The sequence below is a fragment of the Streptomyces sp. NC-S4 genome (genome assembly GCF_054353315.1).
The window spans coordinates 3,221,039-3,333,380 of sequence record NZ_CM135937.1; the positions used below are offsets into that span (position 1 = coordinate 3,221,039).

General features: G+C 72.7%; 96 protein-coding genes, 3 tRNA genes and 2 pseudogenes (2 of these 101 cut by a window edge). 56 read left to right on the forward strand and 45 right to left on the reverse strand.

What is annotated here, in order from left to right; all coding sequences use genetic code 11:
- From ACXNSR_RS14080 to ACXNSR_RS14100, 5 genes are all read right to left on the reverse strand, one after another.
- On the reverse strand, positions 1–360 hold the 5' end (the start) of the coding sequence (locus tag ACXNSR_RS14080; RefSeq protein WP_458642380.1) for a phosphatase PAP2 family protein. It extends 1,113 nt beyond the left edge of the window; 360 of the gene's 1,473 nt are visible here — the first part of the coding sequence; its start codon is at positions 358–360; its stop codon lies beyond the left edge, outside the window.
- A gap of 145 nt (positions 361–505) precedes the next feature.
- Positions 506–1,663 (reverse strand): thioester domain-containing protein, encoded by a 1,158-nt coding sequence (locus tag ACXNSR_RS14085; RefSeq protein WP_458643300.1) that lies wholly within the window; start codon positions 1,661–1,663, stop codon positions 506–508.
- 179 nt (positions 1,664–1,842) lie between these two features.
- Entirely contained in the window at positions 1,843–2,250 is a 408-nt protein-coding gene (locus ACXNSR_RS14090; RefSeq protein WP_458642381.1) for a single-stranded DNA-binding protein, read from the reverse strand.
- Between the two features lie 122 nt (positions 2,251–2,372).
- Positions 2,373–4,217, reverse strand: a complete 1,845-nt coding sequence (locus tag ACXNSR_RS14095) for a GTPase (RefSeq protein ID WP_458642382.1) — start codon at positions 4,215–4,217, stop codon at positions 2,373–2,375.
- A 4-nt stretch (positions 4,218–4,221) separates the two neighbouring features.
- Positions 4,222–5,838: a dynamin family protein gene (locus tag ACXNSR_RS14100; RefSeq protein ID WP_458642383.1), complete on the reverse strand. Its 1,617-nt coding sequence runs from the start codon at positions 5,836–5,838 to the stop codon at positions 4,222–4,224.
- Positions 5,839–6,169: 331 nt separating this feature from the next.
- On the opposite strand from ACXNSR_RS14100, the gene ACXNSR_RS14105 reads away from it, so the two are divergent.
- Positions 6,170–6,245, forward strand: a tRNA-Arg gene (locus ACXNSR_RS14105).
- Positions 6,246–6,376: 131 nt separating this feature from the next.
- On the opposite strand, the gene ACXNSR_RS14110 is transcribed toward ACXNSR_RS14105, so the two are convergent.
- On the reverse strand, positions 6,377–6,841 hold the full coding sequence (locus tag ACXNSR_RS14110) for a hypothetical protein (RefSeq protein WP_458642384.1): 465 nt from the start codon (positions 6,839–6,841) through the stop codon (positions 6,377–6,379).
- A gap of 668 nt (positions 6,842–7,509) precedes the next feature.
- On the opposite strand from ACXNSR_RS14110, the gene ACXNSR_RS14115 reads away from it, so the two are divergent.
- Complete coding sequence (locus tag ACXNSR_RS14115; RefSeq protein ID WP_458642385.1) at positions 7,510–8,796, forward strand: phosphoribosyltransferase family protein; 1,287 nt, start codon at positions 7,510–7,512, stop codon at positions 8,794–8,796.
- Positions 8,797–8,857: 61 nt separating this feature from the next.
- Positions 8,858–9,985 carry a sulfite oxidase gene (locus ACXNSR_RS14120; RefSeq protein WP_458642386.1) on the forward strand — a complete coding sequence of 376 codons (1,128 nt, stop codon included), beginning with the start codon at positions 8,858–8,860 and terminating at the stop codon, positions 9,983–9,985.
- 78 nt (positions 9,986–10,063) lie between these two features.
- On the opposite strand, the gene ACXNSR_RS14125 is transcribed toward ACXNSR_RS14120, so the two are convergent.
- The gene (locus ACXNSR_RS14125; protein ID WP_458642387.1) at positions 10,064–10,552 is read right to left on the reverse strand and encodes a phospholipase; all 489 of its coding nucleotides are present in this window, start codon (positions 10,550–10,552) and stop codon (positions 10,064–10,066) included.
- Positions 10,553–10,741: 189 nt separating this feature from the next.
- Between ACXNSR_RS14125 and ACXNSR_RS14130 the strand changes: the two genes are divergently transcribed.
- Entirely contained in the window at positions 10,742–11,272 is a 531-nt protein-coding gene (locus tag ACXNSR_RS14130) for a hypothetical protein (RefSeq protein ID WP_458642388.1), read from the forward strand.
- A gap of 36 nt (positions 11,273–11,308) precedes the next feature.
- Here the strand turns inward: ACXNSR_RS14130 and ACXNSR_RS14135 are convergent, their stop codons facing one another.
- Entirely contained in the window at positions 11,309–12,079 is a 771-nt protein-coding gene (locus ACXNSR_RS14135) for an alpha/beta fold hydrolase (RefSeq protein WP_458642389.1), read from the reverse strand.
- 129 nt (positions 12,080–12,208) lie between these two features.
- On the opposite strand from ACXNSR_RS14135, the gene ACXNSR_RS14140 reads away from it, so the two are divergent.
- The 4 genes from ACXNSR_RS14140 to ACXNSR_RS14155 all read left to right on the forward strand — a co-directional run bounded on the left by ACXNSR_RS14140 (position 12,209) and on the right by ACXNSR_RS14155 (position 16,656).
- Positions 12,209–12,622, forward strand: a complete 414-nt coding sequence (locus tag ACXNSR_RS14140; RefSeq protein WP_458643301.1) for an N-acetyltransferase family protein — start codon at positions 12,209–12,211, stop codon at positions 12,620–12,622.
- Positions 12,623–12,826: 204 nt separating this feature from the next.
- Positions 12,827–14,026: a S8 family peptidase gene (locus tag ACXNSR_RS14145; protein ID WP_458642390.1), complete on the forward strand. Its 1,200-nt coding sequence runs from the start codon at positions 12,827–12,829 to the stop codon at positions 14,024–14,026.
- 213 nt (positions 14,027–14,239) lie between these two features.
- Positions 14,240–15,535 carry a hypothetical protein gene (locus ACXNSR_RS14150; protein WP_458642391.1) on the forward strand — a complete coding sequence of 432 codons (1,296 nt, stop codon included), beginning with the start codon at positions 14,240–14,242 and terminating at the stop codon, positions 15,533–15,535.
- 86 nt (positions 15,536–15,621) lie between these two features.
- Positions 15,622–16,656: a WxL protein peptidoglycan domain-containing protein gene (locus ACXNSR_RS14155; protein ID WP_458642392.1), complete on the forward strand. Its 1,035-nt coding sequence runs from the start codon at positions 15,622–15,624 to the stop codon at positions 16,654–16,656.
- Positions 16,657–17,140: 484 nt separating this feature from the next.
- Here ACXNSR_RS14155 and ACXNSR_RS14160 read toward each other — a convergent pair whose 3' ends face one another.
- The 4 genes from ACXNSR_RS14160 to iolC are packed head-to-tail and all read right to left on the reverse strand — an operon-like array spanning position 17,141 to position 22,378.
- A complete protein-coding gene (locus tag ACXNSR_RS14160; RefSeq protein ID WP_458642393.1) occupies positions 17,141–18,640 on the reverse strand; it encodes a CoA-acylating methylmalonate-semialdehyde dehydrogenase in 1,500 nt (499 codons plus the stop codon).
- Between the two features lie 12 nt (positions 18,641–18,652).
- The gene (iolD, locus tag ACXNSR_RS14165) at positions 18,653–20,527 is read right to left on the reverse strand and encodes a 3D-(3,5/4)-trihydroxycyclohexane-1,2-dione acylhydrolase (decyclizing) (RefSeq protein ID WP_458642394.1); all 1,875 of its coding nucleotides are present in this window, start codon (positions 20,525–20,527) and stop codon (positions 18,653–18,655) included.
- Positions 20,524–21,390 carry a 5-deoxy-glucuronate isomerase gene (iolB, locus tag ACXNSR_RS14170; RefSeq protein ID WP_458643302.1) on the reverse strand — a complete coding sequence of 289 codons (867 nt, stop codon included), beginning with the start codon at positions 21,388–21,390 and terminating at the stop codon, positions 20,524–20,526. Before iolB ends, iolD begins: the two co-directional genes overlap by 4 nt.
- A 7-nt stretch (positions 21,391–21,397) precedes the next feature.
- Entirely contained in the window at positions 21,398–22,378 is a 981-nt protein-coding gene (gene iolC / locus ACXNSR_RS14175; RefSeq protein WP_458642395.1) for a 5-dehydro-2-deoxygluconokinase, read from the reverse strand.
- Positions 22,379–22,404: 26 nt separating this feature from the next.
- On the opposite strand from iolC, the gene ACXNSR_RS14180 reads away from it, so the two are divergent.
- From ACXNSR_RS14180 to ACXNSR_RS14190, 3 genes are all read left to right on the forward strand, one after another.
- Positions 22,405–23,319 carry a sugar phosphate isomerase/epimerase family protein gene (locus ACXNSR_RS14180; RefSeq protein ID WP_458642396.1) on the forward strand — a complete coding sequence of 305 codons (915 nt, stop codon included), beginning with the start codon at positions 22,405–22,407 and terminating at the stop codon, positions 23,317–23,319.
- 26 nt (positions 23,320–23,345) lie between these two features.
- Positions 23,346–24,356, forward strand: a complete 1,011-nt coding sequence (locus tag ACXNSR_RS14185) for a Gfo/Idh/MocA family protein (RefSeq protein WP_458642397.1) — start codon at positions 23,346–23,348, stop codon at positions 24,354–24,356.
- Between the two features lie 232 nt (positions 24,357–24,588).
- Positions 24,589–24,789, forward strand: coding sequence for a helix-turn-helix transcriptional regulator (locus tag ACXNSR_RS14190; protein ID WP_030655426.1), 201 nt, complete (start codon positions 24,589–24,591; stop codon positions 24,787–24,789).
- Positions 24,790–24,910: 121 nt separating this feature from the next.
- Here ACXNSR_RS14190 and ACXNSR_RS14195 read toward each other — a convergent pair whose 3' ends face one another.
- A complete protein-coding gene (locus tag ACXNSR_RS14195) occupies positions 24,911–27,148 on the reverse strand; it encodes an MMPL family transporter (protein ID WP_458642398.1) in 2,238 nt (745 codons plus the stop codon).
- Positions 27,149–27,279: 131 nt separating this feature from the next.
- Here ACXNSR_RS14195 and ACXNSR_RS14200 point away from each other — a divergent pair, with 131 nt between their 5' ends.
- On the forward strand, positions 27,280–27,993 hold the full coding sequence (locus ACXNSR_RS14200) for a TetR family transcriptional regulator (protein WP_458642399.1): 714 nt from the start codon (positions 27,280–27,282) through the stop codon (positions 27,991–27,993).
- Here the strand turns inward: ACXNSR_RS14200 and ACXNSR_RS14205 are convergent.
- The gene (locus ACXNSR_RS14205) at positions 27,971–29,209 is read right to left on the reverse strand and encodes a cation:proton antiporter (protein ID WP_458642400.1); all 1,239 of its coding nucleotides are present in this window, start codon (positions 29,207–29,209) and stop codon (positions 27,971–27,973) included. The two genes, ACXNSR_RS14200 and ACXNSR_RS14205, sit on opposite strands and share 23 nt — an antisense overlap.
- A gap of 179 nt (positions 29,210–29,388) precedes the next feature.
- Between ACXNSR_RS14205 and ACXNSR_RS14210 the strand changes: the two genes are divergently transcribed.
- On the forward strand, positions 29,389–29,622 hold the full coding sequence (locus tag ACXNSR_RS14210; RefSeq protein WP_030010213.1) for a heavy-metal-associated domain-containing protein: 234 nt from the start codon (positions 29,389–29,391) through the stop codon (positions 29,620–29,622).
- 113 nt (positions 29,623–29,735) lie between these two features.
- Positions 29,736–32,027 carry a heavy metal translocating P-type ATPase gene (locus ACXNSR_RS14215; protein WP_458642401.1) on the forward strand — a complete coding sequence of 764 codons (2,292 nt, stop codon included), beginning with the start codon at positions 29,736–29,738 and terminating at the stop codon, positions 32,025–32,027.
- 413 nt (positions 32,028–32,440) lie between these two features.
- Here ACXNSR_RS14215 and ACXNSR_RS14220 read toward each other — a convergent pair whose 3' ends face one another.
- Entirely contained in the window at positions 32,441–33,730 is a 1,290-nt protein-coding gene (locus tag ACXNSR_RS14220) for a citrate synthase (RefSeq protein ID WP_328790364.1), read from the reverse strand.
- A gap of 182 nt (positions 33,731–33,912) precedes the next feature.
- Positions 33,913–36,171 carry an SF1B family DNA helicase RecD2 gene (gene recD2, locus ACXNSR_RS14225; RefSeq protein WP_458642402.1) on the reverse strand — a complete coding sequence of 753 codons (2,259 nt, stop codon included), beginning with the start codon at positions 36,169–36,171 and terminating at the stop codon, positions 33,913–33,915.
- Between the two features lie 301 nt (positions 36,172–36,472).
- On the opposite strand from recD2, the gene ACXNSR_RS14230 reads away from it, so the two are divergent.
- Entirely contained in the window at positions 36,473–37,039 is a 567-nt protein-coding gene (locus tag ACXNSR_RS14230; RefSeq protein ID WP_458642403.1) for a DUF937 domain-containing protein, read from the forward strand.
- Positions 37,040–37,095: 56 nt separating this feature from the next.
- Positions 37,096–37,608: pseudogene (locus tag ACXNSR_RS14235) on the forward strand (GNAT family N-acetyltransferase); the annotation flags it as partial.
- Here ACXNSR_RS14235 and ACXNSR_RS14240 read toward each other — a convergent pair.
- Entirely contained in the window at positions 37,514–38,494 is a 981-nt protein-coding gene (locus ACXNSR_RS14240; RefSeq protein WP_458642404.1) for an EamA family transporter, read from the reverse strand. The pseudogene ACXNSR_RS14235 and the gene ACXNSR_RS14240 sit on opposite strands and share 95 nt — an antisense overlap.
- 100 nt (positions 38,495–38,594) lie before the next feature.
- Here ACXNSR_RS14240 and ACXNSR_RS14245 point away from each other — a divergent pair, with 100 nt between their 5' ends.
- The 3 genes from ACXNSR_RS14245 to ACXNSR_RS14255 all read left to right on the forward strand — a co-directional run bounded on the left by ACXNSR_RS14245 (position 38,595) and on the right by ACXNSR_RS14255 (position 42,837).
- Complete coding sequence (locus ACXNSR_RS14245) at positions 38,595–39,488, forward strand: LysR family transcriptional regulator (protein WP_458642405.1); 894 nt, start codon at positions 38,595–38,597, stop codon at positions 39,486–39,488.
- A 276-nt stretch (positions 39,489–39,764) separates the two neighbouring features.
- Positions 39,765–40,763, forward strand: coding sequence for an AraC family transcriptional regulator (locus ACXNSR_RS14250; protein ID WP_458642406.1), 999 nt, complete (start codon positions 39,765–39,767; stop codon positions 40,761–40,763).
- Between the two features lie 304 nt (positions 40,764–41,067).
- Positions 41,068–42,837: a glycoside hydrolase family 3 protein gene (locus ACXNSR_RS14255; protein ID WP_458643303.1), complete on the forward strand. Its 1,770-nt coding sequence runs from the start codon at positions 41,068–41,070 to the stop codon at positions 42,835–42,837.
- Between the two features lie 70 nt (positions 42,838–42,907).
- Here the strand turns inward: ACXNSR_RS14255 and ACXNSR_RS14260 are convergent, their stop codons facing one another.
- Positions 42,908–44,341, reverse strand: a complete 1,434-nt coding sequence (locus ACXNSR_RS14260; protein ID WP_458642407.1) for an aminopeptidase — start codon at positions 44,339–44,341, stop codon at positions 42,908–42,910.
- An 84-nt stretch (positions 44,342–44,425) separates the two neighbouring features.
- Positions 44,426–44,770, reverse strand: coding sequence for a hypothetical protein (locus ACXNSR_RS14265; RefSeq protein WP_458642408.1), 345 nt, complete (start codon positions 44,768–44,770; stop codon positions 44,426–44,428).
- Positions 44,771–45,008: 238 nt separating this feature from the next.
- Here ACXNSR_RS14265 and ACXNSR_RS14270 point away from each other — a divergent pair, with 238 nt between their 5' ends.
- Positions 45,009–45,623 carry an EF-hand domain-containing protein gene (locus tag ACXNSR_RS14270; protein WP_458642409.1) on the forward strand — a complete coding sequence of 205 codons (615 nt, stop codon included), beginning with the start codon at positions 45,009–45,011 and terminating at the stop codon, positions 45,621–45,623.
- Positions 45,624–45,666: 43 nt separating this feature from the next.
- Here the strand turns inward: ACXNSR_RS14270 and ACXNSR_RS14275 are convergent, their stop codons facing one another.
- The gene (locus tag ACXNSR_RS14275) at positions 45,667–49,527 is read right to left on the reverse strand and encodes an ABC transporter ATP-binding protein (RefSeq protein WP_458642410.1); all 3,861 of its coding nucleotides are present in this window, start codon (positions 49,525–49,527) and stop codon (positions 45,667–45,669) included.
- A gap of 247 nt (positions 49,528–49,774) precedes the next feature.
- Between ACXNSR_RS14275 and ACXNSR_RS14280 the strand changes: the two genes are divergently transcribed.
- Entirely contained in the window at positions 49,775–49,993 is a 219-nt protein-coding gene (locus tag ACXNSR_RS14280; protein WP_458642411.1) for a hypothetical protein, read from the forward strand.
- 64 nt (positions 49,994–50,057) lie between these two features.
- Here the strand turns inward: ACXNSR_RS14280 and ACXNSR_RS14285 are convergent, their stop codons facing one another.
- The 5 genes from ACXNSR_RS14285 to speB form a co-directional block, all read right to left on the reverse strand.
- The gene (locus ACXNSR_RS14285; protein WP_458642412.1) at positions 50,058–50,708 is read right to left on the reverse strand and encodes a hypothetical protein; all 651 of its coding nucleotides are present in this window, start codon (positions 50,706–50,708) and stop codon (positions 50,058–50,060) included.
- Position 50,709: 1 nt separating this feature from the next.
- Entirely contained in the window at positions 50,710–52,857 is a 2,148-nt protein-coding gene (locus tag ACXNSR_RS14290; protein ID WP_458642413.1) for a hypothetical protein, read from the reverse strand.
- Positions 52,858–52,886: 29 nt separating this feature from the next.
- Positions 52,887–53,336 carry a hypothetical protein gene (locus ACXNSR_RS14295; RefSeq protein WP_458642414.1) on the reverse strand — a complete coding sequence of 150 codons (450 nt, stop codon included), beginning with the start codon at positions 53,334–53,336 and terminating at the stop codon, positions 52,887–52,889.
- 64 nt (positions 53,337–53,400) lie between these two features.
- Complete coding sequence (locus ACXNSR_RS14300; RefSeq protein WP_458642415.1) at positions 53,401–55,068, reverse strand: thiamine pyrophosphate-binding protein; 1,668 nt, start codon at positions 55,066–55,068, stop codon at positions 53,401–53,403.
- A 5-nt stretch (positions 55,069–55,073) separates the two neighbouring features.
- On the reverse strand, positions 55,074–56,036 hold the full coding sequence (speB, locus tag ACXNSR_RS14305; RefSeq protein ID WP_030013156.1) for an agmatinase: 963 nt from the start codon (positions 56,034–56,036) through the stop codon (positions 55,074–55,076).
- 119 nt (positions 56,037–56,155) lie between these two features.
- On the opposite strand from speB, the gene ACXNSR_RS14310 reads away from it, so the two are divergent.
- Positions 56,156–57,631 (forward strand): helix-turn-helix domain-containing protein, encoded by a 1,476-nt coding sequence (locus ACXNSR_RS14310; RefSeq protein WP_458642416.1) that lies wholly within the window; start codon positions 56,156–56,158, stop codon positions 57,629–57,631.
- Here ACXNSR_RS14310 and ACXNSR_RS14315 read toward each other — a convergent pair.
- On the reverse strand, positions 57,619–58,590 hold the full coding sequence (locus tag ACXNSR_RS14315) for a hypothetical protein (RefSeq protein WP_458642417.1): 972 nt from the start codon (positions 58,588–58,590) through the stop codon (positions 57,619–57,621). The genes ACXNSR_RS14310 and ACXNSR_RS14315 overlap by 13 nt on opposite strands.
- 248 nt (positions 58,591–58,838) lie before the next feature.
- On the opposite strand from ACXNSR_RS14315, the gene ACXNSR_RS14320 reads away from it, so the two are divergent.
- Positions 58,839–59,996 (forward strand): acyl-CoA dehydrogenase family protein, encoded by a 1,158-nt coding sequence (locus tag ACXNSR_RS14320; protein ID WP_458642418.1) that lies wholly within the window; start codon positions 58,839–58,841, stop codon positions 59,994–59,996.
- Between the two features lie 26 nt (positions 59,997–60,022).
- Positions 60,023–60,901 carry an acyl-CoA thioesterase II gene (gene tesB / locus ACXNSR_RS14325; RefSeq protein WP_458642419.1) on the forward strand — a complete coding sequence of 293 codons (879 nt, stop codon included), beginning with the start codon at positions 60,023–60,025 and terminating at the stop codon, positions 60,899–60,901.
- Between the two features lie 48 nt (positions 60,902–60,949).
- Here the strand turns inward: tesB and ACXNSR_RS14330 are convergent, their stop codons facing one another.
- From ACXNSR_RS14330 to ACXNSR_RS14340, 3 genes are all read right to left on the reverse strand, one after another.
- Entirely contained in the window at positions 60,950–61,795 is an 846-nt protein-coding gene (locus ACXNSR_RS14330) for a DUF4253 domain-containing protein (protein WP_458642420.1), read from the reverse strand.
- Between the two features lie 269 nt (positions 61,796–62,064).
- Positions 62,065–62,877: a phosphatase gene (locus ACXNSR_RS14335; protein ID WP_458642421.1), complete on the reverse strand. Its 813-nt coding sequence runs from the start codon at positions 62,875–62,877 to the stop codon at positions 62,065–62,067.
- 56 nt (positions 62,878–62,933) lie between these two features.
- On the reverse strand, positions 62,934–63,512 hold the full coding sequence (locus tag ACXNSR_RS14340; protein WP_458642422.1) for an SACE_7040 family transcriptional regulator: 579 nt from the start codon (positions 63,510–63,512) through the stop codon (positions 62,934–62,936).
- A gap of 99 nt (positions 63,513–63,611) precedes the next feature.
- Between ACXNSR_RS14340 and ACXNSR_RS14345 the strand changes: the two genes are divergently transcribed.
- From ACXNSR_RS14345 to ACXNSR_RS14360, 4 genes are read left to right on the forward strand one after another with little or no spacing between them, the layout of a single operon-like run.
- Positions 63,612–65,228, forward strand: coding sequence for a carboxyl transferase domain-containing protein (locus ACXNSR_RS14345; RefSeq protein WP_458642423.1), 1,617 nt, complete (start codon positions 63,612–63,614; stop codon positions 65,226–65,228).
- 16 nt (positions 65,229–65,244) lie between these two features.
- Entirely contained in the window at positions 65,245–67,314 is a 2,070-nt protein-coding gene (locus ACXNSR_RS14350; protein ID WP_458642424.1) for an acetyl/propionyl/methylcrotonyl-CoA carboxylase subunit alpha, read from the forward strand.
- Positions 67,315–67,325: 11 nt separating this feature from the next.
- Positions 67,326–68,243, forward strand: coding sequence for a hydroxymethylglutaryl-CoA lyase (locus ACXNSR_RS14355; protein WP_458643304.1), 918 nt, complete (start codon positions 67,326–67,328; stop codon positions 68,241–68,243).
- A gap of 7 nt (positions 68,244–68,250) precedes the next feature.
- Complete coding sequence (locus ACXNSR_RS14360; protein ID WP_458642425.1) at positions 68,251–69,411, forward strand: acyl-CoA dehydrogenase family protein; 1,161 nt, start codon at positions 68,251–68,253, stop codon at positions 69,409–69,411.
- Between the two features lie 67 nt (positions 69,412–69,478).
- On the opposite strand, the gene ACXNSR_RS14365 is transcribed toward ACXNSR_RS14360, so the two are convergent.
- On the reverse strand, positions 69,479–69,799 hold the full coding sequence (locus tag ACXNSR_RS14365; protein WP_458642426.1) for a hypothetical protein: 321 nt from the start codon (positions 69,797–69,799) through the stop codon (positions 69,479–69,481).
- Between the two features lie 222 nt (positions 69,800–70,021).
- Here ACXNSR_RS14365 and ACXNSR_RS14370 point away from each other — a divergent pair, with 222 nt between their 5' ends.
- The 7 genes from ACXNSR_RS14370 to ACXNSR_RS14400 all read left to right on the forward strand — a co-directional run bounded on the left by ACXNSR_RS14370 (position 70,022) and on the right by ACXNSR_RS14400 (position 78,030).
- Positions 70,022–71,059, forward strand: coding sequence for an ABC transporter substrate-binding protein (locus ACXNSR_RS14370; RefSeq protein ID WP_458642427.1), 1,038 nt, complete (start codon positions 70,022–70,024; stop codon positions 71,057–71,059).
- Between the two features lie 65 nt (positions 71,060–71,124).
- Complete coding sequence (locus tag ACXNSR_RS14375; protein WP_458642428.1) at positions 71,125–72,024, forward strand: siderophore-interacting protein; 900 nt, start codon at positions 71,125–71,127, stop codon at positions 72,022–72,024.
- A gap of 152 nt (positions 72,025–72,176) precedes the next feature.
- Entirely contained in the window at positions 72,177–73,670 is a 1,494-nt protein-coding gene (locus tag ACXNSR_RS14380) for a pyridoxal phosphate-dependent decarboxylase family protein (protein WP_458642429.1), read from the forward strand.
- Entirely contained in the window at positions 73,654–74,952 is a 1,299-nt protein-coding gene (locus tag ACXNSR_RS14385) for a lysine N(6)-hydroxylase/L-ornithine N(5)-oxygenase family protein (RefSeq protein ID WP_388278599.1), read from the forward strand. The genes ACXNSR_RS14380 and ACXNSR_RS14385 overlap by 17 nt, the downstream gene beginning before the upstream one ends.
- Positions 74,952–75,536: a GNAT family N-acetyltransferase gene (locus ACXNSR_RS14390; protein WP_458642430.1), complete on the forward strand. Its 585-nt coding sequence runs from the start codon at positions 74,952–74,954 to the stop codon at positions 75,534–75,536. Before ACXNSR_RS14385 ends, ACXNSR_RS14390 begins: the two co-directional genes overlap by 1 nt.
- Entirely contained in the window at positions 75,533–77,314 is a 1,782-nt protein-coding gene (locus tag ACXNSR_RS14395; protein WP_458642431.1) for an IucA/IucC family protein, read from the forward strand. Before ACXNSR_RS14390 ends, ACXNSR_RS14395 begins: the two co-directional genes overlap by 4 nt.
- A gap of 167 nt (positions 77,315–77,481) precedes the next feature.
- A complete protein-coding gene (locus ACXNSR_RS14400; RefSeq protein ID WP_458642432.1) occupies positions 77,482–78,030 on the forward strand; it encodes a hypothetical protein in 549 nt (182 codons plus the stop codon).
- A gap of 16 nt (positions 78,031–78,046) precedes the next feature.
- Here the strand turns inward: ACXNSR_RS14400 and ACXNSR_RS14405 are convergent, their stop codons facing one another.
- Complete coding sequence (locus ACXNSR_RS14405) at positions 78,047–79,639, reverse strand: beta-N-acetylhexosaminidase (RefSeq protein ID WP_458642433.1); 1,593 nt, start codon at positions 79,637–79,639, stop codon at positions 78,047–78,049.
- A 172-nt stretch (positions 79,640–79,811) separates the two neighbouring features.
- Between ACXNSR_RS14405 and ACXNSR_RS14410 the strand changes: the two genes are divergently transcribed.
- Both ACXNSR_RS14410 and glmS read left to right on the forward strand, forming a co-directional pair.
- On the forward strand, positions 79,812–80,087 hold the full coding sequence (locus tag ACXNSR_RS14410; protein ID WP_030008735.1) for a hypothetical protein: 276 nt from the start codon (positions 79,812–79,814) through the stop codon (positions 80,085–80,087).
- A 65-nt stretch (positions 80,088–80,152) separates the two neighbouring features.
- Entirely contained in the window at positions 80,153–81,970 is a 1,818-nt protein-coding gene (gene glmS, locus ACXNSR_RS14415; RefSeq protein WP_458642434.1) for a glutamine--fructose-6-phosphate transaminase (isomerizing), read from the forward strand.
- Between the two features lie 215 nt (positions 81,971–82,185).
- On the opposite strand, the gene ACXNSR_RS14420 is transcribed toward glmS, so the two are convergent.
- Both ACXNSR_RS14420 and ACXNSR_RS14425 read right to left on the reverse strand, forming a co-directional pair.
- Complete coding sequence (locus ACXNSR_RS14420; RefSeq protein ID WP_458642435.1) at positions 82,186–82,755, reverse strand: acetate uptake transporter; 570 nt, start codon at positions 82,753–82,755, stop codon at positions 82,186–82,188.
- A 154-nt stretch (positions 82,756–82,909) separates the two neighbouring features.
- Positions 82,910–83,443: a universal stress protein gene (locus ACXNSR_RS14425; protein ID WP_266596220.1), complete on the reverse strand. Its 534-nt coding sequence runs from the start codon at positions 83,441–83,443 to the stop codon at positions 82,910–82,912.
- A gap of 446 nt (positions 83,444–83,889) precedes the next feature.
- Here ACXNSR_RS14425 and ACXNSR_RS14430 point away from each other — a divergent pair, with 446 nt between their 5' ends.
- The 4 genes from ACXNSR_RS14430 to ACXNSR_RS14445 all read left to right on the forward strand — a co-directional run bounded on the left by ACXNSR_RS14430 (position 83,890) and on the right by ACXNSR_RS14445 (position 86,648).
- Positions 83,890–84,210, forward strand: coding sequence for a hypothetical protein (locus ACXNSR_RS14430; protein WP_458642436.1), 321 nt, complete (start codon positions 83,890–83,892; stop codon positions 84,208–84,210).
- A 376-nt stretch (positions 84,211–84,586) separates the two neighbouring features.
- A complete protein-coding gene (locus tag ACXNSR_RS14435; RefSeq protein WP_458642437.1) occupies positions 84,587–85,762 on the forward strand; it encodes a helix-turn-helix domain-containing protein in 1,176 nt (391 codons plus the stop codon).
- Positions 85,763–85,867: 105 nt separating this feature from the next.
- Positions 85,868–86,470, forward strand: a complete 603-nt coding sequence (gene orn, locus ACXNSR_RS14440) for an oligoribonuclease (RefSeq protein WP_150257538.1) — start codon at positions 85,868–85,870, stop codon at positions 86,468–86,470.
- 105 nt (positions 86,471–86,575) lie between these two features.
- Positions 86,576–86,648 (forward strand) — tRNA-His (locus tag ACXNSR_RS14445).
- A 92-nt stretch (positions 86,649–86,740) separates the two neighbouring features.
- Here ACXNSR_RS14445 and ACXNSR_RS14450 read toward each other — a convergent pair.
- Complete coding sequence (locus ACXNSR_RS14450) at positions 86,741–87,766, reverse strand: LacI family DNA-binding transcriptional regulator (protein ID WP_458642438.1); 1,026 nt, start codon at positions 87,764–87,766, stop codon at positions 86,741–86,743.
- Positions 87,767–87,868: 102 nt separating this feature from the next.
- Here ACXNSR_RS14450 and ACXNSR_RS14455 point away from each other — a divergent pair, with 102 nt between their 5' ends.
- The 5 genes from ACXNSR_RS14455 (at position 87,869) to ACXNSR_RS14475 (ending at position 93,512) form a co-directional block, all read left to right on the forward strand.
- Complete coding sequence (locus tag ACXNSR_RS14455) at positions 87,869–89,212, forward strand: ABC transporter substrate-binding protein (protein WP_458642439.1); 1,344 nt, start codon at positions 87,869–87,871, stop codon at positions 89,210–89,212.
- 7 nt (positions 89,213–89,219) lie between these two features.
- Positions 89,220–90,215 carry a carbohydrate ABC transporter permease gene (locus ACXNSR_RS14460; protein WP_458642440.1) on the forward strand — a complete coding sequence of 332 codons (996 nt, stop codon included), beginning with the start codon at positions 89,220–89,222 and terminating at the stop codon, positions 90,213–90,215.
- Entirely contained in the window at positions 90,212–91,036 is an 825-nt protein-coding gene (locus ACXNSR_RS14465; RefSeq protein WP_458642441.1) for a carbohydrate ABC transporter permease, read from the forward strand. The genes ACXNSR_RS14460 and ACXNSR_RS14465 overlap by 4 nt, the downstream gene beginning before the upstream one ends.
- Entirely contained in the window at positions 91,033–92,475 is a 1,443-nt protein-coding gene (locus tag ACXNSR_RS14470; protein ID WP_458642442.1) for a GH1 family beta-glucosidase, read from the forward strand. Before ACXNSR_RS14465 ends, ACXNSR_RS14470 begins: the two co-directional genes overlap by 4 nt.
- Positions 92,476–92,576: 101 nt before the next feature.
- A complete protein-coding gene (locus tag ACXNSR_RS14475) occupies positions 92,577–93,512 on the forward strand; it encodes a YwqG family protein (RefSeq protein WP_458642443.1) in 936 nt (311 codons plus the stop codon).
- Between the two features lie 32 nt (positions 93,513–93,544).
- On the opposite strand, the gene ACXNSR_RS14480 is transcribed toward ACXNSR_RS14475, so the two are convergent.
- The 6 genes from ACXNSR_RS14480 to ACXNSR_RS14505 all read right to left on the reverse strand — a co-directional run bounded on the left by ACXNSR_RS14480 (position 93,545) and on the right by ACXNSR_RS14505 (position 97,610).
- Positions 93,545–93,841 carry a hypothetical protein gene (locus ACXNSR_RS14480; protein WP_458642444.1) on the reverse strand — a complete coding sequence of 99 codons (297 nt, stop codon included), beginning with the start codon at positions 93,839–93,841 and terminating at the stop codon, positions 93,545–93,547.
- A gap of 100 nt (positions 93,842–93,941) precedes the next feature.
- Positions 93,942–94,604 carry an NADPH-dependent F420 reductase gene (locus tag ACXNSR_RS14485; RefSeq protein WP_458642445.1) on the reverse strand — a complete coding sequence of 221 codons (663 nt, stop codon included), beginning with the start codon at positions 94,602–94,604 and terminating at the stop codon, positions 93,942–93,944.
- A 57-nt stretch (positions 94,605–94,661) separates the two neighbouring features.
- Entirely contained in the window at positions 94,662–95,312 is a 651-nt protein-coding gene (locus tag ACXNSR_RS14490; protein ID WP_458642446.1) for a disulfide bond formation protein B, read from the reverse strand.
- Positions 95,313–95,314: 2 nt separating this feature from the next.
- Positions 95,315–95,479, reverse strand: coding sequence for a DUF5993 family protein (locus ACXNSR_RS14495; RefSeq protein ID WP_458642447.1), 165 nt, complete (start codon positions 95,477–95,479; stop codon positions 95,315–95,317).
- Positions 95,480–95,506: 27 nt separating this feature from the next.
- Positions 95,507–96,913: a sensor histidine kinase gene (locus ACXNSR_RS14500; RefSeq protein WP_458642448.1), complete on the reverse strand. Its 1,407-nt coding sequence runs from the start codon at positions 96,911–96,913 to the stop codon at positions 95,507–95,509.
- Positions 96,914–96,920: 7 nt separating this feature from the next.
- Positions 96,921–97,610, reverse strand: a complete 690-nt coding sequence (locus ACXNSR_RS14505; RefSeq protein WP_458642449.1) for a response regulator transcription factor — start codon at positions 97,608–97,610, stop codon at positions 96,921–96,923.
- A gap of 79 nt (positions 97,611–97,689) precedes the next feature.
- On the opposite strand from ACXNSR_RS14505, the gene ACXNSR_RS14510 reads away from it, so the two are divergent.
- Positions 97,690–98,229: a hypothetical protein gene (locus ACXNSR_RS14510; protein ID WP_458642450.1), complete on the forward strand. Its 540-nt coding sequence runs from the start codon at positions 97,690–97,692 to the stop codon at positions 98,227–98,229.
- Between the two features lie 16 nt (positions 98,230–98,245).
- On the opposite strand, the gene ACXNSR_RS14515 is transcribed toward ACXNSR_RS14510, so the two are convergent.
- Positions 98,246–99,124 carry a spermidine synthase gene (locus ACXNSR_RS14515; protein WP_458642451.1) on the reverse strand — a complete coding sequence of 293 codons (879 nt, stop codon included), beginning with the start codon at positions 99,122–99,124 and terminating at the stop codon, positions 98,246–98,248.
- Positions 99,125–99,155: 31 nt separating this feature from the next.
- Positions 99,156–99,566: a hypothetical protein gene (locus ACXNSR_RS14520; RefSeq protein WP_458642452.1), complete on the reverse strand. Its 411-nt coding sequence runs from the start codon at positions 99,564–99,566 to the stop codon at positions 99,156–99,158.
- Positions 99,567–99,809: 243 nt separating this feature from the next.
- Between ACXNSR_RS14520 and ACXNSR_RS14525 the strand changes: the two genes are divergently transcribed.
- Positions 99,810–101,120, forward strand: coding sequence for a tetratricopeptide repeat protein (locus ACXNSR_RS14525; RefSeq protein ID WP_458642453.1), 1,311 nt, complete (start codon positions 99,810–99,812; stop codon positions 101,118–101,120).
- 536 nt (positions 101,121–101,656) lie between these two features.
- Here ACXNSR_RS14525 and ACXNSR_RS14530 read toward each other — a convergent pair.
- Positions 101,657–102,253 (reverse strand): histidine phosphatase family protein, encoded by a 597-nt coding sequence (locus ACXNSR_RS14530; RefSeq protein WP_458642454.1) that lies wholly within the window; start codon positions 102,251–102,253, stop codon positions 101,657–101,659.
- Between the two features lie 86 nt (positions 102,254–102,339).
- Here ACXNSR_RS14530 and ACXNSR_RS14535 point away from each other — a divergent pair, with 86 nt between their 5' ends.
- The 3 genes from ACXNSR_RS14535 to ACXNSR_RS14545 are packed head-to-tail and all read left to right on the forward strand — an operon-like array spanning position 102,340 to position 106,468.
- Positions 102,340–103,560: a hypothetical protein gene (locus tag ACXNSR_RS14535; protein ID WP_458642455.1), complete on the forward strand. Its 1,221-nt coding sequence runs from the start codon at positions 102,340–102,342 to the stop codon at positions 103,558–103,560.
- The gene (locus ACXNSR_RS14540; RefSeq protein WP_458642456.1) at positions 103,548–105,131 is read left to right on the forward strand and encodes a hypothetical protein; all 1,584 of its coding nucleotides are present in this window, start codon (positions 103,548–103,550) and stop codon (positions 105,129–105,131) included. Before ACXNSR_RS14535 ends, ACXNSR_RS14540 begins: the two co-directional genes overlap by 13 nt.
- Entirely contained in the window at positions 105,128–106,468 is a 1,341-nt protein-coding gene (locus ACXNSR_RS14545; protein WP_458642457.1) for an AAA domain-containing protein, read from the forward strand. Before ACXNSR_RS14540 ends, ACXNSR_RS14545 begins: the two co-directional genes overlap by 4 nt.
- A gap of 30 nt (positions 106,469–106,498) precedes the next feature.
- Here the strand turns inward: ACXNSR_RS14545 and ACXNSR_RS14550 are convergent, their stop codons facing one another.
- The gene (locus tag ACXNSR_RS14550) at positions 106,499–106,981 is read right to left on the reverse strand and encodes a MarR family winged helix-turn-helix transcriptional regulator (protein ID WP_458642458.1); all 483 of its coding nucleotides are present in this window, start codon (positions 106,979–106,981) and stop codon (positions 106,499–106,501) included.
- Between the two features lie 113 nt (positions 106,982–107,094).
- On the opposite strand from ACXNSR_RS14550, the gene ACXNSR_RS14555 reads away from it, so the two are divergent.
- The 4 genes and pseudogenes from ACXNSR_RS14555 (at position 107,095) to ACXNSR_RS14570 (ending at position 109,219) form a co-directional block, all read left to right on the forward strand.
- A complete protein-coding gene (locus ACXNSR_RS14555; RefSeq protein ID WP_458642459.1) occupies positions 107,095–107,664 on the forward strand; it encodes an NADPH-dependent FMN reductase in 570 nt (189 codons plus the stop codon).
- Positions 107,665–108,043: 379 nt separating this feature from the next.
- Positions 108,044–108,385 carry a hypothetical protein gene (locus ACXNSR_RS14560; protein ID WP_030012162.1) on the forward strand — a complete coding sequence of 114 codons (342 nt, stop codon included), beginning with the start codon at positions 108,044–108,046 and terminating at the stop codon, positions 108,383–108,385.
- Positions 108,386–108,530: 145 nt separating this feature from the next.
- Positions 108,531–109,155, forward strand: a pseudogene (locus ACXNSR_RS14565) (bifunctional DNA primase/polymerase).
- A tRNA-Lys gene (locus tag ACXNSR_RS14570) sits at positions 109,146–109,219 on the forward strand. Before ACXNSR_RS14565 ends, ACXNSR_RS14570 begins: the two are co-directional and overlap by 10 nt.
- Before the next feature lie 64 nt (positions 109,220–109,283).
- Here ACXNSR_RS14570 and ACXNSR_RS14575 read toward each other — a convergent pair.
- Positions 109,284–110,519, reverse strand: coding sequence for a M6 family metalloprotease domain-containing protein (locus ACXNSR_RS14575; RefSeq protein ID WP_458642460.1), 1,236 nt, complete (start codon positions 110,517–110,519; stop codon positions 109,284–109,286).
- Positions 110,520–110,865: 346 nt separating this feature from the next.
- Here ACXNSR_RS14575 and ACXNSR_RS14580 point away from each other — a divergent pair, with 346 nt between their 5' ends.
- Positions 110,866–112,342: the 5' portion of a putative bifunctional diguanylate cyclase/phosphodiesterase gene (locus ACXNSR_RS14580; RefSeq protein WP_458642461.1), read on the forward strand. 398 nt of this gene lie beyond the right edge of the window; the window shows 1,477 of its 1,875 coding nt (coding positions 1–1,477); its start codon is at positions 110,866–110,868; its stop codon lies beyond the right edge, outside the window.

Below are 112,342 nucleotides of genomic sequence, written 5' to 3' on the forward strand. Positions count from 1 at the left end.
GGCGGAGTGCCCGGACGGGAAGGAGGTGGTCTGCGGCTGTGTCGCCAGCTGCCGGGACAGGGGCACGCCCTCCAGCAGCGGCCGGGGCCGGCGCACGGACCATTTGCCGACGGTATTGATGGTCGCGGAGGCCAGCGCCAGCGAGGCGACCCCGCGCACGGCGGCCTTTCGGGCGCCGGCCGACCCGAAGACCGCGATGGCCGCGGCGGCCCCGCCCCACAGCACTCCGTGGTTCGCGGCCCGGCCGAGCCGGGGCAGCACCCGGTCGGCTCCGGGCCAGTGCCGCCGGGCCACCGCGTCGAAGAGCCGGCGGTCCCACCGGGCGAAGGTGCCGGACCAGGTCAGTTCTTGATCAGCCATCTTCTGCCCCTACCCCGAGCGGCGGATCCGAACCGGTCCGCGCGGCCACCCGGCCCATCGGGCCGTTCACCCGGCCCATCGGGCCCGTTCACCCGGCTCGTCGGGCCTGTCCGACCGGGGTCTCAGGGCATGTGCACCCGGGGTCTCAGGGCGTGTCCTCCTCGTCCAGCGGGCGCTTGCGGAGCAGCAGCACCACCAGACCGCCCAGGACCACCAGGCCCACCGCCAGGGAGGCGATGACCGGGGTGGCCGCCGAGCTGCCGCTGGTCGCCAGCCGCTCCTCGTCGGGGGAGGTCGTCGCGAGCGCCGTGGACCGCGAGCCCAGCACCTCGGCCGCCGAGCCGGAACCGGCCTCCGATGCCTCGCCCGGGGTGGCTCCCTCCGCCGTCGCCGGCGGCTGCGGCCAGACCGCCGTGGCCGTGGCGGCGGCCGCGGACTCGCTGGAGCCGGCCACGATCTGGGCGTGGGCCGGCAGCTCGCCGGTGAAGACCCGCCCGACCGGCACCTTGGTCGTGCCCTGGACGGTGACCGAGGCCGTCCCGTCGGGGGTGCCCTCGGGCACCTCGAAGTAGAGCCGGCTCCCGTTGACGGCGGTGGTCAGCGGCTGCCCCTCGGCATCCACCACCCGCACCCCCATCGCGACGGCCGCCGCGTCCGGGATGACCGACACGCTCGGCGCCCCGGTCCGCACGGTCACCGGGCCGAGCCGGGTACCCACCGCCCCCGACACCTCGCCCGGGTCCAGTCCGAGCGAGGCGGGCGGCTCCGGCAGCTGCCCGGCGGCCCGCTGCAGATAGTCGGCCAGCTTCTCGGCCGCCGGGTCGGCGGCCTCGACCTGCACCCCGTCCGCCAGCCGCCAGATCGCCACCTGGGTCCCGGCGGCCGCGCTCTGTGCCGTGAGGGCCCCGGCCCCGGCCGCCTCGGCGAGCCCTGCCAGGTCGTTGCGCTGGGGGTAGGAGTGCTCCAGGACCCAGCGGATCCGCCCCGCCTCCCGGCTCCCGGCGAGCGGGCTGCGGCTCCAGGCGCTCTCGGTGTACCGGGCCTGGGGCTGGGCGTTGCCCGTCACGCCGACTCCGTACGTCTGGAGCATTCCGCCGCCGTCGACGCGCATCTCGAAGAGTCCGGCCGGAATCTGCCGGACCGAGCCGTCCTTGGACCGCAGGACCGCCTGCCCGAACGTCTTCAGCCCGTCCAGCACGGCGCTCGCACCCTCGGGTGACCTGGGCGCCACCGGGCCCGAGTCGGCGGCCGCCCCCGCCGCGGGAGCGGCGGCGAGGGCCGCGGCCAGCAGGGCCACCGCCAGCGGCCGGCGCGCGGAGCCCCGTACCGAGGCCGGAGGTTCGAGAGGAACCGGGGCAGGAGCAGGAGCAGGAGCAGGTTCAGGAGCGGAGGATGCGGGAACGGCAATCGACACAGTCTTCCCCTTCGGGCCAATGACCCAGGTGCCCGTGAGTACCGGGGAATCCTATCCGCCTCGAACACTCAGACCACCGCCGCCTTCTGATTGGCCATCAGTGGCGTGTCCGTCCGTACCACCCGCCGGAAGGCGGCGGTCCCCCGGTTCAGGTCGTGGCCGACGGCCGTCGCGTCGATCTCCGCGGAGAACCACCGGTTGCCCTCGCCGTCGGGCGGGTCCTCCCGCACCCGCAGCCGCCCGTGCACCACCAGCGGCTCGCCGACGGATACGGAGCCGGCGAGGTTCACGGCGAGCGCCCGCCTCGCCCACACCGTGTAGAAGCTGGTGGCCCCGTCCGTCCAGGTGTCCTTGCGCCGGTCGAAGTACCTCGGCGTCACCGCGAAGCGGAACCGTGCCGCCGGACCGTTCACCGTCTCCTTGTAGTCGATCTGCGTCGCCACATGGCCCACCAGCGTCACCTGGGTGTCGTACATGCCGGTCGTCCTCCCCCGTGGTCGCGGTCCGCACGGATCCGCACGGACCAGCCGTACGGACCGTCCGTACGCGGTACGAACCATGCTGGGGCAGGCCGCCGTTCCCCGCTCCGGCCTGTGGATTACTGCCGGGTTGTGGACAACCTGCTCCCCCCTGCGGCCACCGTGGCGTACTGCTCGCGGACTTCCCGGTAGCGCAGCAGCTCCGCCGCCACCGGTTCCAGCACCCGGGCACGGCCGCACCCGGCCGCGGCCTGCCGCAGCCGGCGCTCCGCGTCCTGCCCGTACCTGCGCGCCGGGCCCCGGGCCGCGATCGAACAGGACCATTCCACGAGCGGCCCGCCGATGATGCCCGCCACCATCAGCAGCACGGGCGGCAGCAGCCTCGGTTCCAGGACCCCGACGATCTGCCCGACCAGCCACAGCCCGCCGAAGATCTGCAGCAGGGTCATGGCCGCCTGGCCCAGCACCGCCGCCGGCCACCACGTGGGCCGCGGCGGTTTGACGCTCGGCACCGCGACCGCCGCCCCGAGGGTCACCGCGATCTCGTCCAGCGCCTCCGGCAGCCGGTCGGCGCCGCGCACCGCGGTCTCCCGGACCGCCTGCGCCCACGGCTCGGGCAGCCCGGACACCGCCTCGTCGGCGACCGCCCGCACCGCCTGCTCCACCCGCTGACGCGCGGTCACCTCCTCTTCGACCGGGGCCTCGGCGACGACCTGGCCGCGCCCGCCGATCGCCGCGAGGGCGGCCAGGCCCACCAGGGTGCGCGGTGCGCGACGGCCCTCGTACCAGCGCCACAGCCGCAGCCACGGCGTCCCGCACGCCTTCCCGGCATTGCGCCGCCAGGCGCGCTCGGCGGCGAGCCCGGCCGCGTACGCGCCGACCGCCTCGGCGAGCCGGTCCTCGAACTCGGCGCGCGCCGCCTCCCCGATCTCCGGCCCGGCGTGCCCGTCGGCCACGTACAGCGGTCGCAGGCGCGCGGCCGCGCGGTCGACGTCGGCGGAGATCCGCCGGGTGGCCGCGCCCTTCTCCTGGGTGAACTGTCCGAGGAGCTCGCGCAGTTCCCCGACGCCCTCCCCGGTGAGCGCGGACAGCCCGAGGACGGTGGCGCCGGGCTCGCCGTGCTCGCCGAGGGCGATGCCGTCGTCGTCGAGGAGCCGGCGCAGGTCGTCCAGGACGAGGTCGGCGGCCTCTCCCGGCAGCCGGTCCACCTGGTTCAGGACGACGAAGGTCACCTCCGCGTGCCCGGCGAGCGGCCTCAGGTACCGCTCGTGCAGCACGGCGTCCGCGTACTTCTCCGGATCCACCACCCACACCACGGCGTCGACCAGCGCCAGCACCCGGTCCACGTGGTCCCGGTGGGCGCCGACCGCCGAGTCCAGGTCGGGCAGGTCGACGAGGACCATCCCGCGCAGCGCCTCCGCCTCCGGGGTCTCGCGGGGCCGGCGCCGCAGCCGTCCCGGGATCTCCAGCCGGTCCAGCAGTCCGGCGGCTCCGTCCGACCAGCTGCACGCGATGGGCGCGGCGGTGGTAGGGCGGCGCAGGCCCATCTCGGAGATCTGCACACCGGCGAGTGAATTGAAGAGAGTGGACTTGCCGCTTCCGGTGGCGCCGGCGATCGCGACGACCGTGTGCTGGGGCGACAGCCCGCGGCGCGCGGCCGCCTCGTCCAGCACCCGCCCGGCCTCGGCGAGGGTCTTTCCGTCGAGCCTGGTCCGGGACAGCCCGACCAGCTGGCGCAGCGCGTCGAGACGCAGCCGCAGGGCCTGTCCCTCGGGGCTGAGCGGGGGCGCGGCCGACTTGCCGCCGTCGCTGCCCGCGCCGGAGACGGCCCGTACGAGGGCCTCGTCGCCCTCGTCGCCCTCGCACCCGTCCTCGTCCGGGTCCCCTGCGACGGCCCGGGGGCGCGAGCGCGCGATGAATCCGTCGTCCCAGCGGTCGTCGGTGCGGTCGGTCAGAGCGGTCACCGCGTCACCTCTCCTTCTGCAGTACGGACAGCGCGGCAATCAGCTCGGCCTGTGGTTCCGGGGTCACTTCGAGCGCCTCGAGCGGTGCGAGCCGGCGGTCGCGTTCGGCGCGCAGCACCTGGTCGAGGTGGTCGCCGACCAGTTCCCCTCCCCGGTCGCGCAGCCGCAGGGCGGCTTGCGCGCCGATCCGTTCGGCGAGCTTCTCCCCCGCGGGCCGGGCCCGTTTGCCGCCGAGGAGGGCGGCGGCGAGGAGGGCGGCCACGCCGTCGGGTTCGGGTGCGGGCTGCCTGTCGCTCTTGGCCAACTCCTCCTCGGCGAGTTCCTCCAGGACCCGCCGCCAGCGGCGTACGGCCATGCCGATGCGCTCGCCCGCCTCCCGGTCGGGCGCGGGCAGCGTGACCGCGCCGGCGGCAGGCTCGCGCCGCCAGGCCGCGGCGATGCGCTCGTCGGCGGCGGCGACGGCGCACTGGAGGAGCGCGGCGAGGGATTCGCAGAGCGAGTCCAGCAGTTCGCCGGCGCTCGTGTCGAGCGGGTAGCCGCGCCACCGGGTCAGGGCGTCCCCGGCCAGCACGGCGCCGTGGTCGAGGCGGCCCCGGACCCGCTTGCCCTCCCGTTTGTACGCGTCCTCGACGGCGGAGGTCAGCCGCACCGCGGCGGCGTGCTGCGCGGCGACTGCGGAGGCGAGCTCCGGCATCCGGCGCCGGAGGGAGTCCAGCGCGCCGAGCGCGGTGCGCCCCACGGCGTACTGGCGGGCGGCCGGGTCCTGCGCGTGGTGGGCGAGCCAGGCGTACAGCGGGGCGACCGCGCTGGCCGGCAACAGCCCGCCCCCGCCGGTGGACTCGGGGAGCTCGGGGACGGTGAACCGCGGTACGTCGCCCAGTCCGGCCTTGGTGAGCAGCGCCCCGTACTGCCGCGAGACCTCGGCGAGCACCTGGTGCGGGACCCGGTCGAGGACGGTGATGAGGGTGGCCCGGTACTGCTTGGCGGTGCGCAGCAGGTGCCAGGGGACCGCGTCGGCGTACCGCGAAGCGGTGGTGACCATCACCCAGACGTCGGCGGCGCAGATGAGCTGGGCGGCGAGGGTCCGGTTCTCGACGACGAGGGAGTCGATGTCGGGGGCGTCGAGGATGGCGAGCCCGCGCGGCAGGCTGGAAACGGTCTCGATCCGCATCTCGCGGGTCGCGTGGGTGTCGGCCGGTCCGCGGTCGCGGGCCCGGGGTCTGGCGGCGGGGGGCACCTCCTCTTCCCCGTGCGGGACCCAGACCCGCATCAGGTCGGGCAGCACGCGCATGCCGGCGAACCAGTGGTGGTCGTCCGGATGGCAGACGAGCACCGGTGTGCGCGTGGTCGGGCGCAGCACCCCGGCTTCGCTGACCTGGCGGCCGACGAGGGAGTTGACGAGGGTGGACTTACCGGCCCCGGTGGACCCGCCGACGACGGCGAGCATCGGCGCCTCGGGCGCTTTCAGCCGGGGTACGAGGTAGTCGTCGAGCTGCGCGAGCAGCTCGGCTCTGGTCTGGCGGGCGCGCGGGGCGCCGGGCAGGGGCAGCGGCAGACGCACGGACGCGACCCGGTCGCGCAGGGCGGACAGGGCATCGAGCAGCTGAGGCCGAACATCCAAGGTCACCACATGCGAAGAATGCCCAATTTGGGACCATTTTTGAAGCTTATACGTCCTCTGCGCGCCGACCGCGACTCCAGTGGGACATTCTGGGCACGACGGACGAGTGGGGCGCAGGCATAACGAGTGCACAACACCAGGGGCGCCGCGGCGCAAAAGCGATGCGAGAATCGCACCTGCCTGCGATTATCGGGACCGCTTCACCGAACCTCCACATCGTGGCTCGCGAGTGAAGCAACCGGGACAAGGCGACCGGAGCCCTATCCTTGACCCGGCACGGACCTCAGCCCACCCCAACCGGGGGCTCCAGGCCCACCAAGGCCGCCTTCCGGCCCCCGTAGCTCAGTGGATAGAGCAGGTGCCTTCTAAGCACTTGGCCGCAGGTTCGAGTCCTGCCGGGGGCACCATTTCCGCACCACCCGAAGCCCTCCCTCCGCGGAGGGCTTCCGTGCAGGTCGGGGCGGCCCGGGAGGGGCGGGCGGGTGCCCGCAACGCCACGCCGTCGGGGACCACTTGGGACGCCGGCCCCATCCTCGCCCTACGGTCGCGCCAGGGAGGAGCGCATCGCCGCCATGAGTGCCTCGCGGCGTTCCCGGAAGGCGCGCCGCGCCAGGGCGCACTCGGGATCCTCCCGGGTGTGGCCGGCGACGACCGCGTCCCGGTAGAGGAGCAGGCCGTGGGCGGCCTCCCTCGCCAGCCGGGCCACCTCCGCGGTGGCCAGCAGCTCCAGCTGGTACTGCTTCGCGTGGACGCCGTGCTCCAGGATGCCGGCGCGGGCGAGCCTGGAGCGTTCGTCCCCGGGCAGATGGCCCGAGCTGCTGGCATCGCTTATGACGTCGCGGGCTCCCGTGAGGGCCTCCAGGAACTGCGCCGAGACGGTGCGCAGCGTTTCCCGGTCGCGCTCGCCCGTGTCCCTGCGCCACCGCAGGCGGTCCGTGGCGAGCGTGCTGCCCACACCGATGGCCGCGCCCACCACCGTGGCCACGAGGGCTGTCCATTCCATGGGCCGAGAGCGTAGGGCCCGCCCCCGGCATCGGAACAGACCGCGCCCGTGGCCGACGGCCAGGGCTCCGACTCCGCGGTCACGCCGAGGTGTTGGCGGCCCGGCGGCGCCATCGCCTCCTCCGTGGGCGACCTGCTGCGGTGGGCCCGCTTCCGGCTCGGCCCGGGCGACCCCGTACTGCCCGTCGAGGCCCTACGGCGCATGACGGAGCGGACGGTCGGGCTGCGCGCCGGCGCGCTCGGCGACGGCCTCGGCCACGGCCGGTCCGCCGAACTGCTGATCGTGCCCGCGCGGGACTTCGCGGTGGTCTCGCCGACCCACGCCGGCCCGCACGGCCATTGCGCCGGGTGCCGGAGCACCACCTCGGCGCCGCCGAGCGGGACCCCGAGCCGGTCGCGTACGACGCGGTACGCGATCGACGCCATGAACCTCGACGTCGCCGACGACGGCGCCCGCCTCACGTCGGCGACGAGTACGACGAGTGCGACGAGTGCGACGAGTGCGACGAGTGCGACGAGTGCGACGAGTACATCGTCACGGAGGGGGCGGGCTCCCGTCGCGTCCTGGTCTCCGCACCCCGACCGACTTGCGGGAAGGCCGGGGATGCGGTTGCGTCGAAGGAGATGGGTACGTGGTTTCCGTCTCCCCTGGGTTGGGGGTGAGCCATCGTGCTGTTCACCCATCGTGCGGAGGCCGGCGAGCGGCTCGCCGAAGCGCTCCGGCACCTGAGGGGGGAGGATCCCGTCGTACTGGGCCTGCCCCGCGGCGGGGTTCCGGTCGCCTACCGGGTGGCCCGCGCGCTCGGCGCGCCGCTCGATGTGATCGTGGTGCGCAAGCTCGGCGTCCCCTACCACCGCGAGCTGGGCTTCGGCGCCATCGGCGAGGGCGGCGTACGCGTCCTCAGCGAGGACATCGTCCGCGGCAGCCGCCTGGAGCCGCAGGACATCGAGGCGGTCGAGCGCGCCGAGCAGGCGGAGCTGGTCCGGCAGGCCAGGAGGTTCCGCGGGGACCGGCCGCGGGTGCCCCTGGACGGGCGGACCGTGATCGTCGTGGACGACGGGATCGCGACCGGGGCCACCGCCGCCGCCGCGTGCGAGGTCGTACGGGCGCAGGGCGCGGCGCGCGTGGTGCTGGCCGTCCCGGTGGCCCCGCCGGACGCGGTCGCCCGGCTGGGCCCCGCGGCCGACGAGGTGGTGTGCCTGGCCACGCCGCACGCCTTCCGTGCTGTCGGCGAGTGGTACCAGGACTTCTCCCAGACCCCCGACGAGGAGGTCGTCTTCCTGCTGGCGCGGGCGGCGGCCGACCCCGTCACCCGCCCGCCCGTGCGGGCCGCCGAGGTCGAGGTGGACGCCGGCGGCCTCGTCCTGGCCGGTGACCTCGCCCTGCCGGAGGGCGCCGGGGCGGCCGTGGTGTTCGCGCACGGCTCCGGCAGCAGCCGCCACAGCCCGCGCAACCGGTCGGTGGCCGCGGACCTCAACCGGGCGGGCCTCGCCACCCTGCTCCTCGACCTGCTCACGCCCGGCGAGGAGGCCGACCGGGCCAATGTCTTCGACATAGAGACCCTGGCCGGGCGGCTCGCGGACGCCACCGCCTGGCTGCGCCGCCGCGAGCCCCTCCCGACGGGCTGGTTCGGGGCGAGCACCGGGGCCGCGGCGGCGCTGTGGGCGGCCGCGGAGCCGGGCGCCGGGATCGGCGCCGTGGTCTCCCGCGGTGGCCGGCCGGACCTGGCCGGTGCGCCGCGGCTCGCCGCCGTGCGGGCCCCCACGCTGCTGATCGTGGGGGGCCGGGACTCGACGGTGCTCGACCTGAACCGGCGCGCCCAGCGCGAGCTGCGCTGCGAGAACCGCCTGGAGGTCGTACCCGGGGCCACCCACCTCTTCGAGGAGCCGGGGGCCCTGGACGAGGTGGCCGGCCTGGCCCGCGACTGGTTCACCCGCCACCTGGTGCCGCAGTAGAAGGGCCCGGCCGACCGGCGTGCGGTGGCGCGGCAGCGGCGGCCCGCGCGACCATGAGGAGATGGAGCGGGAGCGGGCATCGATACGGGATGTCAGTGCTCCGGGCCGCATCGCGGCGCCCGGTGAGGGCATCGGCCCGGATGAGCTGGCGCTCGCGGCCCGCAACCACGGGCTGCCGCTGGAGGCCCTGCGCTACGAGGTCACACCGCCCGGACTGCACTACGTCCTGGTCCACTACGACATACCCGCCGCCGACCCGGCCGGCTGGTCCCTCACCGTCGGCGGCCGGGTCCGTACCCCGCTGGCCCTGGATCTCGCCGCCCTGCGCGCGTTCCCCGCGGTCACCCACCGCGTCACCATGGAGTGCGCGGGCAACGGCCGGGCCCGTCTGACGCCCCGGCCGGTCAGCCAGCCGTGGCTGGTCGAGGCGGTGGGCACCGCCGACTGGACGGGCGTACCGCTGCGTCTGGTGCTCGCCCGGGCCGGGGTACGGGAGGACGCCGTCGAGGCCGTGTTCACCGGCGCCGACCACGGGGTCGAACGCGGGGTCGAGCAGGACTACCGGCGCAGCCTGCCGGTGGCCGCCGCCACCGGGGACGACCCCGAGGTACTGATCGCCTACGCCATGAACGGCGGGCCCCTGCCCCCGCAGCACGGGTGCCCGCTGCGGCTGGTCGTGCCCGGCTGGTACGGCATGGCGCACGTCAAGTGGCTGCGCGAGATCACCCTCGTCGACACGCCGTTCACCGGATTCCAGCAGGCCGTGGCCTACCGCTACCGGCGGGCCTCCGACGGTCCGGACGCCCCCGGCGAGCCGGTCACCCGGATCGCGCCGCGCGCCCTGATGGTCCCGCCGGGATTCCCCGACTTCATGTCCCGCACCCGTGTCGTGCACCCCGGGCCCGTCCCGCTGCAGGGCCGGGCCTGGTCCGGCCACGGGGCCGTCGACCGGGTGGAGGTGAGCGCCGACGGGGGCCGCTCCTGGATCGGGGCCGAGGTCGCGCCGCCGGGGCCGCACCGGTGGGCGTGGCAAGCCTGGTCGTGCGTCTGGGCGGCCGCGCCGGGCCGCCACACGCTCACCGTCCGCGCCACGGACGCCGAGGGCGGTACACAGCCCCTCGAACAGCCGTGGAACCGGGGCGGCTTCGGCAACAACCTGGTCCAGCACGTCCCGGTCCTGTGCTGCTGAGGGGCGGTCGGCGCACGGGGTGGCGGTGACGGGCCGCCGCCCGCGGGGCCGGGACGGAGAACGTGCGCCCTGTGGTCCCTAGGAAATTCCGAACAGCCGCACCGCTTCGTAGTAGGTCCGGGCAGTGCCGTCGCACGACTTCCTGCGGGGGCCCGAATAGTGTGCGCAGACCCGCTTCATGTCCGCGTGGAACGCCAGGTCCAGCCGTGCCTTGGCGGCCGGAAACAGCCCTGCCGCACGGTGGTTGCGGTAACCGAAGTCGTGGCGGGCGCAGGCGTCCGAGAAGGGGAAGCCGAAGGGGTTGTCGGGGGACGAGGTGCAGTGGTCCGTCGACCAGTCGAAGGCGTACGCGGCCCAGTCCGCCCGGTGCGCGCGGGCCTCGGCCCATGCCTGGTAGCTGGCGGCGCTGGTCTGCGTCCAGCGGCTCAGCACCTGCGGCTTGTCGGCCGGGACCTGCGGCGCCGCCCAGGCCGCCGGGGCGAGGGCGAGCACGGCGGTGGCGGCGGCGGTGGCGAGAGCGAGGACGAAGGACGGGGCGAAAGCGGGGACGAGGCGGCGACGGCGCATGGGGTTCCTCGGTGCCGGGGCGGACGGGTCACCTCCGGCCAACTCCCCCGGACACCTCGCGGTTACTGCGCGTCGGCGCAACCGGACCCGACACCCTCCCAGGTATGAGCCCGTATGGGACTTGCGGCGCAGTCCCGGTTCGTCCTGAGGAGGGACGCGCGGCGGGGGCCGCCCGCCGAGACTGGAAGCATGAACCGCCGCCCGCTCGTCGTCGCCGCAGCCACCGTGGGAGTCCTCGCCACCGCCGCCTTCGCGCTGCCCAATCTGCCGCCCAATCCCGTGACCGACACGATCGACAGCAAGGTGTACAAGGAGAAGGGCAAGCGCTTCGCGAGCGCCGCCGATGCCCCCAAGCGCGAGAAGGCGCCGTTCGCCCTGCCGTCCTGGATACCCAAGGACGCCACCGACGTTCGCATACGGGTGCGCACGAGCGGCGAGGCCCGGCTGATCCGGTTCACCCTCGGCGCGACCCCGCTGGACGGCCCCCAGTGCGGCGCGGGCACGCCGAAGCCGGTGGACACCCCGGACCTGCACGCCAGGTGGTGGCCGGGCAGCATGCGGGACGGTGTGCGGTCCGAGTGCCGGGGTCCCCACCAGTACCAGGTCGCGGTGCGCGGCAAGCGGGTCTACGCCTGGACGGACGGCACCCCGTCCCCGGGCTACCCGGGCCCCGCGGGGCCCCGAAACGGCACCGCATCCGCGCCCCGGACCCACGGCTGACCGCCTCCGTGCGCGGGGGCGGGCGGGCCGGTCCGCTCAGTCGCGGGCCAGCGCCGCGGCGGTGGCCCGGGCGAAGCCGTCCGGGTTGTCGAGCATGATGTTGTGCCCGCAGTCGGGGACGGACACCACGGACACGCCCGCGGCCCGGAGGGCTTCGGCGCCCTGGAGCGGGCCGTCGGCCTCGGGCAGCAGGTAGGTGGCCGGGATGTTCGACTCCAGCAGCAGCTCGCGCATGGTGGGCGTGGTCCCGGCGGCCAGGTGGACGGCCGAGCGGTACAGGGCGGTTCGGCCGGCCAGCCGCATCGTGGACCACCAATGCGCACCGACCCGGTCCCGCACCTCGGCCCAGCCCCCGGCCAGGAACTCCTCCTCGGTGTAGGAGGCGATGCCGCTGCTGCCCGGCGCGGCGGGGACGGGCTGCTGCGGATCCAGGTTGGCGTCGACGAGCACCAGCCGGGACACGAGGTGGGGATGCCGGTCCGCGAGCACGATGGCCACCGCCCCGCCCATGCTGTGGGCGATCAGCTCGGCGCCCTCCACGCCGGCCTCGGTGAGGGCGGCCGCCAGCGCGTCGGCATGCGCTTCGAGGGTGTAGGCGAACCCCTCGGGCCGGTCGCTGTGACCGTGGCCCAGCAGATCGACCAGCAGCGAACGCCGCCCGGCCAGCAGCGGATGGGTGGCGCTCGCCGCGAAGTAGGCGGGCGAGGTGGCCCCGAGCCCGTGCACGTACACCCGGGCCGGTTCCTCTCCCGCCAGTTCGACCCAGCGGATCCGGTCGCCCTCGGGCGTGACCACGGCGTTCTTCACGTTGCTCCCCCTCAAGTCGTCTACAGCCGCAACAGGCTAAGGGCTGTCCCGGACGCGGGGGCGCCGCGGCCGCCACGCCGTGCCGCGCATGGGCTGACCATCCGTCATGTGCGCACTATCGTGGCCGCCATGGACATCCGCCGGGCCTCCACCCCAGCCGAGCTCGCCGCCGCCGAGTCCCTCTTCGACGGGCCTGCCCGCACCGAGTGGTCCGAGCGTTTCCTCGCCGCCCCGGGGCACCTGATGCTCATCGCCTACGTCGACGGCGTGCCCGCCGGGATGGTCTCCGGCATCGAGATGAGCCACCCCGACAAGGGCACCGAGATGTGCCTGTACGAGCTGTCCGTCGACGAGGGGTACCGCCGTCGCGGCATCGGCCGTGACCTGACCCTGGCTCTCGCCGAGGAGGCGAAGGCGCGCGGCTGCTACGGCATGTGGGTGGGGGTCGACACCGACAACGAGGCCGCTCTGGCCACCTACGACGCGGCCGGCGCCCGCGACGAGGGTGTCTTCTCGATGCGCGGCTGGCCCCTCACCCCGTAGGCCGTCCCTTTCGGATCTTGCCGGGACGCCCCGCCCGTACGCCGCCCCGCCGGGCTCCCCCGACTCCAGGAGCGATCGGCCACCGGGCCGGGGCCGGGGCGGGGCCCGGCCACCGGCCCGGATCCACCCGCGCGGCGGCGTGTCGTGCGTCCACCCGGAGCACCCTCCGCGCGCCCGCGCCGCCGCTCGCAGAGCATCGGCCGCATGACCGCAACCGCATTCGGCGCGCTCCTCCCCACCGCCGCCCTGCTCGCCGCCACCGTCACCGGCGCCCCTCCGGATCCCGGCCCTGAGGGCACTTCCCCCTACGTCGTCGTCCTCGAGGACACCACCTCCCGCGCCTCGACCCGCGCGCTGGCCGCCGAGGCCGTGAACGCCGGCGGTGAGGTCGGAGCCGTCTACGAGGCCGCCCTGAACGGCTTCGCCGTCCGCACCACGGCCGCCCGGGCCGCCGCCCTGGCCGCCGACCCGCGGGTGGCCTCGGTGGAGCCGGACGCGGAGTTCCACACCACCGGCACCCCGGACGCCGCCGACACCCCCGAACCGCGCAAGGGGCCGCAGAATCCGGCGCCCTGGTCCCTGGACCGCATCGACCAGCGCGAACTCCCGCTCGACGGCTCGTACACGTACCCCAGCAGGGCCGAGGGCGTCACCGTCTACGTCGTCGACACCGGCATCAACACGGGCCACGTGGAATTCGGCGGCCGCGCGCGCAACGGCTACAACGCGGTCTTCCTCGGCAGCTCCCGCGACTGCAACGGCCACGGCACGCACGTCGCGGCGACCGTGGGCGGGGAGACGTACGGGGTGGCCAAGGGGGTCTCGCTCGTGGGGGTGAAGGTGGCCGACTGCCGTGGTGACGCCAGGCTGTCGGCGATCCTCAAGGGTCTCGACTGGGTGGTGAAGGACGCCGCCAAAGCCCCCGCCACCCCGGCCGTGGCCAACATGAGCATCGGCGGCAGCCGCAGCCGCGCCCTCGAAACGGCCGTGGTCCGGGCCGTGGCCACCGGGATCACCGTGACCGCGGCCGCCGGGAACGAAGGCGAGGACGCCTGCGGCGGATCCCCGGCCTCCGTCCCGCAGGCCGTCACGGTCGGCGCGACCAACGCCACCGACCGGCGGGCGCGGTTCTCCAACCACGGCCCCTGCGTGGACCTCTGGGCTCCGGGCGTGGACATCACCTCGGCCTGGAAGGACTCCGCCACCGCCACGGCCCGCGCCTCCGGTACCTCGATGGCCGCCCCGCACGCGGCCGGGGTCGCCGCGCTGATCCTGGCGCGCGGTACGGCGCGCACCCCGGCTCAGGTGTCCGAGGAGCTGCTGCACAGCGCCGTGTCCGACCGGATCGCCGGACTCCCGGCCGGCACCGCGAACCGGCTGCTCCACACCCCCACCCGGCGCTAGCCCGACCCGCCTCCCTCTCACCCCGACCGGTCGGTATCCGATGGGCCATCAGACCTTCCCTGATGGCCCATCAATTTGTGTGTGCTTCGGGGCAAAGCAAGTCATTGACTTCTCATCACGGCGACGCGTCAATATCGGCCACCGCACCGGCTCGGCCTCCCCCACACAGCGGGTGGGGGGAGGGGTTCGTCATGACGAAGGAGTCGCGACCCTGTGAGTACGAGAACGCATCGACGAAGAGTGCTGGCCGGGGCGGCCGCCCTGTCCCTGGCCCTGACGGGCACGGTGGTGGGTCTGGCGGGCTCCGCGCAGGCCGCGACGAAGACCACGGCCGTCTTCGAGAACTGCGACGCCCCGGCGCCGCAGCCCGACGGCTCGGGCAACCAGAACTGGACGGTCACCCTGCCCGACGGCGCCAAGGCCGGTGACGTCGTGCCGATCACGATCGACCCGGGCGCGAGCCCGCTGATCCCCGGGTTCTCCGTCACCACGGTGAACACCTCCAAGATCACCCTCAAGGTCGGCGCCACCACCCAGGTGGTCACCAGCCCGCCGGAGACCGTCTCGGTCATCGCCGGGCAGCCGCTCGACCCCAAGCCGTTCTCCGGAACGATCAAGATTCCGGACGGCAGCGAGGGCACCACGGTCCAGGTCGCCCTGGACCTGGCGGTGACCGACGCGGACCTCTCCGGTTCGGTGTTCACCACCACCTGTACCCCGGCGCCGCGGCCCAGCGCCTCGCTCGGCTCGGTCGCGGTCGAGGCCCTGCCCAAGGACCCGGTCACCACGAAGCTGACGCCCAACAGCGGCCCGGCGGGCACCGCCGTCGCCGTGACCGGCGCCAACTTCCCGGCCGGCGCCGTCACCTGCTCCGCCCTGCTCGCGGGCGCGGCAACCGGTGACACCGGTGCGGGCACGGCCGACGCCTCCGGCGCGGCCACCTGCAACATCACGGTGACCAAGAAGGCCGACGCGATCAGGATCGACGGTTCGGTCACCCCGTACAAGGCGTTCGTGTTCCTGGAGGAGCAGGCCGGGGTGAAGAACCCGGTCGACGTCGAGGTCCTGCCCGGCCCGCTGGCCCTCGGCCCGAAGGCCGGCCAGCCGGCCGTCAGCTTCGGCGCGGTCACCATCAACGGCAAGGCCCAGTCGGTGGTCGGCGTCTTCAACGCCGCGACCGTCCAGGACTTCCGCGGCGGTTCGCTGGGCTGGGACGTGACGGCGACGCGTACGCCGTTCCTGAACCAGGCCACCGGCCACTCGATGGCCAAGGCGCAGATCGGCATCCAGCCGTCCTGCACCGTGACCAACCCGGACAGCCCGAGCACCTGCACCGCGGGCACGCCCGGCGCGATCTCCGACGTCCCGATGAAGGTGGCCTCCCAGGCCGCCGGCGGGGACGAGCTGACCGGTGGTGAGTTCGCCGTCGGCGGCGCCGGGATGATCCAGCTCCCGCCCTTCATGTTCGCGGACACCTACCAGACGGTCGTGACCTTCTCGATCAGCTGACCCGTACGGCCGCTCTGCCCAGGGTGGTGCGGCGCTCCGGCGCCGCACCACCCCTTTCCCCTTTCCGTGCCCCCTGGAGACCGCCCATGCGCACCCGCACCCGCACCCTCCTGTACGGTCTGCTCCTCGGCCTGCTGCTCGGCGGCGCGGGCCTGTGGCCGGCCACCGCGGCGAGCGCCGCGGACAACGGCACGTGGGGGGTGTTCCCGACGCCCGCGGCCGGTGCGGCGATGACCGACCGCGCGTACTTCTTCCACCAGGGCGCGGCCGGGAGCACGCTGAACGACAGCGTGACGATCGTGAACTCCTCCGACAAGGAGCTGAAGTTCCAGGTGTTCGCCACCGACGCCGTGAACACCCCGGCGGGCGGCGCCTTCGCGCTGCTGCCGGTGGAGACGAAGCCGAAGGACCTCGGCGCGTGGGTCGCGCTGGCGCCGGAGGCCGCGAGCACCGTCACCGTGCCCGCCAAGGGCCGCAAGGACATCCCGTTCACCGTGCGGGTCCCGGCGGACGCGACGCCCGGTGACCACGTCGGCGGGATCGTCGCCCTGGGCACCGCCGTGGAGGGCGTGCAGCAGGAGGGCAAGGTCCAGGTCGGGGTGAAGCGTTCGGTGGGCGCCCGGCTGTACTTCCGGGTGCCGGGGCCGGTCACGGCGGGGCTGAGCGTGGAGGACGTCCGGGTCAGCCGCTCGGCGCCGCTGCTGCCCTGGGTGCGCGATGCCCGCGCCACGGTCTCGTACGCGCTGGTCAACCGGGGCAACGTGGTCGTCGAGCCCACGGTGGCGGTGTCCGCCGAGGGGCTGTTCGGGCGCGAGCTGCTGGCCCGGCCCGCCCGCGAGCTGAAGCTGTCCCTGCTGCCCGGGCAGCGGATCGAGCTGACCGAACCGTGGCCGGACGCCCCCCAGTCCGACTGGGTGACCGTGAAGGTCACGGCGGGCGCGACCGCCCACCCCGACCTGGTGTCGGTGTCCGGGACCGACTTCGTCGCCGTGCCCTGGCCGGCCGTGGGACTGCTCCTGGTGGCGGCGGGCGCCGGCGTCACGGTGTGGGTGCTGCGCCGTCGTCGCCGCGCGGTGGGCGAGCAGCCGCAGTCCGTACCGGACCTGGCCCGAACCCACTGACGGCACGGCCCCGGCGGCGTCGGCACCCCTTGGCGCCGGCCGCCTTCCGTGGTGGCGCACAGCCCCTCGATCAGGGCGGCGAGGTCGTCGGGGCGGATGCCGAGCACGGTCGCGCAGTCGGCCTGGAGTTCGGGGCTCGGCTCCACCTTGCCCCAGTCCACGGGCGTCATCTCCGGCGGCAGGGGCAGGGACGCGATGACGAACAGGTCCTCGGGGTGCAGCCGGAGAACGGGGGCGAGCCGGTGCAGCAGGGACGGCTTCGGCGCCGCGCCGTCGAGCACGGCCCGTATCTCGTCCTCCGGGACGGCGGCCAGGCGGGACGGGTCGTCGGCGCTCAGCTCGCGGTGCCGCGCGAGCCGGGTCAACAGCACGTCGAAGTCGGGGAGTTCCGCCACACCGTCAGCGCAAGGGGGCGGTTACCGCAGCGGCCCCCGGCCGGGGGAAGGTGGCCGGGGGCTGCTGGGACTGCTGGAGGCGGGGCGGGTCAGTGGTTGCGGGGGAAGCCCAGGTCCACGCCGACGTGGCCCTCGGAGGGGTCCGGCCAGCGGGTCGTGACGACCTTGCCGCGGGTGTAGAAGTGGATGCCGTCGTTGCCGTAGATGTGGTGGTCGCCGAAGAGCGAGTCCTTCCAGCCACCGAAGGAGTGGTAGCCCACCGGCACCGGGATCGGGACGTTGACGCCGACCATGCCGGCCTCGATCTCCAGCTGGAAGCGGCGGGCGGCGCCGCCGTCGCGGGTGAAGATCGCGGTGCCGTTGCCGAACGGCGAGGCGTTGATGAGGGCCACGCCCTCCTCGTAGGTCTCGGCGCGCAGCACGCACAGGACGGGCCCGAAGATCTCGTCGCGGTAGGCGTCGGAGTCGGTCTTCACGCGGTCCAGCAGGGACAGGCCGATCCAGTGGCCGTTCTCGTTGCCCTCAACCGTGAAGCCCGTGCCGTCGAGGACGACCTCCGCGCCCTGGTCGGCCGCGCCCTTGACGTAGGAGGCGACCTTGTCGCGGTGGGCCGCGGTGATCAGCGGGCCCATCTCGGAGGTCGGGTCGTTGCCGGGGCCGATCTTGATCTTCTCGGCGCGCTCGCGGATCTTCTCGACGAGCTCGTCGCCGATCGCGCCGACGGCGACGACGGCGGAGATCGCCATGCAGCGCTCACCGGCCGAGCCGTAGGCCGCGGACACGGCCGCGTCGGCGGCGGCGTCCAGGTCGGCGTCCGGCAGCACCAGCATGTGGTTCTTGGCGCCGCCCAGGGCCTGGACGCGCTTGCCGTTGGCCGAGGCGGTGGTGTGGATGTGGCGGGCGATCGGGGTCGAGCCGACGAACGAGACGGCCGCGATACCGGGGTGGGCGAGCAGCGCGTCGACGGCCACCTTGTCGCCGTGGACCACGTTCAGCACACCCGCCGGGAGCCCGGCCTCGGTCGCCAGCTCGGCGAGCTTGTTGGCGGCCGACGGGTCCTTCTCGCTCGGCTTGAGGATGAAGGTGTTTCCGCAGGCCACGGCCAGCGGGAACATCCACATCGGGACCATCGCCGGGAAGTTGAACGGGGTGATGCCGGCGACGACGCCCAGCGGCTGGCGGATCGAGGAGACGTCCACCCGGCTGGAGACGGACGTGGACAGCTCGCCCTTGAGCTGCGTGGTGATGCCGCAGGCCAGCTCGACGATCTCCAGGCCGCGGGCCACCTCGCCCAGCGCGTCCGAGTGGACCTTGCCGTGCTCGGCGGTGATCAGCGCGGCGATCTCGTCGCGGTTGGCGTCGAGCAGGGCGCGGTAGGCGAACAGCACCTTGGTGCGGGCGGCCAGCGAGGACTGGCCCCAGCTGAGGAAGGCCTCCCGGGCGACCTGTACGGCCGCGTCGACCTCGTCGGCCGAGGCGAGCGCGACCTGCGTGGTGACCTCGCCGGTGGCCGGGTCGGTGACCGGGCCGTAGTTGCCCGACGCGCCCTCGACGGTCTTGCCACCGATCCAGTGGTTGACGGTCTTCATTGCCTTGCTCCTTCACAGATGGCGACGTCGCTGCGCGGCTTGCCGGTCGTACTCTTCACGGGCCGTGGCAGCGGCCTTGCGGGTCGCGGTCTCGGCCACAGGAACATCCCACCACGCCTGTGCCGGGGGTGGGCCCGACACAGTGTCGGGCGTTCGGGTCTGTACGTAGACACATGTGGGGCGGGTCGCGCTGCGCGCCGCGGCGAGGGCTTCGCGCAGGTCACGCGTGGTGCGGGCTCGGATCACGGCCATCCCGAGGGAGCCCGCGTTGGCCGCGAGGTCCACCGGAAGGGGGTCCCCCGTGTACCCGGAGCCGGGCGCCCGGAAGCGGTAGTCGGTGGCGAAGCCCTCGCCGCCCACCGCCCCCGACAGGCCGCCGATGGAGGCGTAGCCGTGGTTGTCGAGGATCACCACCTTGATCGGGAGGCCCTCCTGGACGGCCGTGACGATCTCGGTCGGATTCATCAGGTACGTCCCGTCGCCGACCAGGGCCCACACGGGCCGGCCGGGCGCGGCCAGGGCCACGCCGATCGCCGCGGGGATCTCGTAGCCCATGCAGGAGTACCCGTACTCCACGTGGTACTGGTCCTGCGACCGGGCCCGCCACAGCTTGTGCAGGTCGCCGGGGAGGGAGCCGGCCGCGTTGATCAGGATGTCGGTGCCGTCGACGAGGGCGTCGAGCAGCCCGAGCACCTGGGCCTGCGTGGGCGGGGTGTCCTCGTCCGCGTCCGGGACGGCGTAGGCCCGCTCGACGCGGCTCTCCCAGCGCGCCCGCTCCGCCGCGTACACCGCGCCGTACGCCGGGTCCGTGCGGTGGCCGGCGACCGCGACCCTGAGCTCGTCGAGGCCCTCGCGGGCGTCGGCGACCAGGGGCAGGGCGGCGAGTTTGTGGGCGTCGTACGGGTCCAGGTTGAGGCCGAGGAACCGGACGGCGGGGTGCTGGAAGAGGGTCGCGGAGGCGGTGGTGAAGTCGGTCAGCCGGGTCCCGGCGGCGATGACGAGGTCGGCCTCCCGGGCGAGCGCGGCGGCGGTGGAGGTGCCGGTGTGGCCGATCCCGCCCACGTCGGCGGGGTGCCCGTACGGCAGGACGCCCTTGCCCGCCTGGGTGACGGCGACCGGGATCCCCGTGGCCTCGGCGAAGGCGGCCAGTGCCGCACCGGCCTCGCTGTGCCGGATGCCGCCGCCGGCGACGATCAGCGGGCGCGCGGAGCCCCGTACCGCCTCGGCGGCGCGGGCCAGCTCGTGCCGGTCGGGACGGGGGCGGCGCACGCCCCACACCCGCTCGGCGAAGAACTCCTCGGGCCAGTCGTACGCCTGCGCCTGTACGTCCTGCGGCAGCGCGAGGGTCACGGCGCCGGTCTGCACCGGGTCGGTGAGCACCCGCACGGCCTGGAGGGCTGCCGGGATCAGGGCCTCGGGGCGGGTGATCCGGTCGAAGTGGCGGGAGACGGGGCGCAGGGTGTCGTTGACGGAGACATCCCCGGCGTAGGGGACCTCCAGCTGCTGGAGCACGGGGTCGGCGGGCCGGGTGGCGAAGGTGTCTCCGGGCAGCAGGAGCACCGGGATCCGGTTGATGGTGGCGAGGGCGGCGCCGGTGACGAGGTTGGTGGCGCCGGGCCCGATGGAGGTGGTGACGGCGTGCGCGGAGAGGCGTCCGCTCTGGCGGGCGTATCCGACGGCGGCGTGCACCATGGCCTGCTCGTTGCGGCCCTGGAGGAAGGGCATGGCCTCGGGCCCGGTCTCCAGGAGGGCCTGGCCGATGCCCGCCACGTTCCCGTGCCCGAAGATCCCCCAGGTGGCGGCGATCAGCCGGCGGCGGTGTCCGTCGCGCTCGGTGTGCTGGCGGGACAGGAAGCGGACGAGCGCCTGCGCGACGGTGAGCCTCACCGGTGGTCCTCCGTCCGGGAGAAGGGCAGCCGGGGGTCGACGGCCAGGCCGTCCCAGCTGCCGCGGATCCAGCCGTGGTCGGGGTGGTCCCGGATCAGCCACTCGCGGGTCCGGCCGGGTCCGGCCATCACGTTCAGGTAGTACATGTCGTGCCCGGGGGCGGCCATGGACGGCCCGTGCCAGCCGTCGGGGATCAGTACCGCGTCCCCGGTCCGCACCTCGGTGAGGATGTCGGTCTTCCCGGCCGGGGAGGGGGTGACGCGCTGGTAGCCGAGCCCGGGGGTGTCGCCGTGCGGAGCGATCTCGAAGTAGTAGATCTCCTCCAGGCGGGACTCCTCGCCGGGGTGGTGCTCGTCGTGCTTGTGGGGCGGGTACGAGGACCAGTTCCCGCCGGGGGTGAGCACCTCGACGGCGATGAGGCGGTCGGCGGGGAAGGTGTCCGCGGCGGCGAAGTTGTTGACCTGGCGGGAGCACTGGCCGGCGCCGCGGAGTTCCACGGGGACCTCGGCGGCGGGGCCGTACCGGGCGGGGAGCCGGGTCCCGCAGCGGGCCCCGGCGAGGGCGAAGTGCCCGCCGGCGGCCGACCGGATCTCCGCGTCCGCGTCCCGCGGCAGGTAGACGAAGTCGGTGACGCCGCTGAACACTCCGTTCCGTCCGCGCAGTTGGAACACCTCCGGTTCGTCCCCGGGGCTCTGCCCCGGACCCCGCGCCTCAAACGCCGGCGAGGCCGGATCCGGCAGGGCCCGGCAGCGGACCTCGCAGGCGCCCGAGAGCGGCAGCACGATCCACTCGCACTCCCCGCACGCGTGCGCGTACACCTCCCCCGGGGCCAGGTCGAGGACCAGCAGCCTCGTCCACTCCATCCCCCACTCAGACACCACCGGCACGCCCCAGCACCTCCTCCACCTCGGGCGGGAACGGCATCGCGCTCGAACACGCCAGCCGCGAGGCGACGATCGCCCCGGCCGCGTTCGCGTACCGCATCACCCGCTCCAGTTCCCATCCCGCCAGCAGCCCGTGGCACAGCGCCCCGCCGAACGCGTCCCCCGCGCCCAGCCCGTTGACCACCTCCACCGGCACCGGTGCGACCTCCGCAACCGCGCCGTCGCGGTGGACCGCCAGCACGCCCTCCGGACCGCGTTTGACCACCGCCAGTTCCACGCCCGCCGCGAGCAGCGCCCGCGCCGCCGCGTACGGATCCGACGCGCCCGTGGCGATCTCGCACTCCTCCGCGTTCCCCACGGCCACCGTCGCCGACCGCAGCGCCCGCTCGTAGTACGGCCCGGGTTTCTCCCGCCACAGCATGGGCCGCCAGTCCAGGTCGAAGACCGTCGTCCCGGTCCGCGCGCGGGCCTCCAGAGCCGCCAGGGTCGCCGCCCGTGAGGGCTCCTCGCTCAGGCCCGTACCCGTCATCCAGAACACGCGGGCCGCCCGTACCGCCGCCAGGTCCACCTCTTCCTCCGCGATCTCCAGGTCCGGGGCCTTCGGCAGCCGGTAGAAGTACAGCGGGAAGTGGTCCGGCGGGAAGATCTCGCAGAAGGTGACCGGGGTCGGCAGCCCGGCGACCTCGGCGACCCACCGGTCGTCCACCCCGAACCCCCGCAGTTCGGAACGCAGATACCCGCCGAAGGGGTCCGCGCCGGTACGGGTGATCACCGCGACCCGGCGGCCCAGCCGGGCCGCCGCGACGGCCACGTTGGCCGGGGAGCCGCCGAGGAACTTGCCGAAGGTCTCCGCCTCGGCCAGTGGTACGCCCGTCGTCAACGGGTAGAGATCCACCCCGATCCGGCCCATCGTGATCAGGTCGAACGCGAGCGGATCGCCGGTGCCGGTCACAGTCAGTCCTCCCATTGGTCCTCCACCCTAAGGTGGCCGTTATGACGTCCTCCCCGCCCGCGTTGACCCGTATCCGCATCGGCTCGGCTCCGGACTCCTGGGGTGTCTGGTTTCCCGACGACCCCCGGCAGACCCCGTGGGAACGCTTCCTCGACGAGGTCGCCGACGCCGGGTACGAGTGGATCGAACTGGGCCCGTACGGCTATCTGCCCACCGATCCCGCCCGCCTCGCCGAGGAAACGGCCAAGCGCGGGCTGCGCGTCTCGGCCGGAACCGTCTTCACCGGACTCCATCACGGGCCCGCCGTGTGGGAGGACACCTGGGAGCACGTGTCGCGGATCGCGGCGCTCACCCGGGCCATGGGCGCGGCCCATCTCGTCGTCATCCCCTCCTTCTGGCGGGACGACAAGACCGGGGAGGTGCTGGAGGACCGCACCCTGACCGCCGCGCAATGGCGTGAACTGACCACGCAGACCGAACGCCTCGGCCGGGAGGTCCAGGACCGGTACGGGCTGCGGATCGTCGTCCACCCGCACGCCGACACCCACATCGACACCCCTGCCAACGTGGCCCGCTTCCTGGACGCCACCGACCCCGGGCTCGTCTCCCTCTGCCTGGACACGGGGCACTACGCGTACTGCGGCGGGGACAGCGTGCAGGCCGTGGAGACCTTCGGCGAGCGGATCGGCTACCTGCACCTCAAGCAGGTGGATCCGCGGATCCTCGCCGAAGTCGTCGCCGAGGGGCTGCCCTTCGGGCCGGCGGTGGGCCGTGGGGTGATGTGCGAACCGCCCTCGGGGGTGCCCGCGCTGGGACCGGTGCTCGCGGCGGCCCAGCGGCTGGACGTGGACCTGTTCGCCATCGTGGAGCAGGACATGTACCCCTGCCCGCCCGACCGGCCGCTGCCGATCGCCCGGCGCACCCGCGCCTACCTCCGCTCCTGCGGCGCCCGCTGACCCTTCGGAAGGAAGAGGAGTACGACATGAGCACGCTCGGCATCGCCGTCATCGGCACCGGGAAGATGGGCGCCGACCACGTCCGCCGGATCGGGCGGACGGTGGGCGGGGCCCGCGTGGTGGCCGTGGCCGACCCGGACGGGGACCGGGTCAAGGAGGTCGCGGCCACCCTGGACGGGGCGACGGCGCACACCGACCCGGCGGCCGCGATAGCCGCACCCGGGGTCCAGGCCGTGCTGATCGCCTCGCCCGGACCCGCCCACGAGGAGGCGATCCTGCACGCACTGGAGCGGGAGCTGCCGGTGCTCTGCGAGAAGCCGCTGACCCCGGACCCGGCGGGGGCGCTGCGCGTCATGGAGGCCGAACGGCGGCTGGGGCGGCGCCTGGTGCAGGTGGGGTTCATGCGGCGGTACGACGCCGAGTACGTCCGGCTGAAGGAGCTGCTGGACGCGGGCGGCATCGGGCGCCCGCTCTTCCTGCACTGCCGGCACCGCAATGCCTCCTCGCCGTCGTTCTTCACCAGCGACATGCTGATCAGCGACTCGGTGGTGCACGAGGTGGACGCGGCCCGCTGGTTGCTGGGGCAGGAGATCACCGCCGTCAGCGTGCTCTCGCCCCGTCCCACGGCGGCCGCTCCCGAGGGGCTGAGCGATCCCCGGCTGGTGCTGCTGGAGACCTCCGGCGGGGCCGTCGTCGACGTGGAGATCTTCGTCAACTGCGGTTTCGGCTACCAGGTGCAGTGCGAGGCGGTCGGTGAGGCGGGCAGTGCCCGGATCGGCGACGGACACGCGATGGTGGTGCAGTCGGCGGGCCGCTGGGGCGGCGCCATCGACCAGGACTTCACGGTGCGCTTCGCCGATGCATACGACCGCCAGCTGCGCAGCTGGGTGGCGGCGGCCGCGCGCGGCCGGGTGGCGGGGCCCGACGCGTGGGACGGCTACGCGGCGGCCGCCGTCTCCGAGGCGGGCCTCGCGGCGGCGCGCAGCGGTGCACGGGCCGTCGTGGAGCTGACGGAGCGCCCGGCCCTGTACCGCTGAAACCCCGCCAAATCATGACCCGACCCCTGTGGCGCCTTTGTCACAGGGGTCTCCCTTCTGTCACACATGTCCGCATTACGCGGGCCTTCCGTCACAGGAAGTCAACAGCCCCTCCCCTGCGATCACTCAGCGTCGTTCCCCGGGCACAGAACCGAGTGATCGTCAGCGTCCACGCGTCGGCCCCCGACGGCCTCCCGGCCGGCCCCGCGGCGTGGACAAGGAGGTGTCCAGCATGAGCGACCGACAGCTGTGGTCCTACAAGGAGATCGCTGCTCACATCCGGGTCCAGCCGGACACCGTGCGCTCCTATCGCAAACACGGGCTGCTGCCCCCACCCGACCATGTGGAGGGGGGCAAGCCCTACTGGTACGCCGAGACCGTGCGCGCCTGGGTGGCCCGCCGGCCCGGGAACCGGGGGCGCCGCGAGGACTGACTCCCGCGGCGCCGGGTGAGGGGCCCCACCGGGCTCCTCACCCGGCGGCGCACCCCCGCGCCGGCCCCGCACCCGACCCGCACCGACCCCGCGCCCCTCGTCCGGTCCCGAGGGGTGCCGTCTAGGCGCCGGCTCCCACGGGTATCCGGTCCGGCTCCGCCGCCGGGGGCGCGGACTCGCCCTCGCTCAGGCCGAACTTCTCGTGCAGGCGCCGCAGTGGGGCCGGGGCCCACCAGGTGGCCCGTCCGGTCAGCTTCATCACGGCCGGGACCAGGAGGCTGCGGACGACCATGGCGTCCATGAGGACCGCCAGCGCGATCCCGAGCCCCAGCATCTTGGTGTTGGTCACCCGGGAGGTGCCGATGGCCACCATCACCACCGCCAGGATCACGGCCGCCGCGGTGATCAGCCCGCCGGTGCGGGCCAGCCCCGTCCGGACGGCGCTCTCGTGGTCCCCGGTCCGGTCGTACTCCTCCTTGATGCGGGATATGAGGAACACCCCGTAGTCCATGGAGAGCCCGAAGGCGATGCAGAACATCAGCACCGGCAGAGTGGTCTCTATGTCGCCGGTGGCGGTGAAGGAGAGGAGCCCGGAGAGGTTGCCCTCCTGGAACACCCACACCACCGCCCCGAACATCGCGGTCAGGCTGAGGGCGTTGAGCAGCACCGCCTGCAGCGGTATCAGCAGGCTTCCGGTGAGCAGGAACACCAGCAGCAGCGTGGCGAGGACCACCAGGGTCGCCGCCGCGGGCAGCGCACCGGCGATGGCCTTCTGCGCGTCGACGAGGACGGCCGCCTGTCCGGTCACCGAGGTCTTGAAGCCGGCGTCCACGGCGCGGACGTCGTCGACCAGGTCCCGGGCCGTCTGCCCCACCGCCTCGCCCTCGACGGACACCGAGAAGGTGGTGTATTCGCTTCCCGTCGCGGAGGCGATCGGCCCGTCGACCCGGGTCACCCCGGGCAGGGCGGCCAGCCGGTCCCGGTAGGCCGCGAGGCGCTCGGCGCCGGGGGCTCCCTCGGCGAGCACGGTGATACCGCCGCCGGGGCTGCCCGGGAAGCCGTCGCGGATCTGCTCCTGCACCACGTGGGAGGGGGCGTCCTTCGGGAGCTGCCGGTCGTCGACCGTGCCGAACTCGACGCCCGCGAAGGGCAGTCCGAGGAGCAGCAGCCCCACGGTGGTGGCCACGGCGAAGACCGGGGCGCGCCGCATCACGAGAGCTGCCGTCCGCGCCCAGCCCCGGCCCGTCTCCGCGGCCCCGGTCGTGGCCGTCTCCGCCGGGCGCCGCCGCCACAGCCGGCGCAGGTCGAGGGCGTTGACCCGATCACCGAGGAGCACCAGGGCGGCCGGCAGCAGGATCAGCGCGGCCGCCGCCGCGAGCAGCACGACCGCGACCCCGGCGTAGGCGAAGGAGCGCAGGAAGTACATGGGGAAGAAGAGCATCGCCGAGAGCGAGACGGCGACGGTGAGCGCCGAGAAGAGGACGGTGCGCCCCGCCGTGCGCAGGGTGGCCCCGACCGCGGCGACCGGATCGCGTCCGGCGGCGAGTTCCTCGCGGAACCGGCGGACGATGAACAGGGCGTAGTCGATGGCGAGTCCGAGGCCGAGCGCGGTGGTCAGGTTCTGGGCGAAGACGGAGACGTCCGTGAACTCGGTGAGTCCGCGCAGTACCGCGTTGGTGCCGAGGATGGCCACGATGCCGACGCCGAGGGGGAGCACGGCGGCGACCGCGCTGCCGAAGACGAGGACGAGCAGGACGAGGGTGACCGGCAGGGCGATGAGCTCGGCGCGCAGCAGGTCTTCCTGAATGGTCCGGGTGACCTCGCGCTGGACCGCCACGGGGCCGCCGATCGACACCCGCACGGGGCCGTGCTCGCCCTCGAAGCGCGGGGCCATGCGTTCCAGCGCCGCGGTGGCCGCCTTCTCGTCGCCCTGGACGCGGGCGGCTATCAGTGCCTGCCGGCCGTTCTCGGAGCGCAGCGTGGGCAGCGGTGTGCGCCAGTACGAGCCGACGCCGACGACCCCCCGTTCGGCGGCAAGTGCGGTCGCGAGCCGTTCGGCCTCGGCGGCCACCGCGGGGTCGTCGACCCCGGTGGTGCCCGCCGAGGCGTCGACGAGCAGGAGCAGATTGGGCTCGGAGTGCGGGAACTCCCGCTCGAGGGCCCGCGCGGCGTAGGTGGACTGGGCGCCCGGGTCCTCCCAGCCGCCACTTCCCAGCCGGTCGGCGACGCCCCCGCCCGCGACCACGGCCAGGGCCGTGACCAGCAGGGCGAGCAGCAGCGTGAGCCGCGGCCGGGCCGTGGCGAACCGGGTCCACCCCGCGTCCGCCCCGGAGGACGGCGGATTCTTGACTTCGGACATGACTCGGTGTCCCCTTCACCGTGATTGCCAGGACACATAGACTGGCAAACACGAGCAGTCGCTCGCGTTTTTCAAGAATGCGAGCGATCACTCGCGTTTGTCAATCACCCACGGGAAGCAGGGGATTGGACATGCCGGGGACATCCACGGGCAAAAACACCGAAAAGGGGATCAAGAGCTCTGCCGGCGACACCGCCGACGTGACCGCCGCGACCGCCGCCGTCGACACCGCCGCCACCCCGCGTCGCCGCCAGGCCCGCGGCGAGCGCCGGATCTCCCAGCTGCTGGCCGCCGCCGCCGGGGTGTTCTGCCGTACCGGCTACGCCTCGGCCAGCACCAACGCCATCGCCCGCGAGGCAGGCGTGTCGCCGGGCACCCTCTACCAGTACTTCCCCAACAAGGAGGCCATCGCGGTCGAGCTCGGCGGCCAGCTGCTCCAGCGCGCGCACGAGACCCACGGGCAGGCCTTCCGCCCCGAGAACCTCCAGCGCCCCCTGCCCGAGCTGCTCGACGCCGTCCTCGACCCGGTCATCGCCTTCAACTGCGAGAACCCGGCCTTCTGGGCCCTCATGCACGGCACCGGCGTCCCCGGCATCGCCCAGGAGCACGAGGAACTGCACGAAGGGCTGCTCGCCCGCATCGAGGCGGTGCTGCGCGACCGCTGCCCCGCGACCACGCCGCAGGAGCTCGCCCACACCTCGAACATGATCCTGGGCATCTTCAAGTCGTCCCTCGACCTGATCCTGGCCCACGAGGGCGACGAGCGCGCCGCCTACACCGCCGAGCTCAAGACCGTCCTGCTGCGCTACCTGGAGCCGATGCTCACCAGGACTCCCCCTCACTGACCCGCCCGGCCCGGCCGGCCCGCACCGCCTCGGCGCCCTCCTGGCCCCGCGTGCGGGCCAGCAGCCGCAGCCCCACCAGCGGGAACACCAGGACGGACACCATCGCGGCCCCCACCATCGCCGCCGCCTCGCCCGGCGTCATCATCCCGTCCTCCACGCCCAGCGCCGTGATGGCCACCACCAGCGGCAGCGCGGTGGACCCGAAGAGCACCAGGGCCGACCGCTCGTACCGCCCCAGGTCGCGCGGCGCGAGCAGCCGGATCGGCAGCCCGCGCACCACGAGGAACAGCACCAGGAACACCGGGAGCAGCACCAGCTCCCGCCCGCCCGACAGCAGCGCCGCCAGGTCGAACTCGATCCCCGTGACCACGTAGAACAGCGGCACCAGGAAGCCGAAGCCCATGGCCTCCACCTTCGACAGCACGGTCCCGCTGCTCTCCGGCGCGGCCCCCTGCAGGACCAGCCGGGTGATCAGGCCGGCCGCGAAGGCACCGAGCAGCATGTCGAGACCGAGCACTTCGGACAGCGCCAGCATCGCCACCAGCAGCAGGAGGACCAGCCGCACGGCGAACTGCGCGCTGCTGTGCAGGGTCTTGGCGATGACCCGGGAGAGCCACGGCGGCTTGGGCCGCAGCGCCCAGAACAGGGCCGCCGCCGTCAGCAGCGCGAAGGCCACCAGGAGCACCGCCGAGCCGGCCGGCGCCCGCCCGCTCAGCAGCAGCGACATGGCGATGATCGGCCCGAACTCGCCCACCGCGCCCATCGCCGTCATCACGGCACCGAACCGGCCCCGGAGGTCCCCGGTGTCCCTGAGGATGGGCAGGATGGCGCCCAGCGCCGTACTGGTGAGCGCGGTGCCCACGTACACGCCCCGGCCGAAGCCGCCGCCCCCGGCGAGCAGGGTCCCGATGCCCAGGCCCAGGGCGAGCGCGATCAGCCAGGCCCACACCGAGCGCTTGAGGGTGTCCCCCTTCACCCGGTCGAACCGGATCTCGTACCCGGCCAGGAAGATCAGCATGGCCAGCCCGAGATGACTCAGTACGTCGATCACCTCGTCCGTCGCGGCCCAGCCGAGCACGTCCGGTCCGAGCAGGATGCCGAGCAGGATCTCGAAGATCACCAGAGGGACCGGGATCCACCGGGCCACCCCGAAGGCGAGCAGGGGCGCGAGTACCGCGGCAGCCATGATCAGGACGAGGCTTCCCGAGTGATCCATATCGGCCATTTACTCGTAGTTCGCCCATACCGGCCAGTTTTCCCACCAGGATCGAAAAACCGGGAGCCGATACTCGCCTTGATACCCCCCAGGGGTATAGTCTCGAAGTGTCGGGAGCACGGTGGAACCATCGGCCGCCCTTCCGGCGACCGGCACACGCCCCAGAAGAGGAGAACGACATGACCGCCGAGACGGACACCCAGACCACCACCGTCTACCGGGTGACCGGCATGACCTGCGGACACTGCGAGGGCGCGGTGACCAGCGAGATCTCCGCCCTGCCGGGCGTCAGCACGGTCAAGGCCGTCGCCGCGACCGGAGAGGTCACCGTGGTCTCCGCCGCCCCGCTCGCGGACGAGGACGTACGCGCCGCCGTGGACGAGGCCGGCTACGAGTTCGCCGGACAGGTCTGAGCGGCCCGCCCCAACCGCACGGCACCCGCGGCAGCCCCGCGGCACCCTGCCGGGCCGTGCCGGCCAGCTCATACTGGTCCCGTACGGCCCGGCCATCCCCCTGGAGCCGGAACATGAGCAGCAGCACAGTGCACGACGGACCGATAACGGCGGTCGAACTCTCGATCGGCGGGATGACCTGCGCCTCCTGCGCCGCCCGCATCGAGAAGAAGCTCAACCGGATGGACGGCGTCGAGGCCACGGTGAACTACGCCACCGAGAAGGCCCGCGTCTCCTACACCGGTGACGTGCAGGTCGCCGATCTGATCGCGACCGTCGTCAAGACCGGCTACACCGCCGAGGAGCCCCCGCAACCGCCCGCCCCGGAAACCGCCGGGGAAGCGCGGGACGAGCCGAGCGGGGCGATCGGGGCGGACGGGTCGGCCGAGACCCCCGACCCGGCACTCGCCGCGCTGCGGCAGCGCCTGCTGGTCTCCGTCGCACTCGCCCTGCCCGTCGTCCTGCTCGCGATGATCCCCGCCCTCCAGTTCGACAACTGGCAGTGGCTCTCCCTGACCCTCGCGGCCCCCGTCGTCGTCTGGGGCGGGTACCCCTTCCACAAGGCCGCCTGGACCAACGCCCGGCACGGCGCCGCCACCATGGACACCCTCGTCTCGGTCGGCACGCTGGCCGCCTTCACCTGGTCGCTGTGGGCCCTGTTCTTCGGCCACGCAGGCATGCCCGGCATGCGGCACGGATTCGACCTCGGCATCTCCCGCACCGACGGCTCCTCCGCCATCTACCTGGAGGTCGCGGCCGGCGTCGTCTCCTTCATCCTGCTGGGCCGCTACCTGGAGGCCCGATCCAAGCGGAAGGCGGGCGCGGCCCTCAAGGCCCTGCTGGAACTGGGCGCCAAGGACGTCGTCGTCCTGCGCGCGGGCCGCGAGGTCCGGATCCCGGTGGGCGCGCTCGCCGTCGGCGACCGGTTCGTCGTCCGCCCCGGCGAGAAGATCGCCACCGACGGCACCGTCGTCGAGGGCAGCTCCGCCGTGGACGCCTCCATGCTGACCGGCGAGTCCGTCCCGGTCGACGTCACCGTGGGCGACTCCGTCACCGGAGCCACCGTCAACACCTCGGGACGCCTGGTCGTCGAGGCCACCCGGATCGGCGCCGACACCCAGCTCGCCCGGATGGCGAAGATGGTCGAGGACGCGCAGAACGGCAAGGCCGAGGTGCAGCGCCTCGCCGACCAGATCTCCGGGATCTTCGTACCCGTCGTCCTGGTCCTCGCCATCGGCACCTGGATCACCTGGCTGCTGATCACCGACGACCCCACCGCCGCCTTCACGGCCGCCGTGGCCGTCCTGATCATCGCCTGCCCGTGCGCCCTGGGCCTGGCCACCCCGACCGCCCTGATGGTCGGCACCGGGCGGGGCGCACAGCTCGGCATCCTGATCAAGGGACCCGAGGTCCTGGAATCCACCCGCCGGGTGGACACGGTCGTCCTGGACAAGACCGGCACCGTGACCACCGGCCGGATGACCCTCGACGGGGTCTTCACCGCAGAGGGCGTCGACGAGCGCGAACTCCTGCGCCTCGCCGGGTCCCTGGAGCACGCCTCGGAGCACCCGATCGCCCGGGCCGTCGCCGCCGGGGCGGCGGAGCGGGCCGGCTCCCTGCCGGTTCCGGAATCCTTCGAGAACGTCGCGGGGCTGGGCGTCCAGGGCGTGGTCGACGGACACGCCGTCCTGGTGGGCCGCGAGCAGCTGCTGGCCGACTGGTCGATCGAGCTGCCGGCCGCACTGGCCGGGGCCAAGGCGACCGCCGAGGCCGCGGGCAGCACCGCCGTGCTGGTGGCCTGGGACGGAGCGGCGCGCGGGGTCCTGACCGTGGCCGACGCGGTCAAGGAGACCAGCGCCGAGGCGGTCTCCCGGCTGCGGGCGCTGGGCCTCACCCCGGTCCTGCTCACCGGCGACAACAAGGCCGTCGCCGCGACGGTGGCCCGCGAGGTGGGCATCGACGAGGTGATCGCCGAGGTCCTCCCGCAGGACAAGGTGGACGTCGTACGGCGCCTGCAGGCCGAGGGCCGTACGGTCGCGATGGTCGGCGACGGCGTCAACGACGCGGCCGCGCTCGCCCAGGCGGACCTGGGGCTGGCCATGGGCACCGGAACGGACGCGGCCATCGAGGCGGGCGACCTGACCCTCGTACGCGGTGACCTGCGGGTCGCGGCGGACGCGATCCGGCTCTCGCGCCGGACCCTGGCCACGATCAAGGGCAACCTGTTCTGGGCCTTCGGCTACAACGTGGCGGCCCTGCCGCTCGCGGCCGCCGGGCTGCTCAATCCGATGATCGCGGGGGCCGCGATGGCCTTCTCCTCGGTCTTCGTGGTGACCAACAGCCTCCGGTTGCGGTCCTTCCGCTAGTGGCCGTCCTCCTCACGGCCCCCACACTTCCTTCACGGGAGACGCAGATCACAGTGATCGCAACGTAACCATCCGGGGTCGTCGTGGGTCTAATGGGGCGATACCAAGAACGTCTTGGGGGACGTTTCACGGAGACCTGGGGAGGTTCCCGTGGGTATCAGCCGGCCGGGACACGTACCCGCGGGAGGCTTTGAGCGGCCCTCCCGGACGAACGGGTCCCGGCACACCGACGCCCCGGCTCGGGTCCCGTGGGGGGAATCCGTTTCGGGGAAAAGGGAAGCGCCCCGACCGTCGACCCGTGGGGGGATCGACGGCGGGGCGCTTCTCGCATGCTCAGGGTTTTCTGCGGTGCGCTCCGCATCGCGTGCGGAGCGCTCCGCGCGGCCGCACGCCGCGCGGAGGAGAGCCTCGGGTCAGCGGGCTTCCACGGGGACGAAGTCGCGCAGGACCTCGCCGGTGTAGATCTGGCGCGGGCGACCGATGCGGGAACCCGGCTCCTTGATCATTTCCTGCCACTGGGCGATCCAGCCGGGGAGGCGGCCGAGCGCGAAGAGCACGGTGAACATCTCGGTGGGGAAGCCCATCGCCCGGTAGATCAGACCGGTGTAGAAGTCCACGTTCGGGTAGAGGTTGCGCTCGACGAAGTACGAGTCGGCCAGCGCGTGCTCCTCCAGCTTGAGCGCGATGTCCAGCAGCTCGTCGCTCTTGCCGAGCGCCGAGAGGACGTCGTGCGCCGCCGCCTTGATGATCTTCGCCCGGGGGTCGAAGCTCTTGTAGACGCGGTGTCCGAAGCCCATGAGGCGGACGCCGTCCTCCTTGTTCTTCACCTTGCGGATGAAGGCGTCGACGTCGCCGCCGTCGTTCTTGATGCCTTCCAGCATCTCGAGGACGGACTGGTTGGCGCCACCGTGCAGCGGACCCCACAGGGCCGAGATGCCGGCGGAGATCGAGGCGAACATGTTCGCCTGCGAGGAGCCGACCAGGCGCACGGTGGAGGTGGAGCAGTTCTGCTCGTGGTCCGCGTGCAGGATCAGCAGCTTGTCGAGCGCGGAGACCACGACCGGGTCCAGGTCGTACTCCTGGGCCGGCACGGAGAAGGTCATGCGCAGGAAGTTCTCGACGTAGCCGAGGTCGTTGCGCGGGTAGACCACCGGGTGGCCGACCGACTTCTTGTACGCGTAGGCCGCGATCGTCGGGAGCTTGGCCAGGAGGCGGATCGTCGAGAGGTGGCGCTGCTTCTCGTCGAACGGGTTGTGGCTGTCCTGGTAGAACGTCGACAGGGCGCTGACCACGGAGGACAGCATCGCCATCGGGTGCGCGTCCCGGGGGAAGCCGTCGTAGAAGCGCTTCACGTCCTCGTGGAGCAGCGTGTGCTGGGTGATCTCGTTGCGGAACGACGCGAGCTGGTCGACGGTCGGCAGCTCACCGTTGATCAGCAGGTACGCGACCTCGATGAACGACGAGCGCTCGGCCAGCTGCTCGATCGGGTAGCCGCGGTAGCGCAGGATGCCCTGCTCACCGTCGAGGTAGGTGATCGCGGACTTGTAGGCCGCGGTGTTGCCGTAGCCGCTGTCCAAGGTGACGAGCCCGGTCTGGGCCCGCAGCTTCGAGATGTCGAAGCCCTGGTCACCGACGGTGCTTTCGACCACCGGGTAGGTGTATTCACCGTCCGCGTACCGGAGTACTACAGAGTTGTCGCTCACGTCATCCCTCACCGACGTAGTGCCTCTTCTTCGAGGTGCCCTGACTTCCTCTACCTTCCCCCATTTGGCGCAGGAGAGTGCACTCGGGGTCGGCCTTTGGTGCTTCTGGCGGCACTGAGTGCCGCCAACCTGCTCATCCTGCCCCCTCCGCACCGGTGCGGGAACCCCAAATGATCGATCATCTAGGTGATGTTTCCCACCGGTATCCGGCCGGACAGCCTGGCGGCGACCGCCGTGTACCTCCTGCCTGCGGAAACGGTACGCACCGCCTGGCCGAGGGCCTTGCGTGACCCGACGAGGACGACCAGTTTCTTCGCCCTGGTCACCGCCGTGTAGAGCAAGTTGCGCTGGAGCATCATCCAGGCCCCGGTGGTGACGGGGATCACCACCGCCGGATATTCACTCCCCTGTGAACGGTGAATGGTGACGGCGTACGCGTGGGCCAGCTCGTCGAGCTCACCGAATTCGTACACGATCTCCTCGTCCTCCTCCGTCCGTACCGTCAGGCGCTGTTCGTCCACGTCCAGCCCGGTGACCACGCCGACGGTGCCGTTGAAGACGCCGTTGGCGCCCTTCTCGTAGTTGTTCCGGATCTGGGTGACCTTGTCGCCCACCCGGAAGACCCGGCCGCCGAACCTCTTCTCCGGCAGGTTCGGCCGGGCCGGTGTCATCGCCTGCTGGAGCAGTCCGTTGAGGTTCCCGGCGCCGGCCGGGCCGCGGTGCATCGGCGCGAGCACCTGGACGTCCCGCCGCGGGTCGAGCCCGAATCTGGCCGGAATCCTCCGGGCGGCCACGTCCACGGCCAGCACCCCGGCCGCCTCGGTGTCCTCCTCCGCGAACAGGAAGAAGTCCGGCAGCCCGTCCGTGATCGGCGGCAGCCCGGTGTTGATCCGGTGGGCGTTGGTGACCACGCCGGACTGCTGGGCCTGCCGGAAGATCCGGGTCAGTCGCACCGCGGGCACCGGGCCTTCCTCGGCCAGCAGGTCCCGCAGCACCTCCCCGGCGCCGACCGACGGCAGCTGGTCCACATCGCCGACCAGCAGCAGGTGCGCCCCCGGCGCCACCGCCTTGACCAGCTTGTTGGCCAGCAGCAGGTCCAGCATCGAGGCCTCGTCGACGACGACCAGGTCCGCGTCCAGCGGCCGCTCCCGGTCGTACGCCGCGTCCCCGCCCGGCTTGAGCTCGAGCAGCCGGTGCACCGTGGAGGCCTCGGCCCCGGTGAGCTCGGCCAGCCGCTTCGCCGCCCGGCCGGTGGGCGCGGCCAGCACCACCTTGGCCTTCTTCGCCCGGGCCAGCTCGACGATCGAGCGCACGGTGAAGGACTTCCCGCAGCCGGGCCCGCCCGTCAGGACCGCGACCCGGCGGGTCAGCGCCAGCTTCACGGCGTCCCGCTGCTCGGGGGCGAGGGTGGCCCCCGTCCGCCCGGCGAGCCAGCCCAGGGCCTTCTCCCAGTCCACGTCCTGGAAGCCCGGCATCCGGTCCGCCTCGGCGTGCAGCAGCCGGCGCACCTGCCCCACCAGGGACAGCTCGGCCCGGTGGAAGGGCACCAGGTACACGGCGGTCAGCGGGTCCGGCCCGCCCTGCGGATCCGGTACGGATTCCCGTACGACCCCTTCCGGGTCGGCGGCGAGCTGGGCCAGGCAGTCGATCACCAGCCCCGTGTCCACCTGGAGCAGCTTGACCCCGTCGGCGATGAGCCGTTCCTCGGGCAGGAAGCAGTGCCCCTGGTCGGTGGACTGGGACAGGGCGTACTGGAGGCCGGCCTTCACCCTTTCGGGGCTGTCGTGCGGGATGCCGACGGCCTGGGCGATGCGGTCGGCGGTGAGGAAGCCGATGCCCCACACGTCGGCGGCGAGCCGGTAGGGCTGGTTCTTCACCACGGAGATGGAGGCGTCGGCGTACTTCTTGTAGATGCGCACGGCGATGGAGGTGGAGACGCCGACGCCCTGGAGGAAGACCATGACCTCCTTGATGGCCTTCTGTTCCTCCCAGGCCGCGCCGATCATCTTCGTCCGCTTGGGCCCGAGCCCGGGTACCTCGATCAGCCGCTTCGGCTCGCCCTCGATGACGTCGAGGGTGTCGGTGCCGAAGTGCTCAACGATCCGATCGGCGATCTTCGGGCCGATGCCCTTGATCAGGCCGGAGCCGAGGTAGCGGCGGATGCCCTGGATGGTCGCCGGGAGCACCGTGCGGTAGTTCTCCACGGTGAACTGCTTGCCGTACTGCGGGTGGGAACCCCAGCGGCCCTCCATCCGCAGGGACTCGCCGGGCTGGGCGCCCAGCAGCGAACCGACCACCGTCAGCAGATCGCCGCTGCCGCGGCCGGTGTCCACGCGGGCGACCGTGTACCCGCTCTCCTCGTTGGCGTAGGTGATGCGTTCGAGCACGCCGTCGACCACTGCCAGTTGCACCGCCCCCGGCGCCCTGTCTGCTGCTGCCATGCCCCGAAGCTACCGGGCCGCGCCGACAGCGCGTCAGGCCTGTGGACAACGCGAGGGGCTGCGCGGGCGACCGCGCGGACGGCGACGCAAAGGGGGTCCCGCCTCTCGGCCGGACCCCCTCACGGTTACCCCTCCCGTGTCGGACTTCCCGATCCCCCCAGATCCCTCCCCGGAAGCGCCGACGCAACATACGACCCGCGATGCGACGGCAGGGTTGCATCCGGAGCCACAGCTTTACGTTTCCGTTACCCAACGCCTACTCAAGGTGCCGGTGAATCGGCACAGAAGTAGCGTTTCAGGCATGAGCGAATCCTCATTCCAGGACGACGTGCTGGGCGAACTCGGCGACGAGAAGCTGACCGAGATCGCCGGTCTGCTCGGCACGGACGACACCGGCGCCCGGGAGGCCGTCGCGCAGACCGTCGGCGCCATGACCGGTGGCCTCCAGCAGAAGGCCGACGCGGACGACGCCGACGGCGTGGAGGTGCGCCGGGCCATCGCCGAGGTGGCCGAGACCGAGCCGCCGCTGGAGGGCGTGGCCACGCTCGGCGGCCTCGGCGGGCTGCTCAGCGGCGGGATGATGGCCGGGGTGCTCGCCAAGGTGAGCAGGCCCGTGGCAGCCGCCCTCTCGAAGCGGACCGGCATCCCCGCGGCCACCATCAGCCGGGTCATCGAGATGCTGATCCCTGTCGTCCTGGCGGTCCTCGCCAAGCGCGCCTCCGGCAGGACGGCGGGCGCCGGAGCGGGCGGCGCGGCCCCCGGCGGCACCCCCGGAGCGGGCCCCGGAGCGGGAGTCGCAACGGGCGGAGGCGCGAGCGGCGGCCTCGGCGACCTGCTCGGCGAGATCCTCGGCGGTGGCAAGAAGTAGCCGGCAGGAAATAGCCCCTTCGCGGTCCCGCCTGCGCACCCTCCCCCTAGAGTTGCCCCATGGCTGAGAGCGTGCGGCTCCGCGACCCGGAACCGGGGGACCTGGGGTGGATCGTGCAGCGCCACGGCGCGCTGTACGCCGCCGAGTACGGCTGGAACAGCGACTTCGAGGGCCTGGTCGCCCGGATCGTCGCGGACTTCGCCCAGGACCACGACCCCCACCTGGAACGCGTGTGGATCGCGGAGCTGGACGGCCGGCCCGTCGGCTCGGTGATGTGCGTACGGGAGGAGGGCGCGCCCGGCACCGCCCGGCTGCGGCTGCTCCTGGTCGACCCCGGGGGCCGCGGTCGCGGCGTCGGCACCCTGCTGGTCGACACCGTCGTGGCCTTCGCCCGCTCGGTCGGCTACCGCGAGCTGGTGCTGTGGACCAACGACGTGCTCACCGACGCCCGCGAGCTCTACCTGAAGGCCGGGTTCACCCTGATCGCCGAGCGGCCGCACCGCTCGTACGGAGTGAGCCTGACGGGACAGGACTGGCGGCTGCCGTTGCGGGAGCGTTCCCCGCGCTGACGCCCGAACCGACCCCCGTACGGTTCGCGGCGCGCGCCGGGGCCAGCGAGGTCAGGGCCACCCCGCCCACGAGCAGTACGGCCGCCAGCCAGCGCAGCCCCGAGACGGACTCCCCGAGGACCAGGGCCGCCGAGGACATCCCGAAGACCGGGACCAGCAGCGAGAACGGGGCCACCGCGGAGGCCGGGTAGCGGCGCAGCAGGTAGCTCCAGGCGGCGAACCCGAAGACGGTGGACACCCAGGCGACGTAGCCGATGACGGCCGCCCCGGACCAGTCCAGGGCCCGCAGCGCGGCCAGGTCCCGCTCGGGGCCCTCCAGCAGCAGCGAGAGCGCGAGCAGCGGCAGGACCGGGACCGTGCACACCCACACCATGAAGTTCAGGGCGTCGGGCGGGGCGGCCTTGCGGGTCAGGACGTTGGACACGCCCCAGCAGGCGGCGGCCGCCACGACCAGCGTGAAGCCGAGCACCGGTCCGGAGGTACCGCCGTCCACCGCGGCGACCGCGATGCCGGCGAGCGCCACGGCCATCCCGAGCACCCGCACCCGGCCCGGCCGCTCGCGCAGCACGACGGCGGCGAGGACGGCGGTGAAGACGGCCTGGATCTGCAGGACGAGCGAGGACAGCCCGGCCGGCATGCCGGCGTCCATGCCGGTGAAGAGCAGCCCGAACTTGGCGACGCCGAGGGCCATCCCGACGCCGATGATCCACTTCCAGGCCGCCTTGGGCCGCCCGACGAAGAACACGGCGGGCAGGGCGGCGACGAGGAAGCGCAGGGCGGACAGGAGCAGGGGCGGGAAGTGGTCGAGGCCGATCTGGATGACGACGAAGTTGAAGCCCCAGACGGCGGCGACGAGCACGGCGAGGGCGGTGTGTACGGGACGCATGCTTCGAGCATCGACCGCCGGACCATGTAGCACCAGCGCGGATGTCTTCCGGGATGGATGAAGCGTTGCTTATGGGTATCCGCGGTGCCACGATGGATCCATGCTCGATCTCGCCCGGCTGCGCGCCCTGCACGCCGTCTCCGTCCACGGCTCGGTCGCCGGCGCGGCGGCCGCCCTCGGCTACACCCCCTCGGCGGTCTCCCAGCAGATCTCCAAGCTGGAACGGGAGACCCGCACCACCTTGCTGGAGCGGCGCGGGCGCGGCGTCGCGCTCACCGATGAGGCCCGCCATCTGGCCGACGCCGCCCAGGAGTTGCTGGCCATCGTGGAGCGCACCGAGACCACCCTGGAGGAGCGGCGCGGGCAGCCGGGCGGGCTGCTGAGGGTGGCCGCGTTCGCCTCGGCGGCGCGCGGGCTGCTGCCGCAGGTGCTGGCCGATCTGGCTCGCCGGCATCCGGCGCTGGACGTCCGGCTCACCGAGGTGGACCCGCACCTGTCCGTGGACCTGGTGGCCCGCGGGGTCACCGATCTGGCGGTCGCCCACGACTGGGACATCGCCCCGCTGCCCGCGCCGGAGGGGATCGAGCAGGCGGTGATCGGGGACGACCTCTGCGACCTGGTCGTACCGGCCGGGCATCCCTTCACCACGCGCCGGGTCATCCGGCGCTCCGACCTCGGTGGCGAGCGCTGGGTCTGCCAGCCGCCCGGCCGGGTCTGCCACGACTGGCTGGTACGGACCCTGCGCACCGCCGGGTTCGAGCCCGACATCGCGCACGTCGCGGAGGAGAACCACACCATCGTCGCCCTGGTCGCGGCCGGGCTCGGGGTGGCCGTCGTACCCCGGCTGGGCACCGGCGCGCTGCCGCCGGGGGCCGTGGCCGTACCGCTGGAGCCGGGCCCCGTACGCCGGTTGTACGCCCTGTGGCGGACCGGGGCCGCCCGGCGCCCCGCGATCACCGAGGCCGTACGGAGCCTCCAGGAGCACTGGGCCTGAACGGCCCGGTCCCGGCACCGGGCTGACGCCGCCCGAAACCCCCGTCCCCGGGCGGCGTCAGCTCGGTGCCGGGACCGCGAGAGGCCCCCGGCCGGGCGGCGGGGGCTCCGGTTCCCCGTCCCCTCGCCGACCCTCCGGCGCCCACTCTGCCAAGCCCCGGAGCACCGCGCATTGGCGTGGCGTGCACAGTGTCTTGACGGAGAGTCGCCCCGCCGCCCGCGGCCCGGGGCCCGCTCCTGTTGCGCGGGCCGCCGCGGCCGGTGTAAACCCGTGATCATGCTGCCCGAGAGAACGTTCCGCAGCGCGGAACTGGCGCCCGCCGACCGTTTCGAGAGCTGGCGGGCCCTCATGTCGGAGACGCATGCGCCCATGGAGATGAGCAGTGAGTACGCCGCCGACTTCTGGGTGAACCAGCGCGTCATCTCGCTCGGCGGGATCACGGTCTATCCGATGGAATGCCGTCCCCTGACCTTCCGGCGCACACCGAAGCTGATAGCGAGGTCGGACCCCGAGGCGTTCCACCTCTCGCTGATCAAACGCGGGGCGGGAGCGGTAACTCTGGGCAAGGACACCGTGGTGCACGGCGTGTTCGACATCCACACCAGTGACACCTCACGGCCGTTCGAGATCAGTTCCGGCCCGCATTCCGTCGAGATCATCGGGGTCGAGGTACCCAAGGCACTGCTGCCGCTGCCCCCGCACACCGCCGGCCGGGTCATCGGCAGGCGCATCTCGGCCCGGGAGGGAATGGGGGCCCTGCTGGCCACCTTCCTCGGCCAGGTGACCAAGGACAGCCGGTCCTACCGGCCGGCCGAGGGCCCGCGCCTGAGCGGCGTACTGGCCGATCTCGTCGCCTCGCTCTTCGCCGGCGTCCTCGAAGCGGACCGGTCCTTGACCCCGGAGACGCACCGGCGCGCCCTGGCGCTCCGCGTGATGGCCTTCATCCGGGACAACGCCGACGATCCGCTGCTGGACGTCCCCGCGATCGCCGCCGCCCACCACATCTCCGTCAGCTATCTCCACCGGGTGTTCCAGCAGGAGGGGGACGGGGCGACGGTCGCGGCCTTCCTTCAGGGCCAGCGGCTCGCGCGGGCACGCCAGGACCTGGCGGACCCGCTGCACCAGGAGGTGCCCGTGCACGTCATCGGCGCCCGGCGGGGCTTCCGGCACGCGTCCGCGTTCAGCCGGGCGTTCCGCGAGGCCTACGGCCTGCCGCCCGCGGCCTTCCGCGGGCAGGCCCGGGCGGAAGACCTGGCCGGAGCGGACGCCTCCTAGGCCGTCTCCTTTCGAATCTTGTCGGCCGAGGCGCCGCCCTCACCCCCGGCGCCCGGTGCCGTACCCGGCGAGGCGGAGGTGCGCGCCTTGTACTGGACCTACTCGGGCGCCCCGACAACGCGGCCGGGTGCAGTGCCGGGGTGTTCCCGCAGGGCGCCGAACGCGACCGCCCCGCAGGCCGCCCGCCGCGCCGCCCCGGAGGGGCGACACGCAGCGACACGCCCGGCTCCGCCCGAACCGCAGCGGTAGGGTCCGGCGCGTGCCGTACCACGCCTCCCGCCGGAACCTGCTCGCCGCGGCCGCCATGGTCGCCGTCACGGCCGCCGGGGCGTCCTCCGCCGCGGTGGGCTCCCACCGCGGCCCCGACACCCCCGACACACCCGACGACGCACGGCCCCCCGGCGGCCGTCACGGCCGGGCTCGGCTGCGTGCGCTCGTCGACCGGATGAGCCTCGACGAGAAGGTCGGGCAGCTCTTCGTCTCGCGGGCCTACGGGCATTCGGCGACCGATCCCGACCCGGTGGACGCCGAGAAGAACCTGGCGGCGTTCGGGGTGCGCACCGCCGCCGAGCTGGTGTCCCGCTACCACCTCGGCGGGATCATCTACTTCGCCTGGGCCCACAACACCCGCGCCCCGCAGCAGATCGCCGCGCTCTCGGTCGGCCTCCAGCAGGCCGCCCTCACCACCGGTGCGCGGATCCCGCTTCTGCTCTCCACCGACCAGGAGCACGGCGCCGTCGCCCGGATCGGCAAGCCCGCGACCCTGCTCCCGGGTGCGATGGCGCTCGGTGCGGCCGGCTCCACCGCCCACGCCCTGCGGGCCGCGCGCATCGCGGGCTCCGAGCTGGCCGCCATGGGAGTCCGGCAGGACTACGCCCCGGTGGCCGACGTGAACGTCAACCCGGTCAATCCGGTGATCGGCGTCCGGTCCTTCGGCTCCGACCCGCACGCGGTGGCGGAGCTCGTCGCCGCCCAGGTCCGCGGCTACCAGCGGGCCGGGGTCGCGGCCACCGCCAAGCACTTCCCGGGCCACGGGGACACCGAGACCGACAGCCATGTCGGGCTGCCGGTGATGCGGCACACCCGGGCCGCCTGGGAGGAGCTGGACGAGCCGCCCTTCCGGGCCGCGGTGGAGGCGGGCGTGGACGCCGTCATGACGGCGCACATCGTCTTCCCCGCGCTCGATCCCTCGGGGGACCCGGCGACCCTCTCCCGGCCGATCGTCACCGGTCTGCTGCGCGAACGCCTCGGCTTCGAGGGGGTGGTGGTCACCGACGCCCTGGACATGGCCGGGGTCCGCCAGAAGTACGGGGACGACCGCGTCCCGGTCCTGGCACTCCTGGCGGGCTGCGACCAGCTGCTGAACCCGCCGGACCTGGGCCTCGCGCACCGCAGCGTGCGGGCGGCCGTCGAATCGGGCGAGCTGACCGAGGCGCGCGTCGAGGAGTCGGTGCTGCGGATCCTGGAACTGAAGGCCCGCCGGGGACTGCTCGACGAGGCGTACACGACGGGCCGGGAGGTGGACGCCGTCGTGGGCGTCCGGGAGCATCTCGACGCCGCCGACGCGATCGCGGCCGCCACGACGACCCTGCTGGCCGATCCCGGTGGGCTGGTGCCGTTCGATGCGACGGCCGGACCACGGCTGCTGGTCACCGGGGCGGACCCGGTCTCCCCCACGGGTACGACCGGACCCCCTACGGCCGTACTGGCCCGGGAGCTGACCGCCCTGGGCTGCCGGGCCACGGCGGTGCCGCCGGCCCGCGCCGCGGCCGCGGCGGCCGGTCACGCGGCGGTGCTGGTGTGCACGTACAACGTCCCGGAGGGCGAGAGTCCGCAGCGCACGCTGGTGGCGGACCTGATCGCGACGGGGGTGCCGGTCGTCTCGCTGGCGGTCCGCAACCCCTACGACAGCGCCCGGCTGCCGAAGTGCGCGGCGGAGCTGGCGACGTACTCGTGGACGGACGTGGAGATGCGGGCGGCGGCCCGGGTGCTCACCGGGGCGCTGCGGCCCGCCGGCCGCCTGCCCGTCCCGGTCCCGGGCCGCTACCCGCTGGGCCACGGGCTGACGCGCTGATCCCTCAGGCGCCGGCCCGCGGCCCGCGTGTCCTGCGCGGCCCGCGTGTCCCGCGTGCCGTGCTTCCCGGTTACGGCCGCAGCTGCGGCTCGCGCTCCAGGTCGCGCTGGTCGAGCTGCGCGTCCGGCGCCGCCAGCGGCGCCGCCTTCCCCGCGTCGGCGAGCGCGGCGGCCGGGGCGACCCCGGCCCACTGCAGGATCCTGGAGGTGGCGAGGGCCTTCTCACCGTCCATCAGCTTGGCGACGTTCGCACCGTGGTTGGCGCCCGGCGCGATCATCACGTAGCTGTCGCGCACCCCGTAGCCGAGGCGGAACGGCTCGGCGCCCCACGGGTCGTTCTGCCCGTACACGAAGAGCATCTGGTGGGCGTTGTCGCGCACCCACTTGTCCACGTCCGCCATCGCCCCCGGCTGGAAGGTCATGGGGATGTCGCGGGGCACGAAGTTGCGCGGCGGCTGGTAGCCGTAGCGGCTCAGGCCCTTGAGGTGCGGCTGCTTGATGTCCGGGGAGCCGAGCTGCGTACCCGCCTGGTAGTAGTACGGCGTGTACGTCTCCAGGCCCTGGTCGGTGTAGGCGGAGAAGCCGGAGATCGCGTCGATCGTGTCCCAGATCTCCTGGTCGCTCGCGGTGGCCGCGGCCGGGACGGAGGCGCAGTCGGCGAGCAGGCTGTACTGCCAGAAGGCCCACACGTAGTCGAGGACGACGGCCTCGTAGGCCTTGTCGAGGTCGCCGATGGTGGTGAAGGTCCAGCCGTTCTCGGCGGCGGCGACGGCGTACTTGGCCTCCAGCGGCCCGCGGCGCACCAGCGCCTCGCGCTGGACGGCGTTCAGCCTGTCGCGGCACTCCTTGGTGCCGACCTTGGCGAAGAACCGGTCGTAGGCCGAGTCCTCGTGGTTGACGACGTCGTTGGGCGCGACGTACGCGACGACGCCGTCCATGTCGCGCGGGTAGAAGCGCTCGTAGTACGTCGCCGTCATGCCGCCCTTGCTGGCGCCCGTGGCCAGCCAGTTCTTCTTGTAGATCTTCTTCAGGGCGGTGAAGATGCGGTGCTGGTCACTGGCGGCCTGCCAGATGTCCAGGTTCGACCAGTTGGCCGGGTCGGGCCGGGAGGGAGTGAAGAATCGATACTCCATGGACACCTGGTTGCCGTCGACGATGGTCGTCGGCTCACTGCGGCGCGGGTTGGTGCCGACGTTGTAGCCGGAGGTGTAGAACACCGACGGCCGCGAGACGTCCTTGTGCAACAGGGTCAGGCGCTGCTTGAAGGTGCCCTTCCACGGCTGCCGGTGGTCCACCGGCTGCTCGTAGTTCAGTACGAAGAAGCGGTAGCCGGGGTACGGCTTCTCCTCGATCAGGCTCATCCCGGGAATGCCGAGGATCTGGTCCTTGATGTCCGTGGCGGCCGCGGGCTGCACGGCTGTGGCCGCTTGCGCCGTGGAGCCGGCCGCACCCACGGTGCCGATGAGCACCACGAGCGACAGCAGCCATCCGAGCGTCTTGCGCATTCACCCTCCCCTTGAGTTCACTTCGGTCGCCGTGAACCTAGCCGGGTCAACGCACCACTGACCAGACCTAGTTGGGCCTGTCCATCAGCACAGGATCCAGCCGGAATCCGCAGATCCGGCCCCCACGCTCCCCTTTACATACACGCAGCGGTTGATCGCGCCCACAGTGACAGGCCCGGCATACCGGGTGAATCGCCCGGCCTCGCGCACGGGGGCGCCACCGCGCGGCTGGATGCTCACCGCCATCCGGCGCCGCTCGCCGGAGACCCGCGCCACCGTCATCGCACACGCCTGCTTGCGGCTCTTGTAGACCCGCACCTCGCCCGTCTCGAACGCCACCGTCCGGGCCAGCCGGCCCCCGCAGCCCTCCGTCGCGGCCTGCGCCGCCGATGACGTGCACAGCCCGCCCGCGCAGAGCCACAGCGCCACCGCGAACACCCCCAGGGACGCGACCCGGCGGCCCCTGTTCCTCCACCCCTGCAACACCCTGCCCCCGATCGGTCGTACGTACAGCACGCGCACGCACGTACGACGCCCGAACCTCTCGGATGGTTGCCGCGCGCAAGGGCCCGGCCCGCCGGCGCCAGCCGCCCTCCCTCGTACGGGTGCATCCGCCACCCCCCGGCAGGACAGCGGGAGTTCACGCCCGAAGGGGCGAATACGCTAGGTGATCCACACCCCGCTCGCCGTGACCGCGGCGGTGGCGGCAGCCGTGAAAGGCCCTGAGATGACGAACGACCTGCTCGACCGCAAGCTGGCGCGCGCCTTCACGCACCTGGACGCCGACCGGAGCGGAGTGATCGACGCCGACGACATCATCGCGCTCGGCTCCCGGCTGCTGACGGCCCTCGCGGAGCCGGCCGACTCGCCCAAGGCGGAGCGGGTGATGGGCGGGCTGGCCAACTTCTGGCAGGACCTGTTCACCGAGCTGGACATCGACCGGGACGGCAAGCTCACCCCCGAGGAGTACAAGCAGGGCATGACCCGCCTGTACGCGCAGGGCGGGCCCGCCTACGACCGCTCGTTCCGCCCGATGATGAGCGCGATCCTGACGATCGTCGACACCGACGGCGACGGGCTCATCAGCCCGCAGGAGTTCCACCGGGCGCAGGAGGCCTTCGACACGCGGCTGAGCCCCGCCGACACCGAGGCCCTCTTCCACCGCATCGACGCGAACGGGGACGGCCGGCTGACGGTCGACGAACTCCTGGGCGCGGTACGCGAGTACTACACCGGCAACGACGAAGACGCCCCGGGGAACCTGCTCTTCGGCGAGTTCTGATCCCGGGGCGTCCCCGAAAGGCGGTCTCCGGCGGGCGGTCCGCTCAGGCCGCGGCGCGCTCGTCCTCGCCGACGAAGGTGCGCCACAGCGCGGCGTACCGGCCGCCGCGCGCCAGGAGTTCGGTGTGGGTGCCGTCCTCCACCACCCGGCCGCGGTCCATGACCACGACCCGGTCGGCGCGCGCCGCGGTGGTCAGCCGGTGCGCGACCACCAGGGTGGTGCGCTTGCCCGCGAGCCGGTCCGTCGCCTGGTTGACCTGTGCCTCCGTGGCCAGGTCGAGGGCGGCGGTGGCCTCGTCGAGCAGCAGCACGTCCGGGTCGACGAGCTCGGCCCGGGCCAGCGCGATCAACTGGCGCTGGCCCGCGGAGAGGTTGCGGCCGCGCTCGGCGACGGTGTGCAGGTAGCCGCCGTCGAGGGTGGCGATCATGTCGTGGGCGCCGACCGCGCGGGCGGCGGCCTCCACCTCGGCGTCGCTCGCACCGGGGATTCCGTAGGCGATGGCGTCACGGATCGTCCCCGGGAAGAGGTAGGCCTCCTGGGGGACGACACCGAGCCGGTGGCGGTAGGCCGTCAGGTCCAGCTCCCTTATGTCCGCGCCGTCGGCGGTGACCCGGCCGGAGGTCGGATCGTAGAACCGGGCCACCATCTTGACCAGCGTGGACTTCCCGGCTCCCGTCTCGCCCACGAAGGCGACGGTCTGCCCGGCCGGTATCCGCAGGCTGATGCCGGCCAGGGCCTCGCCCTTCTCGCCCCGCTCCTCGGCCGTCCCGTACTGGAAGCGGACGTCCTCGAAGGCGATCTCCCCGCGCAGCGATTCCAGTGCGCGCGGCCGCTCGGCCAGCGGGGTGGTGGTGGGTTCGCGCAGCAGCCCCTGGATGCGGCCGAGGGCGACCGTGGCCTGCTGGTAGCCGTCGAAGACCTGGGAGAGCTGCTGGACGGGCGCGAAGAACAGGTCGATGTAGAGCAGGTACGCGACCAGCGCGCCGGTGGTGAGCGTCCCGGCCTCCACCCGGCCCGCCCCGACGATCAGCACGGCGGCCGCGGCACCCGAGGACAGCAGCTGGACGAAGGGGAAGTAGACGGATATCAGCCACTGGCCGCGGACCCGGGCCTCGCGGTAGGAGTGGCTGCGCTCGGCGAAGCGCTTGGCGCCCGAGCCCTCGCGGCGGAAGGCCTGGACGATGCGCAGGCCCGAGACGGACTCCTGGAGGTCGGCGTTGACCAGGCTGACCCGGTCGCGGGCGAGCTCGTAGGCGGCGACGGACCTGCGGCGGAACACGATCGTGCCGACGACCAGGACGGGCAGGGTCGCGAACACGATCAGCGCGAGCTCGACGTCCAGGACGAGCAGCGCGACGAGGATGCCGAAGAAGGTGAAGACGGAGACCACGGCGGTGACGAGCCCGGTCTGCAGGAAGGAGCTCAGCGAGTCGACGTCGGTGGTCATCCGCGTCATGATCTTGCCGGTCAGCTCGCGCTCGTAGTAGTCGAGGCCGAGTCGCTGGAGCTGGGCGAAGATCTTGACGCGCAGGGCGTACAGCACGCGCTCGCCGGTGCGGCCCGTCATGCGGGTCTCGGCGAACTGCGCGGCCCACTGCGCGACGACGACGGCGAGGGCGAGCCCGGCGGCCACCCAGACGGCGCCGAGCACCGCCTGCTCGACGCCCTGGTCGATGCCGTGCCGGATCAGGATCGGCAGCAGCAGTCCGGCCCCCGCGTCCGCGGCGACGAGGCCGAGGCTGATGGCCAGCGGCGCCCAGAACCCGTGCAGCAGGCGGCGCAGACCGTAGCTCTCCTCGGCGGCCGCGGCGCGGGTCTCGTCCACGTCGGGCAGGTCGTCGGCGGGCGGCAGCGCGGCCACCTGCGCGAGCAGTTCGGGGGTGGCGGGCATGCCGGAGACGGAGCCGGCCATGGAGTGCCCGGCTCCGGGCGCGCCGCCGGCGGCGGGGGCGGGAGCGAGGCCGGCACCGGGGGCGCCGTCGGGCTCGTCCTGGCGGCGCCAGAGCTCGGGAGTGACCCCGCCGGCGACCCGGCGCTTGGCGTTGACGGGCTCCGAGTCGATCTCGGCTTCCAGCTCGATGCCGCGTTCGAGGTCCCGGTCGAGCTCGCGCTCGAACTCGGTCATCACCCGGGCGTCCGGGGTCCGCGGCGAGGCGGCGCCGAGCGCGTCCGGGTCGGTGAGCAGCCTGCGGTAGAGCGCGGAGCGGCTCTCCAGTTGCTCGTGCGTGCCGATGTCGGCCAGCCGTCCGCGGTCGAGTACGGCGATCCGGTCGGCCAGTGCGAGCGTGGAGCGGCGGTGCGCGATCAGCAGGGTGGTCCGGCCGGCCATGACGGAGCGCAGGGCCTCGTGGATCTCGTGCTCGACGCGGGCGTCGACGGCGGAGGTGGCGTCGTCGAGGAGCAGCAGCCGGGGGTCGGTGAGGATGGCGCGGGCGAGGGCGATGCGCTGGCGCTGGCCGCCGGAGAGGGTGAGCCCCTGCTCGCCGACCTTGGTGTCGTACCCGGCGGGCAGGGCCCGGATGAAACCTTCGGCCTGGGCGGCGCGGGCTGCGGCCTCGATCTGCTCCTCGGTGGCGCCGGGGTGCCCGTAGGCGATGTTGGCGCGGATGGTGTCGGAGAAGAGGAAGGAGTCCTCGGGGACCAGGCCGATCGCGCCGCGCAGGGAGTCGTAGGTCAGCTCGCGGACGTCGTGGCCGCCGACGCGGACGGTGCCGCCGTCGGCGTCGTAGAACCGGGGCAGCAGGAGCGCGACGGTGGACTTGCCGCTGCCCGAGGACCCGACGACGGCGACGGTCTCGCCCTGCTCGACGGAGAGCGAGAACCCGTCGAGGACGGGCCGCTCGGGGTCGTAGCCGAAGCGGACGTCGTCGAACTCGACGGTGGCGGGCGCGTCGGCGGGCAGCTCGTGGGTGCCTTCCCGGATCTCGGGCTCGGTGTCGATGAGCTCGAACACGCGCTCCACGCCGGCCCGGGCCTGCTGGGCGACGGTGAGGACCATGGCGAGCATGCGGACGGGTCCGACGAGCTGGGCGAGGTAGGTGGAGAAGGCGACGAAGGTACCGAGGGTGACCTGGCCGTTGGTGGCCATCCAGCCGCCGAGGGCCAGCATCGCGACCTGGGCGAGCGCGGGGACGGCCTGGAGGGCGGGGGTGTAGCGCGAGTTGAGCCGGATGGTCCGCATCCGCCCGGCGAACAGCCGGCGGCCGGCTTCGCGCAGCTTGCCGGTCTCCTGCTCCTCCTGGCCGAAGCCCTTGACGACGCGGACGCCGGTCACGGCCCCGTCGACGACGGTCGCCACGGCGGCGGCCTGGCCCTGGGCCCACCAGGTGGCGGGGAAGAGCTTCTTGCGGCTGCGCTTGGCTATGAACCACAGGGCGGGGGCCATGAGCAGGGCGACGAGGGTCAGCAGCGGCGAGAGCCACAGCATGATCCCGAGGGATATCCCGAAGAGCAGGAAGTTGCCGATCGTCATGGGCAGCATGAAGAGCAGGCCCTGGATCAGCTGCAGGTCGCTGGTGGCGCGGCCGACGACCTGACCGGTGTTCAGCTCGTCCTGCCGCCGCCCGTCGAGGCGGGCGATCGTGGCGTACATGTCGGTGCGCAGGTCGTGCTGCACGTCGAGGGCGAGCCGCCCGCCGTAGTACCTGCGTATGTAGGTCAGTACGTACACGAGCAGGGCCGCGGCTATGAGCATCGCGGCCCAGGGCGCCATGGGCTTGGTCCCGTCCCCGATGACGTCGTCGATGATCACCTTGGTGACCAGCGGCACGACCGCCATCACGGCCATGCCGGCCAGCGAGGAGCCGAGCGCCAGCAGCACATTGGTCCTGTACCGCCAGGTGTAGGCCGCCAGCCGCTTGCCCCAGCCCTGTTTCTCCCCAGCCGCTGTCTCTGCCGCCGCCACGTGAGGCCTCCCCGTTCGTCCTGTCCTGCCGGAAGCGCCAACGCTCCGACCGGCGGATTTCATCCCGCCGCAACAATCGCACTGCCGTGCGGCGGGGGCGCGCGGACCGCGTCCGACCGGGGTGGGGAGCCGGGGCCGGGCCCTGTCAAGTCACGACTTTCCGGATCTGTGGCGGAGGGGGCGCGCTGCCGATGCTGGAAGTCGGCCGCCCGCCGACCGCGGTGGCGCAGCGAAGGGATCGAGGACCATGTCCACTCACCACGAACACCGGGCCGGCGGCACCTTCGTGCAACGCACGGTCCGCACCGTCGTCCCGTACGTCACCGCGTTCCTCGTCGCCCTGCTCGCGGCGAAGATCGTCGGCCTGCTGACGGAGAACCCGTGGGCCCGGCTGGGTACGGCGCTGGGCGTGGCCGTGGTCAGCCTCCTCCTCCACCCCTACGAAGAGAAGGAGGACGGTGACTGACGGCTCACGGCCGGTCACCTTCAGGATTCGTGAGCGTGGCAGCCCTGCCGGGCCGAGGTCCCGATCAGGGGGTAGGTGCGGGTTTCACCACAGGAGGCTTCTCCAGCGGCTTGTTCTCACAGCCGAGCGCGTCGGTGACACGGCGGGTCATGAGGTAGGTGAGGGTCATCCGCCGGTCCTTACCGGCCTGGTCCACCGCATCCGTCCCGGTGGCCGGCGTGAACGAGAAATAGGCGTCCGCCGAGAACCACACGTTCCGCGACTGCGCTCCGAGTTCACCGGGCAGATCGCACTGGACGAGCAGCGTGGAGCTGGACCTGTTGGTGACACCGTTCGCGCCGTTCAGTTCGTAGGACACTCCGTCGGAAGGGGGCCCGGGAGGTACCCGAGGGGACCAGCCGAAGGAGAAGGTCGCGCTGACGGCGCGGTGCTCGTCTTCCACCCGGTAGCTGCATGCGGTGTTGAAGTACGAGTTCTTGCCCGGCCGCATGCCCGGCAATGCCTGTTTCACCTTGTCCGCCAGCACGCTCTCGGACTTGTGGGTCTTCGTCTCGAAGTCCGCGGTGCCGAGGATCTCCCGCACGAGCGCCTCTTCCTCCGAAGCGGCGCCGATCCCGCACAGGTCGGCCTTCGCCTCGGGCTCGCCCGAGGCGCACGACGCCAGCGCCGCCACACAGACGAGAGCGGCCGCCGAACGTCCGAGGGTCTCGATCACGTCACGGCATGAGGTGTGCACGAGCTGCGTCCCGTCCCGAGGTGAACCCCTCGCCGGCTTCGTTCTTGGCGTGAGTGAACGCGGGGTCGCCGCCGACGTTCCGCTGGCGTCCCCACGCATCGAACATTTCGTTGGTGCCTTCCACGCCCGCCGCGTAGTTCTTGCTGGAATCCTGCTTGCTCTGCGCCTCGGCCTCGTCCATGACGCCTTCGACCCACTCGTACTTGAGCGAGTCGATCAGTGAGCCACCGACCGTGCCCACGACCGGGATCTCGCCGATGAGCCCGTTCGCAGCGGCAGCCGTGTGTTCGGACGTGCCTTCCGCCCACTTGACCTGGTCGTCTTCCTTGTCCTTGTAGACGTCGGCGCCGATGCCGTTGAGCGCGCCGCCGGCCGCTCCGATGCCATGGGCGCGGTTGTCCCAGTCGGCGCTCACACCGTGCAGGTCGCCCTTGTACGGCGCGGCGGTCGCGAGCTGCTCCGCCGAGTAGGCCCGCTCCGCCTCGACCAGCAGGGCGTAGGACGGGCCGTCGTCCGCGATGCCGCGCATCACGCGGATCAGGCTGCCCTGGCCCACCGCGATCTGGGCCTTGTCGCCCGATCCGTGGATCGCGTCGCTGCCACCGACGCCACCCAGGTCGGAGTTCTGGCCGCCGAGGATCTCGTGGGTGTCGGCCACGTAGTCGACCAGCGCCTTCGCCATCGGCTGTTGCAGGCCCTCCAGGTCCTCCGGGAACTCGTCCCCGCCCATCTCGTCGTCAAGGAGGCGGATGGCGTTGTGCATCACGCGGGCCTGGCCCTCGGTGTGCGGGCCCGGCTCTCCCAGCTTCTCGCCGTCCGTGTGGCCCGTGGCCGCCGCCTGGATGGCGGCGCCCAGGCCTGCCGTCTTGTCGCCGTCCATCTCGATCGGCTGTCCGACGCCGGTCGAGATCCAGGGGTCGGGCATGTCCCGGTCGGTGAGCATGTACTTCAGGTGCTCGTTCTTGTTGCCCGGCGCTTCGGGGTCGAGGAAATACGTTGCCGAGTCGGGGTCCTTGGCCATGATGCCCAGCAGGCCGTCCAGCGGGTCCGAGACCAGGTTCGGGCGCTGGGAGTCGTAGGCGTGGTCGTACATGTGCGGCTTCGACTTCTCGGCCTCGATCATGCCGTCGCCGAGGTCGTTGAGGAACTGCTTGCCGTAGCCGCTGCCGTTCGCCATCACCGTGACGAGTGCCTGGTAGCCGTACGTCGGCCGCAGGCCCTTGGCGACCAGCTCGGGGCCATGCCCCTTGAGCCCGTCGACGAACGGCTTGTAGGCGTAGCTGGTCGGGTCCTTGGTGCCCGAGGCGATCGTCCCCGCGAGGCCGGAATTGATCGACTCGTAGAGCTTCTTCTCGGCCGCCGACGCGCCGCGGTCGTTGGACGCCAGGTTCATCTGGTCCGCCAGCAGCAGGGTGTCCTTCGGCCCCAGCGCGTGCAGGTACGCCTCGCCGAAGTGCGCGTCCCCGGAGTTCTGTTTGAGGACGTCGTTGTAGTGCCGCAGTTCCTCCGGGGAGGCCTTGCCGTCACGGATCTTCTGGGTGAGGGCCAGCGCCTCCACGGCCTCGACGTCGTTGACGGGCTTCGAGTTGAAGCCGAACATCGCCGTGCCGTCTGCGCCCGACGCGTTCAGCAGAGCGACCTTGACGTCCTCGTCGAACTCCGTCACTGCCTTGACCGTGTCCGAGATCTTGCTTGTCCAGGACTGCTCGATCCCGGGGAGGTCGGGGTCGTGGCGGATCGCGTTCACGGAGGCCGGGTCGGCCTTGCTGAAGTCGTAGCTCGCGATGCCGGCGTCCGACACCTTCATGCCGGCGGTCTTGGCGTCCGCCACGGCCGACACCACGCGGGCCTTGAGGTCCGTGAACCGGGCGTGGGCGTCGCGGAGCAGCGACTCCATGGCCAGGGCCTCCTTCTGCGCGGCTCCGTACTCCTGGCGCGTCATGGCGGACTGGGTGGCGGCGGCCTGCTGGCTGGAGCCCAGCCAGCCGTTGCCCGAGGAGACGATCTGGACCTCGTCCTTGTAGACGTCCTCCATGGTCTTGAGCTGCGTCGCCATGGCCTTCCAGCCGTCGGCGGCGGTGGTGAGCGCGGAGAGGTCCGTCTGCATGACCTCGGCGTAGTTCGGCATGTCTTCCCTTGGTAAAGCCCTGTGGCCTTCTAGCGGAGTCCGGTGACCTTGGACTGCACCGGCTGGAAGCTGCTGCCCGTCAGCTGATCGGTTCCCGACAGGAGCGTCGAAGCCCCGCGCAGGCCTGTCTTCTCCGAGTTCAGCCGCGCCATCAGGCGCTTCACCTGGTCGTCCCAGTGCGTGTGCGCCTTCGACAGGCCTGCCGCCGTGTCCCAGCCGCTGAAGGCCTTGACGGCGCTCTTGGTGGGCTCGTCGGCCGCGTCCGCCGCCCTCGTGGTGCCGGGCTGCAGGACGTTCTCGATGGTGTTGGCCGCCTTCTTCTTCTCGGGCGGGGTGATGGCCAGTACCCCGTACCCGGCACCGGCGCCGGGCGCCGGGGAGCCTCCCGGGTCGGTGGGGACCTGGTTCAGCCGCATCTGCGGCGACGAGACGCCGGCCGTGGCCTGCTTCTGCTGGGCCCACTCCTGCTCGAACGACACCGTTCCCCCTCGTTACCCGCCCGGATCTGATCACGCACACCCTACGAGTCACCCGGGCGGGGCCCTAAAGGTGAGTGGGGGCGAACATCTTGAGCTTGGCTGAAAGCAGCAGTACCGAAGGCCCGGGAGTGTTGAGGGATTCCTTCAGATCGTCCGTCAAGGACTCCGGGGAGGTGGTGGCGGCCGGGACGCCGAAGGACTGCGCCAGCGCCACGAAGTCGGGGCCGGCCAGCCGGGTGCCGGCCTCGCAGCCGTACTCGCGCAGGATCCCGTAGCCGCCGTCGTCCACGATCAGCCAGGTGACGTCGAGGCCGTGCTGTTGCGCCGTGGCCAGGTCCGCGACGGAGTACATCGCGCCGCCGTCGCCGGACACCGCCAGCACCGGGGTGTCCGGTTCCGCGACGCACGCGCCGAGGGCCGCCGGGAAGGCGTAGCCGAGGCCGCCCGCGCCCTGGGCCGAGTGCATGGTGTTGGGGTGCTTCGGGTCGAAGGCGGACCAGGCCCAGTAGGACAGGATCGTCATGTCCCAGAAGGACGGGGAGCGGGCCGGGAGCGCGGCCCGGATCGAGCCGAGGAGCTCCTGTTCGAGGGCCACGTCCTGGGTGGCGAGACGGGCCGCGATGTCCGCGAGGACCAGGCGCACGCGCTCCGGAGCGGAGGGGTCCGGGCGCTCGGACACCGTCTCCAGCAGGGCCTGGAGCGCGAGGCGGGCGTCCGCGTGGATGCCGAGGCCTGCGTGGTTGGACTCCAGCTTGCCGAGGTCCGCCTCGATCTGGACGACCCGGCCCGTCGGGAAGAAGGTGTGGTAGTTGGACGAGAGCTCACCGAGGCCCGAGCCGACCACCAGCAGGACGTCCGCGTCCTCCAGGAAGTCCGTCATGTGGCGGTCCTCCAGCCAGGACTGGAGGGAGAGCGGATGGGTCCACGGGAAGGCGCCCTTGCCGCCGAAGGTGGTGACGACGGGTGCGTTCAGGCGCTCGGCGAGCTGCCTGAGCTTGCCCGCCGCGTCGGAGCGGACGACCCCGCCGCCCGCGATGATCACCGGGCGAGTGGCGTTCTCCAGCCAGTGGGCGGCGAGAGCCGTGAGCTCGGGCCGCGGCGCCAGTTCGTGAGGGGTCGCGTCCACGCCCGTGACCTGCGGGATGACGGTCGCGTCCCGCAGCACGTCCTCGGGGATCTCGACGAAGACCGGGCCGTGCGGGGCGGTCAGGGCCGACTCCCAGGCCTCCGCGATCACGGAGGGGATCTGGGAGGGGGTGCGGACCGTGTGGACGGACTTCACCACGTCCCGGAAGGAGGCCGACTGGTCCCGCAGCTCGTGCAGGTGCCCTCGCCGCCCGCCGCCCAGGCCCGCCACCGGGACCTGGGAGGAGATCGCGAGGACCGGGGCCGAGGCGGCCGCCGCCTCCGCCAGGGCGGGCAGCGCCATCAGCGCGCCAGGGCCGGTGGAGAGCAGCAGCGGCACGGCCTCGCCCGTGATCCGGCCGTACGCGTCGGCCGCGAAGCCCGCGTTGTTCTCCGTACGCAGCCCCACCAGGCGCAGGTCGGAGCGGCCGACCGCGTCGAAGAGGGCGAGCGCGTGCTGGCCGGGCAGGCCGAAGACGGTGTTCGCGCCGAGCGAGCGCAGCGTTTCCACGACCAGGTCCCCGCCCGTCCGGCCCGGCGGCGGCGCGAGCGCGGCCGCCTTCTGGGCTTCGGTGGGACGGAGTACCAGGTCGTGGTCGTGCGTCACTTCGCTTACTTGCCCTTCGCCTGCGCGATCTGTCGCGACATGATCGTGGTCAGCTCGTACGCGGTGTGCGAGGCCGCGACCGAGGTGATCTCGGCGTGATCGTACGCCGGGGCGACCTCGACGACGTCGGCGGAAACGAGGTTGCAGGAGGACAGCCCGCGGATGATCTCCAGCAGCTCGCGGGAGGTCATGCCGCCCGCCTCGGGGGTGCCGGTGCCGGGCGCGTGCGCCGGGTCGAGCACGTCGATGTCGATGGAGATGTACAGCGGGCGGTCACCGATGCGCTGGCGCAGCTGGTCGGCGACCTCGTCGGCGCCGCGGCGGTAGACGTCGGCCGAGGTGACGATGCCGAAGCCCATCTTGGCGTCGTCGTCCAGGTCCTGCTTGCCGTACAGCGGGCCGCGCGTACCGACGTGGGAGAGCGCCTCGGTGTCGAGGATGCCCTCCTCGACGGCGCGGCGGAACGGGGTGCCGTGGGTGTACTCGGCGCCGAAGTAGGTGTCCCAGGTGTCCAGGTGCGCGTCGAAGTGGAGCAGCGCGACCGGGCCGTGCTTCTTCGCGACGGAGCGCAGCAGCGGCAGGGCGATGGTGTGGTCGCCGCCCAGGGTCATCAGGCGGGAGCCGGCGCCGAGCAGCTCGTCGGCGGCGGCCTCGACCGTCTCGACGGCCTCGTTGATGTTGAAGGGGTTCACGGCGATGTCACCGGCGTCGGCGACCTGGGCGAGCGCGAACGGGGAGGCGTCCTGGGCCGGGTTGTACGGGCGCAGCAGGCGCGAGGCCTCGCGGATGGCGTTGCCGCCGAAGCGGGCGCCGGGGCGGTAGGACACGCCGGAGTCGAAGGGCACGCCGACGACGGCGACGTCGGCGGAGCCGACCTCGTCGAGGCGGGGCAGACGGGCGAAGGTCGCCGGGCCCGCGTAGCGCGGGATGCGGGAGGAGTCGACGGGGCCGCGCGGCTGCGTGCTCATGGCTGTGCCTCTTTTTTCTCTGGCCTGACGTGTGCGGTACTTCGAGCGTAAGCGGGCCACCAGGGGGTGGGGAGTGTACGTTTCATCCATCTGGCAGAGCTGAAATATACGGAGTATCCATGCCTGGCTCTCCCCGCGACGCTCGCGATCCGGAGTACGGCAAGGGCCCGGCCGGGGAGCCGCTCACCCCGCCGGTGGCCCTCGCCGCGCTGCTCGGCGACCGCGAGCTCGGCCTGCGCCACCTCGCCGGGCCGGCCACCGCCGGGGTGCACGGGGTGCACGCCTCCGAGATGCCCGACCCCTCCCCGTACCTGCTCGGCGGCGAACTGCTGCTGACCGCCGGGGCGGGCCCCGCCGACGACCCCGACGCGTACGTGGCCCGGCTGGCCGGGTCGGGGGCGGCCGCGCTCGGCTTCGGTGTGGCCCCGGTGCACGAGGAGGTCCCGGCCGCGCTGGCCGAGGCCTGCGCCCGGCACGGGCTGCCGCTGCTGGAGGTCCCGCCCCGGACCCCCTTCTCGGCGGTCGCCCGCGCGGTGGGCCGGCTGATGGCCGAGGCCCGGACCCGGGAGCTGCGCCGGGTCACCGAGGCCCAGCAGGCCCTGGCGGCGGCCGCGGCCCGCCCCGACCCGGTCCCGGCCGTACTGGCCCGGCTCGCGGCGAGCCTGGGCGGGTCGGTCGCCCTGTGGCCGGGCGGCCGGTCGGCGGGCCCGGAGCTGCCCGCTCCGGCGTGGGAGGCCCTGTCCGCGCTGCTGGCCCGGGTCGGCCGCGAGGGCGGGCCCGCCACCGCCACCGACCGGGCGGGCGGACACCACCTGGCCGCCTACGCCCTGGCCGGGCGGGCCGCGCTGGGCACCGCGACCCCGGCCCGCGCGCCCGGCGACCACACCGTGGCATCGGTGGCCGCCGTCCTGCTGACCCTGCTCACCGCCGAGCGGCCCGCCGGGGCCGAGGCTGCGGCCCTGACCCGGCTGCTCCTCGACGGGGATCCGGCCGCGGCCCTGGCGGCCGGGCCCTGGTACGCCGTCCACGCCCGCGGGTCCGGGGACCCGCAGGCCCTCGCGGCCGCGCTGGGCACCGTACTGCTGGACCCGCACGAGGACGGCGTACGGCTGCTCGCGGACCGGGAGCCCGCCGCGCAGAGCGGCTGGCGGCTCGGGGTGAGCGCACCGGCCGTGCCGTCCGCGCCCGGCGCCCTGGCGACGGCCGACGCCCAGGCCGCGCGGGCCCTGCAGCGCGCGGAGGCGGCCCGTACCCCGCTGGCCCGCCACACCGACCCCGGCTTCGCGGGCCTGGTCGGCGAGGCCGAGGCGCGCGCCCATGCCGAGGCCCTGCTGGGGCCGCTCTCCCCCGCCCTGCGGCAGACCCTGCGCGGCTGGCTGGCCCACCACGGCAGCTGGGACCGCACGGCCGCGGCCCTGGGCGTGCACCGCAACACCGTCCGCCAGCGCGTCGGGCGCGCCGCCGAACTGCTGGACCGGGACCTGGACGACCCGGACGTGCGGATGGAGCTGTGGTTCGCGCTGCGGACCGCCGACCGCGGCACCGGCTCCGACCGCGGCCCCGGCCGCGGCCCCGGCCCCGCTCAGCCGGGGTAGTCGTCCGGCGGGCGGAAGGAGGCGAGCATCTCCAGGAAGCGGGCGGAGCCGGTGATCACCCCGGGCTGCTTGCTGCCGGGCGGTGCGGGATCGACCCCGATCGACTCGATCCCGTCCTCCCCGATCCACAGCAGGCGCGAGCTCAGCCGGTACCCCTCCGGGGCCTCCTCCCACATCTGCCGGACGAGCGGGCCGTAGGCGATCACGCAGGTGTGCAGTTCCGGCCCGGACACGGCCCACAGCATCAGGTGACCGTGGTAGGGGACCATCGCGAGGATGCCGAGCGGCGCCGGGCGGTCGATCAGATCGGCGGCCCGCAGCAGGTGGGTGGAGGTCCATCCGCCGTCGGCCTCGACGTTCACCAGCGGGTTCTCGTCGTCGTTGTACTGGAGCGAGACCGGCGCGGCGTCGAGGTTGGCCATGGCGGCGGCCCAGACCTCGGCGCCGTCCACCTGCCAGGAGTCGAACTGCTCGGGCGGGACGGGTGCGGAGAGGGTCCCGCCCACATTGATCACGACGACGGCCGCGAGCTCCTCGGTGAGGGCGACCGCCAGGGCGTGGCGCTCGGTCACCGCGTCGACGGTCACCAGCCTCGGCATGAGCAGGTTGCGGACCTCGGCGAAGCCCGCGCGTTCCAGTTCGCGCCGGCGCTCGGCGAGCCGCTGCTTCTGGTTCAGGAAGGAGACGGTGGCCGACCGCCAGTTCGCGTGCGGCAGCGCGCGGACCAGCTCGGCTATCTCCGCGAGGTCCAGCGGTGCGCCGGTCTGGCCCTCGGCGGCGAGCGAGAGGTGGCGGTGCTCCGAGAAGCGCATGGGCGGCCCGCTCGTGTTCCCGTCCAGGAAGACGTCGTTGAGGAGCGCCTCAAAGGTGTGCCAGTCGGCGGGGCTGAACCACGCGCACCAGTCCGGTACGCCCGCTACACCTGCGCCGGCCTTTTTCGCTCTCCGGAAAAGTGGCATGCCGGGCAGATTAGGGGAGGGCGAATCGGTACGTGAGAGCACGAACAAGGCATTCTTGAGCGCATTCCGGCCACCCTCCGGCCGCGGTGGCACGGACGAGCCGCCTCCGCCGGGACCCCCGGGGGGTGAGCCACCCCACCCTTTCTTCGGCGCCTCCACTCTGGACAGCCAGTTTGACTGGCCGGTAACTTATCCTGAGCAAGCGCTTAGGCATGGCGGCGGACCGCCGCGACCGAAGGGAGCCGGCTGTGCGCCGTACCGTTTTCAACGAGGACCACGAGGCATTCCGCGAGACCATCCGCGCCTTCGTCGAGGCCGAGGTCGTCCCGGTCTACGACGAGTGGTTCGCAGCCGGTCAGGCGCCGCGCGACTTCTACTACAAGCTCGGCGAGCTGGGCGTCTTTGGGATCAACGTGCCCGAGGAGTTCGGCGGCGCGGGCCTGGACACCCACAAGTTCGAGGCCGTCCTCTACGAAGAGACCTCCCGCGCGGGCGTCAACTTCGGCGGCTCCGGCGTGCACGTCCTGCTCGCCCTCCCCTACATCAAGATGCTGGCCGACATCGAGCAGAAGAAGCGCTACCTGCCGAAGTTCGTCTCCGGCGAGGAGATGTGGGCGCTGGCGATGACCGAGCCGGGCACCGGCTCCGACGTCGCGGGCATGAAGACCACCGCCAAGCTCTCCGAGGACGGCACGCACTACGTCCTCAACGGCTCCAAGACCTTCATCACCGGTGGCGTCCACGCCGACCGCGTGATCGTCTGCGCCCGCACCTCCGCCCCGCGCGAGGACGACCGCCGCTTCGGCATCTCCCTCTTCGCCGTGGACACCAAGTCCGAGGGCTACTCCATCGGCCGCAAGCTGGACAAGCTGGGCCTGCGCACCTCCGACACCGCCGAGCTGGCGTTCGTCGACGTCAAGGTCCCGGTCGAGGACCTGCTCGGCGAGGAGGGCAAGGGCTTCTACTACCTCGGCCACAACCTGGCCTCCGAGCGCTGGGGCATCGCCTTCGGCGCCTACGCCCAGGCCGCCGCGGCCGTGCGGTTCGCCCAGCAGTACGTCACCGACCGCACGGTCTTCGGCAAGCCGGTCGCGCACTTCCAGAACACCAAGTTCGAACTGGCCGCCTGCCAGGCCGAGGTGGACGCCGCCCAGGCCGTCGCCGACCGCGCCCTGGAGGCCCTGGACGCCGGCGAGCTGACGCCCGCCGAGGCCGCCTCCGCGAAGCTGTTCTGCACCGAGGTCGCGCACCGCGTGATCGACCGCTGCCTCCAGCTGCACGGCGGCTACGGCTACATGAACGAGTACCCGATCGCCCGCCTGTACGCCGACAACCGCGTGAACCGCATCTACGGCGGCACCAGCGAGATCATGAAGTCGATCATCGCCAAGTCCATGGGCCTGTAAGGGATCCGGGCACCTACCCTTCCCCCATGAACGAGGCACTGACGTCACTCCTCGATCTGCTCGACCTCGAGCAGATCGAGGAGAACATCTTCCGCGGTACCAGCCGGCCTTCGCTGGTACCGCGCGTCTTCGGCGGCCAGGTCGCGGCCCAGGCCCTGGTCGCGGCCGGGCGGACCGTCCCCGCGGACCGCACCGCGCACTCGCTGCACTCGTACTTCCTGCGCACCGGGGACACCGGCGCGCCCATCGTGTACTCGGTGGACCGGATCCGCGACGGGCGCTCCTTCACCACGCGCCGGGTCGTCGCCGTCCAGCACGGCCAGCCGATCTTCCACCTCTCCGCGTCGTTCCAGAAGTACGAGGACGGCCTCGACCACCAGGTCGCCATGCCGTCCGCCCCGGACCCGGAGTCCCTGCCCACCGCGGCCGAGTCGCTGCCCGCGTACCGCGAGATCTTCCGCGACCCCGGCACGGTGGAGCGGCTGATCGAGACGCGGGAGGCGGTGGACCTGCGCTACGCCACGACCCCGCCCTGGGGCAGCGTCGGCGAACCGGTGGAGCCGCGCTCGCAGGTGTGGTTCCGTACGGCCGGCAAGCTGGACAGCGCCGATCCGTTGCTGCACACGTGCCTGGCCACCTACGTCTCCGACATGACGCTGCTGGACTCGGTGCTGCTCGCGCACGGGCGGGGCGGCTGGGCGGTGGGCGACGTGGTCGGCGCCTCGCTGGACCACGCGATGTGGTTCCACCGGCCGTTCCGGGCTGACGAGTGGCTGCTGTACGACCAGGAGTCGCCCTCGGCGGCCGCGGGCCGGGGCCTCGGCCAGGCCCGCATCTGGACGCAGGACGGCCGGCTGGCCGTGACGGTCATCCAGGAGGGTGTCGTACGCGTCCCGCGTGCGTGACGTCCGCCCGGCGCACGCGGCGCACCCGGCGCACGCGACCCACGCGGCTCAGTCCCACCAGAACCCCCAGTGGTTGCTGCCGGTGACCGCCTCGTCGGCGTAGGCACGGATGCTGCCGGATCCCTGCCAGACATTGTCGGGCGAGAAGGCGAAGTGCTCCGCGGCGACGGGGAGCGCGTGGGCGGTCGTACGCGGCGGAGCCGCCACGGACACGTGGAGCTCGTCGAAGCCGAGGGCGACGACGCGGGCGCCGAAACGGTCCTCCCAGGAACGCAGGACCGCGCTGATGAGGGCGGTGTCGTTCTCGTGGTTGGTCGGACCGCACCAGCCCATCGCGGTCGGTACGTCGGCCCCGCGGCCCGCGGGGACCAGCGCGAGCCGCGGGCTCGGCAGATGGCCGCTCGCGATCAGCCCGTCCGCGAGCCCGCAGGCGACGGCATCCGGATCCGGCCCCTCCTCCGACCGGGCGAGCCCGGGCCAGTCCCGGCCGAAGGGAGCGATGAGCTCCTCCCCCTCCGCCCCCTCCTCGGGGTCGGGCACCACCGCGCTCCAGAACTCCCGCAGCACCGGCTCGACGTGGTGGTCGTCGGGGTCGGACATCCGCTCCGGCGCGAACTCCCGCTCCTGCCACCACCGTTCGAGCCCGCGCCGCCCCTGCAGCAGCACGGCCTGCAGCCCGGCGGCCGCGAGCGCGGGAGTCCGGTGCGCGGCGAGCGCCCCGACGCCCACGGCCTCGTCGGACACCCACAGCAACGGCGCGGCCTCCCGCCACCACCCCCGCCGCCCGGGCGTATCGATGAGCCCCCCGGCGGGCAACTCGAGCCCCAGGGAACGCCCTTGGGGATCGTCGGCCAGGACGGACAGCGGGTTGCGCGCCTTCGGAGACTTCCACATACGGCGACCGTAACGACGGCCACTGACAACCGGAGCGAGAGGCTGAACAGGGCCCGGGCGGGGGGCGCCTTCACGAAGGTCGCCATGACCCGTCCGGCGTGGACTACGTACGCTCGGCCGCACAGCAGCGCTGAACCGCGCAGCCAGCGCCCGGCCCACCAAGCCGGTCCGAAGCCTGCGTCCGTCGACACCACTCGTACGCACCGAGGGGCGACACGCAAGGAGCCCCGGCCGGGATCCCGGTCGGGGCTTCTTCGTGCCTGTTGCGGCTACTCCTCCGTCAGGCCCGCCGCGGCCAGGGTGTACGCCACCATCGGGTCGTAGAAGCGGGGGTCGCGGACGTGGTCGTCCAGGGGGATCGTCACCTGGACGGTGCCTTCCGCCTCGCCGATGAACAGGGCCGGGTCGTTGCAGTCCGCGTAGCCCACCGCGTCCAGGCCGCGCTGGGCCGCGCAGCCCGCCCAGCCGTGGTCGGCCACGACCAGGTCCGGCAGCGGGCGGTTCTCGGCGGCCAGGCCGTCGAGGATCGCGGCCATCGGCTCCGGCGAGTGGGTGTGCCACAGCGTCGCGCCGCGCTCCAGGACCGCGACGTCGGCGAACTGCCACACCGAGCCCTCGTCCGCCACCAGCCCCCGCGGGATGACGACGATCTCGCAGCCCGCCGCCCGCAGGGCCGCCGCCGTCGCGCGGTGGACGTCCAGGAGGCCGCCCGGGTGGCCGGTGGCGAAGAGCACGCTCTGCCGGTCCGCCGCCGCCTTGCGCAGCCGGGCCGCCAGGCGGTCCAGGCCGGCCACGGTCAGTTCCGGGTCGATGGTGTCCTGGCCGAAGCGGAACCCGGGGTCGTCCACGACGCCGCAGCGCTCCGCCATCACCGCGAGCACGTCCTGCTCGTCCGTCCAGCGGTCGCCCAGTTCCAGGCCGAGCCAGTAGTGCCGGTCACCGTTGGCGAGCTTGCGGTAGTGGCTCAGGTTGTTGTCGCGCGGCGTGGCGACCTGCCCCGCGATCCGCGTCCGGACCAGGTGGTCGATGAGTTCGGCGCGGGTGGGTACGGACGTCTCTATCGGCTTCGGCATACGGGCCATTCTGCCGCCGCCGGGCCGGAGGCGGCGCGTCCATTCCGGTCGGCGGACGCCCCTGCTCACGCCGACAGCGCCCCGAACGCCCCGTGCGCCAGGCGGCGCAGCAGCGATTCCGTGGCCTCCCGGCCGAGGGCCCCCAGGTGCGGGGTGGAGTTGAGCAGGCCGAAGACGGCGTGCACGGCGACCCGGACCTCCGCCTCGCCGACCTCCGGGTGCAGTTCGCGTACGACCTCCACCCACAGCTCCACGTACTGGCGCTGCAGCTGCCGTACGAGCTTGCGGTCGGCCTCCCGGAGCCGGTCGAGCTCCCGGTCGTGCAGGGTGATCAGCGCCCGGTCGTCGAGCGCGAAGTCGATGTGGCCGTCGATGAGGGAGGACAGCACCCGGGCCGGGTCCCCCGCCGCCTCCGCCACCCGGTGCCGGCCGCCGGTGAGGAGCCGCTCGCTGATGCCGACGAGCAGCTCGGCGAGCATCGCGTCCTTGCCCGCGAAGTGCCGGTAGAGGCCGGGGCCGCTGATGCCGACCGCGGCTCCTATCTCGTCGACGCCCACGCCGTGGAATCCACGCGCGGCGAAGAGGCGAGCGGCCTCACTGAGGATCTGCTCGCGACGGGTCGGGGCGGCCGCACTGGTGCTCATGGGAAACCATTCTAGACAGGGCCGTTAGCGGTCGTTAACCTGAGTTCCACAAGCGTTAACGCTCATTAACCGCGTGGAACGAGCAAGGGAGCTCGACCGATGCAGCAGGCACCAGTGCTGACGAGCGCCGCGGACCCGGCGTCCGAGGCCTGGCGGACCAACGAGGCCGCCCACCGCGAGCTGACCGAGGGCCTGCGCGCCCGGCTCGACGCGGCCCGGCTCGGCGGCGGCGAGAAGGCCCGCGCCCGCCACACCGCCCGCGGGAAGCTCCTCCCGCGCGAGCGCGTGGACACCCTCCTCGACCCCGGATCGCCCTTCCTGGAGCTGGCCCCGCTGGCCGCCGAGGGCATGTACGGGGGCGCCGCCCCCGCCGCCGGGGTCATCGCGGGCATCGGCCGGGTCAGCGGCCGCGAGTGCGTGATCGTCGCGAACGACGCCACCGTCAAGGGCGGCACGTACTACCCGATGACCGTCAAGAAGCACCTGCGCGCCCAGGAGGTGGCTCTGGAGAATCGTCTCCCCTGCCTCTACCTGGTCGACTCCGGCGGTGCCTTCCTGCCCATGCAGGACGAGGTCTTCCCCGACCGGGAGCACTTCGGCCGCATCTTCTACAACCAGGCCCGCATGTCGGGGGCCGGCATCCCGCAGATCGCCGCCGTCCTCGGCTCCTGCACGGCCGGCGGCGCGTACGTACCGGCCATGAGCGACGAGGCCGTCATCGTCCGCAACCAGGGCACGATCTTCCTCGGCGGCCCGCCGCTGGTGAAGGCCGCCACCGGTGAGGTGGTCACGGCCGAGGAGCTCGGCGGCGGCGAGGTCCACTCCCGGATCTCCGGCGTGACCGACCACCTCGCGGAGGACGACGCGCACGCGCTGCGGATCGTACGGAACATCGTGGCGACCCTGCCCGAGCGCGGGGCCCTGCCCTGGTCGGTCGAGGCGCCTGAAGAGCCCAAGGTGGACCCGTACGGGCTGTACGGCGCGGTCCCCGTCGACTCGCGCACGCCCTACGACGCCCGCGAGATCATCGCCCGGATCGTGGACGGCTCCCGCTTCCAGGAGTTCAAGTCCGAGTTCGGCCAGACGCTGGTCACCGGCTTCGCCCGGATCCACGGCCACCCGGTCGGGATCATCGCGAACAACGGCATCCTGTTCGCCGAGTCCGCACAGAAGGGCGCGCACTTCATCGAGCTGTGCGACCAGCGCGGCATCCCGCTCCTCTTCCTCCAGAACATCTCCGGCTTCATGGTCGGCAAGGACTACGAGGCCGGCGGCATCGCCAAGCACGGCGCCAAGATGGTGACGGCGGTGGCCTGCACCCGGGTCCCCAAGCTGACCGTGGTCGTCGGCGGCTCGTACGGCGCCGGCAACTACTCGATGTGCGGCCGGGCGTACTCGCCCCGCTTCCTGTGGATGTGGCCCAACGCCAAGATCTCCGTGATGGGCGGGGAGCAGGCGGCCTCGGTGCTCGCGACGGTCAAGCGCGACCAGATCGAGGGCGCGGGCCAGGAGTGGCCCGCCGAGGACGAGGAGGCCTTCAAGGCCCCGGTCCGCGCGCAGTACGAGGAGCAGGGCAACGCCTACTACGCCACCGCGCGGCTGTGGGACGACGGGGTCATCGACCCGATGGAAACCCGGCAGGTGCTGGGTCTGGCCCTGACTGCTTGCGCGAACGCTCCCCTGAGCGACTCCGCTTTCGGCATCTTCCGCATGTGACGTGAGGACCTCTTCGATGTTCAGCACTGTTCTGGTCGCGAACCGCGGCGAGATCGCGGTCCGGGTCATCCGCACCCTGCGGGAGCTCGGCATCCGCTCCGTGGCCGTCTTCAGCGACGCCGACGCGGACGCCCGCCATGTCCGGGAGGCCGACACGGCCGTCCGCATCGGCCCGGCCGCGGCCGCCGAGAGCTACCTGTCGGTGGAGCGGCTGCTGGATGCCGCGAAGCGGACGGGCGCCGAGGCCGTCCACCCCGGCTACGGCTTCCTCGCCGAGAACGCGGCCTTCGCGCAGGCCTGCGCCGACGCCGGCCTCGTCTTCATCGGCCCGCCGGCCGGCGCCATCAACCTGATGGGCGACAAGATCCGCGCCAAGGAGACCGTGAAGGCGGCGGGCGTGCCCGTCGTACCGGGTTCCTCGGGCAGCGGCCTGACCGACGCCGAACTGGTCGCGGCCGCCTCGGAGATCGGTATGCCGGTGCTGCTCAAGCCCTCGGCGGGCGGCGGCGGCAAGGGCATGCGCCTGGTGCGCGACGAGGCGGTGCTGGCCGAGGAGATCGCGGCGGCCCGCCGCGAGGCGCGGTCCTCCTTCGGCGACGACACCCTGCTGGTCGAGCGGTGGGTGGACCGGCCGCGGCACATCGAGATCCAGGTACTGGCGGACGCCCACGGGAACGTGGTGCACCTGGGCGAGCGCGAGTGCTCGCTGCAGCGCCGGCACCAGAAGGTGATCGAGGAGGCCCCGTCGGTCCTGCTCGACGAGAAGACCCGGGCCGCGATGGGCGCGGCGGCCGTGGACGCGGCCCGCTCCTGCGGGTACGTCGGCGCGGGCACGGTGGAGTTCATCGTGCCGGGCGGCGACCCGTCCTCCTACTACTTCATGGAGATGAACACCCGTCTCCAGGTCGAGCACCCGGTGACGGAGCTGATCACCGGGCTGGACCTGGTGGAGCAGCAGATCCGGGTCGCGGCCGGGGCCCGGCTGGGCTTCGACCAGTCCGAGGTGACGCTCACCGGCCACGCCATCGAGGCCCGCGTCTGCGCGGAGGACCCGGCGCGCGGGTTCCTGCCGTCGGGCGGCACGGTGCTGGCCCTGTCCGAGCCGGACGGCGGTGCGGTGCGCACCGACTCCGGGCTGACGGCGGGCGTGCCGGTGGGCTCGACGTACGACCCGATGCTGTCGAAGGTCATCGTCCACGGCCCGGACCGTCCGACGGCGCTGCGCATGCTGCGGGCGGCGCTGGCGGACACGGTGATCCTGGGCGTGCAGACCAACGCCGGATTCCTGCGGAGGCTGCTGGCGCACCCGGACGTGGTGTCCGGGGACCTGGACACGGGTCTGGTCGAACGCGATCTGCCGTCCCTCCTGCCGGAGGGGGTCCCGGACGAGGTGTACGCGGCTGCTGCGCTGCTGGCGCAGGGAACCGGGGCTCTGCCCCGGACCCCGGTCCTCAATCGCCGGACGGGCTGGGATGTTGCCCGGCCGGACCAGCAGGGGTGGGTCGACCCCTTCGACGCCGCCGACGGCTGGCGCCTCGGCGGCACGCCCGCCTGGACCGTGCACCATTTCCGCCTTCCCGGGACGGACCCGGTGGAGGTCCGCACCAGGACCACCGGCTCCGGCACCGAGCTCGCCCTCGCGGCGGCACCGGCCCTCGGCCGGATCGTCAGCCGCACCCCGGACACCGTCACCATCGAACTCGACGGCGTCACGCACCGGTTCAGCCACGCGGCCTCCCCGGAGGGGACCTGGCTCGGGCGCGACGCGGACAGCTGGCACGTCCAGACGTACGACCCCGTCGTGGCCAACCTCAGCGGCGCCGGCCGGGCAGGGGCCGACACCCTCGCCGCCCCCATGCCCGGCACCGTCACCGTGGTCAAGGTGGCCGTCGGTGACAAGGTCACGGCCGGGCAGAGCCTGCTCGTCGTCGAGGCCATGAAGATGGAGCACGTCATCTCCGCCCCGCACGCCGGCACCGTCACCGAGCTGGACGTGATCCCCGGCAGCACGGTCGCCATGGACCAGATCCTGGCCGTCGTCACCCCTGACGAGGACGCGGCCGAGGGCAAGGAGGACGCCGCGTGAACAGGCTGCCCATGAACGTCCCGGCCCCCGGCCTCCCGGCCCGGGTCCGGATCCACGAGGTCGGCGCCCGCGACGGGCTGCAGAACGAGAAGACGGCCGTACCCGTGGAGGTCAAGGCGGAGTTCGTCCACCGCCTGGCCGCCGCCGGGCTGACGACCATCGAGGCCACCAGCTTCGTGCACCCCAAGTGGGTGCCCCAACTGGCCGACGCGGAGGAGCTGTTCCCGCAGCTCTCCGACATCGACGCACATCTGCCCGTCCTCGTTCCCAACGAGCGCGGCCTCGACCGCGCGCTCGCCCTCGGGGCCACGCGCATCGCGGTCTTCGGTTCGGCCACCGAGACCTTCGCCTCCCGCAACCTCAACCGCACCGTCGCCGAGTCCCTCGCCATGTTCGAGCCCGTCGTGGCCCGGGCGAAGCAGAGCGACGCGCACGTCCGCGGTTACCTCTCGATGTGCTTCGGCGACCCCTGGGAGGGCCCGGTCCCGGTCCACCAGGTCGTCTCCGTCGCCAAGGCCCTGATGGACCTCGGCTGCGACGAGCTGAGCCTCGGCGACACGATCGGCGTGGCCACGCCGGGCCACGTCCAGGCCCTGCTCGCCGCACTGAACGAGGCCGGCGTCACGACCGACCGGATCGGCGTGCACTTCCACGACACCTACGGCCAGGCCCTGTCCAACACCCTCGCCGCGCTCCAGCACGGCGTGACCACCGTCGACGCCTCCGCGGGCGGCCTCGGCGGCTGCCCGTACGCGAAGAGCGCCACCGGCAACCTCGCGACCGAGGACCTGGTGTGGATGCTCGACGGCCTCGGCATCGAAACCGGGGTCGACCTGGCCGCCCTCACCGCCACGAGCGTGTGGATGGCCGAACGGCTGGGACGCCCCAGCCCCTCCCGTACCGTCCGCGCCCTCTCCCACAAGGAGTAGTCACACCATGTCCCTCGACCACCGGCTCACCCCTGAGCACGAGGAACTCCGCCGCACCGTGGAGGCGTTCGCGCACGACGTCGTCGCCCCGAAGATCGGCGACCTGTACGAGCGGCACGAGTTCCCGTACGAGATCGTCGCCGAGATGGGCCGCATGGGCCTGTTCGGCCTGCCCTTCCCTGAGGAGTACGGCGGCATGGGCGGGGACTACCTCGCCCTCGGCATCGCCCTGGAGGAGCTGGCCCGCGTCGACTCCTCGGTCGCCATCACCCTGGAGGCCGGGGTCTCCCTCGGCGCCATGCCGATCTACCTCTTCGGCTCCGAGGAGCAGAAGCAGCAGTGGCTGCCGAAGATGTGCTCCGGCGAGATCCTCGGCGCCTTCGGCCTGACGGAGCCCGGTGCCGGCTCCGACGCGGGCGGCACCCGCACCACCGCCGTCAAGGACGGCGACGAGTGGGTCATCAACGGTTCGAAGTGCTTCATCACCAACTCCGGTACGGACATCACCGGTCTGGTCACCGTCACCGCCGTGACGGGCCGCAAGGCGGACGGCCGCCCGGAGATCTCCTCGATCATCGTCCCGTCCGGCACCCCGGGCTTCACGGTGGCCGCGCCGTACTCCAAGGTGGGATGGAACTCCTCGGACACCCGTGAACTGTCCTTCGACGGCGTACGGGTCCCCCTGGCCAACCTGGTGGGCCAGGAGGGCCGCGGCTACGCGCAGTTCCTGCGGATCCTCGACGAGGGCCGGATCGCCATCTCCGCGCTCGCGACCGGTCTCGCGCAGGGCTGTGTGGACGAGTCGGTGAAGTACGCCAAGGAGCGGCACGCCTTCGGCAAGGCGATCGGCGACAACCAGGCGATCCAGTTCAAGCTGGCCGACATGGAGATGCGCGCCCACATGGCCCGCATCGGCTGGCGTGACGCGGCGTCGCGGCTGGTGGCCGGGGAGCAGTTCAAGAAGGAGGCGGCGATCGCGAAGCTGTACTCCTCGACGGTCGCCGTCGACAACGCGCGCGAGGCGACGCAGATCCACGGCGGCTACGGCTTCATGAACGAGTACCCGGTGGCCCGCATGTGGCGGGACTCCAAGATCCTGGAGATCGGCGAGGGCACGAGCGAGGTGCAGCGCATGCTGATCGCGCGCGAGCTGGGCTTCGCCGGCTGAGGCACCCGATGACGCCGTCCGGCGCGGGCCACGGGCCCGCGCCGGACTTCGGCATGCCCGCGGGCGGTCAGAGAAGGACGATGAGCGCGGCAGTGGGGGCCAGGGTCGCCAGGGCGCACACCGGCCAGTAGACGCGGGCGGCCGCCGTGTTCCACCGCCGTACGAAGTCGTTGGCGAGCCACCACAGCAGCGCGAACGCGGTCACGACCGGTGCCGCGATCACCCACCAGAGCAGCATGCCGTCGTTCTCCGTGGGTTCCCGCTGGGTCCAGCCGAGGTCGGCGAGCGGCCCGTTGACGGCGACGTACCAGACGAGCCAGACGGGCACGACGCCGGGAACTCCCATCACCAGGTTCGTTCCCGCGGTTATCCACCAGTTCCTTCGCATGCGCTCAGTATTCACGCCCGCGATCCCCCAACTCGGCCGACACCAGGGGCGATACGCGACTTCGGCCGGCCGCCCCGGCCGTCCCGGATTCCGGGATCCCCCGAGAGTGATCCACCTCACGACCGAATCCCGGCCGATCACTGGACATACCCTTAGGTTAGGCTAACCTTCTCACCGAACGGCCCAGCGGCCACCCCTGCACGCACGAAAGCGGACATCGACATGCCCAAGTCCCGAACCTCCTCCTTCACCCGTCGCGGCTTCGTCGCGGCCGGTGGCGCCCTCGGCCTCGTCGCGGTCCTCGCCGCGTGCGGCGGCACCGACAAGGCGAAGGGCGACGGCGGCAAGGACAACGGCGCCACGACGTCCGCCGCTTGGACCTTCAAGGACGACCTCGGCAAGGACGTCACCACCAAGGCCAAGCCGAAGAACATCGTCGCCTTCACCGGCACCGCCGCCGCGCTCTACGACTACGGCGTCTCGGTCAAGGGCGTGTTCGGCCCGACCAAGACCGCCGACGGCAAGGCCGACGTCCAGGCCGGTTCGCTGGACATCTCCAAGGTCGAGATCCTCGGCAACGTCTACGACGAGTTCAACGTCGAGAAGTACGCGGCCCTCCAGCCCGACCTGATGGTCACCAACAGCTGGGACGGCACCTACTGGTACGTGCCCGAGGCCTCGAAGGACAAGATCCTCGCGCTCGCCCCGGCCGCCGCGATCAAGGTCGGCGGCGACGTCACCCTCGACAAGGCGCTGGAGCGCACCGCGGACCTCGCCAAGTCCCTCGGCGCGGACCTGAACTCCAAGAAGACCGTGGACTCCAAGGCCCGCTTCGAGGCCGCCGCCGCGAAGGTGCGCGAGGCCACCAAGGCCAACCCGGGCGTCAAGGTGCTCGTGGGCTCGGGCGCGGACGCCCTGTTCTACGCGTCCACCCCGGACACCTCGGCCGACCTGAAGTACTTCAAGCAGCTCGGCGTCGAGTTCGTCACCCCCGAGAAGCTGGACGAGGGCGGCTTCTTCGAGAGCCTCAGCTGGGAGAACGCCGGCAAGTACAAGGCCGACGTCATCCTGCTCGACAACCGCACCGGCACCCTGCAGCCCGAGCAGCTGAAGGCCAAGCCGACCTGGAACGAGCTGCCCGCCGTCAAGGCCGGTCAGGTCATCCCCCGCGTGACCGAGCCGATCTACTCGTACGACAAGTGCGCGCAGATCCTCGAGGACCTCGCGAAGTCCATCCAGAACGCCAAGAAGGTCAGCTGACCCTCGGCGCCCGGTGACCCCGGGCGCCGGACAGGCCGTACCGACTCCGAGGGGGACCTCTCCGCATGACCGCCACCGCATCCGACGCCCCGGCCGTCGCACACTTCCGGTTCTTCGAGCTCGAAGTGCTCCGCACGCGCCGCCTGGGCCACTCGTTCCTGCGGGTCACGTTCGGCGGGGAGTCCCTCGCGGGCTTCCGTTCGGGCGGCTCCGACCAGAGCCTGTCGCTCTTCCTGCCCGCGTCCGGCCAGGAGCACACGGTCCTCCCGTCCACGGACGAGGACACCTGGTTCGCTGCCTGGCGCGGAATGCCGGACGAGGAGCGGCCGGTGATGCGCTCCTACACGGTGCGCGAGCAGCGCCGCACGCCCGAGGGGGCCGACGAGGTCGACATCGACTTCGTCCTCCACGGAGACGCGAGCCCCGCGTCCCGCTGGGCGGGGCGGGCGGTGGCCGGCCGCCGGATCCTGGCGATCGGGCCGGCCGTCGCGGAGAACAAGTCCGTACGCTTCCAGCCGCCGGCCGACACCGACGAGATCTGGATGTACGCGGACGAGACCGCCCTGCCGGCCGCGGCCGCGATCCTGGACCGGCTGCCCGCCGGGGCCCGGGTCAGGGCCTGGTTCGAGGTCCCGCACGAGGACGACCGGCTCGACCTCGCCACCGCCGCGGACGCGGACGTCACCTGGATCGTGCGCGAGAGCGACGGCCGGGAGCGGACGGAGCAGGTGCTGAGCGCGCTGCGCGCTGCCGGACCCGTCACCGGCGAAACACCGTACGCCTGGCTGGCGGGCGAGGCGGGCACGATCCGCGCGGTGCGCCGCCACATCGTGCAGGAACGTTCCATCGACCGCCGCGCCGTGCGCTTCACCGGCTACTGGCGGCTCGGCGCGAGCGAGGAGCAGCTCCTCGCCGAGGCGTACGCGGGCAAGGCTCCGAGCGAGGACCCGGCGTCCGAGCTGTAGTCAGCTTCCGTATTCCATAAAGCAGTTGCGATGGGCCCTGGCTTTTCAGCCAGGGCCCATCTGCGTTTGGCGAAATACTAAGGTTAGGCTAACCTAATCCTCGCACGCCACACCCCACACCCCCTCTCCACCCCTTGCCCGGAGGAAAGTTGATGCGCTCGCATCTGCTGAACGAGACGACCGCGGACCTCTACCGGCGCTCCGTCACCGAGGGCGTCGACCGCGTCGCCGCCAAACTCGCCACCACGCAGCGGCCCCACACCGGTATATCCGTCGACGAACTCGCCCCGGTCATCAGCGGGATCGACCTGGACAAGCCGCTCGGAGACGCGGCAGCCGTCCTGGACGAGCTGGAGGACGTCTACCTGCGCGACGCGGTGTACTTCCACCACCCGCGCTACCTGGGCCACCTCAACTGCCCCGTCGTCATCCCCGCCGTGCTCGGCGAGGCCATCCTCTCGGCCGTCAACTCCTCGCTCGACACCTGGGACCAGTCCATCGGCGGCACGCTCATCGAGCGCCGCCTCATCGACTGGACCGCCGAGCGCATCGGCCTCGGCCCCGCCGCGGACGGCATCTTCACCTCCGGCGGCAGCCAGTCCAACTTCCACGCCCTGCTCCTGGCCCGTGACGAGGCCTGCCGCCTCGTCATGAAGAAGGCGCTCGACGAGGGCCGCGAGCTCACCAAGGCCGAGCTCCTGCCGAAGCTGCGCATCTTCACCTCCGAGGCCAGCCACTTCAGCGTCCAGAAGTCGGCCGCCATGCTCGGACTCGGCTACGAGGCCGTCATCTCCGTCCCGGTCGACCGCAACCGCCGGATGGACACCGCGGTGCTCGCCCTGGAACTGGAGGAGTGCGCCTCCGAGGGCCTCTTCCCGATGGCCGTCGTCGCCACCGCCGGCACCACCGACTTCGGGTCCATCGACCCGCTCCCCGAGATCGCCCGCCTGGCCGACGAGCACTCCGCGTGGATGCACGTGGACGCCGCCTACGGCTGCGGGCTGCTGGCCTCGCCGACCCGCCGCCACCTCCTCGACGGCATCGAGCGCGCCGACTCGGTCACGGTCGACTACCACAAGTCGTTCTTCCAGCCCGTCAGCTCCAGCGCCATGCTGGTGCGCGACCGCGACACCCTCAAGCACGCCACGTACCACGCGGACTACCTCAACCCGCGCCGCATGGCCGAGGAGCGCATCCCCAACCAGGTCGACAAGTCCATCCAGACCACGCGCCGGTTCGACGCGCTCAAGCTCTGGGTGACCCTGCGCGTCATGGGCGCCGACGGGATCGGCTCGCTCTTCGACGAGGTCATCGACCTGGCCGCGGCCGGCTGGGACGTCATCGACGCCGACCCGCGCTTCGAGGTCGTCGTCAAGCCGCAGATCTCCACCCTCGTCTTCCGCTACGTCCCCGAGGGCGAGGACGTCCGCGCCGACCTGGTCGACGAGGCCAACCTGCACGCCCGCAAGGCCCTGTTCGCCTCCGGTGAGGCCGTCGTCGCCGGCACCAAGGTGGACGGGAAGCAGTACCTGAAGTTCACCCTCCTCAACCCGCAGACCACGACGGCCGACATCGCGGCCGTCCTCGACCTTCTCGCCGCACATGCCGAGCAGTTCCTGGGAGAATCCCTTGCCCTCCACCGCTGAGACCCACGACTTCATCGGCATCGGCGTCGGTCCGTTCAACCTCGGACTCGCCTGCCTGACCGCCCCGCTCGACGAGATCGACGGTCTCTTCATCGAGTCGAAGCCGCACTTCGAGTGGCACGCCGGAATGTTCCTGGACGGCGCCCACCTGCAGACGCCCTTCATGTCGGACCTGGTCACGCTCGCCGACCCGACCTCGCCCTTCTCCTTCCTGAACTACCTGAAGGACAAGGACCGGCTGTACTCCTTCTACATCCGGGAGAACTTCTACCCGCTGCGGGCCGAGTACAACGACTACTGCCGCTGGGCCGCCGACCGCCTCGACAACGTCCAGTGGTCCACCTCGGTCACCGAGGTCACCTACGACGAGCAGGCCGGCCTGTACGAGGTCCACACCGACAAGGGCGAGACCCACCGGGCCCCCCGCCTGGTCCTGGGCACCGGCACCCCGCCGCACGTCCCGCCGACCTGCGAGGGCCTCGGCGGCGACTTCCTGCACAACTCCGCCTACATGCAGAACAAGGCGGAGCTGCAGAAGAAGAAGTCGATCACCCTCATCGGCTCCGGTCAGAGCGCGGCCGAGATCTACTACGACCTCCTCGCCGAGATCGACGTCCACGGCTACCAGCTCAACTGGGTCACCCGCTCGCCGCGGTTCTTCCCGCTGGAGTACACGAAGCTGACCCTGGAGATGACCTCCCCCGAGTACGTGGACTACTTCCACGCGCTCCCCGAGGACACCCGGTACCGGCTGGAGACCCAGCAGAAGAACCTCTTCAAGGGCATCGACGGCGACCTGATCAACGCCATCTTCGACCTGCTCTACCAGAAGAAGATCAGCATGCCGGGCCAGGTCCCGACCACCCTGCTGACCAACACCTCGCTGAACAGCACCGCGTACGACACCACCACGGGCACGTACACGCTGGGGCTGCGCCAGGAGGAGCAGGAGCGCGACTTCTCCCTCACCTCCGAGGGCCTGGTGCTGGCCACCGGCTACAAGTACACGTTCCCGGAGTTCCTGAACCCGGTGCGCGACCGCCTGAACTTCGACGGGCACGGCCGCCTCGACGCCGCCCGCAACTACAGCATCGACACCACGGGCCGCGGGGTCTACCTGCAGAACGGCACCACCCACAACCACTCCCTCACCTCGCCCGACCTGGGCATGGCGGCGTACCGGAACGCGTACATCGTCGGTGAGCTCCTCGGCCGCGAGCACTACAAGGTCGAGAAGTCCATCGCGTTCCAGCAGTTCGCCGCCCCGGAAGGCACCCTCTGATGAGCACCACAGAACTCCTCTTCTCCCGCACCGACAAGGAACTCGGTTCCTTCGCCGTGCGCCCCCTGGACCCCTTCGCCGACGCGGAGCTGCTCCACGGCTGGGTGACCCACCCGAAGGCCTCGTTCTGGATGATGCAGGACGCGTCCCTGCCGGACGTCGAGCGCGAGTACATGAGGATCACCGCCCACGAGCACCACCAGGCCTTCATCGGCCTGCACGAGGGCCGCCCCGCCTTCCTCATGGAGACCTACGACCCGTCCGAGCTGGAGCTGGTCGGCCTCTACGACGCACAGCCGGGCGACGTCGGCATGCACTTCCTCGTCGCCCCCAGCGACACCCCGCTGCACGGCTTCACCCGCGCCGTCATCACCACGGTGATGGCCGCGATCTTCGCCGACCCGGCCACCGAGCGCGTCGTCGTCGAGCCGGACGTCGCCAACACCGCCGTCCACGCCCTGAACGAGGTCGTCGGCTTCGTGCCGGAGCGCCAGGTCACCAAGCCGGAGAAGGAAGCCCTGCTGAGCTTCTGCACCCGCGCCCGGTTCGAGGCCGCCACGGCCGCCCAGGGGGTCTCCATATGAGCCTCGCCGACGCCGTCGCCCACCTGAACCCCGAGCTGTGGGCCCGCGCCAACCGCGCCCTGGTCCGCAAGGGCCTCGCGGAGTTCTCCCACGAACGCCTGCTGACGCCGAAGCCGCTGGGCGACGACCTCTACTCGGTCCTCAGCGACGACTCCACCGTGGAGTACCGCTTCAAGGCCGTCCGGCACGCCCTCGACCACTGGTCGGTCGACGAGGCCTCCATCACCCGCCACCGGGACGGCGTGGAGCTGGAGCCCGACGCCCTCGACTTCCACATCGAGCTGCGCGAGTCCCTGGGCCTGAGCCCCGAGGTGCTGCCCGTCTACCTGGAGGAGATCTCCTCCACCCTGGCCGGCACCGGCTACAAGTACACGAAGCCGCAGGTCTCCTCCGACGTCCTCGCGAAGTCCTCCTTCCAGGACATCGAGACGGGCATGACCGAGGGCCACCCCTGCTTCGTCGCGAACAACGGCCGGCTCGGCTTCGGCGTGCACGAGTACCTCTCGTACGCCCCGGAGACCGCCAGCCCCGTCCACCTCGTGTGGGTCGCCGCCCGCAAGGACGTCTCCACCTTCACGGCGGGCGCCGGCCTGGACCACGACTCCTTCATGCGCGAGGAGCTCGGCGACGGGACCATCGGCGTCTTCGCCGAGCGGATGACCGCGCTGGGCCTGGACCTGGCCGACTTCCACCTCTTCCCCGTGCACCCCTGGCAGTGGTGGAACAAGACCACGGTCACCTTCGCGGCCGAGATCGCGAACCAGCGCCTGGTGCTGCTGGGCGAGGGCCCGGACGAGTACCTCGCGCAGCAGTCGATCCGCACGTTCTTCAACCGGAGCGCGCCGCGCAAGCACTACGTCAAGACCGCCATCTCGGTCCTGAACATGGGCTTCATGCGGGGCCTGTCGGCCGCGTACATGGAGGCCACTCCGGCCATCAACGACTGGCTGCACCAGCTGATCGAGGGCGACGAGGTCCTGAAGTCGGTGGACTTCTCGATCATCCGCGAGCGCGCGGCGATCGGCTACCACCACCGCCAGTACGAGCGCGCCACCGACCGGTACTCCCCGTACCGCAAGATGCTGGCCGCGCTGTGGCGCGAGTCGCCCGTCAACCGGATCGAGGGCGACGAGCGCCTCGCCACGATGGCCTCGCTCCTGCACGTGGACGCCGAGGGCAAGTCCTTCGTCGGCGCGCTGATCGCGGAGTCGGGCCTGACCCCGGCCGAGTGGCTGCGCCACTACCTGCGCGCCTACCTGGTGCCGCTGCTGCACTGCTTCTACCAGTACGACCTCGCGTACATGCCGCACGGCGAGAACACCATCCTCGTCATCGAGGGCGGCCTGGTGAAGCGGGCGATCTTCAAGGACATCGCCGAGGAGATCGTCATCATGGACGCGGACGCGGTGCTGCCGCCCGCGGTCGAGCGGGTCCGGGCGGACATCCCCGAGGACATGAAGCTCCTGTCGATCTTCACCGATGTCTTCGACTGCTTCTTCCGCTTCCTCGGCGCGATCCTGGCGGACGAGGGCATCTGCGACGAGGACACCTTCTGGCGGGCGGTCGCGGACTGCGGCCACGAGTACCAGGAGTCCATGCCGCAGCTCGCGGAGCGCTTCCGGCGCTACGACCTCTTCGCCGAGGAGTTCCAGCTGTCCTGCCTGAACCGGCTCCAGCTGCGCAACAACAAGCAGATGGTCGACCTCGCCGACCCGGCGGCGGCCCTCCAGCTGATCGGCAACCTCAAGAACCCCGTCGCGGCCTTCGCCCGGCGGTGACACCCGGGGCGGGGGAGGCATCGATACGGTCCCTCGATGCCTCCCTCTCCCCACCCCCTGGACCGACGGCGTGACCGCGGGGCAACAATGGCCCTCCTCGCGGTCACGCCTTCGTGCGTCCGCCCCCGCGGCCGCAGTTGACGGCCCGAGTCCGTCCGGGAGCCCCCATGCCGTTCCAGATCCGCCCGGGCCGTGCGGCCGCCCTGCTCCTGTCGGCCGCGCTCGTGGCCGGGACGCTGTCCGGATGTTCTCTCCTGTCGCCCTTCACCACCTGCGAGGGGACCGGAGCCCGGATGAAGGAGCTGGAGTCGCTGCCCCTGCTCTCCTCGCCGCCGCCCGGCGCGAGCGCCCCCCGCAGCTTCGACGGCTCCTTCTCCGAGTGCGCGGACGACAGCGGCAACGCCTGGCTGTCCGCCGGGCGCACCTACGTCTACCCCGGCACCCGCCAGGAGGTCCTCGACCACTACCGCGAGGCGGCGGAGGCCGACGGCTGGCGGTTCGTTCCCGACCCGGTGCCCGGTCGGGACCTGGGGGACGTGTGCTTCACCAAGGGCGAGGACGGGCGGGCCAAGATGTTCACCCTGTCCTTCCCGCCCGCGCGCTACCTCAGGGAGATCTACGGTCCCGAGGCAGCCGCGGAGTTCGCCACGGGGTCCGGTTTCGAGATAACGGCTGGCTCGGAGGCGGACGGGGCCAAGACCTCCTGCTGGTCGTGACCCCGTCCACCGCCGGTCACTGCCAGGGGACGTCCGGGGCCCGGAAGAAGGCGATGCCCTGCGCCTCCAGCCGGGGCGCCTGCGCCGCCAGGCGGCGGCCGTAGGAGGTCCAGTCGAGCGCGGCCGCCGGCGACCAGCCCAGTTCGGCCAGGCCCAGCACCCGCGGGAAGGCCATCAGCTCCCAGTCTCCGCGCGTCGCGACGGTCTCCGTCCACAGCGGGGCCTCCACCCCCAGCACCGCCGACTCCGGGACCCCGGCCAGGTACGCCCCCGGGTCCCAGGAGTAGGCGCGCCGCACCGGGACGTACCCCGCCCAGGCCAGCCCCGGCTTCGTCGCCGGGTCGTACTTCATGTCCAGGTACAGCCGGTCCGCCGGCGACAGGATCAGCGGGTGCCCCGCCTTCGCCGCCGCCACCACTGCCGCCCGGTCCGCGGCCGCGGTCTTGTCGTGGCCCCAGTACTGGAGCACCGCGCCCCGGGCCGGGCGCGCCGCCGCCAGCTGGTGCCAGGCCACCACCGTCTTCCCGTGCCGCCCCACCACCTGCTGCGCCCGGTCCATGAAGGCCGCGTAGTCGGCCGCCGGCGTCGCGTGCGCCTCGTCGCCACCGATGTGCAGGTAGCGGCCCGGGGTCAGCTCCGCCAGCTCGCCGAGGACGTCGTCGATGAACTCGTACGTCCGCTCCTTGGCCACGCACAGCGAGCTGAAGCCCACCTTGACGCCGGTGTACCGCTCCGGGGCCTTGCCGTCGCAGTTCAGCTCGGCGTAGGAGGCGAGGGCCGCGTTCACGTGCCCCGGCATGTCGATCTCGGGGACCACGTCGACGTACCGCTGCCCCGCGTAAGCCACCAGCTCCCGGTACTCGTCCTTCGTCCAGTGGCCGCCCGGCCCTCCGCCGACCTCGCTGCCGCCCCCGTACTCCGCCAGCCGCGGCCAGGAGTCGATCGCCAGGCGCCACCCCTGGTCGTCGGTCAGGTGCACGTGCAGGGTGTTGACCTTGTACTGGGCGAGCTGGTCCACGTACCTCTTCACCTGGTCCACCGAGAAGTGGTGGCGCGCGATGTCGACCATGGCCCCCCGGTACGCGAAGCGGGGCCGGTCGGTGACCGTCCCGCCCGGCACCGTGCCGGGGCCCGCCACCGGCACCAGCTGGCGCAGCGTCTGCCCCGCGTGGAAGAGCCCGGCCGGGGTCCGCGCGGTGAGGGTGACCCCGGTCGGGCCGGACTCCAGCCGGTACCCCTCCTCGCCCACCCCCTGCGCCCCCTCGTCGATCCTGAGCCGGATCCCGTCCCCCTGCGCCCCGTCGACCACCGGCAGCGGCAGCCCGCTCGGGCCGCGCAGCTGCTCGGCGAGGAGCTCGCCCACCCGGCGGACCTCCTCGCCCGGGCCCCGGCCGGTACGGATGACCGTGCCCGCGCCGAAGGAGTACCCGGGGCCTTCGGCGTGCGCAAAGACGGGTGCGGGCAGCAGCCGTTCGAAGGGGGCGAGGGCCACCGGCGGGTCGTCCCCGGGCCGGGCGTCGTCACCGTGGGCGGAGGTGCAGGCCGTGACCAGGGCCGGGGCCGCGGCGAAGGCGAGGAGGGCGCCGAGCGTGCGTCGCAGGACTCTCATGCGCACAGGTATAGGCCAAGCGGGCCGTCCCGTCCGGTGGGCGAATCCGGGACGGGCGGAAATCATCCGAAGGAGGGCACACCGAGCGTCTCACTGGTCCAGACCAGAGGGATCCTGCCCGGAATCGGGCAGGATCTTTGCGTTCATCGCTGTTAGCCGCCAATATCTACGAGTGCTCGATCGCCGCCCGTCGCATGACGACCTCGTCGACCACCTGGTGCGCAGCACCGCGCTGCAGCGCGGCGAGGCGGCCCGGGTGGTACTGGACGTGCTCGCCTACTTCGACGAGACGACCGAGGAGTTCGTCCGCCGCCGCCACCGGGAACTGCAGTCCGGCGGAGCGGTGAACGCGGAGATCTTCGAGCGGATCGCGGCCGAGCTGCCGCACCGCGCCGTGGCGCCGCCGGAGCTCTCGCTCCGGCAGTTGCGCCGCATCGTCTACGGCTGAGCCGGCCGCCGCCGCACGCGGCACCGGACGAGTACAGAACCGAACTTCAGGAGGGGCTAAACCGTATGTGTGGAATCGTCGGTTACATCGGCAAGCGTGACGTGGCACCGCTGCTGCTGGAGGGCCTGGCACGGCTGGAGTACCGCGGATACGACTCCGCGGGCATCGTGGTCAACACCCCGAAGGCCCCGGGCCTGAAGGTCGTCAAGGCCAAGGGCCGCGTCCGCGAGCTGGAGTCCCGCGTTCCCAAGCGCTTCGCCGGCACCACCGGCATCGCCCACACCCGCTGGGCCACGCACGGCGCCCCGAGCGACATCAACTCCCACCCGCACCTGGACCCGGAGAACAAGGTCGCCGTCGTCCACAACGGCATCGTCGACAACTGCTCCGAGCTGCGCGCCAAGCTCGAGGCCGAGGGCGTCGTCTTCGTCTCGGAGACCGACACCGAGGTCATCGTCCACCTGATCGCCCGCTCCGAGGCCGACTCCCTGGAGGAGAAGGTCCGCGAGGCGCTCAAGGTCATCGAGGGCACCTACGGCATCGCCGTCATGCACTCCGACTTCGCCGACCGCATCGTCGTCGCCCGCAACGGCTCCCCCGTGGTCCTCGGCATCGGCGAGAAGGAGATGTTCGTCGCCTCGGACGTCGCCGCGCTGGTCGCCCACACCCGCCAGGTCGTCACCCTCGGCGACGGCGAGATGGCCACCATCAAGGCCGACGACTTCCGCACCTACACGACCTCCGGCACGACGACCAACGCCACCCCGGAGACCGTGGAGTGGGAGGCCGCCTCGTACGACATGGGCGGTCACGACACCTACATGCACAAGGAGATCTCCGAGCAGCCCGACGCGGTCGACCGCGTGCTGCGCGGCCGGATCGACGACCGCTTCAACACCGTGCACCTGGGCGGCCTGAACCTGGACCCGCGCGAGGCGCGCGGCATCCGCCGGGTCAAGATCCTGGGCTGCGGCACCTCGTACCACGCGGGCCTCATCGGCGCCGGCCTCATCGAGGGCATGGCCCGCATCCCCGCGGACGCCGAGCCGGCCTCCGAGTTCCGCTACCGCAACCCGGTCGTGGACCCCGACACCCTCTACATCGCGGTCTCCCAGTCCGGTGAGACCTACGACGTCCTCGCGGCGGTGCAGGAGCTCAAGCGCAAGGGCGCCCGCGTCCTCGGCGTGGTCAACGTGGTCGGCTCCGCCATCGCCCGCGAGGCCGACGGCGGCGTGTACGTGCACGCCGGCCCCGAGGTCTGCGTCGTCTCCACCAAGTGCTTCACCAACACGGTCGTGGCCTTCGCGCTGCTCGCCGTGCACCTGGGCCGCATCCGGGACCTCTCGGTCACCGACGGCAAGCGGATCATCGAGGGCCTGCGCAAGCTGCCCGCGCAGATCCAGGAGATCCTCGAGGGCGAAGAGGACATCAAGAAGCTGGCGGCCGAGTTCGCCGAGGCCAAGTCGATGATGTTCATCGGCCGGGTGCGCGGCTACCCGGTGGCGCTGGAGGCCTCCCTCAAGCTGAAGGAGATCTCCTACATCCACGCCGAGGCCTACCCCGCCTCCGAGCTCAAGCACGGTCCGCTGGCCCTGATCGAGCCGTCGCTGCCGACGGTCGCGATCGTCCCGGACGACGACCTGCTGGAGAAGAACCGCGCGGCGCTCGAGGAGATCAAGGCCCGCAGCGGCCGGATCCTCGCGGTCGCCCACCGCGAGCAGGAGAAGGCGGACCACACCATCGTGGTGCCGAAGAACGAGGACGAGCTGGACCCGATCCTGATGGGCATCCCGCTCCAGCTGCTCGCGTACCACACGGCCCTGGCCATGGGCCGGGACATCGACAAGCCGCGCAACCTGGCGAAGTCGGTCACGGTCGAGTAGTCGCCCCCCTCACCACGCGAACGCCCCCGGGACCCCACGGTCCCGGGGGCGTCCCCGTTCGGCCGGCGCACCGAGCCGGGCCGGGTGCCGCGCGTGACGATCGGCGGGCTGTGCGACCGGGCCCACGACATCGAGGCCTCCCGACGCCGCTTCGACGCCTGAACGCGCGAACGGCCCCCCGGATCCCGTCCGGGGGGCCGCGGGTGGGGCGCCGGTCAGCCCGCTGCGACCGCGCCGCCGCTGCGGGCCCTGCCGAAGGCCATCGGCCAGTGGGCCAGGGCCGCGGTGGCGCCGTACCAGGCCAGCAGGCCGGAGACGGCGGCGACCCAGCCGCCCGCCTTCGCGAGCGTGCCGCTGTCGACGAACGCGCCCACGGCCAGCAGGAGCAGCGACAGGGTCAGCAGGGCGTAGACGCCCTGGCCGAACAGACCGCTCGCGGCGGCGACCGTGAGTGTCAGCGCGAGCATCGCGAACAGGACAAGAAACGTTCCGGCGGCTTCGTCGGAAACCGAACCGCCGGCGCCCTTGGCCCACGTGAACCAGAAGATGCCGAGGCCCGCGAACGCGGTGCCGTTGAACCCGTTGCCGCCGCGGTACTCCAGAAGACCGAGGAGGAACAGGGCCGCGCCGCCGACGTACATCGCGAGCGACACGGAGCTGGCAGCGGACACGCCGTCGATGACACCGGTGTGGCCGATACCGAATGCGAGAAGGGTGAGACCCAGGGCTATGTTCCCGAGGGTCGAAGTCGAGGCCGTGCTTCCCGCAGAGACACCATTGTCCACGGCGGGCTCCCTTCGATCTGCAGTTGTTTGCTGCGTCCCAGCAGCATTTATCTACCCTTTACACGAGGGCACAACCGCACAAGCGACTTAACAAGCGGTCACAGAACGACAACGGTGAGCGACCCGATCGGTCGCCCACCCGCGGGGGAAGCAGTCAGGGAATGACAACGACCGGTCGCTGTGCGCGCTTGGCCAGCCGGCCGGCGACCGAGCCGAAGATCCGGCCCACGATGCCGTGCGTCGAGCCGACCACGATGGCGTCGGCCGAATACTCCCGGCCGACCTCCTCCAGTTCGTGGCAGATGTCACCACCGCGCTCGACCAGGATCCACGGCACTTCGGCCAGATAGTCCGCGCAGGCGAGCTCCAGCCCGAGGACCTCGGTGCGGTGGTCCGGCACGTCGACGAAGACGGGCGGCTCGCAGCCGGCCCACACCGTGGTGGGCAGCCGGTTGGCGACATGGACGATGATCAGCCCGGAGCCGGAGCGACGGGCCATGCCGATCGCATAGGCGAGCGCGCGCTCACTGGACGTGGATCCGTCGAAACCCACAACGACCCCGTGCCGGAAGGCCGGATCGCAGTGCACGCGTGTCTGTTCCACCGCTCGCAGATCGGCGGCCGACTCGGGGTCGACGACGCGTTTGCGCTTGCGGTCCGCGGGTTCGGAGAATTCGTGACCGGCCATGGGTGTCTCGGCGAAGAGGTCCTTGGAGGAAGCAACAGGGGCGAAATCGGCGACGCAGTGTGACGGAGCTATGTCCGGGAAGCATCTTCCCAAGCCCATACCCACCAGGGTACGGCGACACTCCTGTCCTGCACAGGGCATGCCGCCCTTGGAGAGCGTCCCAGGGAGCATGCCGGAGCGAGCGCGCCTTGGCAATGTCCGCTGCCCCCTACAGGCAGTGACGAGACGGGCCACCGCCACCCGTTGGCGCAGTGACCGAGCCCCACCGACGGGCGTTGGGACATGCGTCCGACCAACAGGTAAGAGCCCGCAGGGAGCACGCCGTGCCCGGTCATCCGGTCCACCCCGTCCAGCCAGCTCGGCCGACGCAGTCCGCCCGGTCCCGCCACAATGCCGACCCCGCCCCGCACTTCGCCCCCTCCCCCCGCTCGAACCTTCACCCGTCCGTGCGTTCCGCCGCACGCCCCCACGACGACCCAGCGGGTGACGTCGTGCGCTGGGCCGCCTTCAGCTGCCTGCTCGTCCCCGTGGTCCTCGTCGTCTACGGAAGCTCCTTCGGCGGGGCCGCCGTCGCCACCCTCGGCCTGCTCGCCGTGACGGCCGCGTGCCGGGTCCTGCTGCGCCACTCGGAGAAGAACCGGCGGGGCGCGGTCCGCGTCCCCTCGGAGGAGTCCCTTCCGCCCGCCCACCGGGGCCGGCACTCGCGCGTCGGCGGCGGGATGCGGCGCGGCTGCCGGGGCTCCGGCCCGCTCTCCCCGCACGACTGACTCATTCGCACACCCACACACGCATGTTTTCAGCCAACTTCCCGGCAGGGTGCCCTCCTTGCCGGAATGTCCCCCCGTCCCCCTCACCACCAGCGACGACAGACCCCGGGGGGCGTTCTGGCCCTACAGGTACTGGCCATGGCCGGGCCGCGCGCTTCCCGTTCGGGTAGCGGAGTGGAACGCTTACTGATCGAATGCTTTTCGCCAAGTTGAGAAGTCGACATAGCGCTGCGTGCTGAACTTGTCACGCCGACACCACGGGACGCAGTAGATTCGATCATGTATTTACGGCGGGGGATCCACGTGCAAGGCCGAGGGGAAACGTGCAGGTGCGACCAGACCAAGGAGTCGCGACACCCAAGGGGGGCTTAGCGCCATGAGCCAGGATTCCACCGCCGTCGTCACAGCAGACGCCGGCCGGAAGCTCGCGGGGCGTCGCCGCAGGGAGATCGTCGCGGTGCTGCTCTTCAGCGGCGGACCGATCTTCGAGAGCTCTATTCCACTTTCCGTGTTCGGCATTGACCGGCAGGACGCGGGAGTTCCACGCTACCGATTGCTCGTGTGCGCCGGTGAGGACGGTCCGCTCAGGACCACCGGCGGGCTCGAACTGACCGCGCCGTACGGGTTGGAGGCGATCGCCCGGGCAGGGACGGTCGTCGTTCCCGCCTGGCGCTCCATCACTTCACCGCCGCCGCCGGAGGCGCTCGACGCACTGCGTCTGGCGCACGAGGAGGGGGCCCGGATCGTCGGACTGTGCACGGGAGCCTTCGTGCTCGCCGCCGCCGGTCTGCTGGACGGCCGGCCCGCGACGACGCACTGGATGTACGCGCCGACGCTGGCCAAGCGGTACCCGTCCGTCCATGTCGATCCGCGCGAACTCTTCGTCGACGACGGCGACGTGCTCACGTCCGCCGGCACGGCGGCCGGAATCGACCTGTGCCTGCACATCGTGCGCACGGACCACGGCAGCGAGGCGGCCGGGGCCCTGGCCCGCAGGCTGGTCGTGCCGCCGCGCCGCACGGGTGGCCAGGAGCGCTATCTCGACCGGTCGCTGCCGGAGGAGATCGGCGCCGACCCGCTGGCCGAGGTCGTCGCCTGGGCACTGGAACACCTCCACGAGCAGTTCGACGTGGAGACGCTGGCCGCCCGCGCCTACATGAGCAGGCGCACCTTCGACCGGCGGTTCCGCTCGCTCACCGGCAGCGCTCCGCTCCAGTGGCTGATCACCCAGCGGGTGCTCCAGGCACAGCGGCTGCTGGAGACCTCCGACTACTCGGTCGACGAGGTCGCCGGACGCTGCGGGTTCCGCTCGCCGGTCGCGCTGCGGGGTCACTTCCGGCGGCAGCTGGGGTCCTCCCCGGCCGCCTACCGCTCCGCCTACCGGGCACGCCGGCCGCAGGCCGACGTGGCACAGGTGGCCGAGATCAACTCGGGTCCGGTTCCGCACCAGCGCACTCCGCAGCCCCACCGGGCGGCGGCGGCCCTGGCCGCGTCGGGTCCCACGGTGACGGAGCTGTACGCCCCGGGCCGGGTCCTGCGGGAGCACGCGTAACCCCCACGACGGGTACGGCTGCGAAGGTCCTCCATCGGTCACCGCCGATGGGGGACCTTCCGCATATGCGGTCCGCGCCGTGGGGGACCGCATAAGGTGGGACACATGAACGATCGCATGGTGTGGATCGACTGCGAGATGACCGGGCTCTCGCTGACGGACGACGCACTTATCGAGGTGGCCGCACTGGTCACCGACTCGGAGCTCAACGTGCTCGGCGAAGGCGTGGACATCGTGATCCGCCCGCCGGACGCCGCGCTGGAGACCATGCCCGACGTGGTGCGCGAGATGCACACCGCCTCCGGCCTGCTCGACGAGCTGGCCGGCGGGACCACCCTCGCGGATGCCGAGGCGCAGGTCCTGGCCTACGTGCGCGAGCACGTGAAGGAGCCCCGCAAGGCGCCGCTCTGCGGGAACTCGGTCGGCACCGACCGCGGCTTCCTGCTGCGCGACATGGCCGCGCTGGAGAGCTACCTGCACTACCGGATCGTGGACGTGTCCTCGGTCAAGGAGCTGGCGCGCCGCTGGTACCCGCGGGCCTACTTCAACAGCCCGCCGAAGAACGGCAACCACCGGGCACTGGCGGACATCAAGGACTCCATCACCGAGCTGCGCTACTACCGGGAGGCGGTCTTCGTACCGCAGCCGGGGCCCGACTCGGACACGGCCCGCAGCATCGCCGCCAAGCACGTCGCGCCGGGCGCGTAGCCCGGGCCGGGCCCCTCCGGAGGAGGGCGCCGGGAAAGGGGGAGCGAGCACCCTCCCGGACCCTGTACCCTTTTCTTCGGCCGGTCGGTTTTCCGACCGGACATGGTGGGTGTAGCTCAGTTGGTAGAGCACCTGGTTGTGGTCCAGGTGGCCGCGGGTTCAAGTCCCGTCACTCACCCTGCGGGAAGGCCCCGGTTCGCGGAAGCGGACCGGGGCCTTCTGCATGACCGGGTCCGGGCCGGGTCCCGGGCCGGACCGGGGCCGGGGCCGTCAGGACGATTCCCGGACCACCAGCCGGTTCGGCAGCACGGCGGCCGCCTCGCCCGCCTCCCCCGCGATCCTCCCCAGCAGCATCCGCGTCATGGTCCGGCCCATCTCCTCGATCGGCTGCCGGACGCTGGTCAGCGGCGGATCCATGTGCCGGGCCACCACCGAGTCGTCGAAGCCGACCAGCGCCACGTCCCGCGGTATCCGGCGGCCGGCCGCGCGCAGCTCCCGCCGGGCGCCCGCCGCCATGACGTCGGAGGCGGCGAAGACCGCGTCGAGCCCGGGCCGGCGCTCCAGCAGTGCGCGCATGGCCCTCCGGCCGCCCTCCTCGGTGAAGTCGCCGACCGCGATCATCGGCTCGTCGACGGGCTGCCCTGCGGCCGCCAGGGCCTGCCGGTAGCCGTCGAGGCGGCACTGCGCCCCGTACACGTCCAGCGGGCCCGTGATCGTGGCGATGGCGCGGCGGCCCCGGTCCAGGAGGTGGCCCACGGCCTCGGCGGCGCCCGCCAGGTTGTCGGAGTCCACGCAGGGCAGGGTCTCGGCGGCGGAGCGGCGGCCGCTGATCACCGTCGGGATGCCCAGCTCGGCCAGCAGCTCCGGCAGCGGGTCCCCGGCGTGGACGGAGACGAGCAGCACTCCGTCCACGCGGTGCCCGGACAGGTACTGGGCGAGCCGGCGGCGCTCGCGGTCGCTGCCCGCCAGGGTGAGCACGAGCTGGATCTCGGTGTCGGCGAGCTCGGCGCCGACCCCGCGGACCACCTCGGAGAAGTAGGGCTCGGCGAAGAAGCGGGCCTCCGGCTCGGGGATCACGAGGGCTATGGCGTCGGTGCGGTTGGCCGCGAGGGCGCGCGCGGCCCGGTTCGGCACGTACCCCAGCTCGGCCACGGCCGCCTCGACGGCGACCCTGGTGTGCTCGCTGACCTTGGAGGATCCGTTGATCACCCGGGAGACCGTGCCGCGCCCGACTCCGGCGTGCGCGGCGACCTCCTCCAGGGTCGGTCGTCCCCCACTGCGCCCGTGCCCGTTCATGACTTCCTCCCGGTTGTGAATCTACCTCTTGACGGTTGTGGGAGCGCTCCCACACTGTGTCACACGACACCCGGCACGTTTCGTCCTTCTGGGAGGAAGCACATGCGCGTCCGAGCCCGAGCCCGAAGAAACCTCGTCACGACCGTCACCGCGGCCGGAGCCGCGGCCCTGCTGCTCGCGGGGTGCGCGCAGGACCCCGACGAGAGCCCCGGCCAGGGCGCCACCGGCGCGTCCGGCGGAGCCGCACGGACCACCCTCACCGTCGGGGTCTTCGGGGCCTTCGGACTCCAGGAGGCCGGGCTCTACGACACGTACATGGCGCAGAATCCCGGGATCCGCATCGAGCAGACCTCCATCGAGCGGAACGAGAACTACTACCCCCAGCTCCTCACCCACCTGGGCACGGGCAGCGGGCTCGCCGACATCCAGGCCGTCGAGGTCAACAACATCGCCGAGATCACCGCCACCCAGGCAGACAAGCTGGTGGACCTGGCCAAGGCCCCCGGCGTGGACAAGGCCGCGTACCTGCCCTGGAAGTGGGCCCAGGGCACGGCGCCCGCGGCGAAGGGCGGGGCCACGGTCGGCCTCGGCACGGACATCGGCCCGCAGGGCATCTGCTACCGCAAGGACCTCTTCGAGGCGGCCGGACTGCCCACCGACCGGACGGCGGTCGGGGCGCTGTGGGCGGGCGACTGGAACAAGTACCTGGAGGCGGGCCGGACGTACAGGGCGAAGGCCGGCGAGGGGAAGGCCTTCGTGGACTCGGCGTCGGGCGTCATGGCGGCGGTGACCGGCAGCAGCGCCCAGCGCTTCTACGACGAGCAGGGCAAGGTCGTCTACAAGACCAACCCGGCGGTGCGCGGCGCCTTCGACCTGGCGGCCTCCTTCGCCACCGAGGGGCTGAGCGCCAAGCTGCAGCAGTTCACCCCGTCCTGGGACCAGGGCTTCTCCAACGGCTCCTTCGCCACGGTCTCCTGCCCGGCCTGGATGCTCGGCTACATCCAGGACAAGGCGGGCCCGGCCGGCAAGGACAAGTGGGACGTGGCGCAGGCCCCGAAGCCCAGCAACTGGGGCGGATCCTTCCTGGTGGTGCCGAAGGCGGGCAAGCACGCCGAGGAGGCGGCGAAGCTGGCGGCCTGGCTGACGGCTCCGGCGCAGCAGGCGACGCTCTTCGAGAAGCGCGGCAGCTTCCCGAGCGCGAGCGCCGCGTACAAGCTGCCGACCGTGTCGGGCGCACAGCACGCGTACTTCGGCGGCGCCCCGATCGGTGAGATCTTCGCGAAGGCCGCCGAGGGCGTGCCGGTGACGGTGGTCGGCCCGAAGGACCTGGTGATCGCGCAGAACCTGGCGGACATCGGGATGCTCCAGGTCGACCAGAAGGGCCGCAGCCCCGAGGAGGGCTGGGAGGCCGCGGTGAAGGCGATCGACAACGCCCTGGACCAGTGAGGCACCGGTGACGGACGAGACGGCTGTGCTGTCCCCCTCCGCCGTCGGCCCGGAGCGGCCGTCGGCGGAGGGGGGCGGCCGGAGCCGGCCGGGCCAGGCGTGGCGCTCGCGCCGCTACCGCTGGGACCTGCGCTGGAGCCCGTACGCCTTCGTGGCGCCCTTCTTCCTCTTCTTCGCCGCCTTCGGGCTGTTCCCGCTGCTCTACACGGGCTGGGCGGCGCTGCACCAGGTGGAGCTGACCGATCCCGGCAGCATGACGTGGGTGGGGCTGCGCAACTTCACCCGGCTGTGGGACGACGAGTTCTTCTGGAACGCGCTGCGCAACACGGTGACCATCGGGCTGCTGTCCACGGTGCCGCAGCTGGCGGTCGCCCTGGGGCTGGCCCACCTGCTCAACTACCGGCTGCGGGGCTCGGCCTTCTTCCGGGTCGCGGTGCTCACCCCGTACGCGACCTCGGTGGCGGCGGCCACGCTCGTCTTCGTCCTGCTCTTCGGCCGGGACCACGGCATGGTCAACTGGGCCCTGTCGGCAGTGGGTTTCGAGGCGGTCGACTGGCAGAACGGCACCTTCGCCTCCCAGCTCGCCGTCTCCACCATCGTGATCTGGCGGTGGACCGGCTACAACGCCCTGATCTACCTGGCGGCCATGCAGGCCGTGCCGGGCGAGCTGTACGAGTCCGCCGCGCTGGACGGGGCCTCGCGCTTCCAGCAGTTCCTGCACGTCACGGTGCCCTCGCTGCGCCCGACGATCTTCTTCACCTGTGTGGTGTCGACGATCGGGGCGACCCAGCTGTTCGGCGAGCCGCTGCTGTTCAACGGCGGGGCGGCCGCGACGGGCGGCTCGGACCACCAGTTCCAGACGCTCGGCCTGTACCTGTACGAGCAGGGCTGGGTGAACCTGCACCTCGGGCGGGCCTCGGCGATCGCGTGGGCGATGTTCCTGATCCTGCTGCTGATCGCCGGGGCGGCGCGGCTGCTGCGCGGACGGAAGGACTCCCGATGAGGTCACTGCGCGCGGGCCGGTTCACGTACGTGGTGCTGTCCCTGTTCACGGCCGGCTCGCTCTTCCCCCTCGTGTGGACGGCGATCGCGGCGTCCCGGAGCAATACGCGCCTGGCCCAGACCCCGCCGCCGTTCTGGTTCGGCGGGAACCTGGGGCGCAACCTCCAAGTGGCCTGGACCGACGCCAACATGGGCACCGCCCTGCTGAACACGGTGATCGTGGCGGGCACGGTCGCCGCCGGCACCGTGTTCTTCTCCACGCTCGCCGGCTTCGCCTTCGCCAAACTCCGCTTCCGCGGGAGCCGGCCGCTGCTGGCGCTGGTGATCGGGACGATGCTGATCCCGCCGCAGCTGAGCGTGGTACCGCTCTACATGCTGATCGCGGAGCTGTCGTGGACCGACCGGCTGCAGGCGGTGATCCTGCCGACCCTGGTGGGCGCCTTCGGGGTGTTCTTCATGCGCCAGTACTTGGTGCACGCGCTGCCGATGGAGCTGGTGGAGGCGGCCCGCACGGACGGGGCGAGTTCGCTGCGGGTGCTGTGGCACGTGGTGTTCCCGGCGGCCCGGCCCGCCATGGCGGTGCTGGGGATGCTGACCTTCGTCATGGCCTGGAACGACTTCTTCTGGCCGATCGTCGCGCTGACCCAGAACGGCAGCCCGACGGTGCAGGTGGCCCTGACCGGGCTGGGCCGGGGCTACATCCCGGACCAGTCGGTGATCATGGCGGGCGCGTTGCTGGGCACGCTCCCGCTGCTGCTGGTGTTCCTCGTCTTCGGCCGGCAGATCGTCGGCGGCATCATGCAAGGAGCGGTGAAGGGATGACCCAACTCCCGACGAACACGACGACGACCACGACCACGCACTCTCACACGCAGACGGAAGCGGACCCGGACACCGGCGCGCGGGAACTGCGCTTCCCCGACGGGTTCCTGTGGGGAACGGCCACGGCGGCCTTCCAGATCGAGGGCGCCCGGGCCCTGCGCGGACCGTCCATCTGGGACACCTTCTGCCGTACGCCCGGCAAGGTGCACGGCGGTGACACGGGCGACGTGGCCGTCGACCACCACCGGCTGTGGCGGGAGGACGTCCGGCTGATGGCCTCGCTCGGGCTCGGCGCCTACCGGTTCTCGGTGTCCTGGCCACGGGTCCTCGCCGGCGGGATCGGCTTCTACGACGCGCTGGTCGACGAGCTGCTCTCGTACGGGATCCGGCCCTGCGTGACCCTGTACCACTGGGACCTGCCGCAGGAGCTGGAGAGCGCGGGCGGCTGGCCCGAGCGGGAGACGGCCTACGCCTTCGCCCGGTACGCCGAGCAGGTCACAGCGGCGCTCGCCGACCGGGTGGAGCTGTGGACCACCCTCAACGAGCCCTGGTGCAGCGCCTTCCTCGGCTACGCCTCGGGGGTCCACGCCCCCGGCCGCACCTCCCCCGCCGACGCGCTGCGCGCCGCCCACCACCTCAACCTGGCCCACGGGCTGGCCGCCGCGGCCCTGCCGGCCCGGACCAGGGCCGGTATCGCGCTCAATCCCAGCGCGGTACGGCCGCTGACCGGCTCGGCGGCCGACCTGGACGCGGCCCGCCGGATCGACGCCCTGGCCAACCGGGTCTTCACCGGCCCGCTGCTGCACGGGGCCTATCCGCAGGACCTGCTCGCGGACACGGCCTCGGTGACCGACTGGTCCTTCGTCCGCCACGGCGACGAGGCGCTGATCCACCAGCCGCTGGACTACCTCGGGGTGAACTACTACACCCCGGCGGTGGTCTCGGCCGCCCCCGACGGGAACGGCCCGCGCGCCGACGGGCACGGGGCGGCGGCGCACTCCCCCTGGCCCGCGGCGGAGTCGGTCGCCTTCCACCAGCCTCCGGGCGAGCGCACCGACATGGGCTGGTCGATCGACCCCACCGGCCTGTACGACCTGCTGATGCGCTTCACCCGCGAGGCGCCCGGGCTGCCGCTGCTGGTCACCGAGAACGGCGCGGCGTACGCCCCGGACCTGCACGACCCGCAGCGCATCGGCTACCTGGAGGCCCACCTCGCCGCCGTCCACCGCGCCCTGACGGACGGCGCCCCGGTGGAGGGCTACTTCCTCTGGTCGCTGATGGACAACTTCGAGTGGTCCTACGGGTACAGCAAGCGCTTCGGCATCGTGCGGGTCGACTACGAGACCCAGGCCCGCACTCCGCGCTCCAGCGCCCACTGGTACGCCAACCTGGCCCGGAAGGGGAGCTTCCACACCTACGGGGACGAGACGCTGCTCTAGGCGGACGGGGGGGGAGGGGGCGCGGAACGTCGCCGTCCGGGGGATGAGGCACGGTGGTGTCCCACTGCTCACCGACACCTACCGCGACCTCGGAGATGACGATGCCCACGGGTGACGGCACGACCCGCACCACACCCCCGCGCCCCCTGGAGGTGGAATCCCTCTTCCCGGGCCTCGCCGCCCACCGCCGTACCGCGACGAGGCTGCACCCGCGCCCGGGTGCGCCCGGGCCGCACGACAGCCATGTGGGAGGGCCGCTGCTGTGGCCCTCCCACGAACCCTGGCCGGTGTGCGCGACCCCGCACCGGCGCGCCCCCGGGCCGGGGCCGTTGCCGCTGCTCGCCGTGGCCCAGCTGTACGCCCGGGACGTCCCGGACCTGCCGGCCGGCCCGGACGGCTGCGATCTGCTCCAGGTGTTCTGGTGCCCCTTCGACGCCCACGGTCCCACCGGCTACGGCATGTACGTGCACCTGCGGTGGCGCCGGGCGGCCGAGGTCCGCGAGCCGGCGGCCGAGCAGCCGGCACCCGGAGCCGTCGGCTTCCGCGGGTACGTGCCCGAGCCGTGCGTGCTGCACCCGGAGCGGGTCACCGAGTACCCGTACATCGAGCTGCTCACCGGGGAGCTGGGGGCGGCGGTCGAAGAGTGGGAGGACGCCCAGGAGGAGGCCCTGGACGAGGCCTTGGAGGAGGCCTCGGAGGAGGCGGGGGAGGAAGCGGAGGGGGACGGGGACGGTGACGAGCCCTGGCTGCCGACCTACCAGTGCGACCTGTCCGTCGCCCCGGGCTGGAAGGCCGGCGGGCACGCCGCCTGGAACCTCACCGGGCCCGCGCCCATGGACTGCGAGGCCTGCGGGTGCCCGATGGAACTGCTGCTGACCGTCGCGACGACCGAATGGCAGGCGGACAGGACGAGCTGGATCCCGCTGGAGGACGGGCCGATGAGCCCGACCGGGGTCGTCGTCGGCAACCACGGCAAGCTCAACGTCTTCGCCTGCCCCCGGGACCCGGCCCACCCGCACCGCTTCAGCATCCAGTAGGGGCTTCCGCTGCGGCCCGGCGGCCCGGCGGCTCAGGAGGACTTCATCGCCGCCAGGCCCTTCGCCAGCTCCTCGGCGTTCATCACGGGAGCGACGTCGACCTCGGCGTTGAACTGCACGAACAGGTCCTCCATCAGCGGCGGCATCTGCGCGCTGTCCTGAAGGTCGAAGACCATCCAACAGGAGCGCACGCCCTCGTGCAGGCCGAAGTAGGCCGCCTCCGGCTTCACCTTCTCCATCAGGGTCCTGATCGCCTGGGGCAGCGCGCCGGTCTTGATGCCCTCGTTGGTGGCGGCCGTGTCCATGTGCGCCCTGAGCATGACTCTCATGTGGGGCTCCTTCCGTCACGCCCACCCTCGGCGCGGGACGGGGGCGCGACAATATTTGCGCCCCCGTCCGGGTAGGGCCTCGGGGCTCAGGCCTCGGACCTCAGGCGCCCTGGACGTGGAAGTTGAAGTCCGCGTGGCCGAGCGCGCCCATCAGGCGGAGCCAGATGGGGAGCAGCATCTCGGTGCCCCGGGCCGTTTCGATGCCCCCGAGGTCGAGGACGCTCGCCTCCGACCATCCGAAGGCGTACAGGAGTTCGCGCACGGACTTCTTGGCGTCCGCGTCCTCGCCCGAGAGGAAGACGTGGTGCTCGCCGGCGACCCGCGCCGGATCCACCATGATCTGGCAGTTCATCGTGTTCAGCGTCTTGACCACCCGCAGCCGCGGGAAGGTGCGCTGGATCAGCTCGGCCAGGCTGTCGTCGTTGACCGGGTCCAGGACCGGCGGGAAGCCCCCCGAGAAGTCCAGCGGGTTCGCGATGTCGATGAGGACCTTGCCGTCGAGGTGGGCGGCGTCCGCCTCCGTCAGCGCGGCGATGCTGGCCTGCCCGCCGGTGGCGTTGACCAGGGTCTCGGCGTCCCTGGCCGCCCGCGCGAACGCGGCCAGCCCGATCCCGGGGTGCGCCTCCTGCCACTCGGCGTACTCGGCACGGCCGAGGGTGGCTTCCGGCTCCCTGGTGCCGATGAGCACCTGGTGGCCCAGGCCGTCGAGCCGGGCGGCCACCGTACGGCCGACGATCCCGGTGCCGAGGACTGCGTAGCGCATTGCGGAGATCCATTCGTCGAACGGAGGCCGGGCCGTCCCGGCCCACCCCGGGCCCGGTCAGCCCAAGATCCCGACATCGTAGAAGAACCGGTACCGGTTGGGGCCGTCCGGAAGGAACCAGTGCACGCCCTCCTGGAGGAAGACCGCCAGCAGGCTCACGGCGATGACCATGCCCAGGAACCACAGCGCGCACATGCCCGCCGTGCGCAGCGGCCCCGGTCGGACCGCCAGGACGGCGCGGTCGGCCGTCGCGTGGGCGAAGGCCAGGACGACGCCGATGGCGACCACCGAGAGCTGGAAGAGGAGCCACGCCCAGTGGTACAGGTGCAGGCCGAGCACCTCGCCGCCCTCCTTGTTCCCCGGCAGGACGTACAGCATGGTCTGCCGCCAGGACGTGAAGGAGCCCCCGATCGCCGCGACCAGGGACAGCCCCCAGCCCGTCATGTAGAAGCGGGCCGGCACGGTGCCGCTGAGCAGCGCCGCGCGGATGACGTACGCCGCGCCCAGGGCGGCCAGCAGCATGAACATCCGCTGCACGACGCACAGCGGGCACGGGATCTCCCCCCGCCCGAACTGGTGGTAGAGGCCGGCGCAGACGACGGACGACCAGCCGAGGACGAAGAAGCAGGCGAACCAGTACTGGACCCGGCCCAGCAGACCGCTCTCCGGCGGGGCGTCCGGCACGAGGCTGTGCATCGTCGCGGCCACGGTCAGTAGCTCAGTTTCAGGGCGAGGCCGCTGGTCATGTGGTGCGCCGTCAGCAGGGTGACGGCGATCAGCACCGCCCACCACGCGCCGAGCACGACCGTCCGGGACGCGCCCCGGTACAGGGCGATCAGCGTGGCGAGGAGCCCGCCGAAGATCAGGGTGTCCATGCCGCGGACCGTACCGAGAGCGCGACATCACGCCTGCGAGGCGCGCCCCCGGTTACGTCGGTTGCCGCGTCGGCCGCGCCCTGCCCGCCCCCCGCCGGGGCCTCCGAGGCTCCGGCCGTCCAGGCCGATCCAGACCCTGACCTCGGTCCCGCCGAGCACCGAGCGGCCCAGCCGTACGTCACCGCCGGTCGACTCCGCGATCCGCCGCACGATGTCCAGGCCGAGGCCCGTCGACCCGTCGCGGCCGCCGTCGTTGCCGCGGCGCAGGGCCGCGTCGGGGTCCTCGATGCCGGGACCGGCGTCCGAGACGAGGACGATGACGGCGTCGCCCGCGTCGTGGACGTCCACCGCGAAGGGGGTGCCCTCGGGCGTGTGCCGGAAGACGTTGCCGAGCATGGCGTCGAGGGCTGCGGCGAGTTCGGGCCGGGCCACGGGAATCCGTACCGTACGGTCCACGCCCGCGAGCCGCACCTCGCGGCCCTCGTCCTCCGCGAGCGCCGACCAGAAGGCCATCCGGTCGCGGATCACCTCGGAGGCGTCGCAGCCCGCACCCGCCCCGGCCCCCGGGCCGGTGGCCGGGCGCTGCTCCCGGGCGGTACGGATGATCGTGTCGACCTCGCGCTCCAGCTGCTCCACGGCGGCCCGGGTCTGGTCGGCGGCGGGACCGTCACCGAGCGAGGCCGTGTTGAGCCGCAGCACCGTGAGCGGGGTCCGCAGCCGGTGCGAGAGGTCGGCGGCCAGTTCCCGTTCGTTGGCGAGGAGTTCGACGACCTGGTCCGCCATCGCGTTGAACGCGGCGGCCGCCGAGCGGAGTTCCTTCGGCCCGTCCTCGGGCACCCGGGCTCCGAGCTTGCCCTCGCCGAGCTGGTGGGCCGCGTCCGCGAGCCGTTCGGCGGGCCGGACCAGCCGGGCGCCGAGCCGGTCGGCGACCCCGACGGAGCCGACGATCAGGGCCAGCCCGACACCCGCGAGCACCAGCCAGGCCGTCGCGACCCCGTTGCTGACCTCGCTCTCCGGTACGAAGATCTCCACGACGGCGATGTCCCCGGAGCCGAGCGCGGTCGGCTGGAGCAGCGCCGAGCCGCCGCCCGAGACCTTGGCCGTCGTGGCCCGCCCCATCCGGCGGGTCTCCGCGACGGCGCGTTCCCCGGCCCGGCCGCGGCCGACGTCCACCGGCGGGCTGTCGCCGATCGCGGGCACGTGGACGGCCATCCGCCGGGCGGCGCCCATCTGGGTGGACTCCACGGCCTTCTGCAGCTGCACGGGGTCGGTGGTGATGGACAGCGTCGGCCCGATGCTGGCGGCCTGCCGCTCGGCGTTGGAGAAGGCCCGGTCGCTGGCCATCTCCTGGACGACGAGGCCGAGGGGGACGGCGAAGGCCACGACCACCATGGCCGTGACCGCGAGGCACACCTTGACGAGCGCCCATCTCATCGCGCGCTCACCGCGGCGGCTCCAGCTTGACCCCGACCCCCCGCAGCGTGTGCAGGTAGCGCGGCCGGGCGGCGGTCTCGCCGAGTTTGCGGCGCAGCCAGGACAGGTGGACGTCGATGGTCTGGTCGTCGCCGTACGACTGCTGCCAGACCTCGGCGAGCAGCTCGCGCCGGGCCACGACCACCCCGGGCCGGCCGGCGAGGAAGGCCAGCAGGTCGAACTCCCGCCGGGTGAGGTCCAGTACGGCCCCGTCCAGCTCGGCCTGGCGGCGCAGCGGGTCGATGGAGAGCCCGCCGACGCGCAGGACGCGCGAGGGCGGTTCGGCCCCGGCGGCGGCCCGGGCGCGGCGCAGGACGGCGGACATCCGGGCGGAGAGGTGCTCCACGGAGAAAGGTTTGGTCAGGTAGTCGTCGGCGCCGTCGTTGAGCAGCCGGACGATCTCCGCCTCGTCGTCGCGCGCGGTGGCGATGATCACAGGTACGTCGGTGATGCCGCGCAGCATCTTGAGCGCCTCGGACCCGTCCAGGTCGGGCAGTCCGAGGTCGAGGATGACCACGTCGAAGCGGTGGTGCGCGACCTCGCGCAGCGCCTCCAGGGCCGTGCCGACGCTCCGCACGGTGTGCGAGGCCTCGGTCAGGTGCCGGATGAGGGCGGAACGTACGAACTGGTCGTCCTCGACCACGAGCACACTTGCCATGGCCCGCACCGTAGTCCATCCGGGCGACCCAGCGGGGTGTCGGGCCACTCTTGTGGCGGGTGGTGCAGTATGTGCCCTGATGCGACGAGGACTTCTTCACGCGATGGCCTGGATGCTCGCGACCGGCGCGGCGGTGACGCTGTCGTGGTGGGGCGTGCACACCGTCATGTCGGGAACGGCCTACGATCCACCGCTCGCGGTACCCCTGACCGGCCATCCGCTGTCCTCGTCGACGCACGGCGCGCAGGCGTCCCCCTCCCCCTCGGGATCCGCGTCCCCCTCGCCCTCCGGGTCGCCCTCTGCGAACGCGTCGCCGAGCACCGGAGCCTCCCCGGAGAAGTCCCCCAAGCCGTCGGCCACCCCCGGCCCGAGCCAGCGGGCCGGGGGCCAGGACGCCGGGAAGGTGCAGGCCTACCCGGTCTCCGGCGGCCGGGTCGTCTTCTCCCTGGGCGCCTCCTCGGCCGAACTGGTCTCGGCGACACCGGCGACCGACTGGCGGATGCAGGTGTGGAAGACGGACTTCTGGATCCGGGTCACCTTCACCAAGGACGGCCGTGAGGTGTCGGTGTTCTGCACCTGGCACGACCACCCGCCGCTGGTAGAGATCGTCGACCCCTGAGGCGGCGTACGACGGCCTAGCGGAAGACGGAGGGCGGCGGCTGCGGCGAGGCCACCGCGGAGGCGTCCACGACCGGCGTCGCGCCACCCGCGAAGTCGGCCAGGGCCCGGCCGTGCTCGACCCGGCCCGGGTGCGGGTCGCTCGCGACCCGGCGGGTGAATTCCGCGACGGGCAGCTCACGGTCGGCCGCCACCAGGACGGCGTTGCCGAACCGTTTCCCCCGCCACACCACCGGATCGGCGGCCAGCGCCAGCTCCGTGAACCGGGACGCGGCCGTCGCGATCTGGCTCCGCAGATGGGTCAGCGGCGGCCCGTCCGCCAGATTGGCCACGTACCACCCGGTGGGCGAGAGGGCACGGCGTACGTCGTCCAGGAACTCGGTGCTCGTCAGGTGCGCCGGGGTGCGCGCCCCGCTGAACACGTCCGCGATCACCAGGTCCGCCCAGCCGTCCGGGACCTTGGCCAGCCCCGCCCGCGCGTCCACGGCCCGGACCCTGACCCGCGCCTGCGGATCCAGCGGCAGGTGTTCCCGTACGAAGGCCACCAGGGCGGCGTCGATCTCCACGACCTGCTGGGTCGATCGGGGGCGGGAGGCGGCGGTGTAACGGGCGAGGGTGAAGGCGCCGCCGCCCAGGTGCACCACGTTCAGGGGCTGCCGGGCGGGCGCGACCAGGTCGATCAGGTGACCGATCCGCCGCTGGTACGCGAAGTCCAGATACCCGGGATCGGCCAGGTCCACGTGCGACTGCGGGGCCCCGTCGATCAGCAGGGTCCAGGCCCCGGCCCGCTCCCGGTCCGGCTCCAGCTCCGCCCGGCCGCCGTCCACCTGCCCGACGACCGCCTCGGCGCCGCCGCGTCCGCGCTGCTTGCCCTTGTTCCTGTCCTTGCCTGCCACCACCCCATTGTGACGGGCCGCGGAGCAGGCTTCAGCGGCAGTTGTCCGCGGCCTCGATCAGCCGGGCCGCCTCGCCGAGCGCCGCCCGCAGCACTTCCGGATCCGTGACCGGCCCGACGGCCTCCGGGGGGAGCAGCCAGCCGGTGGCACCCGCGGCCGGCTCGGCGGCGGCGTCGCCGAAGCGCATGCCCCGCCCGTTGGTCTGCGTACACGCGCTGCCCGGCAGGTCCCAGGCGTCGGCGGTACCGGACGGCACGAGGAATCCGAGGGTGTCGCCGGATCCGTCGTGCAGGACGGGCCCGACCCCGCCGGCCTGGCTGGCGGCGCGGCGGATGATGTCCACCGCCTCCAGCCCCTGCCGCGCGGGAACGGTCACCAGGTCCAGGCCCAGGTCCTGGGCCGCACCGGGCTCGGACGCGGTACTCGTTCCAGTGCTCTCCATGCCGGCCTCCACCAAGGGAACCCCTCCTCGATCCGTATCCGCATGGGTTCAACGCACGGGAACGTCAACAGGTGCGGCGGCAAGACGCTGCAAAGGATGGCAGTTCATGGCGGATCGCGGGTGAGATATCCGTTTTGTTGCCAAACATCGCGTGAACACCCCCTCGCTGGCGGTACGTTCATGCGCGCCGGACCCCCCAGTCACAGCACCGGCACTGCGCTCCTTGCGAGAGAGGTCACGTCCATGGCGGCGTCCCCCCACTCACCCAACTCCACCTTCCGGCGGCTGCGCGGGCAGCACTCCCCGGCCGAGTTCGCGGCCCTGGTACGCCGGGCGGCGAAGGAGATCGGAGAAACGGTTTCCTGCGACGCGCGCTACATCGGCCGGGTCGAGTCCGGCGAGATCCGCTGCCCCAACTACGCCTACGAGCGGGTCTTCCTCCACATGTTCCCCGGCCGCGCCCTGGCCGACCTGGGCTTCTCCCCCCGCGAGAGCGTCCGCGGCCGCTCGGCCCAGCGCGATCCCCTCTCCGTCCCCGTCCCCTGTTCCCCTTCCAGTGCCAAGGAGAGCGACGTGCTGCGTCGCGCGTTCATGGCGGGCGGCTCCGCGACCGTGGCGGCCGCGACGCTCGGCCTCACCCTGCTCGGCGACACCCGCCGGCTCCCCACCCGCGCCGGCGAAACCGAGGCCGCCGCCGTCGAGGACGCGGTACGCCAGATCCGCCTGCTGGACGACCGGCACGGCGCCGACGCCCTGTACCGGCGGGCCGCCGAACCCCTGCGCACCGCCTACGCACTGCTCGACGCGGGAGCCACCCGGCAGTCCACCGAGGACCGGCTGCACTCGGGCGCCGGCGAACTGGCCGTCTCCGTCGGCTGGCTGGCCCACGACTCGGGCCGCTTCGACGACGCCCGCTCGCACTACGCGGAGGCCCTGGCGACGGCCCGGGTCGCACGGGACGCGGGCCTGGAGGCCCACGCCTTCAGCAACATGGCCTTCCTGGCCCGGGACTGCGGCCGCTCCCGCGAGGCGGTCCGGGCCGCCCAGGCGGGCGGGCGCGCCGCCCGCTCCCTCGGCTCCCCGCGGCTGCTGTCACTGCTCGCGCTGCGGGAGGCGGGCGGCTGGGCGGGGCTGGCCGACCGCAAGGCCTGCGAGGAAGCACTGAGCCGGGCGCACACGGAATTCTCCCGGGGCGAGTCGGACGCCGACCCCGAGTGGATGTCCTTCTTCGGACAGGCGGAGCTGGAATCCCTGGAGGCGCGCTGCTGGTCGGCCCTGGGCGAGCACGCCCGCGCGGCCCGGCACGCCCGCCGCGCCGCCGACCTCCAGGACCCGCACTTCGCCCGGAACGTGGCCCTCTACACCGCCGAGCTGGCGGGCGACCTGGCCCGTGCGGGGGCCCCGGACGAGGCGGCGTGGGCGGGCTGCCGGGTGCTGGACCTCCTGACGGAGGTCCAGTCGACGCGGGTCCGGTCGATGCTGTCGGAAACGGCCGCGACCCTGATCCCCCACCAGCGCTCGCCACGGGTCGCGGCGTTCCTCTCAGGCCGATAGCCCTGCGGGCGGCTCGGCGGTTCGGAGTGCGGGCTGCCCCCGCAGGGGCTGCGCCTCAAACGCCGGCGGGGCTTGAAGGGGTGGGGCGGGGCCCCGCACGAGGATCTCCTCGGCTCGGCGCGCGCGGGCACGTCCCGGCCAGACGGCCATGGTCGCGCCTCGTCCTGCGGGGACCCTCCTGCGTGTCCCCGCCCCACGGCAGAGCTACGACAGCGACGGCCCACCCCCCGGAGAGCCTGCGCCGCCGGGAAGGGGAACCCGGCCCTCTTCCCCGTGGGCATGCGGCTGAGGGGTGGGGGGACGGGGCGGGGTGTCCCCGCAGGACGAGCGCGCACCACCGAGCACAACCGAGACAAACCGAACCGCGCGAGCCGAGGAGACACCCCGCCCCGGCCCCCCGCCCCGACCCCCGCCGACAAGCCCGCCACAACCAGCCCCGCCGGCGATTGAGGCGCGGGGTCCGGGGCAGCGCCCCGGCACACGGCCCGCACCAGCAGCACACACCGCCGAGCCGCCCGCAGGGCCGTCGGCAGGGCTTACGCGTCCAGGTGACCCGTATCGTTCCAGCGTTCCAGCGCCGGCGCGCCATAGGCCCAGCCCAGGACCGACAGGGACGTCGGCTCCAGCCGGATGCGGGCGCCGAAGGAGGCCTCGAAGCCCAGCCAGCGGGCGGCCAGCGTGCGCAGGATGTGCCCGTGCGCGAAGACCAGGACGTCGCGCTCCGCCGCGCGGGCCCAGGCGACCACCTCGTCCGCCCGCGCAGCGACATCGGCGACGGACTCGCCGCCCGGGACCCCGTCGCGCCAGATCAGCCAGCCCGGCCGGACGGCCTGGATCTCGGCCGGGGTCATGCCCTCGTAGTCGCCGTAGTCCCACTCCATCAGCGCGTCCCACGGCTCGGCCCGGGCCCCGAAGCCCGCCAGGTCGCAGCTCTCGCTCGCCCGCACGAGCGGGCTGGTGCGGACCTCCACGCCCGGCAGCCCCCGCCACGGGTCACGGGCCAGCCGCTCGCCGAGCAGCTTCGCGCCCAGCCTGCCCTCCTCCAGCATCGGCACGTCCGTGCGTCCGGTGTGCTTGCCGAGCTGGGACCACGCCGTCTGACCGTGGCGGGCCAGCAGGATGCGGGGGGCCATGTGAATTCTCCCGGTTCGTTCGAGGTCCGTACATCATCCATCACCCGCCCCCACCACCGGTTTCCGCGCTCCGTCCACGATTGTCAGTGGCGGATGGGACACTTCCGCGGGTGAGCTCCTACCCGCCCAGCAGCCCCGCGCAGCCGACGACGCTGCGGCAGCGGCTCGCCGGTCTGCGCGGCCCCGCCGTGCCGCCCCGTCCGCTCGACGCCCGGGCGCTGGCGGCGCTCGCCGTCAATCCCGGCTGCGGCAGACGCGCCCTGCTCGACGGCGCCGGCGTGGACAAGACCGCCCTGGCCACGGCGCTCGGCTCGCCCGCCTCCTTCGGGCAGTCGCAGTTCGCCATAGTCCGCGGGAACTCCTTCGAGGCCAAGGTCAAGGGCGACGGCGGCGCCGAGCTGCTGCGGCTCGTCCACGCGCACCTCGCACCCGCCGCCGAGCCGCCCGGCTCCCCCGGGGCCGCCGCCCTCGTCCCCGATCTGACCGCCGCCGGCCCCGAGGGCCGTGCCGCCCGGACCGCGCTCGCCCTGCGCGAGGCGACCGCCGCCGGGCGGGACACCGGGGCCTGGACGCTGCTGGACCACCCGATGCTCGCCCTGGAGGTGGCCGGCTCCCCCGCCTACCTGGAGCCCGACGCCGTCGTCGTCCACCCCGACGGCCGCTGGACCGTCGTGGAGATCAAGTCGTTCCCGATGATCGACGGCGCCGCCGACGCCGCGAAGGTGGGCGCCGCCGCCCGGCAGGCCGCCGTCTACGTCCTGGCCCTGGAGAAGACCGCGGCGAAACTGCCCGGCGCCGAGGTCGGGCACACCGTGCTGCTGGTGTGCCCCAAGGACTTCTCCAACCTGCCCACCGCGGCCCCCGTCGACATCCGCCGCGAGCGCTCCGTGACCCGCCGCCAGCTGGACCGGCTGACCCGCGTCGAGGAGCTGGCCGCCGCCCTGCCCGAGGGCCTCAGCTTCGACCCGGCGACCCGCACCCCCGAGGAGCTCGTCGAAGCGGTGTCCGCGGTCGACGCCGCCTACGCCCCCGAGTGCCTGGCCGCCTGCGAGCTCGCCTTCCACTGCCGCGACCGGGCCCGCGCCGCCGACCAGGTCACGGCGCTGGGCCGGTCGGTACGGGGTGAGCTGGGCGCGCTGACCACCGTCGAGGCCGCCCTCACGGCGGCCTCCGGGGCCGGCTGCGCCGAGGATCCGACCGCCGCCGCGCTGCACCGCGCCGCCCGGCTGCGCGCCGAGGCCCTGGAACTGGCCGCCGCCGCCCGTCCGCCGCACCCCGCCCCGGAGACTCCCGCATGTCCCTGCTGAACACGCTGGCCCGGCTGGAGGCCGTACGCGCGGGCAGCGCCCAGCCGCTCGCGACTGTGCGCCACCGCCACCTGAGCGAGCGCCCGATGGTCTTCGTGCCGCTGACCACGGCCGGTGAGGCGGGCGCCCCGCTCGGCGCCATGGTCGGCACCGACCGGCACGAGCCGCGGGTGTTCGTGATACCCCAGCCGCGCGACCGCGACCGGCGCTGGGCCTTCCTCGCGGACCTGGCCGTGCAGGTGCTGGCCCACATCGACGCGTACGCAGACGTCGTGGAGCCGGCCGAGCGCAGCGAGACCGACCCGGAGACGGGCAAACGGGTCAAGGTCGAGACCGAGCTGTGCGTGGACGCCCCGCAGCTGATCGTGCCGAGCCGGGCGGGCATCGAGTACGTACGGCTGCTGGGGCGTTCGATGCGGTTCCGGCGCACCGCCGAGGAGGACCCGGACAATCCGTATCCGGCGCCCTCGCAGGTGCCGATGCTCGGCCGCTGGTTCACCCACCTCGCCGAGCGCTCGCGGGTGCCCGGCTCCTCGATGCTGCTGTCGGCCACCGACCTGCTGTCCCGGCACTGGGCCACCGGCCAGAGCAATCTGGAGGACCAGCACCTGGGCGCCCTGCTGGGCTGGATCGACCCGCCCGCGGGCCGGTCGGGTGCCGAGGAGGCGCACCGGGCGGAGCTGGGCCGTGACAAGGACGGGCAGCTGCTGTGCGCGCCCGCGGGTCCGGCCACCGATCCGGCCTTCGACAACAAGCTGCTGGCCCCCGCCGTGGCCCGTTACGACGCCGCGCGGACGGCGCTGGCGGACGGCTCCGACGAGGACGGCCGGCACGTCCGGGCGGCCGAGCGGGAGGTGCACCGGCTGGTCGAGTCCCAGCTGTCGGGCACCTGGTGGAAGACCTGGGAGGCGATCGACCTGCTGCGCACCCTGCCGCCGGGCGAGCGCGCGGAGGAGCGCTGGACGCGCGACCGCTGGTCCTACACCGGCCACCGGGACCGCGTACGGGCGGGCGAGCCGCCGCAGCCGCGCCGCGACGACGCGGTGACGGCGGCGCAGAAGCTGGCGACGCGGGAGACCGAACAGGTGCGGCTCGACGCCCAGGAGGCCCTGGACGACCCGCTGGTGATGGCGGGCCGACGGCTCGCGGGCGAGGCCTTCGCCGGTGAGGTCACCGAGGTGGTGATGGAGTGGACGGAGTCGAAGCGGCCGAGCCCGCGTCCGCTGGTGACCGTGGTGACGGACGACCGGCCGCAGCTGGCCGACGAGGGCGGCGGGAAGGTGTTCCGCTCGCTGGACGGGCGCCCGCAGAGCGCGCAGTTCGTCCGCTTCGAGGAGGACGGGCGGCTGGTGCTGCGGCTCCTCGACAAGATGGGCCGCGGTCGGGACCCCGAGCCGGGGACGGTCCCGGAGAAGGGCGACCGGCTCTGCTGGACGCTCTTCGAGCACGACGCGCGCGGCGGGCCGAAACTCCCGGAGCCCGAGCAGACCCCGTGGACGCACGGCGGCCCGCCGGGGTCGGCGGGCGCCCTTCCCCTGCCCGACTCCGTGACCGACGAGGACCTGCTGTGACCACGACCGCCCCCTTCGACCCGGGCGCGGCGGCCGCCCGGGCGACCGCCGCGATCCTGGCCGACACCCTGCACGGGGCCGAGCGGGGCGTGGTCGTCGACTCCCCGCCCGGAGCCGGCAAGTCCACGCTCGTGGTCCGCGCGGCCCGGGAGCTGGCCGCGGCCGGGCGCCGCCTGATGGTGGTGGCGCAGACGAACGCGCAGGTCGACGACCTGGTGCTGCGCCTCGCCGACAAGGACCCGGAGCTGAAGGTGGGCCGGCTGCACAGCAGTGACGGGGACGCCTACGACCCGGCGCTGCGGGAGCTGCCCTCGGTCACCCTGTCGGCCAAGCCGAAGGACCTCGCCGAGCTGCCGATCACCATCTCGACGGCGGCCAAGTGGGCCTTCGTGAAGGACGTCGAGCCGTGGCAGCACGCCATCGTCGACGAGGCGTACCAGATGCGTTCGGACGCGCTGCTGGCCGTGGCCGGGCTGTTCGAGCGGGCGCTGTTCGTGGGCGACCCGGGGCAGTTGGACCCGTTCAGCGTGGTCGGCGCCGAGCAGTGGGCGGGCCTTTCCTACGACCCTTCCGCCTCGGCGGTGAGCACGCTGCTCGCGCACAACCCGCAACTGCCGCAGCACCGGCTGCCGGTGTCCTGGCGGCTCCCGGCGTCGGCGGCGCCGCTGGTCTCCCGCGCGTTCTACCCGTACACGCAGTTCCGCAGCGGGACGGGCCCGGGCGAGCGGCGGCTTTCGTACGGGGTGCCCTCGGACGGGTCGGGCCCGGACCGGGTGCTGGACGAGGCGGCCGAGGCGGGCTGGGGCCTGCTGGAGCTGCCCGCGCGGCACACCCCGCGCACGGACCCGGAGGCGGTGCGGGCGGTGGCCCTGGTGGTCCGCCGGGCCCTGGACCGCGGGGCGGTGACCTCCGACGAGCAGTCCCCGGCCCCGGCTCCGCTGACGGCGGACCGGATCGCGGTCGGCACGGCCCACCGCGATCAGGCGGCCGCGGTCCGCGCGGCGCTGGCCTCGCTCGGGGTCTCGGGGGTCACGGTGGACACGGCGAACCGGCTCCAGGGCCGCGAGTACGACCTCACGGTGGTCCTGCACCCGCTGTCGGGCCGCCCGGACGCGACGGCCTTCCACCTGGAGACGGGCCGCCTGTGCGTGCTGGCCTCCCGGCACCGGCACGCGTGCGTGGTGGTGGCCCGGGCGGGCATAGCGGAACTGCTGGACGACCACCCCTCGACGGAACCGGTCCAACTGGGTGTAACGGTCAAATTCCCAGATGGTTGGGAGGCGAACCATTCGGTGCTCGCCCACCTGGCCGAGCACCGGGTCGCCTGGCGGCCGTAGGGGCGCGTACGGCGGCTCGCGCCTGCCCGCTCAGCGCTTGCGGCGGGTGCCCAGGCGGGCGTGGAGCGCCTCGCCGACCTCGGCCAGGGTGCGGAGCTGTTCCGGGGTCAGGGGGTCGATCAGGTGGCGGCGTACGGACTCCACGTGGAGCGGGGCCGCGTCCTTGATCATGGTGATGCCGGCGGCGGTGAGGACCACCTCCGCGCCCCGGCCGTCGCTGGCCACCTCCTCGCGGCGGACGGCGCCGCGCTGTTCCATGCGGGTGAGCTGGTGGGACAGCCGGCTGCGGGACCAGCGCATCAGCTCGGCCAGCGCGCTGATGCGCATGCGGTGGCCGTCCGTGGAGCCGAGTACCGAGAGGACGTCGTAGTCGGCCTCGGAGAGGCCGCTGTCCTGGCTGAGGTCGCGCGCGATCTCCGCGTTGACCAGCGGGAACATTCGCCGCCACGCGTACCAGGCGTCCTGTTCGGACTCGGTGAGCCAGCGGGGGCCCGGCTCCGGTGCGGGGGTCATGTCGCCACTCTAACCAGGTCGGTGACACATCACTTATCTGGTTGACACGTCATCCAGATGCTGGGTTTCATCGGGTGACAGATCAACGACCACGCCGACCGGAAGTCCTCACCATGACTCGCCTGCACGTCATCTCCGCCGCCACCCGCCCCACCTCCGCCGGCCGCCCGCTCGCCCGCTGGGTGACCGAGCAGGCCCGCGAGCACGGCGGCTTCGACGTCACCCCCGTCGACCTCGCCGAGATCGCCCTGCCCTTCCTCGACGAACCGGAGTACGCCTCCACCGGCAACTACGCGCATCAGCACACCCGCGACTGGAGCGCCCTGGTCGACTCGGCCGACGCCTTCCTGTTCGTCCTGCCGATGTACAACGGCGGCTTCACCGCCCCCTTCAAGAACGCCATCGACTTCCTCTACAACGAGTGGAAGGGCAAGCCCGTCGGCATCGTCAGCTACAGCGCCGGCCCCACGGGCGGCGCCCCGGCCGCCGAGATGCTGCTGCCGATCCTGACCCGGCTCGGCATGCTGCCCGCCGAGCGCTCCGTCGCGATCCCCGGCATCCCCAAGCTGCTCGGCCCCGAGGGCTTCCAGGCCCCGGAGACGCTCGCGGGCGAGCTCGCCGGGGTCCTGGAGGACGTGGCCGAGCTGGCGGCGGGCCGCGCCGCAGAGGCCGTCACGGTGTGACCGGGTCCCCACCGGGTGGTCGCAGACGGCGGTCGCACGCGGCCGTGCGCCGGTGAGCAGCGCGTCGCCGTCGGCGCGGCCGAAGCGGGAGGCCGGCTCCGGCGCGTCGTCGTAGCCGAGGCGGTGGGGCTGACGGCCGGTCAGCGCGGTGCGGACCGGCCCGCCCCGGCGCCGCCTCGGCCGGCCGGCCCGGGGTCGCGGCGCGGCCGCCGGCGCCAGCCGCTCACCTGTGCGACTCCCTCGCCACCGGGCCCGTCGATCTGCTCGTGCGCCCCATCGGCCGTACGGGTGTTCCAGCCCGTCGCGCAGGGGTCTTGCGCGGCGTTGGACAATGGACGGTGGCCCGGAATCACGTCGTACGCGCAGCAGGAGGACACGCATGGCAGAGCCCGAGCGGACCGAGCGGCGGCTGCGGCCGGCGCCTCTGCTCTTCGAGCCCTCTGAGGCCGTGGCGGACCCCGAGCACTTCTTCGACCTGGAGTCGATCGAAGACCCGCGGGAGCTGCTGGTCCGTGCGACCGAGCTGACGCTGGCCTTCCGGGCCGCGCAGGACCGGGCGGTGGAGTTCCAGGCCCTGGCGGCGGCCCAGCTGGCGGACCCCCGCCGGTTCGACCGGCTCTCACCGGCCCTGATCGCCGAGCAGGCGGAGTGGACCGAGGACTACGCCCGCAAGATGATCGAGTTCGGCGAGACCCTCCAGCGCGGCACGGGTACGCCCTGAGCCGTCCGGCCGCACCAACGCCGGGGACCCGCCGTCCGGGCCCCCGGCGTTCGAGGGAGCGCACCATACTCCGATACCGGGCCCGATGTACCCGTTTCCGGTAACTCGTGGATACCGGTCCACTACGGCGGGTAGACAGTGGCATATGACGACGCTGACGACGGCTCCCGGTTGCACCGCCCTCCACGCGCGCGGCGAGCGCTCCCGCACCGCTCCCGCCACCCACGTCACTCCGCAGGGCGCCGCCTGGCTCACCTCCGGCGCCGCCCACCCCCGCCGCACCCTCGCGGTGTGGGAGGCGCGGCCCGGGCTGCCCGCCACGCTGCCCTGCGGCGATCCCTTCGACGTCGTCAACGTCCCGCTCGTGGTCGGGCGCCGCATCCTCGACCTGCTCTGGGCCGAGGGCCCCGGCTCCGGGCCGGTCGCCGTGCACCGCGGCCGGATGCTGCTCTTCGCCGCCCCCGGCACCGCGCACCGGCTGCCCGCCCTGCTGGCCTGGGAGGAGTGGGGAGCCTCCCGCACGGCCCCGGCGCCGCTGTGCCACGGCCGCGGCGACGCCGTCACCGTGCCGCCGCTGGCCGCCACGCCCGGACCGTCGCGGTGGCTCGTGGCCCCCGACGCGCGCGAGCCCTGGCTCCCGGGGCCCGAGGCCCTGCTCTGGGCCTTCGTACGGGCGGCCCGCAGCCCCGCACCGACCGGACCTGGGGATATCGATTTTTCGTTCCGCGGATCCTCCTGCTAATGTCTTCCTCGTCAGCAAGCGCCGCTAGCTCAGTTGGTTAGAGCAGCTGACTCTTAATCAGCGGGTCCGGGGTTCGAGTCCCTGGCGGCGCACAGACGGAAGAAGGCCTCCATGCGAGTGGGGGCCTTCTTCGTTGTCCGGCGGGGTGCCCCGCGGTCAGGTCGTGATCTTCACCGTGTACGCGCCGGACCGGGTGCGGTCCGCCACCTCGATGGTGATCCGCTCGCCCGGCACGGTGTACGTCTCGCCCACTTCCAGCGGCGCGTCCGCCAGCGGCGGGTACACCGAGCGGTCCCAGCACGCCTCGGTCGTCGGGTGCCCGTCCAGCACCTCGATCGGGCCGCCGCCGGACGACGCCTCGTTGCGCACCCGGTAGACCAGGACGCCCTCCGTGCAGGTGTCCCCGTCGTTGCCGGCGGAGCCCCGCGCCTCGACGGCGATCGCACTGCCGGGGCCCGTACGGATCACGGCGAGCCGGGTGCCGCCCGTTCCGCCGCTGGGCGGGGCCTGGGCCAGCGGCTGCAGGGTGTGCAGCGAGGTGGCCGTCTGCACGCAGTCCACCTGGGAGGAGTCCAGCCAGCCCAGCTTCCACTTGTGCCAGGCGAAGAGGTCGGGGGCCATGCCGAACTGGCTGCCCATGACGTCCCAGTCCCCGACGTACGTGTCCCAGTCGCCCTTGCCGTCCGTGGGCCGGTGGTAGAGGTCGGGCAGGTCGAAGACGTGCCCGGTCTCGTGGGCCAGCACGTTGCGGTCCGGCGGGTGGCGTTCGAAGACGGTGACGATCCGCCGCAGTTCCGTGCCGTCGGCGACGATCGGATGCTCGAAGTTGACGACCTTCGTGGCGTCGGAGTCCACGCCGGGCGCGTCCGGGTCGGCGATGAAGTAGACGACGTCGTACTTGCGGAAGTCCACCTGGGCGTCGGCGGTGGCGACCGCGTCCCGCAGGTAGGAGGCGCGGTCCCCGGGGGCCCAGTCCCGCTTTATCCCGTAGGCGGTGGACGGCTTGGGCATCTGGATCCACTGCTTCTGCGGGTGCGGGACCAGCCGGAACCGCCCGTACGACGCCTGCTGGAAGAAGTCGCTGGTGGCGGGGAAGTAGTCGCCGACGATCTCCTCGGTCTTCAGGGCGCTGCGGTGGTCGGGGAAGGAGAGGAAGACCATGACGGCATTGAGGGTGCGTACGGGTTTGGGGTAGGCGCCGTTCCAGGTGTCCAGGCCGAGGGAGTGGTGCGCCGAGGTGCGGTTCAGCGCGCAGGGTCCGGCTCCCGGGGCGGCCACCGCGGGACCGGCGACGAGCGACATGGCGGCGAGCGCCGTCAGGGAGGTGAGCGCCGCGGCGGTACTTCGGATGCGGGAGCGTTCCACTCCCCCGGGTGTCTGCTGTCGCGCCACATCGACCTCCGGTGGTGGATTCGTACCTGTTCACCCACCTTGAGGCGATTGTCTTACTAATGCCCTGTTCCACTGCCCCACATGAGTGAGCAGTACGGCAAGTCGGTGACCCTCGAACTTCACGCCCCTGCCTACAGAACGTCACGACCGATCACCTGAGATCAGCAGGAGGTCCCGCACGCTCAGAGCCGCGCAGAAACGATCGCCCGGTCTTCCGCCGCCGATCCGTCATCACGCTGAACCGAACCGTCTCAACCGGTGGCGCCGCTGGATAGAGCCTCCCCGCAGCCTCTATGATCGGCACACTTTCCTGCGCGGACACTCACGAACACTGCGGGAGCCAACGGTGAGCGGAACCTCAGAAGGAACCGGTTCGGCGGCCGACAGCATCCGATCGGCCATTACGGAGCGTCACCCGGCAGTGCCGGCAGTGCCGTCGGCGGCGGCCGCCCAGGCCACGCCGGCGTCGTCGTACCGCGCAGCCGAATCCGACCTGCGCGACTACCGGGCCGCCTTCAACGCGGCCCACCTCGCCATGGCCGTCGTCGACCGCGAGGGCTACGTGGTCGCCGCCAACCAGGCCTTCGCCGGGCTGCTCGGCAGCGAACCGCACACCCTCGTCCACCGCTCCGCCGCCGACCTGGTCGACCTGGCCGCGGAGGCCCGGACCTGGGCCGCCTACCAGGAGGTGCTCCGCGGCCGGCAGGCCCGGCTGCGCTGCACCCGCCGCCTCAAACACCCCGACGGGCACTCGCTCTGGACCGAAGTCACGCTCGGACCCGTCCCCGGCACCGGGGACGTCCTGCTGTCGGTGGCCGACATCAGCGACCGCCGCGACCTCCAGGCCCGCCTGCGCCACCTCCAGATGCACGACCCGGTCACCCGCCTGCCCAACCGCGCCCTGTTCTTCGAACGGCTCTCCGCCGCCCTGGAGGCCGCCTCGTACGAACACGGCGGCGGCACCGGCCGGATCGGGCTGTGCTACCTGGACCTCGACGGGTTCAAGGCCGTCAACGACACCCTCGGCCACCGCGTCGGCGACCGGCTGCTCACCGCCGTCGCCGCCCGGCTGACCCAGTGCGCCGACCAGTCCGGCTACGGGCGCACCGGCGGGCACCTGGTCGCACGCCTCGGCGGCGACGAGTTCGCCCTGCTGGTCGAGGACTCCACCGGCACCGAACAGCTCGCGGACCTGGCACGGAGCGCGCTGGCCGCCGTACAGGAACCCTTCGACCTGGCCGGGCAGCGGCTGTCCGTCTCCGCCTCGATCGGGGTCGTGGAGCGGGCGGCGGCCGGCACCTCGGCGACCGGCCTGATGCAGGCCGCCGACACGACCCTGTACTGGGCCAAGGCGGACGGCAAGGCCCGCTGGACCCTGTTCGACCCGGAGCGCAACGCGCACCGCATGACCCGCCAGGCGCTCTCCTCGACGCTCCGACCGGCCGTGGAACGGGGGGAGTTCGAGCTGGAGTACCAGCCGCTGGTGGACCTGGAGAGCGGCGCGGTGCGCGGGGTCGAGGCCCTGGTGCGCTGGAACCACCCGCAGTTCGGCGCCCTCACGCCGAATCGGTTCATCGGGATCGCCGAAGAGGACGGGTCCATCGTCCAGTTGGGACAGTGGGTCCTGCGGACCGCCTGCCGCCAGGCCCGCCGCTGGCAGATCGAACAGCCCAGTGACGCCCCGGTCTTCGTGTCCGTCAACGTCGCCGTCCGGCAGGTCTGGGACTCGGACATCGTCGGCGACGTCGCGGAGATCCTGGCCGAGACGGGCCTCGCCCCGCAGCTGCTGCAACTGGAACTGACCGAGTCCGCGGTGATGGGCT

Excerpts from the sequence above, each read along its gene's own strand:
- ACXNSR_RS14240 (WP_458642404.1), bottom strand. The coding sequence starts at position 38,494 with ATGCGTCCCGTACACACCGCCCTCGCCGTGCTCGTCGCCGCCGTCTGG.
- ACXNSR_RS14200 (WP_458642399.1), top strand. The coding sequence starts at position 27,280 with ATGCCGGGGACATCCACGGGCAAAAACACCGAAAAGGGGATCAAGAGC.
- ACXNSR_RS14400 (WP_458642432.1), top strand. The coding sequence starts at position 77,482 with ATGCCGTTCCAGATCCGCCCGGGCCGTGCGGCCGCCCTGCTCCTGTCG.
- ACXNSR_RS14155 (WP_458642392.1), top strand. The coding sequence starts at position 15,622 with ATGCGCACCCGCACCCGCACCCTCCTGTACGGTCTGCTCCTCGGCCTG.
- ACXNSR_RS14450 (WP_458642438.1), bottom strand. The coding sequence starts at position 87,766 with ATGAACGGGCACGGGCGCAGTGGGGGACGACCGACCCTGGAGGAGGTC.
- ACXNSR_RS14530 (WP_458642454.1), bottom strand. The coding sequence starts at position 102,253 with ATGGCCCCCCGCATCCTGCTGGCCCGCCACGGTCAGACGGCGTGGTCC.
- ACXNSR_RS14480 (WP_458642444.1), bottom strand. The coding sequence starts at position 93,841 with ATGAGAGTCATGCTCAGGGCGCACATGGACACGGCCGCCACCAACGAG.
- ACXNSR_RS14470 (WP_458642442.1), top strand. The coding sequence starts at position 91,033 with ATGACCCAACTCCCGACGAACACGACGACGACCACGACCACGCACTCT.
- ACXNSR_RS14255 (WP_458643303.1), top strand. The coding sequence starts at position 41,068 with ATGGTCGCCGTCACGGCCGCCGGGGCGTCCTCCGCCGCGGTGGGCTCC.
- ACXNSR_RS14185 (WP_458642397.1), top strand. The coding sequence starts at position 23,346 with ATGAGCACGCTCGGCATCGCCGTCATCGGCACCGGGAAGATGGGCGCC.
- ACXNSR_RS14340 (WP_458642422.1), bottom strand. The coding sequence starts at position 63,512 with ATGAGCACCAGTGCGGCCGCCCCGACCCGTCGCGAGCAGATCCTCAGT.
- ACXNSR_RS14495 (WP_458642447.1), bottom strand. The coding sequence starts at position 95,479 with ATGGACACCCTGATCTTCGGCGGGCTCCTCGCCACGCTGATCGCCCTG.
- ACXNSR_RS14390 (WP_458642430.1), top strand. The coding sequence starts at position 74,952 with ATGAGCACCACAGAACTCCTCTTCTCCCGCACCGACAAGGAACTCGGT.
- ACXNSR_RS14290 (WP_458642413.1), bottom strand. The coding sequence starts at position 52,857 with ATGCCGAACTACGCCGAGGTCATGCAGACGGACCTCTCCGCGCTCACC.
- recD2 (WP_458642402.1), bottom strand. The coding sequence starts at position 36,171 with ATGGCAGCAGCAGACAGGGCGCCGGGGGCGGTGCAACTGGCAGTGGTC.
- ACXNSR_RS14525 (WP_458642453.1), top strand. The coding sequence starts at position 99,810 with ATGGCGGCGTCCCCCCACTCACCCAACTCCACCTTCCGGCGGCTGCGC.
- ACXNSR_RS14380 (WP_458642429.1), top strand. The coding sequence starts at position 72,177 with ATGCGCTCGCATCTGCTGAACGAGACGACCGCGGACCTCTACCGGCGC.
- ACXNSR_RS14555 (WP_458642459.1), top strand. The coding sequence starts at position 107,095 with ATGACTCGCCTGCACGTCATCTCCGCCGCCACCCGCCCCACCTCCGCC.
- ACXNSR_RS14395 (WP_458642431.1), top strand. The coding sequence starts at position 75,533 with ATGAGCCTCGCCGACGCCGTCGCCCACCTGAACCCCGAGCTGTGGGCC.
- iolC (WP_458642395.1), bottom strand. The coding sequence starts at position 22,378 with ATGGGAGGACTGACTGTGACCGGCACCGGCGATCCGCTCGCGTTCGAC.
- ACXNSR_RS14280 (WP_458642411.1), top strand. The coding sequence starts at position 49,775 with ATGTCCACTCACCACGAACACCGGGCCGGCGGCACCTTCGTGCAACGC.
- ACXNSR_RS14120 (WP_458642386.1), top strand. The coding sequence starts at position 8,858 with ATGGAGCGGGAGCGGGCATCGATACGGGATGTCAGTGCTCCGGGCCGC.
- ACXNSR_RS14125 (WP_458642387.1), bottom strand. The coding sequence starts at position 10,552 with ATGCGCCGTCGCCGCCTCGTCCCCGCTTTCGCCCCGTCCTTCGTCCTC.
- ACXNSR_RS14510 (WP_458642450.1), top strand. The coding sequence starts at position 97,690 with ATGCGACGAGGACTTCTTCACGCGATGGCCTGGATGCTCGCGACCGGC.
- glmS (WP_458642434.1), top strand. The coding sequence starts at position 80,153 with ATGTGTGGAATCGTCGGTTACATCGGCAAGCGTGACGTGGCACCGCTG.
- ACXNSR_RS14350 (WP_458642424.1), top strand. The coding sequence starts at position 65,245 with ATGTTCAGCACTGTTCTGGTCGCGAACCGCGGCGAGATCGCGGTCCGG.
- ACXNSR_RS14315 (WP_458642417.1), bottom strand. The coding sequence starts at position 58,590 with ATGCCACTTTTCCGGAGAGCGAAAAAGGCCGGCGCAGGTGTAGCGGGC.
- ACXNSR_RS14210 (WP_030010213.1), top strand. The coding sequence starts at position 29,389 with ATGACCGCCGAGACGGACACCCAGACCACCACCGTCTACCGGGTGACC.
- tesB (WP_458642419.1), top strand. The coding sequence starts at position 60,023 with ATGAACGAGGCACTGACGTCACTCCTCGATCTGCTCGACCTCGAGCAG.
- ACXNSR_RS14345 (WP_458642423.1), top strand. The coding sequence starts at position 63,612 with ATGCAGCAGGCACCAGTGCTGACGAGCGCCGCGGACCCGGCGTCCGAG.
- ACXNSR_RS14355 (WP_458643304.1), top strand. The coding sequence starts at position 67,326 with ATGAACGTCCCGGCCCCCGGCCTCCCGGCCCGGGTCCGGATCCACGAG.
- ACXNSR_RS14160 (WP_458642393.1), bottom strand. The coding sequence starts at position 18,640 with ATGAAGACCGTCAACCACTGGATCGGTGGCAAGACCGTCGAGGGCGCG.
- ACXNSR_RS14215 (WP_458642401.1), top strand. The coding sequence starts at position 29,736 with ATGAGCAGCAGCACAGTGCACGACGGACCGATAACGGCGGTCGAACTC.
- ACXNSR_RS14360 (WP_458642425.1), top strand. The coding sequence starts at position 68,251 with ATGTCCCTCGACCACCGGCTCACCCCTGAGCACGAGGAACTCCGCCGC.
- ACXNSR_RS14245 (WP_458642405.1), top strand. The coding sequence starts at position 38,595 with ATGCTCGATCTCGCCCGGCTGCGCGCCCTGCACGCCGTCTCCGTCCAC.
- ACXNSR_RS14465 (WP_458642441.1), top strand. The coding sequence starts at position 90,212 with ATGAGGTCACTGCGCGCGGGCCGGTTCACGTACGTGGTGCTGTCCCTG.
- ACXNSR_RS14365 (WP_458642426.1), bottom strand. The coding sequence starts at position 69,799 with ATGCGAAGGAACTGGTGGATAACCGCGGGAACGAACCTGGTGATGGGA.
- ACXNSR_RS14195 (WP_458642398.1), bottom strand. The coding sequence starts at position 27,148 with ATGTCCGAAGTCAAGAATCCGCCGTCCTCCGGGGCGGACGCGGGGTGG.
- ACXNSR_RS14230 (WP_458642403.1), top strand. The coding sequence starts at position 36,473 with ATGAGCGAATCCTCATTCCAGGACGACGTGCTGGGCGAACTCGGCGAC.
- ACXNSR_RS14330 (WP_458642420.1), bottom strand. The coding sequence starts at position 61,795 with ATGTGGAAGTCTCCGAAGGCGCGCAACCCGCTGTCCGTCCTGGCCGAC.
- ACXNSR_RS14145 (WP_458642390.1), top strand. The coding sequence starts at position 12,827 with ATGACCGCAACCGCATTCGGCGCGCTCCTCCCCACCGCCGCCCTGCTC.
- ACXNSR_RS14560 (WP_030012162.1), top strand. The coding sequence starts at position 108,044 with ATGGCAGAGCCCGAGCGGACCGAGCGGCGGCTGCGGCCGGCGCCTCTG.
- ACXNSR_RS14405 (WP_458642433.1), bottom strand. The coding sequence starts at position 79,639 with ATGAGAGTCCTGCGACGCACGCTCGGCGCCCTCCTCGCCTTCGCCGCG.
- ACXNSR_RS14435 (WP_458642437.1), top strand. The coding sequence starts at position 84,587 with ATGAGCCAGGATTCCACCGCCGTCGTCACAGCAGACGCCGGCCGGAAG.
- ACXNSR_RS14540 (WP_458642456.1), top strand. The coding sequence starts at position 103,548 with ATGTCCCTGCTGAACACGCTGGCCCGGCTGGAGGCCGTACGCGCGGGC.
- speB (WP_030013156.1), bottom strand. The coding sequence starts at position 56,036 with ATGAGCACGCAGCCGCGCGGCCCCGTCGACTCCTCCCGCATCCCGCGC.
- ACXNSR_RS14190 (WP_030655426.1), top strand. The coding sequence starts at position 24,589 with ATGAGCGACCGACAGCTGTGGTCCTACAAGGAGATCGCTGCTCACATC.
- ACXNSR_RS14180 (WP_458642396.1), top strand. The coding sequence starts at position 22,405 with ATGACGTCCTCCCCGCCCGCGTTGACCCGTATCCGCATCGGCTCGGCT.
- ACXNSR_RS14335 (WP_458642421.1), bottom strand. The coding sequence starts at position 62,877 with ATGGCCCGTATGCCGAAGCCGATAGAGACGTCCGTACCCACCCGCGCC.
- ACXNSR_RS14505 (WP_458642449.1), bottom strand. The coding sequence starts at position 97,610 with ATGGCAAGTGTGCTCGTGGTCGAGGACGACCAGTTCGTACGTTCCGCC.
- ACXNSR_RS14500 (WP_458642448.1), bottom strand. The coding sequence starts at position 96,913 with ATGAGATGGGCGCTCGTCAAGGTGTGCCTCGCGGTCACGGCCATGGTG.
- ACXNSR_RS14425 (WP_266596220.1), bottom strand. The coding sequence starts at position 83,443 with ATGGCCGGTCACGAATTCTCCGAACCCGCGGACCGCAAGCGCAAACGC.
- ACXNSR_RS14455 (WP_458642439.1), top strand. The coding sequence starts at position 87,869 with ATGCGCGTCCGAGCCCGAGCCCGAAGAAACCTCGTCACGACCGTCACC.
- orn (WP_150257538.1), top strand. The coding sequence starts at position 85,868 with ATGAACGATCGCATGGTGTGGATCGACTGCGAGATGACCGGGCTCTCG.
- ACXNSR_RS14550 (WP_458642458.1), bottom strand. The coding sequence starts at position 106,981 with ATGACCCCCGCACCGGAGCCGGGCCCCCGCTGGCTCACCGAGTCCGAA.
- ACXNSR_RS14520 (WP_458642452.1), bottom strand. The coding sequence starts at position 99,566 with ATGGAGAGCACTGGAACGAGTACCGCGTCCGAGCCCGGTGCGGCCCAG.
- iolB (WP_458643302.1), bottom strand. The coding sequence starts at position 21,390 with ATGGAGTGGACGAGGCTGCTGGTCCTCGACCTGGCCCCGGGGGAGGTG.
- ACXNSR_RS14205 (WP_458642400.1), bottom strand. The coding sequence starts at position 29,209 with ATGGATCACTCGGGAAGCCTCGTCCTGATCATGGCTGCCGCGGTACTC.
- ACXNSR_RS14140 (WP_458643301.1), top strand. The coding sequence starts at position 12,209 with ATGGACATCCGCCGGGCCTCCACCCCAGCCGAGCTCGCCGCCGCCGAG.
- ACXNSR_RS14485 (WP_458642445.1), bottom strand. The coding sequence starts at position 94,604 with ATGCGCTACGCAGTCCTCGGCACCGGGATCGTCGGCCGTACGGTGGCC.
- ACXNSR_RS14110 (WP_458642384.1), bottom strand. The coding sequence starts at position 6,841 with ATGGAATGGACAGCCCTCGTGGCCACGGTGGTGGGCGCGGCCATCGGT.
- ACXNSR_RS14260 (WP_458642407.1), bottom strand. The coding sequence starts at position 44,341 with ATGCGCAAGACGCTCGGATGGCTGCTGTCGCTCGTGGTGCTCATCGGC.
- ACXNSR_RS14370 (WP_458642427.1), top strand. The coding sequence starts at position 70,022 with ATGCCCAAGTCCCGAACCTCCTCCTTCACCCGTCGCGGCTTCGTCGCG.
- ACXNSR_RS14250 (WP_458642406.1), top strand. The coding sequence starts at position 39,765 with ATGCTGCCCGAGAGAACGTTCCGCAGCGCGGAACTGGCGCCCGCCGAC.
- ACXNSR_RS14310 (WP_458642416.1), top strand. The coding sequence starts at position 56,156 with ATGCCTGGCTCTCCCCGCGACGCTCGCGATCCGGAGTACGGCAAGGGC.
- ACXNSR_RS14090 (WP_458642381.1), bottom strand. The coding sequence starts at position 2,250 with ATGTACGACACCCAGGTGACGCTGGTGGGCCATGTGGCGACGCAGATC.
- ACXNSR_RS14130 (WP_458642388.1), top strand. The coding sequence starts at position 10,742 with ATGAACCGCCGCCCGCTCGTCGTCGCCGCAGCCACCGTGGGAGTCCTC.
- ACXNSR_RS14375 (WP_458642428.1), top strand. The coding sequence starts at position 71,125 with ATGACCGCCACCGCATCCGACGCCCCGGCCGTCGCACACTTCCGGTTC.
- ACXNSR_RS14475 (WP_458642443.1), top strand. The coding sequence starts at position 92,577 with ATGCCCACGGGTGACGGCACGACCCGCACCACACCCCCGCGCCCCCTG.